The sequence below is a fragment of the Variovorax sp. YR566 genome (assembly GCF_051992195.1).
In the GTDB taxonomy this organism is placed as follows: domain Bacteria; phylum Pseudomonadota; class Gammaproteobacteria; order Burkholderiales; family Burkholderiaceae_C; genus Variovorax.
Genome location: NZ_CP197092.1, coordinates 4904860 through 5016409, shown reverse-complemented (window position 1 = coordinate 5016409; position 111550 = coordinate 4904860). Strand labels below are relative to the sequence as shown.

At 66.0% G+C, this 111550-nt stretch carries 108 protein-coding genes, 2 tRNA genes and 1 pseudogene (2 of these 111 running past the window's edge); 52 read left to right on the top strand and 59 right to left on the bottom strand.

The window, feature by feature from the left end:
- The 16 genes from dnaJ to ACTG4X_RS23480 all read right to left on the bottom strand — a co-directional run.
- Positions 1-647: the 5' portion of a molecular chaperone DnaJ gene (gene dnaJ, locus ACTG4X_RS23555; RefSeq protein ID WP_093051406.1), read on the bottom strand. 493 nt of this gene lie to the left of the window's left edge; only the first 647 of its 1140 coding nucleotides appear in the window; its start codon is at positions 645-647; the stop codon falls past the left edge of the window.
- A gap of 108 nt (positions 648-755) precedes the next feature.
- Complete coding sequence (gene dnaK / locus ACTG4X_RS23550; RefSeq protein WP_093051403.1) at positions 756-2693, bottom strand: molecular chaperone DnaK; 1938 nt, start codon at positions 2691-2693, stop codon at positions 756-758.
- Between the two features lie 121 nt (positions 2694-2814).
- Positions 2815-3351: a nucleotide exchange factor GrpE gene (gene grpE, locus ACTG4X_RS23545; protein ID WP_426389392.1), complete on the bottom strand. Its 537-nt coding sequence runs from the start codon at positions 3349-3351 to the stop codon at positions 2815-2817.
- A gap of 187 nt (positions 3352-3538) precedes the next feature.
- On the bottom strand, positions 3539-3889 hold the full coding sequence (locus ACTG4X_RS23540) for an FKBP-type peptidyl-prolyl cis-trans isomerase (protein ID WP_093176996.1): 351 nt from the start codon (positions 3887-3889) through the stop codon (positions 3539-3541).
- 84 nt (positions 3890-3973) lie between these two features.
- Complete coding sequence (locus ACTG4X_RS23535; protein ID WP_440532017.1) at positions 3974-4405, bottom strand: winged helix-turn-helix transcriptional regulator; 432 nt, start codon at positions 4403-4405, stop codon at positions 3974-3976.
- Between the two features lie 136 nt (positions 4406-4541).
- Complete coding sequence (gene asd / locus ACTG4X_RS23530; protein ID WP_093051397.1) at positions 4542-5393, bottom strand: archaetidylserine decarboxylase; 852 nt, start codon at positions 5391-5393, stop codon at positions 4542-4544.
- A 104-nt stretch (positions 5394-5497) separates the two neighbouring features.
- Positions 5498-6493, bottom strand: a complete 996-nt coding sequence (locus ACTG4X_RS23525; RefSeq protein ID WP_440532016.1) for a Bug family tripartite tricarboxylate transporter substrate binding protein — start codon at positions 6491-6493, stop codon at positions 5498-5500.
- Positions 6494-6529: 36 nt separating this feature from the next.
- Positions 6530-7597 carry a lactonase family protein gene (locus ACTG4X_RS23520; RefSeq protein WP_093077770.1) on the bottom strand — a complete coding sequence of 356 codons (1068 nt, stop codon included), beginning with the start codon at positions 7595-7597 and terminating at the stop codon, positions 6530-6532.
- An 11-nt stretch (positions 7598-7608) separates the two neighbouring features.
- On the bottom strand, positions 7609-8586 hold the full coding sequence (locus tag ACTG4X_RS23515) for a tripartite tricarboxylate transporter substrate binding protein (RefSeq protein WP_093077768.1): 978 nt from the start codon (positions 8584-8586) through the stop codon (positions 7609-7611).
- Positions 8587-8667: 81 nt separating this feature from the next.
- On the bottom strand, positions 8668-9429 hold the full coding sequence (locus ACTG4X_RS23510) for an SDR family NAD(P)-dependent oxidoreductase (RefSeq protein ID WP_093077767.1): 762 nt from the start codon (positions 9427-9429) through the stop codon (positions 8668-8670).
- A 34-nt stretch (positions 9430-9463) separates the two neighbouring features.
- The gene (gene garD / locus ACTG4X_RS23505; protein ID WP_440532015.1) at positions 9464-11047 is read right to left on the bottom strand and encodes a galactarate dehydratase; all 1584 of its coding nucleotides are present in this window, start codon (positions 11045-11047) and stop codon (positions 9464-9466) included.
- A gap of 14 nt (positions 11048-11061) precedes the next feature.
- Positions 11062-12357 (bottom strand): TRAP transporter large permease, encoded by a 1296-nt coding sequence (locus tag ACTG4X_RS23500; RefSeq protein WP_093051379.1) that lies wholly within the window; start codon positions 12355-12357, stop codon positions 11062-11064.
- 6 nt (positions 12358-12363) lie between these two features.
- A complete protein-coding gene (locus tag ACTG4X_RS23495; protein ID WP_093051376.1) occupies positions 12364-12852 on the bottom strand; it encodes a TRAP transporter small permease in 489 nt (162 codons plus the stop codon).
- A 64-nt stretch (positions 12853-12916) separates the two neighbouring features.
- Entirely contained in the window at positions 12917-13894 is a 978-nt protein-coding gene (locus ACTG4X_RS23490; RefSeq protein ID WP_093051373.1) for a TRAP transporter substrate-binding protein, read from the bottom strand.
- Positions 13895-13934: 40 nt separating this feature from the next.
- Positions 13935-14831 (bottom strand): SMP-30/gluconolactonase/LRE family protein, encoded by an 897-nt coding sequence (locus tag ACTG4X_RS23485; RefSeq protein WP_440532014.1) that lies wholly within the window; start codon positions 14829-14831, stop codon positions 13935-13937.
- Positions 14821-15636, bottom strand: a complete 816-nt coding sequence (locus tag ACTG4X_RS23480) for an NAD-dependent epimerase/dehydratase family protein (RefSeq protein ID WP_440532013.1) — start codon at positions 15634-15636, stop codon at positions 14821-14823. The genes ACTG4X_RS23485 and ACTG4X_RS23480 overlap by 11 nt, the downstream gene beginning before the upstream one ends.
- A gap of 224 nt (positions 15637-15860) precedes the next feature.
- Here ACTG4X_RS23480 and ACTG4X_RS23475 point away from each other — a divergent pair, with 224 nt between their 5' ends.
- The 7 genes from ACTG4X_RS23475 to ACTG4X_RS23445 all read left to right on the top strand — a co-directional run bounded on the left by ACTG4X_RS23475 (position 15861) and on the right by ACTG4X_RS23445 (position 23117).
- Positions 15861-16727 (top strand): FadR/GntR family transcriptional regulator, encoded by an 867-nt coding sequence (locus tag ACTG4X_RS23475; protein ID WP_440532012.1) that lies wholly within the window; start codon positions 15861-15863, stop codon positions 16725-16727.
- Positions 16728-16839: 112 nt separating this feature from the next.
- A complete protein-coding gene (locus tag ACTG4X_RS23470; RefSeq protein WP_093051361.1) occupies positions 16840-17838 on the top strand; it encodes a Bug family tripartite tricarboxylate transporter substrate binding protein in 999 nt (332 codons plus the stop codon).
- 52 nt (positions 17839-17890) lie between these two features.
- Positions 17891-18802: a 5-dehydro-4-deoxyglucarate dehydratase gene (gene kdgD, locus ACTG4X_RS23465; protein WP_093051358.1), complete on the top strand. Its 912-nt coding sequence runs from the start codon at positions 17891-17893 to the stop codon at positions 18800-18802.
- A gap of 45 nt (positions 18803-18847) precedes the next feature.
- Positions 18848-19297, top strand: coding sequence for a nuclear transport factor 2 family protein (locus tag ACTG4X_RS23460; protein ID WP_440532011.1), 450 nt, complete (start codon positions 18848-18850; stop codon positions 19295-19297).
- 5 nt (positions 19298-19302) lie between these two features.
- A complete protein-coding gene (locus tag ACTG4X_RS23455) occupies positions 19303-20289 on the top strand; it encodes a Bug family tripartite tricarboxylate transporter substrate binding protein (protein ID WP_093051351.1) in 987 nt (328 codons plus the stop codon).
- A gap of 16 nt (positions 20290-20305) precedes the next feature.
- A complete protein-coding gene (gene gudD, locus ACTG4X_RS23450) occupies positions 20306-21667 on the top strand; it encodes a glucarate dehydratase (RefSeq protein WP_440532010.1) in 1362 nt (453 codons plus the stop codon).
- A 13-nt stretch (positions 21668-21680) separates the two neighbouring features.
- Complete coding sequence (locus tag ACTG4X_RS23445; protein WP_093077759.1) at positions 21681-23117, top strand: aldehyde dehydrogenase family protein; 1437 nt, start codon at positions 21681-21683, stop codon at positions 23115-23117.
- A gap of 7 nt (positions 23118-23124) precedes the next feature.
- Here ACTG4X_RS23445 and ACTG4X_RS23440 read toward each other — a convergent pair whose 3' ends face one another.
- Positions 23125-24678: an ABC transporter permease/substrate-binding protein gene (locus ACTG4X_RS23440; RefSeq protein WP_093051342.1), complete on the bottom strand. Its 1554-nt coding sequence runs from the start codon at positions 24676-24678 to the stop codon at positions 23125-23127.
- Positions 24679-24789: 111 nt separating this feature from the next.
- Here ACTG4X_RS23440 and ACTG4X_RS23435 point away from each other — a divergent pair, with 111 nt between their 5' ends.
- Positions 24790-25854, top strand: coding sequence for an ROK family protein (locus ACTG4X_RS23435; RefSeq protein ID WP_440532009.1), 1065 nt, complete (start codon positions 24790-24792; stop codon positions 25852-25854).
- A 12-nt stretch (positions 25855-25866) separates the two neighbouring features.
- Here the strand turns inward: ACTG4X_RS23435 and ACTG4X_RS23430 are convergent, their stop codons facing one another.
- From ACTG4X_RS23430 to ACTG4X_RS23405, 6 genes are all read right to left on the bottom strand, one after another.
- Positions 25867-27609, bottom strand: a complete 1743-nt coding sequence (locus ACTG4X_RS23430; RefSeq protein WP_440532008.1) for an Ig-like domain-containing protein — start codon at positions 27607-27609, stop codon at positions 25867-25869.
- A gap of 205 nt (positions 27610-27814) precedes the next feature.
- The gene (locus ACTG4X_RS23425; protein WP_440532007.1) at positions 27815-29344 is read right to left on the bottom strand and encodes an efflux transporter outer membrane subunit; all 1530 of its coding nucleotides are present in this window, start codon (positions 29342-29344) and stop codon (positions 27815-27817) included.
- 15 nt (positions 29345-29359) lie between these two features.
- Positions 29360-30487 (bottom strand): ABC transporter permease, encoded by a 1128-nt coding sequence (locus tag ACTG4X_RS23420; RefSeq protein WP_440532006.1) that lies wholly within the window; start codon positions 30485-30487, stop codon positions 29360-29362.
- 12 nt (positions 30488-30499) lie between these two features.
- Positions 30500-31636, bottom strand: coding sequence for an ABC transporter permease (locus ACTG4X_RS23415; RefSeq protein WP_440532005.1), 1137 nt, complete (start codon positions 31634-31636; stop codon positions 30500-30502).
- Positions 31633-33423 carry an ATP-binding cassette domain-containing protein gene (locus tag ACTG4X_RS23410; protein ID WP_440532004.1) on the bottom strand — a complete coding sequence of 597 codons (1791 nt, stop codon included), beginning with the start codon at positions 33421-33423 and terminating at the stop codon, positions 31633-31635. Before ACTG4X_RS23410 ends, ACTG4X_RS23415 begins: the two co-directional genes overlap by 4 nt.
- Positions 33423-34436 (bottom strand): HlyD family efflux transporter periplasmic adaptor subunit, encoded by a 1014-nt coding sequence (locus ACTG4X_RS23405; RefSeq protein WP_440532003.1) that lies wholly within the window; start codon positions 34434-34436, stop codon positions 33423-33425. Before ACTG4X_RS23405 ends, ACTG4X_RS23410 begins: the two co-directional genes overlap by 1 nt.
- 102 nt (positions 34437-34538) lie before the next feature.
- Between ACTG4X_RS23405 and ACTG4X_RS23400 the strand changes: the two genes are divergently transcribed.
- Positions 34539-35228 carry a TetR/AcrR family transcriptional regulator gene (locus tag ACTG4X_RS23400; protein WP_093177015.1) on the top strand — a complete coding sequence of 230 codons (690 nt, stop codon included), beginning with the start codon at positions 34539-34541 and terminating at the stop codon, positions 35226-35228.
- Here ACTG4X_RS23400 and ACTG4X_RS23395 read toward each other — a convergent pair.
- From ACTG4X_RS23395 to ACTG4X_RS23385, 3 genes are read right to left on the bottom strand one after another with little or no spacing between them, the layout of a single operon-like run.
- Complete coding sequence (locus ACTG4X_RS23395) at positions 35206-36585, bottom strand: phospholipase D-like domain-containing protein (RefSeq protein WP_093051318.1); 1380 nt, start codon at positions 36583-36585, stop codon at positions 35206-35208. The genes ACTG4X_RS23400 and ACTG4X_RS23395 overlap by 23 nt on opposite strands.
- Positions 36586-36631: 46 nt before the next feature.
- Positions 36632-37297: a glutathione S-transferase family protein gene (locus tag ACTG4X_RS23390; RefSeq protein ID WP_440532002.1), complete on the bottom strand. Its 666-nt coding sequence runs from the start codon at positions 37295-37297 to the stop codon at positions 36632-36634.
- Between the two features lie 26 nt (positions 37298-37323).
- The gene (locus ACTG4X_RS23385; protein WP_093051312.1) at positions 37324-38445 is read right to left on the bottom strand and encodes a 5-methyltetrahydropteroyltriglutamate--homocysteine S-methyltransferase; all 1122 of its coding nucleotides are present in this window, start codon (positions 38443-38445) and stop codon (positions 37324-37326) included.
- Between the two features lie 146 nt (positions 38446-38591).
- On the opposite strand from ACTG4X_RS23385, the gene ACTG4X_RS23380 reads away from it, so the two are divergent.
- The 8 genes from ACTG4X_RS23380 to ACTG4X_RS23345 all read left to right on the top strand — a co-directional run bounded on the left by ACTG4X_RS23380 (position 38592) and on the right by ACTG4X_RS23345 (position 46384).
- Positions 38592-39698 carry an aromatic ring-hydroxylating dioxygenase subunit alpha gene (locus tag ACTG4X_RS23380; protein WP_440532001.1) on the top strand — a complete coding sequence of 369 codons (1107 nt, stop codon included), beginning with the start codon at positions 38592-38594 and terminating at the stop codon, positions 39696-39698.
- A complete protein-coding gene (locus ACTG4X_RS23375) occupies positions 39695-40471 on the top strand; it encodes a GntR family transcriptional regulator (RefSeq protein ID WP_093051306.1) in 777 nt (258 codons plus the stop codon). Before ACTG4X_RS23380 ends, ACTG4X_RS23375 begins: the two co-directional genes overlap by 4 nt.
- 42 nt (positions 40472-40513) lie before the next feature.
- On the top strand, positions 40514-41500 hold the full coding sequence (locus tag ACTG4X_RS23370; protein WP_440532000.1) for a PDR/VanB family oxidoreductase: 987 nt from the start codon (positions 40514-40516) through the stop codon (positions 41498-41500).
- Between the two features lie 166 nt (positions 41501-41666).
- A complete protein-coding gene (locus tag ACTG4X_RS23365; RefSeq protein ID WP_093051300.1) occupies positions 41667-42842 on the top strand; it encodes an ABC transporter substrate-binding protein in 1176 nt (391 codons plus the stop codon).
- A 216-nt stretch (positions 42843-43058) separates the two neighbouring features.
- Positions 43059-43931, top strand: coding sequence for a branched-chain amino acid ABC transporter permease (locus ACTG4X_RS23360; RefSeq protein ID WP_093051297.1), 873 nt, complete (start codon positions 43059-43061; stop codon positions 43929-43931).
- Positions 43931-44929, top strand: a complete 999-nt coding sequence (locus tag ACTG4X_RS23355; protein WP_093177023.1) for a branched-chain amino acid ABC transporter permease — start codon at positions 43931-43933, stop codon at positions 44927-44929. Before ACTG4X_RS23360 ends, ACTG4X_RS23355 begins: the two co-directional genes overlap by 1 nt.
- Positions 44926-45687 (top strand): ABC transporter ATP-binding protein, encoded by a 762-nt coding sequence (locus ACTG4X_RS23350; RefSeq protein ID WP_093051289.1) that lies wholly within the window; start codon positions 44926-44928, stop codon positions 45685-45687. Before ACTG4X_RS23355 ends, ACTG4X_RS23350 begins: the two co-directional genes overlap by 4 nt.
- Positions 45680-46384: an ABC transporter ATP-binding protein gene (locus ACTG4X_RS23345; RefSeq protein WP_258353906.1), complete on the top strand. Its 705-nt coding sequence runs from the start codon at positions 45680-45682 to the stop codon at positions 46382-46384. The genes ACTG4X_RS23350 and ACTG4X_RS23345 overlap by 8 nt, the downstream gene beginning before the upstream one ends.
- On the opposite strand, the gene ACTG4X_RS23340 is transcribed toward ACTG4X_RS23345, so the two are convergent.
- The 3 genes and pseudogenes from ACTG4X_RS23340 to ACTG4X_RS23330 form a co-directional block, all read right to left on the bottom strand.
- Positions 46381-47049 carry a DsbA family protein gene (locus ACTG4X_RS23340; RefSeq protein ID WP_093051283.1) on the bottom strand — a complete coding sequence of 223 codons (669 nt, stop codon included), beginning with the start codon at positions 47047-47049 and terminating at the stop codon, positions 46381-46383. The genes ACTG4X_RS23345 and ACTG4X_RS23340 overlap by 4 nt on opposite strands.
- Positions 47043-47936: pseudogene (locus tag ACTG4X_RS23335) on the bottom strand (MBL fold metallo-hydrolase); the annotation flags it as partial. The pseudogene ACTG4X_RS23335 and the gene ACTG4X_RS23340, both read right to left, overlap by 7 nt.
- A gap of 135 nt (positions 47937-48071) precedes the next feature.
- Positions 48072-48974, bottom strand: coding sequence for a LysR family transcriptional regulator (locus ACTG4X_RS23330; RefSeq protein WP_426389362.1), 903 nt, complete (start codon positions 48972-48974; stop codon positions 48072-48074).
- A 100-nt stretch (positions 48975-49074) separates the two neighbouring features.
- Here ACTG4X_RS23330 and ACTG4X_RS23325 point away from each other — a divergent pair, with 100 nt between their 5' ends.
- From ACTG4X_RS23325 to ACTG4X_RS23315, 3 genes are read left to right on the top strand one after another with little or no spacing between them, the layout of a single operon-like run.
- Entirely contained in the window at positions 49075-50022 is a 948-nt protein-coding gene (locus ACTG4X_RS23325; RefSeq protein ID WP_093077735.1) for a hydroxymethylglutaryl-CoA lyase, read from the top strand.
- Entirely contained in the window at positions 50019-51227 is a 1209-nt protein-coding gene (locus ACTG4X_RS23320; protein WP_093077733.1) for a CaiB/BaiF CoA transferase family protein, read from the top strand. Before ACTG4X_RS23325 ends, ACTG4X_RS23320 begins: the two co-directional genes overlap by 4 nt.
- Before the next feature lie 39 nt (positions 51228-51266).
- Entirely contained in the window at positions 51267-52253 is a 987-nt protein-coding gene (locus ACTG4X_RS23315) for a tripartite tricarboxylate transporter substrate binding protein (RefSeq protein WP_440531999.1), read from the top strand.
- Positions 52254-52263: 10 nt separating this feature from the next.
- Here ACTG4X_RS23315 and ACTG4X_RS23310 read toward each other — a convergent pair whose 3' ends face one another.
- From ACTG4X_RS23310 to rpoD, 3 genes are all read right to left on the bottom strand, one after another.
- Positions 52264-53394: an HPP family protein gene (locus ACTG4X_RS23310; protein WP_440531998.1), complete on the bottom strand. Its 1131-nt coding sequence runs from the start codon at positions 53392-53394 to the stop codon at positions 52264-52266.
- A 19-nt stretch (positions 53395-53413) separates the two neighbouring features.
- Entirely contained in the window at positions 53414-54649 is a 1236-nt protein-coding gene (locus ACTG4X_RS23305) for a multidrug effflux MFS transporter (protein ID WP_093051261.1), read from the bottom strand.
- Between the two features lie 89 nt (positions 54650-54738).
- Positions 54739-56925, bottom strand: coding sequence for an RNA polymerase sigma factor RpoD (rpoD, locus tag ACTG4X_RS23300; protein WP_256216814.1), 2187 nt, complete (start codon positions 56923-56925; stop codon positions 54739-54741).
- Here rpoD and ACTG4X_RS23295 point away from each other — a divergent pair.
- Positions 56918-57250: a hypothetical protein gene (locus ACTG4X_RS23295; protein WP_256216812.1), complete on the top strand. Its 333-nt coding sequence runs from the start codon at positions 56918-56920 to the stop codon at positions 57248-57250. The genes rpoD and ACTG4X_RS23295 overlap by 8 nt on opposite strands.
- Positions 57251-57373: 123 nt before the next feature.
- Here ACTG4X_RS23295 and dnaG read toward each other — a convergent pair whose 3' ends face one another.
- Positions 57374-59398 carry a DNA primase gene (dnaG, locus tag ACTG4X_RS23290; RefSeq protein WP_440531997.1) on the bottom strand — a complete coding sequence of 675 codons (2025 nt, stop codon included), beginning with the start codon at positions 59396-59398 and terminating at the stop codon, positions 57374-57376.
- Between the two features lie 82 nt (positions 59399-59480).
- Here dnaG and ACTG4X_RS23285 point away from each other — a divergent pair, with 82 nt between their 5' ends.
- Entirely contained in the window at positions 59481-60428 is a 948-nt protein-coding gene (locus ACTG4X_RS23285; protein WP_093051254.1) for a YihY/virulence factor BrkB family protein, read from the top strand.
- Here the strand turns inward: ACTG4X_RS23285 and ACTG4X_RS23280 are convergent.
- Both ACTG4X_RS23280 and ACTG4X_RS23275 read right to left on the bottom strand, forming a co-directional pair.
- On the bottom strand, positions 60376-61134 hold the full coding sequence (locus ACTG4X_RS23280) for a 3-hydroxyacyl-CoA dehydrogenase (protein WP_093051251.1): 759 nt from the start codon (positions 61132-61134) through the stop codon (positions 60376-60378). The two genes, ACTG4X_RS23285 and ACTG4X_RS23280, sit on opposite strands and share 53 nt — an antisense overlap.
- A gap of 130 nt (positions 61135-61264) precedes the next feature.
- Positions 61265-61816 (bottom strand): phasin family protein, encoded by a 552-nt coding sequence (locus ACTG4X_RS23275; RefSeq protein WP_093077725.1) that lies wholly within the window; start codon positions 61814-61816, stop codon positions 61265-61267.
- 229 nt (positions 61817-62045) lie between these two features.
- Between ACTG4X_RS23275 and ACTG4X_RS23270 the strand changes: the two genes are divergently transcribed.
- A complete protein-coding gene (locus ACTG4X_RS23270; protein ID WP_093077723.1) occupies positions 62046-62492 on the top strand; it encodes an acyl-CoA thioesterase in 447 nt (148 codons plus the stop codon).
- Between the two features lie 33 nt (positions 62493-62525).
- Here ACTG4X_RS23270 and ACTG4X_RS23265 read toward each other — a convergent pair whose 3' ends face one another.
- Together ACTG4X_RS23265 and ACTG4X_RS23260 are read right to left on the bottom strand one after the other, a co-directional pair.
- Positions 62526-62933, bottom strand: coding sequence for a hypothetical protein (locus ACTG4X_RS23265; RefSeq protein WP_093051242.1), 408 nt, complete (start codon positions 62931-62933; stop codon positions 62526-62528).
- 48 nt (positions 62934-62981) lie between these two features.
- Positions 62982-63215: a CsbD family protein gene (locus ACTG4X_RS23260; protein WP_093051239.1), complete on the bottom strand. Its 234-nt coding sequence runs from the start codon at positions 63213-63215 to the stop codon at positions 62982-62984.
- A gap of 178 nt (positions 63216-63393) precedes the next feature.
- Between ACTG4X_RS23260 and pncB the strand changes: the two genes are divergently transcribed.
- The 8 genes from pncB to ACTG4X_RS23220 all read left to right on the top strand — a co-directional run bounded on the left by pncB (position 63394) and on the right by ACTG4X_RS23220 (position 72506).
- Complete coding sequence (pncB, locus tag ACTG4X_RS23255; protein ID WP_093051236.1) at positions 63394-64614, top strand: nicotinate phosphoribosyltransferase; 1221 nt, start codon at positions 63394-63396, stop codon at positions 64612-64614.
- 37 nt (positions 64615-64651) lie between these two features.
- On the top strand, positions 64652-66070 hold the full coding sequence (locus ACTG4X_RS23250) for a sodium:proton antiporter (RefSeq protein WP_440531996.1): 1419 nt from the start codon (positions 64652-64654) through the stop codon (positions 66068-66070).
- Between the two features lie 25 nt (positions 66071-66095).
- Complete coding sequence (locus ACTG4X_RS23245; protein WP_440531995.1) at positions 66096-67085, top strand: 2-hydroxyacid dehydrogenase; 990 nt, start codon at positions 66096-66098, stop codon at positions 67083-67085.
- A 20-nt stretch (positions 67086-67105) separates the two neighbouring features.
- Positions 67106-68491, top strand: a complete 1386-nt coding sequence (gene rmuC, locus ACTG4X_RS23240) for a DNA recombination protein RmuC (protein WP_440531994.1) — start codon at positions 67106-67108, stop codon at positions 68489-68491.
- On the top strand, positions 68488-69651 hold the full coding sequence (locus tag ACTG4X_RS23235; RefSeq protein ID WP_093051225.1) for an MFS transporter: 1164 nt from the start codon (positions 68488-68490) through the stop codon (positions 69649-69651). Before rmuC ends, ACTG4X_RS23235 begins: the two co-directional genes overlap by 4 nt.
- A 112-nt stretch (positions 69652-69763) precedes the next feature.
- Positions 69764-71293: an MFS transporter gene (locus tag ACTG4X_RS23230; protein ID WP_440531993.1), complete on the top strand. Its 1530-nt coding sequence runs from the start codon at positions 69764-69766 to the stop codon at positions 71291-71293.
- A gap of 83 nt (positions 71294-71376) precedes the next feature.
- A complete protein-coding gene (locus tag ACTG4X_RS23225) occupies positions 71377-71832 on the top strand; it encodes a hypothetical protein (protein ID WP_093051851.1) in 456 nt (151 codons plus the stop codon).
- A gap of 8 nt (positions 71833-71840) precedes the next feature.
- A complete protein-coding gene (locus ACTG4X_RS23220; protein WP_440531992.1) occupies positions 71841-72506 on the top strand; it encodes a TetR/AcrR family transcriptional regulator in 666 nt (221 codons plus the stop codon).
- 17 nt (positions 72507-72523) lie between these two features.
- Here ACTG4X_RS23220 and ACTG4X_RS23215 read toward each other — a convergent pair whose 3' ends face one another.
- The 3 genes from ACTG4X_RS23215 to earP form a co-directional block, all read right to left on the bottom strand.
- Positions 72524-73387, bottom strand: coding sequence for a TIGR00730 family Rossman fold protein (locus ACTG4X_RS23215; protein ID WP_093051216.1), 864 nt, complete (start codon positions 73385-73387; stop codon positions 72524-72526).
- Positions 73388-73508: 121 nt separating this feature from the next.
- Positions 73509-74063 (bottom strand): elongation factor P, encoded by a 555-nt coding sequence (gene efp / locus ACTG4X_RS23210; RefSeq protein ID WP_007830687.1) that lies wholly within the window; start codon positions 74061-74063, stop codon positions 73509-73511.
- A 171-nt stretch (positions 74064-74234) separates the two neighbouring features.
- Positions 74235-75314 (bottom strand): elongation factor P maturation arginine rhamnosyltransferase EarP, encoded by a 1080-nt coding sequence (gene earP, locus ACTG4X_RS23205; protein ID WP_440531991.1) that lies wholly within the window; start codon positions 75312-75314, stop codon positions 74235-74237.
- 86 nt (positions 75315-75400) lie between these two features.
- Between earP and ACTG4X_RS23200 the strand changes: the two genes are divergently transcribed.
- Complete coding sequence (locus ACTG4X_RS23200) at positions 75401-76843, top strand: M20/M25/M40 family metallo-hydrolase (RefSeq protein WP_093051210.1); 1443 nt, start codon at positions 75401-75403, stop codon at positions 76841-76843.
- 21 nt (positions 76844-76864) lie between these two features.
- Here ACTG4X_RS23200 and ggt read toward each other — a convergent pair whose 3' ends face one another.
- Positions 76865-78907 (bottom strand): gamma-glutamyltransferase, encoded by a 2043-nt coding sequence (gene ggt, locus ACTG4X_RS23195; RefSeq protein WP_093077707.1) that lies wholly within the window; start codon positions 78905-78907, stop codon positions 76865-76867.
- Between the two features lie 142 nt (positions 78908-79049).
- On the opposite strand from ggt, the gene uvrC reads away from it, so the two are divergent.
- From uvrC to ACTG4X_RS23180, 3 genes are read left to right on the top strand one after another with little or no spacing between them, the layout of a single operon-like run.
- Positions 79050-81014, top strand: coding sequence for an excinuclease ABC subunit UvrC (gene uvrC, locus ACTG4X_RS23190; protein ID WP_093051205.1), 1965 nt, complete (start codon positions 79050-79052; stop codon positions 81012-81014).
- 48 nt (positions 81015-81062) lie between these two features.
- Positions 81063-81629 (top strand): CDP-diacylglycerol--glycerol-3-phosphate 3-phosphatidyltransferase, encoded by a 567-nt coding sequence (gene pgsA, locus ACTG4X_RS23185; protein ID WP_093051202.1) that lies wholly within the window; start codon positions 81063-81065, stop codon positions 81627-81629.
- The gene (locus tag ACTG4X_RS23180) at positions 81626-82513 is read left to right on the top strand and encodes a DMT family transporter (RefSeq protein ID WP_097198730.1); all 888 of its coding nucleotides are present in this window, start codon (positions 81626-81628) and stop codon (positions 82511-82513) included. Before pgsA ends, ACTG4X_RS23180 begins: the two co-directional genes overlap by 4 nt.
- A 12-nt stretch (positions 82514-82525) precedes the next feature.
- Here ACTG4X_RS23180 and ACTG4X_RS23175 read toward each other — a convergent pair whose 3' ends face one another.
- Positions 82526-83485 (bottom strand): LysR substrate-binding domain-containing protein, encoded by a 960-nt coding sequence (locus ACTG4X_RS23175; protein ID WP_093051196.1) that lies wholly within the window; start codon positions 83483-83485, stop codon positions 82526-82528.
- 38 nt (positions 83486-83523) lie between these two features.
- Between ACTG4X_RS23175 and ACTG4X_RS23170 the strand changes: the two genes are divergently transcribed.
- From ACTG4X_RS23170 to ACTG4X_RS23145, 6 genes are all read left to right on the top strand, one after another.
- Positions 83524-84474, top strand: coding sequence for an alpha/beta fold hydrolase (locus ACTG4X_RS23170; RefSeq protein ID WP_440534419.1), 951 nt, complete (start codon positions 83524-83526; stop codon positions 84472-84474).
- Positions 84471-85556, top strand: coding sequence for a tartrate dehydrogenase (locus ACTG4X_RS23165; RefSeq protein WP_093177052.1), 1086 nt, complete (start codon positions 84471-84473; stop codon positions 85554-85556). Before ACTG4X_RS23170 ends, ACTG4X_RS23165 begins: the two co-directional genes overlap by 4 nt.
- A gap of 210 nt (positions 85557-85766) precedes the next feature.
- Positions 85767-86039: an HU family DNA-binding protein gene (locus tag ACTG4X_RS23160; protein ID WP_007830705.1), complete on the top strand. Its 273-nt coding sequence runs from the start codon at positions 85767-85769 to the stop codon at positions 86037-86039.
- Between the two features lie 29 nt (positions 86040-86068).
- Positions 86069-86144: transfer RNA gene (locus tag ACTG4X_RS23155), tRNA-Val, on the top strand.
- A gap of 77 nt (positions 86145-86221) precedes the next feature.
- On the top strand, positions 86222-88141 hold the full coding sequence (locus ACTG4X_RS23150; RefSeq protein ID WP_440531990.1) for a SurA N-terminal domain-containing protein: 1920 nt from the start codon (positions 86222-86224) through the stop codon (positions 88139-88141).
- Between the two features lie 121 nt (positions 88142-88262).
- Positions 88263-88937, top strand: coding sequence for a histidine phosphatase family protein (locus ACTG4X_RS23145; protein ID WP_093177055.1), 675 nt, complete (start codon positions 88263-88265; stop codon positions 88935-88937).
- Between the two features lie 12 nt (positions 88938-88949).
- On the opposite strand, the gene ACTG4X_RS23140 is transcribed toward ACTG4X_RS23145, so the two are convergent.
- Both ACTG4X_RS23140 and ACTG4X_RS23135 read right to left on the bottom strand, forming a co-directional pair.
- Positions 88950-89282, bottom strand: coding sequence for a hypothetical protein (locus ACTG4X_RS23140; protein ID WP_093051185.1), 333 nt, complete (start codon positions 89280-89282; stop codon positions 88950-88952).
- Between the two features lie 43 nt (positions 89283-89325).
- Complete coding sequence (locus ACTG4X_RS23135; RefSeq protein WP_007830716.1) at positions 89326-89574, bottom strand: GlsB/YeaQ/YmgE family stress response membrane protein; 249 nt, start codon at positions 89572-89574, stop codon at positions 89326-89328.
- Between the two features lie 208 nt (positions 89575-89782).
- Here ACTG4X_RS23135 and ACTG4X_RS23130 point away from each other — a divergent pair, with 208 nt between their 5' ends.
- The 3 genes from ACTG4X_RS23130 (at position 89783) to ACTG4X_RS23120 (ending at position 91205) form a co-directional block, all read left to right on the top strand.
- Positions 89783-90415 (top strand): YbhB/YbcL family Raf kinase inhibitor-like protein, encoded by a 633-nt coding sequence (locus tag ACTG4X_RS23130; protein WP_440531989.1) that lies wholly within the window; start codon positions 89783-89785, stop codon positions 90413-90415.
- A gap of 78 nt (positions 90416-90493) precedes the next feature.
- A tRNA-His gene (locus tag ACTG4X_RS23125) sits at positions 90494-90569 on the top strand.
- A 291-nt stretch (positions 90570-90860) separates the two neighbouring features.
- Positions 90861-91205: an H-NS histone family protein gene (locus ACTG4X_RS23120; RefSeq protein ID WP_093051178.1), complete on the top strand. Its 345-nt coding sequence runs from the start codon at positions 90861-90863 to the stop codon at positions 91203-91205.
- A gap of 84 nt (positions 91206-91289) precedes the next feature.
- On the opposite strand, the gene ACTG4X_RS23115 is transcribed toward ACTG4X_RS23120, so the two are convergent.
- Positions 91290-92276, bottom strand: coding sequence for an NADPH:quinone oxidoreductase family protein (locus ACTG4X_RS23115; RefSeq protein ID WP_093051175.1), 987 nt, complete (start codon positions 92274-92276; stop codon positions 91290-91292).
- Between the two features lie 128 nt (positions 92277-92404).
- Here ACTG4X_RS23115 and surE point away from each other — a divergent pair, with 128 nt between their 5' ends.
- Genes surE through rlmD form a run of 5 tightly spaced genes read left to right on the top strand, consistent with a single transcriptional unit; the run spans position 92405 to position 97383 of the window.
- Positions 92405-93163 (top strand): 5'/3'-nucleotidase SurE, encoded by a 759-nt coding sequence (gene surE / locus ACTG4X_RS23110; RefSeq protein WP_093051172.1) that lies wholly within the window; start codon positions 92405-92407, stop codon positions 93161-93163.
- A gap of 1 nt (position 93164) precedes the next feature.
- Positions 93165-93938, top strand: coding sequence for a protein-L-isoaspartate(D-aspartate) O-methyltransferase (locus ACTG4X_RS23105; RefSeq protein ID WP_097198734.1), 774 nt, complete (start codon positions 93165-93167; stop codon positions 93936-93938).
- Between the two features lie 11 nt (positions 93939-93949).
- Entirely contained in the window at positions 93950-94864 is a 915-nt protein-coding gene (locus tag ACTG4X_RS23100; protein ID WP_093051166.1) for a peptidoglycan DD-metalloendopeptidase family protein, read from the top strand.
- A gap of 4 nt (positions 94865-94868) precedes the next feature.
- Entirely contained in the window at positions 94869-95915 is a 1047-nt protein-coding gene (locus ACTG4X_RS23095) for a sigma-70 family RNA polymerase sigma factor (protein WP_440531988.1), read from the top strand.
- A gap of 31 nt (positions 95916-95946) precedes the next feature.
- Complete coding sequence (gene rlmD, locus ACTG4X_RS23090) at positions 95947-97383, top strand: 23S rRNA (uracil(1939)-C(5))-methyltransferase RlmD (protein ID WP_097198736.1); 1437 nt, start codon at positions 95947-95949, stop codon at positions 97381-97383.
- 60 nt (positions 97384-97443) lie between these two features.
- On the opposite strand, the gene ACTG4X_RS23085 is transcribed toward rlmD, so the two are convergent.
- Positions 97444-98145: a Bax inhibitor-1/YccA family protein gene (locus ACTG4X_RS23085; protein WP_093077694.1), complete on the bottom strand. Its 702-nt coding sequence runs from the start codon at positions 98143-98145 to the stop codon at positions 97444-97446.
- 164 nt (positions 98146-98309) lie between these two features.
- Here ACTG4X_RS23085 and ACTG4X_RS23080 point away from each other — a divergent pair, with 164 nt between their 5' ends.
- The gene (locus tag ACTG4X_RS23080) at positions 98310-98717 is read left to right on the top strand and encodes a GlcG/HbpS family heme-binding protein (protein WP_093051154.1); all 408 of its coding nucleotides are present in this window, start codon (positions 98310-98312) and stop codon (positions 98715-98717) included.
- A 182-nt stretch (positions 98718-98899) separates the two neighbouring features.
- Here the strand turns inward: ACTG4X_RS23080 and hemP are convergent, their stop codons facing one another.
- The 13 genes from hemP to bfr all read right to left on the bottom strand — a co-directional run bounded on the left by hemP (position 98900) and on the right by bfr (position 110018).
- The gene (gene hemP, locus ACTG4X_RS23075) at positions 98900-99112 is read right to left on the bottom strand and encodes a hemin uptake protein HemP (RefSeq protein WP_093051151.1); all 213 of its coding nucleotides are present in this window, start codon (positions 99110-99112) and stop codon (positions 98900-98902) included.
- 95 nt (positions 99113-99207) lie between these two features.
- Entirely contained in the window at positions 99208-99621 is a 414-nt protein-coding gene (locus tag ACTG4X_RS23070) for an ExbD/TolR family protein (RefSeq protein ID WP_007830740.1), read from the bottom strand.
- Between the two features lie 5 nt (positions 99622-99626).
- Positions 99627-100343 (bottom strand): MotA/TolQ/ExbB proton channel family protein, encoded by a 717-nt coding sequence (locus ACTG4X_RS23065; RefSeq protein WP_093051148.1) that lies wholly within the window; start codon positions 100341-100343, stop codon positions 99627-99629.
- 22 nt (positions 100344-100365) lie between these two features.
- Positions 100366-101055 carry an energy transducer TonB gene (locus ACTG4X_RS23060; protein ID WP_426393189.1) on the bottom strand — a complete coding sequence of 230 codons (690 nt, stop codon included), beginning with the start codon at positions 101053-101055 and terminating at the stop codon, positions 100366-100368.
- Between the two features lie 113 nt (positions 101056-101168).
- On the bottom strand, positions 101169-101441 hold the full coding sequence (locus ACTG4X_RS23055; protein WP_093051142.1) for a (2Fe-2S)-binding protein: 273 nt from the start codon (positions 101439-101441) through the stop codon (positions 101169-101171).
- A 115-nt stretch (positions 101442-101556) separates the two neighbouring features.
- The gene (locus ACTG4X_RS23050; protein WP_093051139.1) at positions 101557-102237 is read right to left on the bottom strand and encodes a Fe2+-dependent dioxygenase; all 681 of its coding nucleotides are present in this window, start codon (positions 102235-102237) and stop codon (positions 101557-101559) included.
- 91 nt (positions 102238-102328) lie between these two features.
- Complete coding sequence (locus ACTG4X_RS23045) at positions 102329-104725, bottom strand: catecholate siderophore receptor Fiu (RefSeq protein WP_307615041.1); 2397 nt, start codon at positions 104723-104725, stop codon at positions 102329-102331.
- 231 nt (positions 104726-104956) lie between these two features.
- Positions 104957-106321 (bottom strand): sulfite reductase subunit alpha, encoded by a 1365-nt coding sequence (locus tag ACTG4X_RS23040; protein WP_440531987.1) that lies wholly within the window; start codon positions 106319-106321, stop codon positions 104957-104959.
- Complete coding sequence (locus tag ACTG4X_RS23035; RefSeq protein WP_440531986.1) at positions 106318-107322, bottom strand: FAD:protein FMN transferase; 1005 nt, start codon at positions 107320-107322, stop codon at positions 106318-106320. The genes ACTG4X_RS23040 and ACTG4X_RS23035 overlap by 4 nt, the downstream gene beginning before the upstream one ends.
- A gap of 14 nt (positions 107323-107336) precedes the next feature.
- Complete coding sequence (locus tag ACTG4X_RS23030; RefSeq protein WP_093051130.1) at positions 107337-108146, bottom strand: DUF4198 domain-containing protein; 810 nt, start codon at positions 108144-108146, stop codon at positions 107337-107339.
- Between the two features lie 56 nt (positions 108147-108202).
- Complete coding sequence (locus ACTG4X_RS23025) at positions 108203-108703, bottom strand: DUF2271 domain-containing protein (protein ID WP_371127353.1); 501 nt, start codon at positions 108701-108703, stop codon at positions 108203-108205.
- 72 nt (positions 108704-108775) lie between these two features.
- A complete protein-coding gene (locus ACTG4X_RS23020) occupies positions 108776-109420 on the bottom strand; it encodes a PepSY-associated TM helix domain-containing protein (RefSeq protein WP_093051127.1) in 645 nt (214 codons plus the stop codon).
- A gap of 121 nt (positions 109421-109541) precedes the next feature.
- The gene (gene bfr / locus ACTG4X_RS23015) at positions 109542-110018 is read right to left on the bottom strand and encodes a bacterioferritin (protein WP_007830763.1); all 477 of its coding nucleotides are present in this window, start codon (positions 110016-110018) and stop codon (positions 109542-109544) included.
- A gap of 256 nt (positions 110019-110274) precedes the next feature.
- Here bfr and ahpC point away from each other — a divergent pair, with 256 nt between their 5' ends.
- The gene (gene ahpC, locus ACTG4X_RS23010) at positions 110275-110847 is read left to right on the top strand and encodes an alkyl hydroperoxide reductase subunit C (RefSeq protein ID WP_093051124.1); all 573 of its coding nucleotides are present in this window, start codon (positions 110275-110277) and stop codon (positions 110845-110847) included.
- An 89-nt stretch (positions 110848-110936) separates the two neighbouring features.
- A protein-coding gene (gene ahpF / locus ACTG4X_RS23005; protein ID WP_440531985.1) for an alkyl hydroperoxide reductase subunit F crosses the window boundary here: on the top strand, positions 110937-111550 show its 5' portion. The gene runs 943 nt beyond the window's last position; only the first 614 of its 1557 coding nucleotides appear in the window; its start codon is at positions 110937-110939; the stop codon falls past the right edge of the window.

Below are 111550 nucleotides of genomic sequence, written 5' to 3'. Positions count from 1 at the left end.
CGCTTGATCTTGCCCTGGCCGTGGCACACGGTGCAGGGCTCGGGAACGATCTTGCCGCTGCCGTGGCAGGTAGGGCAGGTCTGCTGCACGCTGAAGAAGCCCTGGCGCATCTGCACCGCGCCCGCGCCGTGGCAGGTCGTGCAGGTGATGGGCTTGGTGCCGGGCTTCGCGCCCGAGCCATGGCAGGTGTCGCACTCGTCCCAGGTGGGGATGCGGATCTCGGTGGTCTTGCCTTCTGCAGCCTCTTCGAGCGAGATCTCCATCGCGTAGCTCAGGTCGCTGCCGCGGAACACCTGGCGGCCGCTGCTGGTGCGGCCTCGGCCGCCGCCGCCGAACACGTCGCCGAAGATGTCGCCGAAGGCTTCCGCGAAACCGCCGAAGCCTTCCGCGCCCGGGCCGCCGCGCATGTTGGGGTCGACGCCGGCATGGCCGTACTGGTCGTAGGCCGCGCGCTTCTGTCCGTCGGACAGCATTTCGTAGGCTTCCTTCACCTCCTTGAACTTGGCCTCGGCCTCCTTCGAGGTGTCGCCGTGGTTGCGGTCGGGGTGGTGCTTCATCGCAAGCTTGCGATAAGCCTTCTTGATTTCTTCCTCGCTCGCGTTCTTGGGGACGCCGAGGGTTTCGTAGTAGTCGCGTTTGGTGGCCATGGCAGGTCGATCAGCAGATCAGGGAAGCAGCGGGAACTCGGGTAACTTGAAGCGAGAAAGGCTGGAGCACCTTTTCAGGTGTTCCAGCCTTGCTCAAGGGACTGAAGATCAGCCCTTCTTGACTTCCTTCACTTCGGCGTCGACCACGTTGTCGTCGGCCTGTGCGCTTGCAGCAGCTTCCGCGCCACCCGGGCCGGAGGCGGCCGAGGCGCCGGCCGCGGCCTGCGATTCGGCGTACATCTTCTCGCCCAGCTTCTGGCTTGCGGTCATCAGCGTGTTGGTCTTTTCCTCGATCGCGGTCTTGTCTTCACCCTTGAGGGCTTCTTCCAGGTCCTTGATCGCTGCTTCGATCGCGTCCTTCTCGGCGGCTTCGAGGCTTGCACCATGTTCGCCCAGCGACTTCTTCACGCTGTGCACCATTGCCTCGCCCTGGTTGCGCGCCTGCACGATTTCGAGCTTCTTCTTGTCGTCCTCGGCGTTGAGTTCGGCGTCCTTCACCATCTTCTGGATCTCGTCCTCGGACAGGCCCGAGCTCGCCTTGATGGTGATCTTGTTTTCCTTGCCGGTGCCCTTGTCCTTCGCGCCGACGTGCAGGATGCCGTTGGCGTCGATGTCGAAGCTCACCTCGATCTGCGGCGTGCCGCGCGATGCCGGCGGAATGCCTTCAAGATTGAATTCGCCGAGCGCCTTGTTGCCCGCGGCGATGTCGCGCTCGCCCTGGAACACCTTGATGGTCACGGCCGGCTGGTTGTCTTCGGCGGTCGAGAAGGTCTGCGCGAACTTCGTCGGGATCGTCGTGTTCTTGGCGATCATCTTCGTCATCACGCCGCCCATCGTTTCGATGCCCAGCGACAGCGGGGTCACGTCGAGCAGCAGCACGTCCTTGCGGTCGCCCGAGAGCACCTGGCCCTGGATGGCGGCGCCGACAGCCACGGCTTCGTCGGGGTTCACGTCCTTGCGCGGCTCCTTGCCGAAGAAGGCCTTCACCTTGTCCTGCACCTTGGGCATGCGGGTCATGCCGCCGACCAGGATCACGTCGTTGATGTCGCCCACGCTGATGCCGGCGTCCTTGATGGCCACGCGGCAGGGAGCGATGGTGCGCTCGATCAGCTCGTCGACCAGGCTTTCGAGCTTGGCGCGGGTGAGCTTGATGTTCAGGTGCTTCGGACCCGAGGCATCGGCCGTGATGTAGGGCAGGTTGATGTCGGTCTGCGCGCTGTTCGACAGTTCGATCTTGGCCTTTTCAGCGGCTTCCTTCAGGCGCTGCAGGGCCAGCACGTCCTTGCTCAGGTCGACGCCCTGGTCCTTTTTGAACTCGCCGATGATGTAGTCGATGATGCGCTGGTCGAAGTCTTCGCCGCCCAGGAAGGTGTCGCCGTTGGTCGACAGCACTTCGAACTGCTTCTCGCCGTCGACGTCGGCAATTTCGATGATCGACACGTCGAAGGTACCGCCGCCGAGGTCATACACGGCGATCTTGCGGTCGGCCTTGTCCTGCTTGTCGAGGCCGAAGGCCAGGGCGGCAGCGGTGGGCTCGTTGATGATGCGCTTGACGTCGAGGCCCGCGATGCGGCCGGCGTCCTTGGTGGCCTGGCGCTGGGCGTCGTTGAAGTAGGCCGGCACCGTGATCACGGCTTCGGTCACGGTTTCGCCGAGGTAGTCTTCGGCGGTCTTCTTCATCTTTCGCAGGATGTCGGCGCTGACCTGTTGCGGGGCCATCTTCTTGCCGCGCACTTCCACCCATGCGTCGCCGTTGTCGGCCTTGGCGATGGTGTAGGGCATCAGGTCGATGTCCTTCTGGACTTCCTTTTCCTCGAACTTGCGGCCGATCAGGCGCTTGATCGCGTACAGCGTGTTCTTGGGGTTGGTAACGGCCTGGCGCTTGGCCGAGGCACCGACCAGCACTTCACCGTCTTCCTGGTACGCGACGATCGACGGCGTGGTGCGCGCACCTTCCGAGTTCTCGATCACACGCGTGGTGTTGCCTTCCATGATCGACACGCACGAGTTGGTGGTGCCGAGGTCGATGCCGATGATCTTTGCCATGTTCTTTACTCCTGAAAGCCTGAAAAATATGTTGTTATGAACTTGTGGATAACCCGTCGCGATTCAAGGTATGAAGCGGGGATTTCCTGTGGGAATCTTGTGTGCTGGCGAATGCCGCGGATTACTTCGGCGCGCTGACCGTGACCAGCGCCGGGCGCAGCACGCGCTCGTTGATGGTGTAGCCCTTCTGCAGCACGCTCACCACGGTGTTCGGCTCCTGGTCGGCGGGCACCACCGAGATGGCCTGGTGCTGGTGCGGGTCGAACTTGGTGCCGGGTGCGGGGGCCACTTCGATCACCTTGTTGCGTTCGAGCGCGCTCTTGAGCTGGCGCAGCGTGGCTTCGGCGCCTTCGCGGATCTGCTCGGGGGTGGCGTCCTTGATGGCCAGGCCGGCTTCGAGGCTGTCGGTCACCGGCAGCAGGCTCTCGGCAAAGGCCTCGACGGCGAACTTGCGGGCCTTGGTGATCTCGTCGTCGGCGCGGCGACGGGCGTTCTGCACATCGGCCTGGGCGCGCAGGTACTGGTCGGCCAGTTCGGCATTCTTGGTCTGCAGGGCGGCGAGCTCGCCTTGTGCCACGGCCAGGGCGTCGAGCGCCTCGGCTTCATTGGCGGCGTGCGCAGCCTCCAGTTCTTCGGGGCTTGGCTCGCCTTGCAGCATTTGAGAATTCTGTGCGGATTGTTGCGGGTCAGACATTTTTCAAAGAACCGGCGTGTGCCGGAAAACAAACGTTAGCCAGCCACATGGGGCTGGCCCAAAGCATTTCAAGCGAAAAAACGCGGCCAAAAGGGCCGCGGAGGCATGAAAAAGGCCCGGAATCGGGCCTTGGAGCCGTCGGCTCGAATGCTCAGTGTGCGTCCAGGAGCTCGACGTCGAACTTCAGCGTGGCGTTCGGCGGAATCACGCCGCCGGCGCCGCGGGCGCCATAGCCCAGCGATGCGGGAATGATCAGCGTGCGCTTGCCGCCGATCTTCATGCCGGCCACGCCTTCGTCCCAGCCCTTGATGACCTGGCCCGCGCCCAGCGAGAACGCGAACGGGTCGTTGCGGTCGCGGCTCGAATCGAACTTGGCGCCTTGCACGCCGTCGTTGTAGAGCCAGCCGGTGTAGTGCACGTGCACGTGCTGGCCGGCCTTGGCTTCGGCGCCGGTGCCGACTTCGGTGTCTTCGTATTGCAGGCCGGAGGAAGTGGTGGGCATGAGAAACGCTCCTTGCGTCGATGTGAGATCAGTGGATCGAAGGCGCGGAGTTTACCGATGCCGGACAGGCAGGCCTGTGGTCCGTCAGCTCTGGCTGGTGTCGTCGGAAGGGGGCGCGGGTGTGGACGCAGGTGCCGCCACCGGGGCCGGAGCGGGTGCGGCCGCTGGAGAAACCGGCGCGGCGGGCGATGCGAGCGCTGCGGGTGCCGCTGCTTTCTTGAGTTGTCCCAGTTGCCATTTGCCGGCAAAGGCCTGCAGGTCGGAAAGGCGCTTGAGCAGGTCCTGGCCGCTGAGCGTGAGGCTGTAGCCGTCGCTGCCGTGGCCGACGATGCCGGCTTCGCGCAGTTCCTTGATGCGGGTGTTGAGCGTGTTGGGAGTGATGCTGCCCACGCTGTCCTGAAGCAAGCGGAAGGTCTGCGCATGGCCGTCGCGCAGGGCCCAGAGCACGCGCAGCGCGTAGCGGGCTTCGAGCAGGGCGAGCAACTGGCTGACGGCTGCGTTTTCCTTGGTACTCATCGACATCATCTCCTCGAAGCGTTCTTGTGGTTGGTATGAACCGTCTCGTTGGCCGGCGACTATAGCGCAATCGATGAGGATGCTACTAGTTTTATAGCTGTCAGGGCATGCTGCATGCGGGTTGTGAGACAAACACTCACAAATTGGTGTAGTTGGCCATGGCTTCGCCCAGGCGGATCGCGCGGGTGGGCGACCAGTCCTGGTTGAAGGCCAGCGCAGGCGCCGGGAACAGCATGACGACCGTCGACCCGAGCAAGAAACGGCCCATCTCGTCGCCCTTGCGGATGTCGATCTGCTGGTCGGTGTAGTGCCACTCGCGCAGCTCGCCCACGCGCGGCGGATTGACCACGCCGTGCCATACGGTGGCCATGCTGCCGACGATGGTGGCGCCCACCAGCACCAGCACGAAGGGCCCATGCGCCGATTCGAAGACGCACACCACGCGCTCGTTGCGCGCGAACAGGCCGGGCACGCCGCGCGCCGTGGTGGGGTTCACCGAGAACAGGTCGCCCGGCACATGGATCATGCGCACAAGCCGCCCGTCGCAAGGCATGTGGATGCGGTGGTAGTCCTTGGGGCTCAGGTACAGCGTGGCGAAGCTGCCGTGCGCGAACTTCGCGGCCAGCGTAGCGTCGCCGCCGACCAGTGCGGTGGTCGTGTAGTTGTGGCCCTTGGCCTGGAAAATCTGGTCGCCCTGGATCGCGCCGAACTGGCTGATCGCACCGTCCACGGGGCAGACCAGGTCGGCCTGCGCGAGCGGCCGCGCACCAGGCTTGAGTGCGCGCGTGAAGAACTGGTTGAAGCTCTTGTAGTGCTGGATGTCCGACTCGAGCGCCTCGCCCATGTCCACGCCGTACTTGGCCACGAAGCGCCGGATGATCCACGTCGTCACGGCGCCCCGTTCCTTGCCCGCAACCCAGCCGGCGAAATTGGTCAGGGCCTGCTTGGGGAACAGGTATTGGGGCAGTACGGCAGAGCGGTCGGACACGTGGGGAAGGCCTGGAATGCGGAATCGGAGGGGCATTCTATAAAGCGCTTCTTCCTCGGGGCGTAGGAAGCTTCCCTTGGTTCGCCCGGCCCGCAGTCAGCCGGTCAATCGGCCTTGATGCCTGCCGCCTTGATCACCTGCGCCCACTTCTCCACCTCGGCCTTCTGGAACGCCGCGATCCGCGTGGTGCTCAGGTCGGTCGGCTCCATGCCGAAGCCCTTGAGCTTGTCCTGCATCTCGGGCGTTGCGAGGATCTTGCGGATCTCGGTGTGCAGCCTGTCGACGACCGGTGCAGGCGTGCCCGCAGGCACGAAGATCGCCTGCCACGACACCACCTCGAAGTCTTGCAGGCCCGGCACGCCCGACTCGGCCACCGTCGGCACGTCGGGCATCGAGGCCAGGCGCTTCGACGATGTGACGGCAATCGCGCGCAGCTTGCCGCTCTGGATGTGCGGACCCGCGACCACCGTGGTGTCGAACATCATGTCGACCTGTCCGCCGATCACGTCCTGGATCGCCGGGCCGCTGCCCTTGTAAGGAATGTGAGTGAACTTCACTCCCGACTTGAAGGCCAGCAGTTCCAGCGCCAGGTGCTGCGAAGTGCCCGTGCCGGCCGAGGCCGACGAGAGCCCGCCCGTCTTGGCCTTGCTGGCCGCGATCACGTCCTTCAGCGTCTTGTACGGGCTCGCCTGGTTCACCACCAGCACCACCGGGTTGGTGCCGATCAGCGTCACCGGCGCGAACGACTTCTGCGGGTCGTAGCCGATCTTCGGATACAGGCTCACGTTGATTGCGTGCGAGCTGATGGTGCCGCCGATCAGCGTGAAGCCGTCCGGCGCCGCACGCGCGCCGACTTCCGAGCCAACGCTGCCGCCGGCGCCGCCCTTGTTGTCGATGATCACGCTGGTGCCCAGCACGGTGCCGAGCTTCTGCCCGATCAGCCGGCCCAGCACGTCGGTGGTGCCGCCCGCCGGAAAGGGCACGAGGTAAGTGATGGCCTTGCCCGTCGGCCAGTTGTTGCTGCTCTGCGCGAAGGCCACCGGAAGACCGGCGGCGAGCGAAGAGGCGAGGGCGGTGCGAATGAGTGTGCGGCGTTGCATGCGAAGGTCTCCTGTTGAAGTGTGGTGCGGTGCCCGTCAGGGCATGTCGACGATCTCGATCCAGTTCGGGTTCTTGCCCACGTCCAGGTGCTGGGGCTTGCCCAGCGCACCGGTGGCGGCGTCGATGGCGTAGAGCGAGATGCCGTTCGACTCCTGCCCCGCGGCAATCAGGTAGCGGCCGGTGGCATCGATGGCGAAGCCGCGCGGTGTTTTCTCGGTCGGGGTCTGTCCGAGCGGCTGAAGCTGCCCCGTGGCGGCATCGACCTTGAATGTCGAGAGAGTGCTCGACGTGCGCTCCGACGCGTACAGGTAGCGCCCGTCGGGTGTCAGGTGCAGGTCGGCGGCCCAGGGCTTGCCGGTGAAGCCGGCGGGCAGCGTGGTCGTGCTCTGCTCGAGCTTGAGCGTGCCGCGCGCGGCATCCCACGCGAACACGTGCAGCGCCGCGTCGAGCTCGTCCAGCAGATAGACGTGCCGCTGCGCCTTGTCCCAGACGAAGTGGCGCGGGCCCGCCTTCGCGGCGGTGGTGGTCAGCGGCGGATCGTTGGGCGACAGCAATCCTTTCTCCGCATCGAAGCGCCAGCTCGACACGTTGTCGCCGCCGAGGCTGGTGGCGAGCACGAAGCGGTTGCTCGCGTCCGCATGGATCGCATGCGCATTGGGCCCGGTCTGGATCAGCTGGTGAATGGGGCCCACCGCGCCGTCCTTGCCGATGGCATTGACCGTGATCTTGCCGCCCTGGTACGAGGCCGCGAAGAGCCACTTGCCGCTCGCGTCCAGGTCGATGTTGGCCATGCTGTCGGCCAGCGGCGCTTCGCCGAGCTTCTGCAGTTTTCCGGTGGCGCCGTCGATCGACAGCGCGGTCACGCGAAACGGCTGCGAGCGCAGTGCGGCATACAGCATGCGCTTGTCATGGCTCACCACCATCGGCATCACGGTGCCGCCGACGTTCAGCGTCTGAACGGGCTTGAGCGCGCCCTGGGCCCGATCGAGTTCGAGCACCGAGATTTCCTGGCTGTCGGCGTTCGACACATAGACCCAGGTCGCGGCCGAAGCCTGGCCGATGGCGGCCAGCCACAGCAGCGATGCGATGGTTGTTTTCTTCATGGCTGTGCGGCTCAGGGCTTGATGTTGAGCTTGGTGATGAGCTGCTTGAAGTACACGTTGTCTTTCGCCAGCGTTTCCTTGAACACGGCACCGTCGGTGTAGACATAGCCCAGGTTCTGCTTGTCCATTACCTCGTGCATCAGCGGCTCGGCGGCGGTCTTCGCTGTGATCTCGCGCAGCTTCGCCATCACTTCGGGCGGCGTGTTCTTCGGCGCGCCGAGGCCGCGCCAGGTGCCGATCGACAGGTCGATGCCGCGCTCCTTGGCGGTAGGCACCTTCTCGAAGCCCTTCACGCGCTTGTCGGCCATCACCATCAGCACCTTGAGCTTGCCGCCCTGCACGTGCGTCGTCACTTCGGCCGGGCTCACCGCCACGGCTTCGATGTGGCCGCCGAGCAGCGCCAGCACGGCGGGTGCTGCGCCCTGGAACGGAATGTGGCCGAACTTGGCGCCGGTCTTGTCTTCCAGCGCCGCGGCGGCAAGGTGCCAGATCGAGCCGTTGCCCGAATTGCCCACGCGCACGCTTTCCGGTGATTTCTTCGCGGCGGCGAGGAATTCTTCGATGGTGTTCCATGGCGCATCGGCCTTCACCGTGATCGCGGCCGGGTCGGCGTTGAGCTGTGCGATGGGCTGGAAGTCGTCGTAGTTGAACTTGGCCAGGCCCAGGTGCGGCAGCGTCAGCAGCTCGACCGTGAGCACCGCGAGCTTGTAGCCGTCGGGCTTGGCGTTGATCACTTCCGTCCAGCCGATGGCGCCGCCCGCGCCGGGGCGGTTGACGATCACGATGCTCTGCGAGATGTGCTTGCGGCTCGCTTCGGCGAATGCGCGCGCCAGGCCGTCGGTGCCGCCGCCGGGCTGGTAGGGCACCAGCAGTTCGATCGTGCGGTTCGGAAAATCGGCCTGCGCCGCGGCCGGCGCGGCCAGCCCGAGCGAGAGCGCGGCCGTGGCCGAGAGGGCGGCGATGCCGCGAAGAAGTTGGCTTCTCTTCATGATGTCTTTGTCTCCGTTGTTGATCTGATCCTTCAGCCCCGGGGGTATTTCCTCTGTGGGCTTCCTCACTGTCCTCGCGCGTCAGGGCATGTACTGGCCTCCGTTCACCTCGATCACCTGCCCGGTGACATAGCCCGAGAGCTGTTCCGAGGCGAGATAGAGGAAAGCACCCACGCATTCCTCGGGCTCGCCGATGCGGCCCATCGGAATGCTGGCGCGGAAGTTCTCCAGCATCGCGGGCGTCGAGAAGCGGTCCTGGAACGGCGTCTGGATGACGCCCGGTGCCACTGCGTTCACGCGGATGCGGTCGCCCACCAGTTCCTTCGCCAGGCCGTGCGTCGCCGTGCTCACGAAGCCCTTCGAGCCCGCATAGAGGTATGCGGCCGGCCCGCCGCCGGTGCGCGCCGCGACAGAGGTCACGTTGATGATGTTGCCGCCGCCCTGGGTGCGCATCAGCGGAACCACCTCGCGGCAGAACGCGAGCACCGAGCGCGCGTTGATGTGCATCACCTCGTCGAACAGCGCATCGTCGAACTCGGCGATGGGCACGCGCTTGACCAGGCTGCCGGCGTTGTTCACCAGCACGTCGATGCGGCCGAACTGCGCCGCGGCCTGCTTCACGCAGTCGCGGATTGCGGCCGTGTCGCGCACGTCGGCCTTCAGCGCGAAGGCCGTGCCGCCGGCCGCGCGGATGGTGTCGACCACGCGGTTCGCTGCATCGGCCGAGCTGTTGTAGTGCACCGCCACACGCATGCCGCGTGCGGCGAATGCGATGGCCACGGCGGCGCCGATGCCGGTGCTGGCACCGGTGACGAGCGCGGTCTTGTCCTTGAGGTCTTCCATGTCGTCGCTCCGTGTCTGAAGGGAATGAAAAGAGTCAGGTGACCGGGGCCGGGTTGAACAGCACCAGCGCGTTGTGCAGCTTCCAGTGCTCGGCCCAGGTTTTCTTGCGGCCGCTGGCCACGTCGAGCATCAGGTGGAACATCTCCCAGCCGATGTCCTCGATGGTGGCGTCGCCGTCGGCGATGCGGCCCGCGTTCACGTCCATCAGGTCGTGCCAGCGGCGCGCGAGGTCGCTGCGCGTGGCGACCTTGATCACCGGCACTTCGGCCAGGCCGTAGGGCGTGCCGCGGCCGGTGGTGAACACGTGCAGGTTGATGCCGGCCGCCAGCTGCAGCGTGCCGCAGATGAAGTCGCTGGCTGGCGTGGCGGCGTAGATCAGGCCCTTCTGCGTTGCCTTCTCGCCGGGCGCGAGCACGCCGGTGATAGGGGCCGAGCCCGACTTGACGATGGAGCCCATCGCTTTCTCGACGATGTTCGACAGCCCACCCTTCTTGTTGCCCGGCGTGGTGTTGGCGCTGCGGTCGACGCGGCCCTTCTCCAGGTAGGCGTCGTACCAGGCCATCTCGCGGATCATGGCCTCGGCCACCTCGGGCGTGGATGCGCGCGAGGTGAGCTGGTCGATGCCGTCGCGCACCTCGGTCACTTCCGAGAACATCACGGTAGCGCCGGCGCGCACCAGCAGGTCGGTGCAGAAGCCCACGGCGGGGTTGGCGGTGACGCCCGAGAAGGCATCGCTGCCGCCGCATTGCACGCCCACCACCAGCTCGCTGGCGGGCACGGTTTCGCGCTTGCGCTTGTTGAGCCGCGCGAGGTGTTCCTCGGCCTGCCGCATGACCGAATCGATCATCGACATGAAGCCGACGTGCTCGTCGTCCTGCAGGCAGACCACGTCGAGCTCCGCGTCACCTTGCTTGCCTTCGGCTTCGCCGCGCTTGTCGACGATGGGAATGCTCCCCGGCGGCAGCAGGCGCTCGGGCTGCAGCTTCTCGCAGCCCAGGCTCACCACCATCACCTCGCCGCCGAAGTTCGGATTGAGGCTGATGTTGCGCAGCGTGCGAATCGGCACGATGGCATCGGGCGCATCGATGGCCACGCCGCAGCCGTAGGTGTGCGCCAGCGCCACCACGTCGTCGACGTTCGGGTACTTGGGCAGCAGCTCGGCCTTGATGCGCTGCACCGCGAAGTCGGTCACGCCGGCCACGCACTGCACCGTCTGCGTGATGGCCAGGATATTGCGCGAACCCACCGAGCCGTCGGCGTTGCGGTAGCCCTCGAAGGTGTAGCCCTCCAGCGGCGGCAGGGCAGGGGGCTTGACCGTGGCGATGGGCAGGCCGTCGAGCTCGGGCGCGGTCGGCATGCGCATCACGCGCTCGTGCACCCAGCTGCCGCGCGGCAGCGCCTTCAGCGCGTAGCCGATCACCACGTCGTAGCGGCGGATGGCGTCGCCTTCGGCCAGGTCGACCAGCGCGACCTTGTGGCCTTGCGGCAGGTTGTCCACCAGCCGAAGGCCGTCGGCGAACTCCGCGCCGGCCTTCAGCCCGCCGTCGTTCGCGACGATGGCCACGTTGTCTGCCGCGTGGATGCGGATGTAGAGCGGTGGGCGGGTGGGTTCGGACATCGTGGGCTCCTTGCTTACTTCACGACCATGAACATGCTGGGTAGCCAGGTCGAGAACGCGGGAACGAATGTGACTACTCCCAGCGCAAAGATCAATGCCCCGTAGAACGGCCAGATGGTCTTCATCACCGTGCCCACAGACACCCCGCCGATCGCGCAGCCGACGAACTGCGTCGTGCCCACCGGCGGCGTGTTCAGGCCCAGCGCGCAGTTGATCAGCATCACGATGCCGAACTGCACCGAGGTCATGCCGTAGTGCTGGGCGATGGGCAGGAAGATCGGCGTGCACAGCAGGATGGTGGCCGCCATGTCCAGGAAAGTGCCGAGCACGAACAGGATGATGTTGATCAGCAGGAAGATCACCCACGGCGTGCTGGTTACCTGCGACAGCATCTCGCCCGTGAGCTCGGCCACGCCGTACAGGCTGATGAGGTAGCCGAAGGTGCTGGAGATGCCGATCAGCAGCAGGATCACGCCCGTGGTGCGCACCGCCTTCGAGGCCGCCTTGATGAAGTGTTCCCACTTCAGCGTGCGGTACACGAAGATCGTGAGGCCCAGCGCATACAGCACGGCCACCGCCGCAGACTCGGTTGCCGTGAACACGCCCGACAGGATGCCGCCGAGGATCAGCACCACGATGAACAGGCCAGGCAGCGCCGCCGCGAACGAGCGCGCCACGATGGACCAGCCCGGGAAGCTGCCGGCCGGATAGCCGCGCTTCACCGCCACCAGGTAGGCGGCCGCGAGATTGCTGATGGTGAGCACGGCCGCCGGCAGCAGCGCCGCCAGGATCAGCGCCGCGATCGACACCTTGCCGCCTGCTGCCAGTGAATAGATGATCAGGTTGTGGCTGGTCGGCATCAGCGCGCCGACCAGTGCCGCATGGGTCGTCACGTTGACTGCGTAGTCGGCGTGATAGCCCTCCTTCTTCATCATGGGGATCATCACGGCGCCCATGGCCGAGACGTCGGCCACGGGCGAGCCCGAGACGCCGCCGAACAGCGTGCAGGCCACCACGTTCGACATGCCGAGGCCGCCGCGCACGTGGCCCACGAGGTCGCGAGCCAGGTTGACGATGCGGTCCGCGATGCCGCCGTAGAGCATCAGCTCGCCGGCGAAGATGAAGAACGGAATGGCCAGGAACGAGAAGATGCCCATGCCGGAGGTCATCTGCTGGAAGCCGACCGCCAGCGGCAGGCCTTCATAGAGCAGCGTGGCCAGGGCCGACAGGCCGATGGAAAAAGCGACCGGCACGCCCAGCAGCAGGAAGAGCGTGAACGAGATGCAGAGAATGAGCAGAGGAATGGTCATGGTGGCTCAGGCCCAGGCAGGTTCGACTTCGCGGCCTTGGGCGAGCGCGATGATGTGTTCGATGGAGAACATCACGATGAGGACGCCCGACACGGCGGCGGGCACGTACTTCCAGCCCTCGGAGATCCAGAGCGTGGGCAATCTGTAGTCCCACACCGATTCGGCGAGCGAGGCGCAGTTCCAGGCCATGGCAATGCCGAACAGCAGGATCAGTGCGTGGATGAGGTATTCCATCTTCAGCCGCAGCCAGTCGGGCGCGAGCACGAGGAAGGATTCGAGTCCGATGTGGCCCGCGTCGCGCACGCCCACGGCCACGCCGAGCATCGTGACGTAGAGCACCAGCAGCAGCGCGAGGCTTTCGGCCCAGGTGGGGGTGTTGTTGAGCACGTAGCGGCCGAACACCTGCCAGCTCACGGCGCAGATCACCGCGACGAGGCCGAAGATGCCCAACCACATGCAGGCACGTGCGAGGGTGCGGCAAAGTTTGGTGTACATAGATTTTCTTTGCCCTTCCCCCGAGGGGGAAGGAGGAGAGCGGGTCGAGTCGACGAGGGCGGGCTTACTTCGTGTCCTGCACGCGCTTGACGAGGTCTTTCAGCTTCGCGTCAGTGATGAACTTGTCGTACACCGGCTTCATTGCTGCCTGGAACGGAGCCTTGTCGACTTCGATGATCTCGGCGCCGCCGGCCTTCACCGTGGCCAGCGACTTCACTTCACGCTCTTCCCACTGCTTGCGCATGTAGGGCACCGATTCCTTGGCGGCCTGGCGGATCCAGCCCTGCTCTTCGGTCGAGAGCTTGTCCCACACGCGCTTGGAGAACAGCAGCATCTCGGGCGCCATGGAGTGCTCGGTCTTGCTGTAGTACTTGGCCACTTCGAAGGCGCGCGCGCTTTCATACGTGGGGTAGTTGTTCTCGGCGGCGTCGATCAGGCCGGTCTTCAGGCCCGTGTAGACCTCGCCCATCGGCATTGGCGTGGCGTTGGCGCCCATGGCTTCGAGCATCGACACCCACAGGTCGGACTGCTGCACGCGGACCTTCAGGCCCTTCATGTCGGCGAAGGTGCGCACCGGCTTCTTGGCCGTGAACATCGAGCGAGCACCGCTGTCGTAGTAGGCCAGGCCGATGAAGCCCTGCTTCTCGCACGACTTCAGGATCTCTTCGCCGATCGGGCCGTCGAGCACCTTGTGCAGATGGTCGACCGAACGGAACAGGAAGGGCATGGTCGGCACCTGCGTCTCGGCGCAGATGTTGTTCATGGGCGCGATGTTCACGCGCACCATCTGCAGCGCGCCGATCTTGGTCTGCTCGATCGTGTCTTTCTCGCTGCCGAGCGAACTGTTGTTGAACACCTTGATGCTGTGCTTGCCGCCCGACAGCGCCTTCAGGCGCTCGCTCATGAACTTCACCGCGGTCACGGTGGGGTAGTCGTCGGGGTGGATGTCGGCCGAACGGAACTCGGTGGCGTGTGCAGCCAGTGTGGTCAGCGCGGCTGCGGCGCACGCGGAAAGTGCGATCAGGGTCTTGGTGAATTTCATTTGTCTCATCCTCTGCTTGGTGGTTGTCGAAAAAGGTTCTTCAGGTGCCGAAGGCCGGTTCGGGAACACCCGCGATGCCGGTGCCGGGCCGCAGCGCGAACACGCCGCCGGCCAGCGGCTGGTCCGACAGGTCGATGCTGCCGGGGCGGATCGAGGTGACGAACAGGGTGTCGAGGGCCGGGCCGCCGAAGGCGCACATCGCGGGCTTCTTCACCGGCACTTCGAGCGAGCGGTCGAGCCGGCCGTCGGGCGTGAAGCGATGCACCAGGCCGGCGTCGTTGCCGCAGATCCAATAGCAGCCGTCGGTATCCATGGCGGCGCCGTCGGGGCGGCCGGGCAGGGGCCTCATGTCGATGAAGAGGCGGCGGTTGCTTGGCGTGCCGGTTTCCGTGTCGTAGTCGAAGACCCAGACGGCTTGCACCGTGGGGTGCGAATCCGAGAGATACATCGTGCGGCCGTCAGGGCTGAAGGCCAGGCCGTTGGGCACGATGAAGTCGTCCAGGCGCAGAGTTGCCTTGTCGTCGTTCTTGCCGTAGCTGTAGAGGCGGCCGACGCGCGCGCCCGCCGCCATGTCCAGCAGCATCGTGCCGGCCCAGAAGCGGCCCTGGCGGTCGCAGCGGCCATCGTTGAAGCGCATGGCTGGGTCCGCGTGCTCGACCGGGGCGAGCGAGGTGGCGGCCAGCGTGCCGTCGGCCTGCGGCTTCAGCGAGAACAGGCCGCTTTCCATGCCGGCGATCCATTCGCCGGGCGCGTCGGCGCGCGGCGCGATGCAGGCGATCATTTCGTTCGCCGTCCACTGCGCGTGGCCTTCGCTCGCGTGCCAGCGGTTCAGCGTGCGCGCGGGAATATCGACCCAGTAGAGCGCCTGTTCGGCCGCGTGCCACACCGGACTCTCGCCGGTGCCGTTGCGTGCGTCGAGAACGAGCTCAGCTTGCATTGCCGAAGGGGCCCTGTGCGGTGAAGGCGCCACCCTGGTAGATCGCATTCGGATCGGTCGGCGGGACGGGCGGCTGTGCCTCGACCTTGTCGCGGAACACCTCCGAGCTGTCCTGCGGCACGAAGCCCAGGTGCGCGGCCGCACTGTTGTCCCACCACACGTCGCGGTTGTTCGACATGCCGTAGACCACGGTGTGCTTCACTTCAGGCGTGAACAGCGACTTCTCGATCAGCGAGGTCAGGTCGCGGTAGCTGAGCCAGGTGCTCATCATCCGGCGGTTGGCGGGCTCGGGGAACGACGAGCCGATGCGGATGCTCACGGTCTCGATGCCCCAGCGGTCGAAGTAGAACTGCGCCATGTCCTCGCCGAAGGACTTCGACAGGCCGTAGTAGCCGTCGGGCCGGCGCACGGCATGCGCGTCGATGTGCTCGCTCTGCTTGTAGAAGCCGATCACGTGGTTGGAGCTGGCGAACACCACGCGCTTCACGCCGTGGCGGCGCGCGGCCTCGTACACGTTGAAGATGCCCTTGATGTTGGCTTCGAGGATTTCCTCGAAAGGCCGCTCGACCGAGACGCCGCCCAGGTGGACGATGGCGTCGCAGCCCTCGAGCAGCGCATGCACCGCGGCCTTGTCGGAAAGATCGCAGGGCACGACTTCCTCGTGCGCATCGGCGGCCGGGGCCAGTGACGCGATATCCGACAGGCGCAGCACGTTCGCATAGGGCTTGAGCCGCTCGCGCAGCACCTTGCCCAGGCCGCCGGCCGCGCCGGTCAGGAGGAGGCGGTTCATCTTGTTGTCGTTCATCGTTGCCTGTCCATACACGGAAGAGTCATGGTTTCCGAGGGCCCGCCGTCACGGTGCTTTTCTGAAAGCGGCCGGTACGATGCCGACGGAGCAAGGTCGAAAGGGCGCTGCATGTCGGTGCCGTGGAGACCGGAAAGCCGCTGGCGGAATGGCCGGCGGCGCTGGGAGTTGAGTGATGAGTTATCTGTTGTCGTACAACTAGTTTGAGGATTATCATCGTGGCCATGGTTCAGACGACTACGGGTAATCCCTTGATATCGGAAGCGGAGGCGCCGGCGGAAACGGCGTCTGCTGCTTTCGTGGGCCGTCCGCGCCAGCGCGCACGCGGCCTGGCGCATGGGCTGGTGGAAGACCTGGGCGAGAAGATCCGCAACCAGTCGCTGCGGCCCGGCGACAAGCTGCCGACCGAGTCGGCCATCATGCAGGCCTATGGCGTGAGCCGCACCGTGGTGCGCGAGGCGCTGTCGAAGCTGCAGGCCGGCGGGTTGGTCGAGACGCTGCACGGCGTGGGCACCTTCGTGCTGCAGCCGCGGGCTGGCGGGGTGTTCCGCCTCGATCCCGGCGAGATCGCCGCCTCGGTCGACGTACTGGCCGTGCTGGAGCTGCGCATCAGCCTGGAGACCGAATCGGCTGGCCTCGCCGCCACCCGCCGCACCGACGAGCAACTGGTCGCCATGCGCCAGGCGCTCGACGACTTCGAGCACAACGTGGCAGTGGCAGGGGACACGGTGGCGCCCGACTTCCGCTTTCACCTGCAGATCGCGCAGTCGACCGGCAACCCGTATTTCGCCGACATCATGCGGCACCTGGGCACCACGCTCATTCCGCGCACGCGCATCAGCGCCATCCGAACGCACGAGGGCGGTGGCGCGCCTTACCTGAGCCGCGTCAATCGCGAGCACGAAGAGATCTACGCGGCCATCGCGCGCCGCGATCCCGAGTCGGCGCGCGCTGCCATGCGCATCCACCTGACCAACAGCCGCGAGCGGCTGCGCATGGCGCAGGAAGCCGCGCAGCAGAAGGCGAAAGCCGATGCGGCTGCCGGCACGGGTGCGGCCGCACCGTCGCCTGACGACGCTCCCTCCCGCTGAGTTTTTCTTGTCTTGCCCGCTGGACAAGTTGTTTTTCTAGTTGTACGATGACTGATAACTCGCACGGCCAGCCGTGCGCAGCCATGACGACCATCGAACAACAGGAGGCAGCATGTCCATCAACCGACGCGGCGCACTTGGCGCCGCACTGGCCACGACGCTGGCCGCCAGCCTGCCCCTGCGCGCCATTGCGCAGGGCACGCAGGGCGGCACCGGCAACTGGCCCTCGAAGCCAATCAGGATCATCGTTCCGTACCCGCCGGGCGGCTCGTCCGACATCATTGCGCGGGCCATCAGCCAGCCGCTGTCGGAGGCGCTGGGCCAGTCGGTAATCATCGACAACCGCGCGGGCGCCAACGGCAACCTCGGCGCCGACCTGCTGGCCAAGGCGCCGGCCGACGGCTACACGCTGATGCTGTGCGACCTCGGCGCGCTGGCCATCAGCCCGTCGCTGTACCCCAAGCTGCCTTTCGATCCGTCGAAGGACCTGCGCAGCGTGTCCATGCTGGCCTACTCGCCGCACCTGCTGGTGGTGCACCCCTCGGTGCAGGCCAGCACGCTGAAGGAACTGGTCGAGCTCTCGAAGAAAAGCGATCTCAACTTTGCCGTTACCGCCAGCGGCAGCACCGCGCATCTCGCGGGCATCGAACTGCAGCGCAAGGTCGGCGCCAAGTGGGAATACGTGCCCTACAAGGGCGGCGTGCAGGCAGTGCTCGACACCGTGTCGGGCCAGACGCAGGTGCTCATGAACGGCATGCTCGCGACCTACCCGCAGGTGCAGGCCGGCAAGCTCAAGCTGATTGCCGTGTCCAAGGCCACGCGCATGCCGCTGATCGGCAGCGTGCCCACCATCGCGGAGCAGGGCGCGCCCGGCTACGAGTCGGGCACGTGGCAGGGCGTGGTCGCGGCGCGCGGCGTACCTGACGCGGTGATCGCCCGGCTCAACAAGGAACTGGTTCGCATCATCCGCACGCCCGACATCCGGGCTCGCCTCGCGGGGCAGGGCGCCGAGGTCGTGACCATGACCGCGCCCGAGCAAGACCAGTTCTTCGCCAAGGAGCGCGCGCGCTGGGCGCAAGTCATCAAAGAGGCCAACGTCAGGCTCGACTGACTGCCTGCTTCACCCCTTTTTCTTTTTTCAAATCTTCACTGGACGATTCCCGATGAACCCGCAAGAACTCAAGACCATCATGGGCTCCGGCCTGCTCTCGTTTCCGCTGACCGACTTCGACAGCAACGGCGACTTCAACCCGGCGGGCTATGCCAAGCGCCTCGAATGGCTCGCCCCTTACGGCGCGAGCGCGCTGTTCGCGGCCGGCGGCACGGGCGAGTTCTTCTCGCTCACCGGCGAGGAGTACCCCGGCATCATCAAGACCGCAGTGGACACCTGCCGCGGCGTGGTGCCGATCATTGCCGGCGCCGGTGGTCCCACGCGCTTTGCCATCCAGTGTGCGCAGGCTGCAGAGAAGGCCGGCGCGCACGGCATCCTGCTGCTGCCGCACTACCTCACCGAAGCCGGCCAGGAAGGCCTGGCCGCGCACGTCGAAGCCGTGTGCAAGAGCGTGAAGTTCGGCGTGATCGTCTACAACCGCGCCACCAGCCGCCTGAAGCCCGACACGCTGGCCGGCCTGGCCGAGCGCAACCCCAACCTCGTCGGCTTCAAGGACGGCGTGGGCGACATCGAAGCCATGGTCGCCATCTACCAGAAGATGGGCGACCGCTTTGCCTACCTGGGCGGCCTGCCCACGGCGGAGGTGTATGCCGCCGCATACAAGGCAATGGGCACGCCGGTGTATTCGTCGGCCGTCTTCAACTTCATTCCGAAGACCGCCATGGATTTCTACAAGGCCGTTGCCGCCGACGACCTGCCCACGCAGCACCACCTGCTGAAGAACTTCTTCATGCCCTACCTCGAGCTGCGCAACCGCGTGCCGGGCTATGCCGTGAGCATCGTCAAGGCCGGCGCAAAGATCGTCGGCCACGACGCAGGCCCCGTGCGCGCACCGCTCACCGACCTGAAGCCCGCGGAGATGGAACAGCTCAAGGCGCTGATCGACGCGCTCGGCCCGCAGTAAGCCTGCAGCGTCGAACACCACAAACAACAACGGAGACAAGACGCCATGTTCCTCAAGAAGTTTTTCCTGATCGCCGCTTCGGCAGCCCTGTTCTCGGCCTGCTCGATGATGCCCGCGGGCAGTGCGGCACCGGCCGCACCCGAGGTGGCTGCCGCCGCCGAACGCCTGCGCATCGCGATGATCGACCCAACCCCCGCCGCACTCGGCGCGCTGGTGTCCGACGACCTGAGCTACGGCCACTCGGGCGGCAAGGTCGACACCAAGGCCAGCTTCATCAGCGACCTGCTCGACGGCAAGTCGGACTTCGTGTCCATCGCCATCACCGAGCAGACCGTCAAGGTGGTCGATGCCAACACCGCCATCGTGCGCCACACGCTCACGGCCGACACCAACGACTCGGGCAAGCCCGGCAAGGTGGCGCTGAAGATCCTCGGCGTCTGGCAGAAGCAGGGCGGAAGCTGGAAGCTGCTCGCCCGCCAGGCCGTGAGGATCTAGTCCGCATGAAGAAGAGACTCCTTCTTGCCGCGGCCCTCGCAGCTGCCTCGACCGCGCTGCTGCCCCTGCATGCCTCGGCGCAAGCCGATGCATGGCCGCAGCAGAAGCCGGTGACCATCATCGTTCCGTTTCCGGCCGGCGGCTCCACCGACATGGTGGCGCGCGCACTCGCACTGCAGATGCAGACCAAGCTCGGCGGCAGCTTCGTCGTCGACAACCGGCCCGGCGCCACAGGCACCATCGGCACCGGCTTCGTCAAGCGCGCGGCGCCTGATGGCTACACGCTGCTGGTGTCCTCGCTCGGCGCCTTCGTCGTCACGCCGCACCTGCAAAAGAGCGTGCCCTACGACGCGACCAAGGACTTCGACTACATCAGCGTGCCCGTGCAGGCGCCCAACGTGCTCGTCGCCAACGTCGCGCGGCCCGAGCACACGGTGGCCGACGTGCTGGCGCTGCTGCGCAAGACGCCGGGCAAGGTCTCGTTCGCGAGCTCGGGCAATGGCTCGTCCGACCATCTCTCGGCGGAACTCTTCTGGCAGCAGACCAAGACCGAAGGCGTGCACGTGCCCTACAAGGGCGGCGCGCCGGCGGTCAACGACCTGCTGGGCAACCAGGTCGACTTCTCGTTCCAGAACGTGAATGCCGTGCTGCCGCACATCCGCGCGGGCAAGCTGCGCGCCATTGCCGTTACCGGCGACAAGCGCTCGCCCGTGCTGCCCGACGTGCCCACGCTGGCCGAAGCCGGCGTGAAGGGCGCGGAGGTCTATTCGTGGCAGGGCATGGCCGCACCCAAGGGACTGCCGCCCGCCGTCAAGAAAAAGCTGAGCGACGCCGCGATTGCCGCCATGCAAGACCCCGAGACGAAGAAGCGCATGCTCGACCAGGGCCTGGAGATCGTCGCCAGCACACCTGAAGAATTCACCGCCTTCCAGTTGCGCGAATGGGCGCGATGGAAGACATTGATCGACACCCGCCACATCACCGCAGACTGAGGCACCGAGCCCGAAGATGACAAGTCCTGAATCCGTTGTTTCCAAAGTCGTGTCGGGCGCACCCGTCGTCACCGGCATGCGCGTGGTTCCCGTCGCGGGCCACGACAGCATGCTGATGAACCTCAGCGGCGCGCACGGCCCGTTCTTCACGCGCAACCTGCTGATCCTGACCGACAGCGCCGGCCACACCGGCGTGGGCGAAGTGCCCGGCGGCGAGAAGATCCGCCAGACGCTCGAAGACGCGCGCGACCTCATCGTCGGCCAGCCCATCGGCCGCCACAACGCGGTGCTCAACAGCCTGCGCAGCGCCTTTGCCGGCCGCGACAGCGGCGGCCGCGGCCAGCAGACCTTCGACCTGCGCGTGACCATCCATGCGGTGACGGCCGTCGAGGCCGCGCTACTCGACCTGCTCGGCCAGTTCCTCGAAGTGCCCGTGGCGGCCCTGCTCGGCGAAGGCCAGCAGCGCGACGCGGTGCAGATGCTCGGCTACCTTTTCTACGTGGGCGACCGCAAGAAGACCGATCTGTCGTACGAGACCGACCCCAACGCCGACAACGACTGGTTCCGCCTGCGCCACGAAGAAGCGATGACGCCCGAGGCCATCGTGCGCCTGGCCGAGGCCACGCATGCGCGCTACGGCTTTACCGACTTCAAGCTCAAGGGCGGCGTGCTGCGCGGCGAGGAAGAGGTCGAGGCGATCCGCGCGCTGCACGAGCGCTTTCCGAAGGCGCGCGTCACGCTCGATCCGAACGGCGGCTGGCTGCTGCAGGACGCGATCCGGCTGTGCCGCGACCTGCACGGCGTGATGGCCTATGCAGAAGACCCGTGCGGCGCCGAAGGCGTGTTCTCCGGCCGCGAGGTGATGGCCGAGTTCCGCCGCGCCACAGGCCTGCCCACCGCCACCAACATGGTCGCCACCGACTGGCGCGAGATGGTGCATAGCCTCTCGCTGCAGTCGGTCGACATTCCACTGGCTGATCCGCATTTCTGGACCATGCAGGGCTCGGTGCGCGTGGCGCAGTTGTGCCAGGCCTGGGGCCTGACCTGGGGCTCGCATTCGAACAACCACTTCGACGTGTCGCTGGCGATGTTCACGCACGTGGCGGCGGCTGCGCCGGGCAAGGTCACGGCCATCGATACGCACTGGATCTGGCAGGATGGCCAGCGCCTGACGAAAGCGCCATTGCAAATCGAAGGCGGCTTCGTGAAGGTGCCGACGCGTGGTGGCCTGGGCATCGAACTCGACATGGACGAAGTCGAGAAGGCGCACCAGCTGTACCTGAAACATGGCCTCGGCGCGCGCAATGACGCACAGGCGATGCAATATCTCATTCCCAACTGGACTTTCGACAACAAGCGCCCGTGCATGGTGCGCTGAAGGAAACGACGCAATGCAGAACTTCGACAACCTCATCGCCGGCGAATGGCGTGCCGGCGCAAGCTACAGCCCCAACGTCAACCCGAGCAACCTGTCCGACGTGCTCGGCCAGTACACGCAGGGCGATGCTGCCCATGTCGACGCCGCAGTGGCAGCCGCCACCGCAGCGTTCCCGGCCTGGGCCACGGGCAGCGTGCAGGCGCGCTCCGACGCGCTCGACAAGATCGGCAACGAGATCCTTGCGCGCAAGGAAGAGCTGGGCACGCTGCTGGCGCGCGAAGAAGGCAAGACCAAGGCCGAAGGCATTGGCGAGGCCACGCGCGCGGGTCAGATCTTCAAGTTCTTCGCAGGCGAATGCCTGCGCCTGTCGGGCGAGTTGCTGCCTTCGGTGCGCCCCAACATCGGTGTGGAAATCACGCGCGAGCCGGTTGGCGTGGTCGGCCTCATCACGCCGTGGAACTTCCCTATTGCCATTCCCGCGTGGAAGATCGCGCCTGCACTGGCCTTCGGCAACTGCGTGGTGCTCAAGCCTGCCGACCTCGTGCCGGGCAGCGCCTGGGCTCTCTCCGAAATCATCAGCCGCTCGGGTATTCCGGCCGGCGTGTTCAACCTCGTGATGGGGCGCGGCAGCGTGATCGGCGAGGCGCTGGTCAACCACCCGGGCATTCATGCGATCAGCTTCACCGGCTCGGTGGGCGTGGGCCGCAACATCGCGATCCAGTGCGTCACCAAGCACAAGAAGGTGCAGCTCGAAATGGGCGGCAAGAACCCGCAGGTGATTCTTGACGACGCCGACCTCGCGCAGGCCGTGGAGCTGAGCGTGCAGAGCGCGTTCTACTCCACCGGCCAGCGCTGCACGGCGTCGAGCCGTCTCATCGTCACCGAAGGCATCTATCCGAAGTTCATCGCCGCCATGAAGGAACGCATGGCGAAGATCAAGGTGGGCGACGCGCTCGCGCAGGGCACCGATGTGGGCCCGGTCTCGTCGAAGTCGCAGCTCGAGCAAGACCTGAACTACATCGAGATCGGCCAGAGCGAAGGTGCCACGCTGGCCGCCGGCGGCGAACGCCTGAAGCTGGAGACCGACGGCTACTACATGTCGCCGGCCCTCTTCAGCGAATCGGCCGCGGCCATGCGCATCAACAAGGAAGAAATCTTCGGCCCGGTGGCGAGCGTGATCCGCGTGAAGAACTACGAAGAGGCGCTGGCCACGGCGAACGACACCGAGTTCGGCCTGTCGGCCGGCATTGCCACCACCTCGCTGAAGTACGCCACGCACTTCAAGCGCCACAGCCAGGCCGGCATGGTGATGGTCAACCTGCCGACGGCCGGCGTGGACTATCACGTGCCGTTCGGCGGTCGCAAGGGCAGCAGCTATGGTCCGCGTGAGCAGGGCCGCTATGCGCAGGAGTTCTTCACGACTGTGAAGACGGCCTACACGCTGGCCTGATCGATCTTCAGGCGGGCGGCAGCGAAGACGGCGGCGCGCGACGGCGCCGCCGCATCAGGTACTCCACGAGCTCGAAGATCCCTTCGCTCAGCAGCGCCAATGCGGCTGCCGGCAGTGCGCCCGCCACGAGCAGCTCGCGGTCGTTGAGCGCCAGCCCCGTCACGATGCGCTCGCCGAAGCCGCCCGCACCGATGAAGGCCGCGATGGTCGCCGTGCCGATGGCAATCGCAGTGGCGGTGCGCACGCCCGCCAGCAGCGTTGGCAGCGCCAGCGGCAGCAGCACCAGCTGAAGGCTCTGCGGCGGTGTCATGCCGAGCGCGGTGCCGGCCAGCCGCAGGCCGTTGGGCACTTCGGCCAGGCCCGTCACCGTGTTGCGCATGATCGGTAACAGCGAGTAGAGCGTGAGCGCAATCAGCGCGGGCAGCGCGCCGATGGCGCCCAGCATCGAGATCAGCACGGCCAGCAACGCGAGTGACGGCACGGTCTGCAGCAGGCTCGCAAAGCCCAGCACCACAGCGCGCAACCGCACATGCGGGAACACCAGGATCGCGATCGGCACGCCGATCAGGATGGCGATGCCGACCGACAGCGCCACCAGCACCAGGTGCTGCCGCGCAAGCTTCCACAGGTCGGGCCCGAACAGCTTGGCCATGAAGCCGCGGCGCGCTTCCTGCGGCTGCGCCTTCGCATCCTTGCCCGTATTCGCCAGGAAGTCGCGCGCGATCACGTCGAAGGGCACGCTCTGCAGCTCGGCGCGCGCGTTCATCGCGATCATCGCGTGCTCGTCGACCTTGCCTTCGAGCGTCTGCAGCGCGGCCCAGGCCTTGGGTAGCCGCGTGGGCAGGTCGAGCTTGTAGAGCACCACGGCGTCGTAGCGCGGAAAGTATTTCTTGTCGTCTTCCAGCACGCGCAGGCCGAGGTGGTCGATCTTGGCGTCGGTGGTGTAGATGTCGATCACGTCGATCTGCTTGGCGGCCACGGCGTCGTAGGCCAGTCCGTGGTCGAGACCGGTGGGCACCTGCGTGAAGCCGTAGCGGTCGGCCAGGCCCTTCCATCCGTCGGCGCGGCCGATGAATTCGTTCGACAGGCCGAGCTTGAGTTCGGGGTGCTTCGCCAGGTCGCTCAGCGTGCGCAGGCCCAGCCGCTCTGCATCGGGCGCGCGCACCGCGAGTGCGTAGCCGTCGTTGAAGCCCAGCGGAATCGCCACGCCCAGGCCCATCGGCGCGAGTGCCGCGTTCATGGCCTCGCGCGTGTTGGCCGGCGAGCCCTTGAGGATTTCGAGCGCGATGGTGCCGGTGTATTCGGCGTACATGTCGATGGCGCCCGAGCGCAGCGCCTCGTAGACGATGGCCGTGTTGCCCAGCCCCTGCCGCACGACGGGGGGCGATGCAGTGTGCGGCGCCGCCGTCTGCGCCAGCAGCTCGGCCAGGATGTACGACTCGGTGAAGCGCTTGGAGCCGACGCGCAGCGTCTCGTCCGCGGCCCGAGCGGCGCCGGACGCGGCAAGCCAGGCAAGGGCGAACAACAGGGCGGCGCGCCAGAGGCTGCGGGGCAGATGCATCCGGGCCAGTGTATAGACAACGCTCCGTTCGGCGTACCCGTCAATCTCCTACACGCCGTGGTGCGCGGTGCCGATGCGGCGGGCCGCCGATCGGCCCCACAGTCGGTGGCCATGAAGACCCAACCCAGGAAAGACAAGCTCCCCGGCCCCGACGTCCACGGCCTGCGCGAACTGCCGGGTGTGCAGGTAGACGGCTACAGCCTGCAGCTGCGCGACAAGGACGGTTTCGTAGGCGACCAGGCCAGCCAGACGGCCTTCCGCGAACTGCTCGAACGCTGGCGCAAGCGCCACCGCAGGAAGGGAAAAGACCCGCTGGGCCTCTCGCATTCGCGCGACCTGAGCAAGAGAGAGCTCGACCAGGCGCTGCAGGAAAAGAAGGCGTCCGAAGCCACCGACGTGATGCATGCAGCCATCGAGGAGTTCGCGCAGGAGCTGGCCTTCGTGATCCAGCGCTTCATGCGCCAGCCCTCGTGGCAGAAGGTGCAGCGCATCGTGATCGGCGGCGGCTTTCCCGAGAGCGACGCGGGCGAGCGCGCCATCCTGCAGGCCGGCGCCATCCTCGAAGAGATGGGCCTGCACGTGCAGATCGGCCGCCTCTCGCACGACGTGGACGACGGCGGCCTGATCGGCTGGGCGCACCTCGTGCCGCCCCACATGCTGAAGGGGCACGACGCGATTCTCGCGGTGGACATCGGCGGCACCAACGTGCGCTGCGGCATCGTGAAAACGCGCCACCGCAAGGCGCCCGATTTCTCGCTCGCGAAGGTGGTGCGGCGCGAGAAGTGGCGCCATGCGGACGAGGACCCCAACCGCGGCGGCATGGTCGATCACATCGCCGGCATGCTCGAGGACATGGTGCTTTACAGCGAGCGCAAGAAGATCCGGCTGGCGCCCTTCATTGGCATCGGCTGCCCGGGCCTGATCCGGCAGGACGGCTCGATTGCGCGCGGTGCGCAGAATCTGCCGGGCGACTGGGAAGGCCACGCCTTCCACTTGCCGAGCCAGCTGTGGCGCCGCATGCCGATGATGGGCTCCGGCCCGACGCTGGTGTTGATGCACAACGACGCGGTAGTGCAGGGCCTGAGCGAGCTTCCCTTCATGCGCGACGTGCGGCACTGGGGCGTGCTGACCATCGGCACGGGGCTGGGCAACGCGAGCTTCACCAACCGGCCCTGAGGCCGGGTCGCATTACAGGTCTTCGGGCCGCAGGCCTTCGATGCGCATGCTTGCGGAAGCGGTGGCGACGTTGCCTGCCGCATCGATGGCGCGCACTTCGATGTTCGCGGCGCCGGGCCTCTTCGGCGTCCACGTGCAGACGTACGGCGCGGCGTGCAGCGTGCACGCGGTCTTGCCGTCGACGACGAACTTCAGCTCGGCCACGGCCACGTTGTCGGATGCCGTGGCGGAAAGCCTTGTCGCCATGCCTGCCGCGGCGGTTGGCGGCGGGGCCAGCGCAACTGTCGGCGCCACCGTGTCGGAAGGCGGATTGACGATCACGTTGGCAGAGGCCACGGCGGCGTTGCCAGCCGCGTCGAGCGCGACCACCCGGATCGTCTGCACGCCGGGCGCGGTCGGCGTCCAGCTGCAGGTGTAGGGCGGGGCGGTGAAGGTGCAGATCGGGATGCTGTCCCGGCCCAGCACCTTGACGCCCCACACGCCCGCGTTGTCCACCACGGCCGGCGCGATGGTGGTGGGTTGGCCCACCACGGCCATGGAAGGCGCGGCCAGCGAAACGGTCGGCGGCGTCGCGTCGGTGCCGCCGAGCGCCAGGTCGATGGTGAACATCGGCTGGCCCTGCACGGCCTTCTGCTCGAACGCATCGAAGATGGTGAACCAGCTCGCACCGGGGGCGCGGTTGGCGGCGCGCGCCTTGACCAGCAGCGTCGTCTTGCCAACGGCGAAGCAGCTGAAGCCGCAGTTCCAGTCGAACACGAAGCGGCCCGACGCATCGGCCACGCCCGTCACCAGCATGACCAGCGGCTTGCCGGCCCCGGGGTCGCGCCACACCGACACCTGCGCGCCGGGCAGCGCGGCGCCGGTGTCGCGGTCGGTCACGCGCACCTGGGTGCCGGTGGTGGCCGCCATGAACTTCGAGCTGCCGAGCTTGGGCCAGTCGGTCCAGTCGGTGTCGATGTTGGCCTTGGTGCCGGCCGTGAAGCGGATCATCTCCAGCGTGGCGATGCGATTGGCGGCAGGGTCGCGGCGCTGCTCGAAGACGGTGCCCAGCAGCGGGTCGAGCCGCCAGTGCTGGCGCGTCCACCAGTAGCGGTCGTTGTCGTTGGCCAGGGCGAGGTCGACGATGGGCGCGACGCCGGTGGTGTCCGCCACCGCAACGCCGTTGTAGTACTCGCCCGCGCCGGCGCCGAACACATGCTCCAGCTCGTGCAGCAGGGTCTTGAGCTGGCGGCCGAGGTAGTCCTTCTCGGTGGACTCGGGCGCGCCGGGGCTGGGCGCGCGCGACAGGCGCAGCGGGTCGTGGATGGCGATCCAGTTCAGGTTCCAGGTCACGCCTTTCTGCGGAAAGGTCCAGCTGGTAGACAGCCCGCCGTGGCTGTAGCCGCGGGTGGACTTCGATATGCACACCACCACCTCGCCGTTGACCAGGCCGTTGTAACTGCACTGCGGCGCGGTGGCGGGGGCTGCGAGCTGCAGGTCGGCGGCGGGGTCGAAGGCAAAGCTGCGCACGGTCTCGCGCGTGAACACCGTGTTGACGTCGGCCACGTACTGCGCGAGCCGGCGGGCGGCTTCGGCGGCGCCGATGTCGGTGGCCAGCTCGGGGTCGACGATGAACTTCAGGCGATGGGTGCTGGGGGCGGCCCGGCCGACTTCGTCCATTGCGGCGAAGGCGGGCATCATTCCAGAAAGCGCGAACAGAGCTGGTAGCACGAACGCCAGACTCGCGAATGCACGCAGCGAGAAGAAAGCTCGCATCGGTTTTCCCCCGGGGCAGGGGCGCAGGACTCAAACGGATGACGCCTCGGTCGGCCTTTTCAGGGGCCGGGCCCAGGCGGGCTGCCCCGCAATGCAGGGGGTGCCGGAAGATCCGTTCACGTCTGCCCGATGACGAATCAGTGGGCAGGCAGGCTTGTCAATCCCGGAAACCGGTGGGTATTTTAGTCTGCATGTTCAACTTGTTTCAATTGTGTTGCATTTGTGCTTCTGACGCCACAGTGTCACCACCCAGTGCCTTGTAGACCGCCACCAGGCCCACCGAGAGACGACTGGTGCTCTGTGCCTGGTCGCGCTGCGCCTGCAGCAAGGTGCGGCGCGCATCGAGTTCAACGCCAAAGTCGGTGAGCCCGCCCTTGTAGCGAGCCGCCGCCAGCACCAGCGCATCACGGCTGCGGCGTTCGCGCTCGGCCAGCTCGACCTGGCGTTGGCCCTCGGCGGCGTAGGTGCTGAGCGCTGAATCGATCTCGTGCCAGGCCTTGAGCACGGTCTGCTGGAACGCCACGGCCGCTTCCTGCTGCTGCAGCTCGCGCAGTTCGATGGTGGCGCGGCGGCGGCCGTTGTCGAAGATCGGCAGGCTGATCGACGGGCCCACGTGCCACTGCCGGCTGCCCCAGTCGCCGAAGCGCTCGCTGCCCACCGATTCGTAGCCGAAGCCGGCGCCCAGCGTCACGCGTGGATAGAGGTCGGCCACGGCCACGCCGATGCGGGCTGTGGCGGCGTGCAGCTGCGCCTCGGCGGCTGCGATGTCGGGGCGGCGGCGTGCGAGCTCGGCGGGCAGGCCCAGCGTGAGTGCGGGCAGTAGGGGAGCGTCGAGTTCGTCGCCGGTGGCGGTCGCTGCAAGCTCGGTGTTCAGCGCGCCCGGCGCGGCTCCAGCCAGCAGCGTGATGCGGTTCATTGCATCAGCCTCCTGCTGCTGCAGCGCGGGAATGCGTGCGCGCAGTTCGGCCACCAAGGCGCGCTGGCGCACCGGGTCCATGTCGGTGACGAGGCCACCGTCGGCGCGTGCCTGCACCAGTTCGAGCGACTCGGCGGCCGCCGCGATGTCGGCGCGCGCGATGCGCAGTTCGCGCTGCGTGCCGCGCAATTCGAAATAATTGCGCGCCAGTTCGGCCTGCACGCTGAGCCGGGCCTGCTGGAGCAATGCGGACGATGCGCTCGCGTCGGCATCGGCCGCCTCGATGGCGCGGCGCACGCGGCCCCACAGGTCGATTTCCCACGAGGCGTCGAAGCCGGCCTGATAGAGGTTGTAGGGCTCGCTGAGCGTGCGGATGAGCTGGTCGCGGTTGGAAACCGACGAGCCCAGCGCGTCGATCATCCGCGTGGCGGAGCCGCTCTCGCTCTGGCGCTGCCGGGTGACGCCGGCGCTCGCATTCAGCTGTGGGCCCTGCTGGGCCGCGGTGGTGGTGCGCTGCAAGCGGCTTTGCGCGAAGCGCAGGGCGGCGGTCTGCAGGTCGGGGTTGCTCGCGAGCACCATGGCTTCGAGGCGGTCCAGCACCGGATCGTTGAAGGCCTTCCAGTCGCCAGATGCGACGCCGCCAAAGGAACCTTGCCGCTCCGCGCCGAGCAGCGCGGGCGAACCGCCATGCCATGCAGACCAGTCGGCGGGAGCGCGGACTTCGACCGGCTTGTGGTCGGGCCCCACCGCGCAGCCGGCAAGAATGAAAGCAAGAGAGAGCGTGGCGGTGACAGAAGAAAGAGCAAATGGAAGGGGCATGACGTGCTCCCGTTTTCAGACAAGACGATTGCGGAACAGCCACGCCGCCAGCGGCAGCGTGATGGCGGCGATGACAGCAAGCGGAATCAGGTTGTGCCAGACCGTGCCCAGCCCCACGCCTTCGAGATACACGCGCTGCACCAGGTCGATGGCAAAGCGCAGCGGGTTGGCCAGCGTTGCCACCTGCAGCGCATGCGGCATGTTGCGTACCGGCGTGGTCAGGCCCGACAGCAGCATCAGCGGCATCAGCAGCACGAAGGCATAGAGCATGGCCTGCTGCATGTTGGCCGACACCGCCGAGATCGACAGGCCGATGCCCACGCTCGCCACCGTGAAGAACAGCAGCCCGGTGTAGAGCGTGACGAGCGAGCCCGCCATCGGAATGCCGAACCAGAAGAGCGCTACCAGCAGGATCAGCGACGACTGCACCAGCCCCACCAGCACCGGCGGCAGCGCCTTGCCGATCATGATTTCGAGCGGCGACATCGGCGTTACCAGCAGCTGGTCGAAGGTGCCTTGCTCGCGTTCGCGCGCCACCGACAGTGCGGTGAGCAGCAGCGTCTGCAGCATGCTGAGCGCGGCGATCATGCCGGGCAGCAGGTTCCAGCGCGTTTCGAGATTCGGGTTGAACCACGCGCGCGATTCCACGACCAGTGGCGACGGCGGTGCGCCCACGCGCGTGCGCAGCTCGGCGTTGTAGCGCTCGACCACCGCGCTCACGTAGCCGGCCGCCGAGCCCGCGGTGTTGGAGTTGCGCGCATCGAGGATCAGCTGGATGGCCGCCGTCTGCCCCGCGCTGAGCTGCTGCTCGAAGTTGGCGGGTATCTGTATGACCAGCAGTGCCTTCTCGGTGTCGATCACTTCGCGGATGTCGGCCTGCGAGCGCAGCGTGGCCACGCGGTGGAACACGCCGGTGCTGTCCAGGTGCGCAATCAACTCCGTCGACGCGCCGTTGCGGCTCTGGTCGAGCAGCGCATAGGGCACGTTGGTGAGGTCGTAGGTCGCGCCGTAGCCGAAGACCAGGCTCTGCATGATCGCCGGTGCGATCAGGATGGCGCGCGTGGCCGGGTCCTTGAGGATGGTCAGCAGTTCCTTGCGGCAGAGGTTGGCGACGCGCAGGAAGAAATCGATGAGGGCGTTCATGGCCGGGGGCTTTCAGTCGAGGCTCTTGCGCGTTACCGCACGCGCCACCAGCAACAGGCCTACCGCATACGCCATCAGGATCGCGCAGTTGCGCCAGATCAGCGGCCAGACGTCGCCCGCGAGAAACAGCGTCTTGATCAGGTCCATGAAGTAGGTGGCCGGCAGCAGGTGGCCGATCACCCACACGGCGGTGGGTACGTTGCGCAGGTCGAACAGGAAGCCCGACAACATCATCGAGGGCATGAAGGTCGCGATCAGCGCCACCTGGCTCGCGAGAAACTGGTTGCGCGTGACCGACGAGATCACCAGGCCCAGGCTCACCGCCACGATCAGGTACAGCATCGAGCTGAACACCACTACCAGCAGCGAGCCGTACATCGGCACCGCGAACAGGTAGCGCGCCGAGAGCAGGCACAGCGCAAGGCCCAGCATGCCGACCGCGAAGTACGGAATGATCTTGGCCAGCAGAATCTCGACCGGCCGCACCGGCGTGACGAACAGCGCCTCCAGCGTGCCGCGTTCCCACTCGCGCGCCATCACCAGCGCGGTGAGAAAGGCGCCGACCAGCGTCATGATGAGCACGATGAGCCCCGGCACGAGGTACCAGGTGCTGGTGTTCGCAGCGTTGAACCACATGCGCTGCTCGACGGTGACGCTGCCGACGGGCGGGGCATCGGCGCCGGAGGCGTTGCCGCTCCTGTCCATCTGCCGGATTGCCGATTGCGCGAGGGCGCCTGTCACGTACGCCTGGATGATGCTCGCGCGCCCTGCGTCCGAACCGTGCACGATGAGCTGCACGCGCGCATTGCCGGCAGCCAGCGCGCGCGAGAAATCGGAAGGCACGCGCACGATGCCGTCGACCTTGCGTTCGCGCATCAGCTCTTCGGCGTCGTGCATCGAGCCCAGCAGCACTGGCGCGATGGTGGGCGAGAGCTGCAGGCCGGCGATGGCTTCGTGCGCGGTGGGCGATGCGTCTTCCATCACCACCGCGACGGGCGCGTTCTTCACGTCGAGCGACATGCCGTAGCCGAAGATCAGGATCAGCACCATCGGCAGCAGGATGCCGATGGCCAGGTTGCTGCGGTCGCGCAGCAGCTGGCGGAATTCCTTGCGCGTGAGGGAGATCAGGCGAGACCAGAAGCCACTCATGCCGTCACCTCTGTCTTTGTTTCTTGCCGTGCCTTCTCGACGATGCCGATGAAAGCCTGCTCCATGTCGATGCGTCTGTCGCTGTCTTGCTCGTCGCCCAGCGCCTGCGCGCGCACTTCCTGCGGCGTGCCGATGGCCAGCACCCTGCCCGCGTCCTGGATCACGATGCGGTCGCAGTATTCCGCCTCTTCCATGAAGTGCGTGGTGATGACGACCGTGGTGCCGCCTTCGGCCAGCGCTGTGATGCGCCGCCAGAACTCGCGGCGCGCGAGCGGGTCGGCGCCGCTGGTGGGCTCGTCGAGGAACAGGATCTCGGGTTCGTGCAGCAGGCCCGTGGCCATGGCCAGGCGCTGCTTGTAGCCGCCGGGCAACTGGCCGCTGGGTACGTCGAGCGAGTGGGCCAGATCGAACTGGCGCAGCACCGTGTCCATGCGCTCGCGCAGCTTCGCGCCGCGCAGGCCGTAGGCGCCGCCGAAGAACGAGAGGTTCTCGCGCACAGTGAGGTTGCCGTAGAGCGCGAACTTCTGCGAGACATACCCGATGCGCTGGCGCGCCTGCGCGCGGGCATGCCGCAGATCGACGCCGGCCACGCGCAGCTGGCCGCCGCTCGCGGGCAGCAGGCCGCAGAGCATGCGGAACGTGGTGGTCTTGCCCGCACCGTTGGGGCCGAGCAGGCCGAAGATCTCGCCGCGCCGCACCGAGAAGCTGGTGCTGGCCACCGCCACGAAGTCGCCGAAGCGGCGTACGAGGTCCTTGACTTCGATGACCACTTCGCCGGGTTTGCCTGTGCTCGGTTGCGAAGTGGCCATGCTGGTGGCCGGGGTGGCGTCGGCGTTGGGCGATGGCTGCGCACGCAGCAGCGTCATGAAGCCGTCTTCGAGGCGCGGCGCGACCGGCTCGGTGCGCGCGCCTTCGAGCAATGCATCGAGCCGCGCATCGTCTGTCTCACTGCGGCGGATGAAGCGCACCTCGCCACCTTGCGGCACCGCATCGATGACCTCCAGCCGCGCGTCGAGCAGACGGGCCTGCAGCAACCGTGGCGGCTCGCCGTCGGGCGGTGTCGCGATGAAGCAGAGGCCGTGCGCCCGGTCGCGCAGTTCGCTGGGCGCACCCTGCGCCAGCAGCTTGCCGCCATGCAGCACGAACACATGGCTGCAGCGCTCGGCCTCGTCGAGGTAGGCGGTGCTGACGATGACCGAGAGCTTTTCGTCGTCTACCAGCTGCTGCACGATTTGCCACAGTTCGCGGCGCGAGAGCGGGTCCACGCCCACGGTCGGCTCGTCGAGCAGCAGCAGGTCGGGCGAGCGCACCAGCGTGCAGGCCAGCCCTAGCTTCTGCTTCATGCCGCCCGAGAGCTTGCCGGCCGGCCTGTCGGTGAAGCGGCCGAGGTCGGTCATTTCCATCAGCCGCGCATAGCGTTCGCGCCGCTTGTCGCGGGGCACGCCGTGCAGGTCGGCGTAGAGGTCGAGGTTCTCCTGCACGCTCAGGTCGTCGTAGAGGCCGAAGCGCTGCGGCATGTAGCTGATGCGGTCCTGCACGGCCTGCGGATCGGCCGATACGTCGATGCCGAGCACGTGCAGCTCGCCCGCGTCGGCGCGCATCAGGCCGGCCATGAGGCGCAGCAGCGTGGTCTTGCCGGCACCGTCGGGGCCGACCAGGGCGGTGAGCGTGCCGGCGGGCACTTCGAGCGATACGTCGTCGAGCGCGAGCACGGGTTCTTTCGACGCTTTCAGCAGGAAGCGCTTGTGCAGCGAGCGTCCGGCCACGGCCGGCCCGGTGATCGGCATCAGGTCTTGCCGGTGGCGGGCGACAGTTGGAGCCGCACAGTGGCCGGCATGCCGAGCCGCAGCCGGTCTTGCGGGTCATCGACCATCACGCGGATCTCGTAGACGAGGCTGCTGCGCAGTTCCTCCGTCTGCACGGTCTTGGGCGTGAACTCGGCCACCGACGAGATGTAGCCGACCTTGCCGGCGATCGCTTCGCCGGGCTGGCTGTCGGTGCTCACGCGGGCGTCCTGCCCGGCGCGCACGCGGCCAAGGTCGGGCTCGGCCACATAGGCGCGCACCCACTTGGGATCGGTGATGGCGAGCGTGAAGGCCGGGCGCTGCGGCGAGGCCATGTCGCCGGGCTCCAGCAGGCGGGCGCGCACGACGGCGTCGATGGGCGCCTTGAGCTCGGCCTCGGTGAGCTGGTGGTTCATGAGCGCGAGCTCGGCGCGGGCCGATTCGAGCTGGGCAATCGCCTGGCCGATGTCTTCCTTGCGCGGGCCGGTGATGACCAGCTGCTGCGCCTTGCGGGCGTTGTCGAGCTGCGCCAGCGCCACCTTGCGCCTGGCCTGTGCGCTGTCGAGGTCCTGCTGGCTCACGGCGCGGCCGGCCGTGCTGGCGCCGATGGCCTGCAGGCGCGCGAGCTGCTGCTGTGCCAGATCGGCATCGGCCTGCGCGCCGGCCACCTGGGCCTTGGCCTGTGCCACTTCTTCGGGGCGGCTGCCGGTCTTCAGGCGCAGCAGGGCCTGTTCCTGCACGCCGATGCGCGCCTGCGACTGCGCGACGCGCAGCACCAGCGAGCGGGTGTCGAGCCGTCCAAGCACCTGCCCGGCGCGCACGCGGTCGCCCTCGCGCACCGTCAGTTCGGCCACGCGATCGTTGGCGTTGAAGGCCAGCGAGACCTGGCGCAGGTCGACGTTGCCGTACAGCACGAGCTGGTCGGAGGGCGTGGCCGAGCGGTGCGTGTACCACCAGCCGCCCACCGCCGCGACGATGGCCACGGCGGCGATGGCAATGAGGGGCTTCTTGTTCATGGCGTGTGTGTCCTGACGAGGCTGCTGCCTGGAAGTCGGTGTGATGTTATCAAATTGAAATTTGAATTTGAAGTATTCTTTTGTTTGGGTTAGCCTCGGGGCATGGCAACCCGCACTCCGCGTACCGACGGCAACACCACGCGCCTGCACATCCTCGAAACCGCCGGCCGGCTGTTCGCGGCGCAAGGCTTCGCAGAAAGCACCAGCAAGGAAATCTGCACCCGCGCCGGCACCAACATGGCCGCCATCAACTACCACTTCGGCGGCCGCGACGGGCTCTACGAGGCGGTGCTGGTCGAAGCGCACAAGCAGCTGGTGAGCCTCGACGAGCTGATGGCGCTGTCATTGGAGTCGACCGATCCGCGCCTGAAGCTGCGCGCCTTTCTCACGCACATGGTCGAGATGAGCGCCCAGCCGAAGGCGCCGTGGGGGTTCCGCGTGGTGCTGCGCGAGGCGCTGTCGCCGTCGCCTGCCATGCCGGCGCTGATCCAGCGGGCTGTGCTGCCCAAGGCCAGGCTGATGCGCGGCATCGTCGGGGAGATCATGGGCTTGCCCGACGACCATCCATCGGTGCAGCGCAGCCTGCTGCTGACGGTGCTGCCGTGCCTGGTGATGACGGTGGCGCCCAAGGACCTGAGCAGCAAGGTGTTGCCGGCCCTGAAGGACACGCAGGCCCTGGCCGAAGAAGTTGTGCGCTATGTGCTCGCGGGACTCGATGCCGTGGCGAAGGAGGCAAAGGCGGCCGAGCCGTCCCCGGCGTCCACAACGCCTAAAGCTGGAAAGCGACGGTGAGCAGCAGCCCCTCGGCCACGTCGCGCATCAGCCCCGGGCGTCGCGCACGATAGGGCTCGCCGGCCGAGGCGGTGGTCTCGATCCACTCGGCCAGCCATTCGATGTCTTCATGGCCGTAGAACACGACGGCCGCCTCGTGGTTCAGCAGCAGGCTGCGCAGGTCGAGGTTGATCGAGCCGCACATGGCGAGTTCGTCGTCCACCACCACGGCCTTGGCATGCGCCATGAACGGCAGCATGCTGAAGCTCACGCCCGCGCGCGCCAGGTCGCGCATGGCGCGTGCACGCACGAAGTCGGCGAGGCGATGGTTCGACTGCGCGGGCATCGCGATGGTCACCTGCACGCCGCGCCGCGCGGCCAGCCGCAGTGCATCGCGCAGGCCGTCGCCGGGCACGAAGTAGGGCGTGATCGCGAGCACGCGGTGCTCGGCGCGAAAGCAGGCGTCGATCAGCAGTGCATGCGCCGTGTCCTCGGTCTGGTCGGGGCCGCTCGGCAGGAACTGGGCCATGGCAGTGCCCGGGCCCGGGGGCACGTCGTCGGCGGTGATGGCGCGGGCCTTGCGGCTGCGCACCGAGGCCCAGTCGTGGTCGAACTGGCGCGCCGCCGCCGCGGCCACGCTGCCATGCAGGTCGAACGACAGGTCGCGCCAGGCCTCGGGGTGCTTGTCGTTGCCGGTGAAGTATTCGCCCGCGAGGTTGCGCCCGCCCGACCAGAGCCAGCCGTCGTCGGCAATGGTGAACTTGCGGTGGTTGCGCAGGTTGCGCGGGCCGATGCGGCGCAGGCTGAAGAAGGGGCGGAACACGGCCACCTCGCCGCCCGCCACACGCAGCCGGTCGAAGTGATGGCGCGGCAGCGACAGCGCGCCGAAGCCGTCGAGCAGCACCCGCACCTTGATGCCCTCGCGCGCCCGCTTCGCGAGCCGGTCGATCACCGCGTGGCCGAGTGGGTCGTCGCCAATGATGAAGGTGCACACGTCGATGCGCTCGCGCGCGCCGTCGATCACCTGCCACAGCGCATCGCGCGCGGCCTCGCCGTCGGCATGCATGCGGATCGCGCAGCGCCCCGGCGGCGCGAGGCCGAAGCTCTCGATCAGGTCGGCAGCCCAGTGGCCCGGCGGCACCGAGCGCGGCGGCCTGGGCGACCCCGCCGGACGCAGCTTGCGCTGGCCGAACAGCAGGTACATCGGCAGGATGAAGTAAGGCATCAGCACCAGCCCCATGACCCAGGCGATGGCCGTGGTGGGGGCGCGCTGCTCGCGGCGCGCACGCGTGGTCAGCACGTAGACCAGCAGCGCGAAAGTGACGACGAGGAAATGCTGCGAAGGAGAGGGCAGCCAGTCGAACTCTTTGGTCGGCATGGACCGATGATGCCTCAGCGTTGCGGGCTGTGCCTTCAGTGTCCCTTCAGCGTTGCAGGAAGGCCGGCACGCCGCGCCCTTCAGAGGCCAGGAACCGCATCATCGGATCGACCACCGCACGCACAGCGGGCCGATCGCCTACGCGCGTGCGCCAGGCCAGCAGGCGCGGCGTGGCGTCGATCATGCCGGCGCCCTTGCGGTCGGCGAACACATAGGCCATGTAGAAGGCGATGTCGACGAAGGAGTAGGGGCCGGCCAGGTACTCGCGTGTGGCCAGCAGGCCTTCCATCTCTTCGTAGAAGCGCGCGCAGCCGGCGCAGGCCGCGACTGCCGCGGCGCTCTGCATGTCGTGCTGGAGGCCGAAGAGCTTGATGACGTTCGGGAAGAAGACCTCGTCGGACTTCTGCTCCAGCTGCCGCGCGCGGGCCCGTTCGGCAATGCCTTCAGGCCACAGCGCAAGGCTGGGATAGCGGTCTTCGAGGTACTCGAAGATCTGCGTCGAGTCGAACAGCGAGACCTCGTCGTCGACCAGCACGGGCACCTGCTGCTTGACGGGGTTGACCCGAAGCACCTCGGGGTGCTTGGGCTCGTAGGCATCGTCCTTGGTGAAGGGCACCATGACCAGTTCGAAGGGCACGCCTTTTTCGCGTGCCGCGATCTCGACCTTGGCGCCGAACATGCTGAGGGGGCCTGAGTAGATGTGAGTCGTCATGCCCCGACTTCACCAGAAACGGCGCGTCAGGTCGAGCCCCAGACCTCCTGCGCGGTCTCGACCACCAGGCGCAGCTTGTTGCGCTGCGCTTCCACCGCGATGTTGTTGCCGTGCACGGTGCTGGAGAAGCCGCACTGCGGCGACAGCGCGAGCTGGTCGAGCGAGGCGTACTTGGCGGCGTCCTCGATGCGGCGCTTGAGCTCGTCCTTGTCTTCCATCTCGCCGAACTTCGTGGTCACGAGGCCGAGCACCACGGTCTTGCCCTTGGGCAGGTAGCGCAGCGGCTTGAAGTCGCCCGAGCGGGCGTCGTCGTATTCCATGAAGTAGGCGTCGAGGTCCATCTCCTTGAGCAGCGCCTCGGCCACGGGCTCGTAGTTGCCGGCCGCGGCGTGCGTACTCTTGAAGTTGCCGCGGCACAGGTGCATGGCCAGCAGCATGCCCGGGGGCTTCTGCGCCACCACCTTGTTGATGAAGGCGGCATAGCGGTGCGGCAGCTCGTTCGGGTCGTCGCCGCGCTTGCGGGCGGCTTCGCGCATGTGCTCGTCGCACAGGTAGGCGAGGTTGGTGTCGTCCATCTGCACGTAGGTGCAGCCGGCGGCGGCCAGCGAGCGCAGCTCGTCGCCATAGGCCTTGGCCACGTCGTCGTAGAACGCCGGGTCGAGCTCGGGGTACGCCTCCTTGCTGATGCCGGCGCGGCCGCCGCGGAAGTGCAGCATGGTCGGCGAGGGGATCGTCACCTTGGGCGTGCGGCCCGCCGAAACCTGACTCTTGAGGTACTGGAAGTCGGCGAGTTGGATGTCCTTGACGTGGCGCACCTTGTCGAGCACGCGCATCGCGGGCGGAGCGAGTTCTTCAGTGCCGTCGGGCTTGCGGATGGTGACCGGAATGTCGGTCTTCACGCCGCCGAGCTGGTCAAGGAAGTCGATGTGGAAGTAGGTGCGGCGGAACTCGCCGTCGGTGATGCTCTTCAGGCCGATGTCTTCCTGGAAGCGGACGATCTCGGTGATGGCCTTGTCTTCGACGAGGCGAAGCTGTTCGGGCGTGATCTCGCCCTTGGCTTTCTGTTCGCGGGCTTCGAGCAGGTATTTGGGGCGCAGGAAACTGCCCACGTGGTCGTAGCGGGCAGGCAGGGCGGCGTGCTGTGACATGGATGACTCCGTCGTGATTTGGGGAACGAGCGGAACATCGTATCGCCTTCGAAATGCCGATGTCTGTATACAGATATCTCGGTGTTTACCCTCGAAATGCTTCAAAAGACTGGAAATTTCAGGTTTTCTGTATACATTGAGTATTCATGAAAACGCCCACGACCGCCTTTCCACTGAACGCTTGGTATGCCGCCGCTTACGACGTCGAAGTGCGTCACGCGCTGCTGCCACGCACGATCTGCAACCAGAAAGTAGTGCTGTTCCGCCGCACCGACGGACAAGTCGCCGTGCTCGAAGACGCCTGCTGGCACCGGTTGATGCCGCTGTCGCTGGGCCGCCTCGAAGGCGACGAACTGGTCTGCGGCTACCACGGCCTCGTCTACAACAGCCAGGGCCGCTGCACTCACATGCCGAGCCAGGAAACGCTGAACCCCTCGGCATGCGTGCGCAGCTTTCCGGTGGTCGAGAAGCACCGCTTCGTGTGGATCTGGCCAGGCGATCCGGCCAAGGCCGACCCGGCGCTGGTGCCCGACATGCACTGGAACGACGACCCGGCCTGGGCCGGCGACGGCAAGATGATCCGCGTCAACTGCGACTACCGCCTCGTGGTCGACAACCTCATGGACCTGACGCACGAGACCTTCGTGCACGGCTCGTCCATCGGCAACCGCGAAGTGGCAGAGGCGCCCTTCGTGGCCACGCACGGCGACCGCTCGGCCACCGTCACGCGATGGATGGAAGACATCGACCCGCCGCCGTTCTGGGGCAACCAGATCCGCCACGCACGCGGCTACACCGGCAAGGTCGACCGCTGGCAGATCATCCGTTTCGAAGGCCCGTGCACGGTGAACATCGACGTCGGCGTGGCCGAGGCGGGCAGCGGCGCGGTGCCCCAGGGCAGCAACCCCGGCGACCGCAGCAAGGGCGTCAACGGCTACGTGCTCAACACCATCACGCCCGAGACCGACAAGACCTGCCTCTACTTCTGGGCCTTCGCGCGCAACTACTGCCTCGGCGAGCAGCGCCTCACGCACGAGTTGCGCGAGGGCGTCGCCGGCATCTTCCGTGAAGACGAGCTGGTGCTCGAAGCGCAGCAGAGGGCGATGGACGACCACCCCGATCACAAGTTCTACAACCTCAACATCGACGCCGGCTCGATGTGGGCGCGGCGTCTGATCGATCGCATGATCGAAAAAGAAAAGCCCGCGCGTGCCGCGATCCCGATCCGGCCGGCCGAAAAGGCAGCCGCGTGAAGGTCGCTGCCGTTTCCACCGCCGCCGAGCCCGGCGACAGCGGCAGTTCGCAGGCCGTGAAGGCGCAGCTGCGGTTGCGCGAGATGATCCTCGCGGGCGAGCTGCCCGGTGGCGCGCGCATTGCCGAAGTGGCCATCTCCGAGCAGCTCGGCGTGTCGCGCACGCCGGTGCGCACCGCGCTGATGCGGCTCGAACAGGAAGGCCTGCTCGAAGCGCTGCCCAACGGTGGCTATGCGGTGCGTACTTTTTCCGAGCGCGACGTGGCCGATGCCATCGAGCTGCGCGGCACGCTCGAAGGGCTGGTCGCCAGGCTCGCGGCGGAGCGCGGCGCGGCGCCCGTGGTGCTGCGCGAAGCGCGCGCCTGCCTGCAGCGCATCGACGAACTGCTGCGCGAGCCCGCGCTCGACGACGCGGCCTTCTCGCGCTACGTGACGCACAACGAGCGCTTCCACGCACTGCTCTGCGAAATGGCGGGCAGCCCCGTCATCGCGCAGCAGCTCGAGCGCGTGATCAACCTGCCGTTCGCGTCGCCCTCGGGCTTCGTCATCGTGCAGGCCAACTCGCCGGCCGCACGCGACATGCTCGTGATTGCGCAAGACCAGCATGTCCAGGTGCTCGACGCTATCGAGTCCGGCGAAGGCTCGCGCGCCGAGGCGCTGATGCGCGAGCACAGCCGCATCGCACGGCGCAACCTGCGCGATGCGCTGCACGGCACGCCGACCGCCGAGCAGCGCCCGCTGCCGGGTGTGCAGCTGATCCGCCGGCGCGGCTGATCGGTTTCTTCTTTTTCCCTCCTCTTTCGTGTTGCTCCCCCGATGAAAAGCGATCTTCAATGGATGCAGGCGCAAGTCGTTGCGCTGCGCGATGTCACGCCCACCGTGCGCGAATTCGAACTGCGCCCCGACGGCGGCTTTGCCGAATCCCATGAGCCCGGCGCCCACCTGCAAGTGCAGGTGCTGACGGCGCAGGGCAAGGTGCAGACCCGCTCGTACTCGCTGGTGGGCGAGGGCGACGGCCAGTGCTGGCGCATTGCCGTCAAGCGGCTCGACGACGGCCGTGGCGGTTCGCTCGCGATGTGGCGACTGGCCGTGGGCGACCGCCTGCAAGTGAGCGCGCCGCAGAACCACTTTCCGCTCGACCTCTCGGCTCCCGGCTACCTGCTGGTGGCGGGCGGCATCGGCATTACGCCGCTGGTACTGATGGCGCAGCGGCTGGGCGCACATGCAAGGCGCACCGGCGTGCCGGTGAAGATGCTCTACGGCGCGCGGCATGCGGGCGAGCTCGGCTATCTGTCGCATCTGCAGGAAGCATTGGGCGAGGGCGTCGAAGCGCATGAAGGCTCGGCCCCCATCGACTTCGCCGCCGCTATCGCGGCACTGCCGCCCGGCGGCCAGCTCTACACCTGCGGCCCGGTGCCGATGCTCGAAGCCGTCAAGCGCTCGTGGCACGCAGCCGGCCGTGCCATCGAAGACCTGCGCTTCGAAACCTTCGGCAGCAGCGGCCGCCTGGCCACGCAGTCATTCCAGGTGCGAATTCCCCGGCACGACCTGGCCATCACCGTGCCGGCCGACTGCACGCTGCTCGAAGCCCTCGACGCAGCCGGCGTGCAGACGCTCTCGGACTGCAAGCGCGGCGAATGCGGCCTGTGCGCCATGGACGTGATCGCCGTCGACGGCGAGATCGATCACCGCGACGTGTTCCTCAGCGAGCACGAGAAGAAGTCGACCACGCGCATCTGCGCCTGCGTGTCACGCGCCGTGGGCACTCTCACGCTCGACTCCGCCTACCGCGCCGACAGCTGACGCGCGCGCTCCGCAAGCCGCCTTGCGCGATGATCGCGCAGTTCATTTGGCAATCGCGCAACAAAGGTCAACGGGAATGGCCGGCTAGGTGATTGCCTGCTCCGCCGGATGTTGCAAAGTGTTGAAAATAGCCCCGGTTCGCGTTCCGCCCCTCAAAGGAAAAAACATGCAAAGACGCCATCTCATCCAGACCGCCGCCCTCTCGGCACTTGCGCTTTCAATGTCGCTGGCCAGTGCCCAGGACGCCAACAAGTTCAAGATCGGCCTGATCCTTCCGATGACCGGCCAGTCGGCCTCCACCGGCCGCCAGATCGAAGCCGCGGCGCGCCTGTACATGGCCCAGAACGGCGATACCGTGGCCGGCAAGAAGGTAGAGCTGATCGTCAAGGACGACACCGGCCTGCCCGACGTGACCAAGCGCCTCGCGCAGGAGCTGGTGGTGAACGACAAGGTCAACGTGCTGGCCGGCTTCGGCCTCACACCGCTGGCGCTGGCCGTGGCGCCGATTGCCACGCAGTCGAAGACGCCCGAAGTGGTGATGGCCGCGGCCACGTCGAGCATCACCGAGGCTTCGCCCTACATCATCCGTTCGAGCTTCACGCTGCCGCAGGTGTCGGTGGCCATGGGCGACTGGGCGCCTAAGAACGGCGTGAAGACGGTCGTCACGCTGGTGGCCGACTACGGCCCGGGCAACGACGCCGAGAAGTTCTTCAGCGAGCGCTTCCAGCTCAACGGCGGCAAGGTGCTCGACAAGCTGCGCGTGCCGCTGCGCAACCCCGACTTCGCGCCGTTCCTGCAGAAGGTGCGCGACGTGAAGCCCGACGCGCTGTTCGTCTTCGTGCCCTCGGGCGCGGGCGCGGCGGTGATGAAGCAGTTCCTCGAACGCGGCATGGACAAGGCCGGCATCAAGATGATCGCCACCGGCGACGTGACGGATGACGACCAGCTCAACGACATGGGCGACGGCGCGCTGGGCGTGGTTACCTCGCACCACTACTCGGCCGCGCACCCCTCGGCCATGAACAAGAAGTTCGTCGAAGCCTTCGAGAAGGCCAACCCCAAGATGCGTCCCAACTTCATGGCCGTGGGCGGCTATGACGGCATGCGCGTGATCTACGAAGCGCTCAAGACCACCAAGGGGCAGGGCGGCGGCGAAGCGCTGCTGGCCGCCATGAAGGGCCAGGTCTTCGAGAGCCCGCGCGGCCCGGTGCTGATCGATGCGCAGACGCGCGACATCGTGCAGGACGTGTACCTGCGCAAGGTCGAGAAGAAGGACGGGCAGCTCTACAACGTCGAGTTCGACGTGATCAAGGGTGTGAAGGATCCGGGCAAGGCAAAGTGAGGCTTGTCTCTGGGGGACGTTGTTGTTCGGGGCGCGATCACGCCGACGGGGCACCTTGCTCCGCGAATGTCCCCCGGCCTTCGGCCTCCTCCTTTATTTCGCTGCGCAAGGCACCCCATCGGCGTGATCTTTCAGAGCAGTCGTTGATCGGCCGGCATAAGCACGCACCCCGAACGAAACGAACAGCCCCAGAAATAGCTTCGTAAAAAACACGACATGCTGACCATTCTTTTCGACGGCATCGCCTACGGCATGCTGCTCTTCGTGTTGGCGGTAGGCCTCGCAGTGACGCTCGGCCTGATGAACTTCATCAACCTCGCGCACGGTGCTTTCGCCATGGCGGGCGGCTACCTCACGGTGTTCGCGATGCAGAAGTTGGGCGTGCCCTTCCTGGCCTGCCTGCCGCTCGCATTCATCGTCGTCGCGCTGGCCGGGGCCTTGCTCGAACGCACGCTCTACCGGCCGATGTACGGCAAGCCGCATCTCGACCAGGTGCTTTTTTCCATCGGCCTCGCCTTCATGGCGGTGGCGGCCATCGACTACTTCGTGGGCTCTTCGCAGCAGAACGTGCAATTGCCCGAATGGCTGCGCGGGCGCACCGAGATCGGCGACGGCGCGTTGCTGCTGGGCATGGGGCACTACCGGCTCTTCATCATCGGCGTGTGCGCTGTGCTCACGGTGGTGCTGCAGCTCATCCTCTCGAAGACCCGCTTCGGCAGCCGGCTGCGCGCCGCGGTTGACGACCCGCGCGTGGCGTCGGGCCTGGGCATCAACGTGAATATCGTGTTTCTGCTGACCTTCGCCGTGGGCTCCGGGCTCGCGGGGTTGGGCGGTGCGCTGGGTGCGGAGATCCTCGGCCTCGACCCGACATTCCCGCTGAAGTACATGATCTATTTCCTGATCGTGGTGTCGGTCGGCGGCACCTCGTCGATCACCGGGCCGCTCGCGGCGGCGCTGCTGCTGGGCATTGCCGACGTGGCCGGCAAGTATTTCATTCCGAAGATGGGTGCATTCACCGTCTACCTGCTGATGATCATGATCCTGATGTGGCGGCCCCAGGGCCTGTTCACGCGCAAGGGAGGCCGTTGATGAGTGCGCCTTCCACCACCGAGTTTCAGTCGGCCCTGCTGCGCAAGGCACGCTGGCACCCGCTCGAATTCGTGGCCTGGGCAGTGGCCTTCGCGCTGCCGCTCGTCATGCCCTCGCACTCGCTGCTGGTCAACGAGATCGCCATCGTCGCGCTGTTCGCGATGTCGCTCGACCTGATTCTTGGCTACACCGGCATCGTGTCGCTGGGCCATGCCGCCTTCTTCGGCTTCGGCGCGTATGCGGCGGCGTTGTTCGCCAAGCTCGTGATGCCGGACCCGACCGTGGGGCTGGTGATCGCGACCGTGCTGTCGGCATTGCTGGGCCTCGTGGCGAGCGTGACGATCTTGCGCGGCAGCGACCTCACGCGGCTGATGGTCACGCTCGGTACCGCGCTGCTGCTGCTCGAACTCGCCAACAAGCTCGACTGGCTCACCGGCGGCGCCGACGGCCTGCAGGGCGTGGTGATGGGGCCGGTGCTCGGCCTGTTCGAGTTCGATCTGTACGGCCGCACGGCCGCCTGGTATTCGCTGGCCGTGATGCTGGTGCTGTTCCTCGTGATGCGCCGGCTCGTGCATTCGCCGTTCGGCGCCACGCTCAAGGCCATCCGCGACAACCGGCTGCGTGCCATGGCGATCGGCGTTCCGGTCGTGTCGCGGCTCGTGGTGATCTACACCGTGGCGGCGGGCATCGCCGGCGCCGCGGGCGCGCTGCTGGCGCAGACCACCGGCTTCGCCTCGCTCGACGTGCTGGCCTTCGACCGTTCGGCCGACGTGCTGCTGATGCTGGTCATCGGCGGCGTGGGCTGGCTCTATGGCGGCGTGGCGGGTGCTATCGTGTTCAAGCTGCTGCAGACTTGGCTGTCGGCCGTGACGCCGCAGTACTGGATGTTCTGGATCGGCCTGATCCTGGTGCTGCTGGTGCTGGTGGGGCGCGACCGCCTGCTGAAGCCGTGGACATGGTTCGGCTTGGGCGGCAAGAAGAAGGGCGGTGCGGCATGACCGACACCGTGCTTTCGACCCACGGCCTCGTGATGCGCTTCGGCGGCATCACGGCCACCAACAACGTGACGATGGAACTCAAGCGCGGTGCACGCCACGCGCTGATCGGCCCCAATGGAGCGGGCAAGACCACGCTGATCAACCAGCTGACGGGCGTGCTCACGCCCACCGAAGGCCGCATCACGCTGCTGGGCGAAGACATCACCACGCTCGCGCCGCACAAGCGCGTGGCGCGCGGACTGGTGCGCACCTTCCAGATCAACCAGCTGTTCGACTCGATGACGCCGCTCGAAACGCTGGCGCTGGTCGTGTCGCAACACCAGGGCATCGGCGCGCAATGGTGGCGGCCGCTCGGCGCCAGCAAGGCGATTGCCGAGCGTGCGGGGCAACTGCTCGAACAGTTCCACCTGGGCGATGTGGCGCAGCAGCAGGTGAAGCACCTGGCCTATGGCAAGCGCCGCCTGTTGGAGATTGCGATTGCGCTGGCCTGCGAGCCGCGCGTGCTGCTGCTCGACGAGCCCGTGGCGGGTGTGCCCGCCGGCGAGCGCGAAGAACTGCTGCAGACCGTGGCCGCGTTGCCCGCCGACGTGTCGGTGCTGCTGATCGAGCACGACATGGACCTGGTGTTCAGCTTTGCCGACCGCATGACGGTGCTGGTCAACGGCACGCTGCTGACCGAGGGCGACCCCGAAACCATCGCCAACGATCCGAAGGTGAAAGAGGTCTATCTGGGCCACGGGGAGAGCGCCCATGTCTGAGCTGCTGCGAATAGAAAACCTGAGCGCCGGCTACGGCGAGGCCGTGGTGCTGCACGACGTGGCGTTCGCGCTCGGCGAAGGCCAGACGCTGGCGCTGCTGGGCCGCAACGGCACGGGCAAGACCACGCTGATCAACACGCTCGCGGGCGCAACGCGCCAGCACGGCGGCAGCATCACGCTGGGCGGCCAGGCGCTGCACAAGCTTGCGCCGCATCAGCGCGCGGCGGCCGGCATCGGCTGGGTGCCGCAAGAGCGCAACATCTTCAAGTCGCTGACGGTGCACGAGAACCTCACCGCGGTGGAGCGGCCGGGCAAGTGGAACCCGCAACGGGTCTACGAAATGTTCCCGCGCCTTGCCGAGCGCAAGACGAACCTGGGCACGCAGCTCTCGGGCGGCGAGCAGCAGATGCTGGCCGTGGGCCGTGCGCTGGTGCTGAACCCGAAGCTGCTGCTGCTCGACGAGCCGCTCGAAGGCCTCGCGCCGATCATCGTGGAAGAGCTGCTGCGTGCCATCCGCCGAATTACGCAGGACGAGGGGCTGGCCGCGATCATCGTGGAGCAGCATCCGCAGGCCATCCTCGCGATTTCCGACGAAGCGGTGGTGCTGGACCACGGGACCATCGTGCATACCGACAAGGCCGCGACATTGCGCACGCAGCCTGAAGTGCTCGACCGCCTGTTGGGCGTCGCGCGCTAGACGAGTTCCGCCAGGCGCGCCTTCCAGTCTTCCGCGCGGCCGAGCCATGGGCCGATGTCGATGCGGCTGGCGCGGCCATCGGGCTGCGTCAGCACGAAGGTCGGAAAGCCCTGGCCGCCAGCGCGCTGCAGGAACTGGCGGCTTTCGGCGAAGTGCCGTGCGGTCGATTCGCCTGACAGGCGCTCGAAGGCCGACGCGAAGGCTTCGGCGTCGAAGCCGAGTTCGGCGGCGATCGCCTTCAGCACCTGCTCATCGGCGATGCGCTGGCCTTCGACGTAGTGCGCCCGCTGCAGGCGATGGATCATGTCCAGCCCGCCGCCCGCCCGCAGCGACTCTGCCGCGAGGATGGCGGTGGTCGGCGGCTCGGAGTCCATCGTCGCGCCGGTGTCGCGCAGCAGTCCCTCGAAGTAGCCCTCACCGAAGGGCTGGCCCGTGAGTTCCGCGATGCGCCGGTCGTGCGGCATCACGTACTCGCGCCACTGCGGCGTGATCGAGCGGCGGTTGGCGCCGGTCATCATGCCGCCGCCGTGGAACTCGACCTTCAGGCCGGGCACGCTGCGCGCCGCGTCGACCAGCGGCGCGGCGGCATAGCACCAGCCGCACAGCGGGTCGAAGATGTAGTGGAGCGTGGCGCCTTCATTCGCGCCTTCGTTCATTGCGGCCATTTCATTTCTCCCTTGATGACCTTGGCGCCGAGTTCCAGCGACGAGGCGTCTTCCAGCTTCGGGTAGCGCTTCTTCATTGCGGCGATCAGGGCAGCCGAGTCCTTGGCCTTGGCGGCTTCGGTCTCGAAGGCCTGAAGGTAGCTTCGCGTGAATTTCACCGAGGCGAGCGAGTAGGGCGCGCTGCCGTCGGCATTCGGCAGGTAGTGGCCGGGCACCACGGTCTTGGGGTGCAGGGCTTCGATGCGGCCCAGCGTCTTGATCCAGTCGCGGCGCGATTCGGGCGTTTGCGTGTCCGCCACCCACACGTGGATGTTGGCCGACACCGGAATGCCGCCGACCACCGCCTTCAGCGAGGGAATCCACGCGAAGCTGCGCTCGGGCGTCGGGCCGTCGAGGCCGACGACCTGGATCTTGCGACCTTCGAGCGTGAGGCTGTCGCCGGCCAGTGCTTCGGGCACGACCAGCGCCTTGGGCGCGTTGTCCTTCAGGATCGGTCCCCAGTGCGCGAGCTTGCCGTCCTTCGAGGCCTGGATGGCAGCCACGGTCTGGGGCGTGGCGACGATCTTCGCGTCGGGGAAGGCGGCCTGGATCACGTCGAGGCCGAAGTAGTAATCGGGGTCGCTGTGGCTGATGTAGACCGTGGTGAGCTTCTTGCCCGTGGCCTTGATCTTCTGCACCAACGCCTCGGCGTCGTTGCGCTGGAACTGCGCGTCGATCAGCACGGCTTCGGTCTGGCCGGTGACGATTTCCGAGGAGACCGGAAACATCGACTTCGTGCCGGGGTTGTAGACGTCGAGCTTGAGCGGCTGGGCGGCCTGCGCGGCGAGCGGAACAAGGCTCAGGGTGGTGGCGAGGGCGGCGGCGGAGAGGAGGGCTCTGCGGAACATGCGGTGGTCTTTCTGTGTGCGGTGTGAAGGAGTGACAGCTCTGACCTTTCGAATGTAGGTTGCGCGAATCGAAATAAAAACCTGCTCCAGGGCAATGAATAGTTTCGGATTCCGGTCGAATTGGGTGCTTGGCCGTCAATCCGTGGCGCGCCGCTCCAGGTGCGCGACCAGCAATTGCGCGGACGGCGATAGCGCCGCCTCACTGCGGAAGCAGATTGCAAAACGCCGCCGCGCCCATGCATCGGTCAGCGGCATCAGGCAAAGGCCGAAGGCATCGGTGAAGGGCCGCGCGACCTCCGCAGGCACCACGCTGATCGCCAGCCCGGCGCGCACCACGCGCAGCGCCGCATCGAAGTTGGACACCAGCACGCGGTAAACCAGCGGTTTGCCTGCCACTGCAGCCTCGCGCGCCAGCATCAGTTGCACCGCGCTGAGCGCGGGCATGCCGACGAATTCATGGTCGAGCACCTGCTCGAAGCGCACGTGCTCGTGCTTCGCCACCGGGTGCGAGGGATGCGCGACGATGGCGAGGTGGTCGGTGCGGTAGTCGCGCCGCTCCAGGCCTTCGAGGTCGGCCGCGTCCCAGCACAGGCCGATGGAGGCGCTGCCCTCGCGAATGCCGCGCACGATCTCGGGGCTCACGCGCTCTTCCATGTCGACGCGGATGTTGCGGTGGGCCGGGTCTTGCAGAAAGTCGGCCACGTCCTCGGCCAGCGACTCGGCCATGACCGAGGCCGAGGCCAGGATGCGCACGTGCCCGCGCGCGCCGCCGGCGTAGGCGGCCATGTCGCGCTCGATGCGATTCACGCTGCCGAGCATGGCGCGGGCGTGCTCCAGCAGGGTTTCGCCGGCCGGCGTGGGCAGCACGCCGCGGCGCTTGCGCAGCAGCAGCGGTGTGCCGACGGCTTCTTCGAGCTGGGCCAGCCGCTTGCTGATGGCCGAGCCGACGATGCTGGCCTGTTCGCCGGCGCGCGCGATGCTGCGCGTTTCGCAGACGGCGACGAACAGGCGCAGGGTGGTCAGGTCGAGGTCTCTCATGATGTTCCGTTCTGGAATCAGATGGCTTCCAAAATATACCTTCTGGATCAAATCGGAACTTCTAACATCGACTCCGTACCCTCACGACGGAGACAAAGTCTTGATTCACGCCTTCCTGCCGCCGCGCGCGGTCGTCCGCGAAGTGGGCCTGCGCGATGGCCTCCAGAGCATCGCCCGTGTATTGCCCACGGAACGCAAGCTCGAATGGATCCGCGACGCGCACGCCGCCGGGCAGCGCGAGATCGAAGTCGGCTCGTTCGTGCCGGCGCACCTGCTGCCGCAATTGGCCGACACCGCTGAATTGCTGGCGTACGCGAAGACGCTGCCGGGGCTCTTTGCCTCGGTGCTCGTGCCCAACCTCAAGGGCGCCGAACGCGCCATTGCGGGCGAGGCCGACCTGATGGTCGTGCCGCTTTCGGCCAGTCACGCGCACAGCCTTGCCAACCTGCGCAAGACGCCCGACGAGGTGGTGGCCGAGGTCGGGCGCATGCGCGCGGCGCGCGATGCGGCGGGCTCCAAGACGCTGATTGACGGCGGTGTAGGCACGGCCTTCGGCTGCACGCTGCAAGGCCATGTCGAGCCCGACGAAGTGCTGCGGCTGATGCAGGCGCTGCTCGATGCGGGCGCTGACCGCGTGAGCCTCGCCGACACAGTGGGCTATGCCGATCCGGCGATGGTGCGCAGCCTGTTCGAGCGCGCCTTGCGCATTGCGGGCGACAGGTTGTGGTGCGGGCATTTCCACGACACGCGCGGCATGGGGCTCGCGAATGCGTATGCCGCGCTGGAGGTCGGCATCACACGTTTCGACGCCTGCCTGGCCGGCATCGGCGGCTGCCCGCACGCGCCCGGCGCCAGCGGCAATGTCGACACCGAAGACCTTGTCTTCATGCTCGAGAGCATGGGCGTCGCGACCGGCGTCGATCTGCCGAAGCTGCTCGACCTGCGCCGACGCGTGGCGAGCTGGCTCGAAGGCGAAACCTTGCAGGGCACGGTGTGGCGCGCGGGCTTTCCGAAGACCTTTGCTGCGACGGCGGGAGTCACGGCATGAGCGCGGCAAAGACCGGAGAAAAGCGCCTGCCGCTCACCGGCATCCGTGTGGTCGAGTTCACCCACATGGTCATGGGCCCCACCTGCGGCATGGTGCTCGCGGACCTGGGCGCGGAGGTCATCAAGGTCGAGCCCATCGATGGCGACCGCACGCGACACCTGCTGGGCGCGGGCGCGGGCTTCTTCCCCATGTTCAACCGCAACAAGAAGAGCATCGCGCTCGACCTGCGGCACCCGCAGGGGCTGGAAGCCGCGCTGCGCCTGTGCGCCACGGCCGACGTGGTGGCGCAGAACTTCAAGCCCGGCACCATGGACAAGTACGGCCTGGGCTACGCCGCGCTCGGCAAGCTCAACCCGCGCCTCGTGTACGTCAACCACACGGGCTTCTTGCCCGGCCCTTATGAGCACCGCACTGCGCTCGACGAGGTGGTGCAGATGATGGGCGGGCTGGCCTACATGACCGGCCGCCCCGGTGATCCGCTGCGCGCGGGCACCAGCGTCAACGACATCATGGGCGGCATGTTCGGCGCCATTGGCGCGATCGCCGCGCTGATGCAGCGCGCCGAGACCGGCAAGGGGCAGGAGGTGCAGTCGGCATTGTTCGAGAACAACGTGTTCCTGGTCGGGCAGCACATGCTGCAGTACGCGATCACCGGGCAGGCCGCTGCGCCGATGCCCGATCGCATCTCGGCCTGGGCGCTGTACGACGTGTTCACCGTGAAGAACGGCGAGCAGATATTCCTGGCCGCCGTGAGCGACGCGCAGTGGAAGACCTTCTGCGACGCGCTGGGTTTCGACGACCTGAAGGCCGACCCCGCCCTGCGCACCAACAACGACCGCGTGCGCCTGCGGCCCACGCTGCTGGCCGACTTGCGTGAGCGCCTGGCAGGCCGCTCGGCGGCGGAGTTGTCGGCGATCTTCGAGGCCAGCGGGCTGCCGTTCGCGCCGATCACGCGGCCCGAAGACCTCTACGACGACCCGCACCTGAAAGCCACCGGCGGCCTGGCCGACATTCGCCTGCCGGACGGTGAGCGTGCCGGAGAAATGGCGCAGACGACGCTGTTCCCGATCACGCTCGGCGGTGAGCGCCTCGGTGTGCGGCTGCATCCGCCGACGCTGGGCGAGCACACGCGCGAGCTGCTGGCCGAACTGGGCTACGCGCGTGAGCAGGTCGATGCGCTGCACGCCGAATCGGCCGTAGCCTGAGCAGAGTGACTTTTCAAGAACATAAAGAGAGACAAAACCATGACCCAGACGCTTCCCTCGATGAGCCGCCGTGCGGTGCTCGGCCTCGGCGCGTGCGCCGCCGCCGTGGCCGCATGCCCCGCGCTTGCGCAGGGCTCCGACAAACCCATCCGCTTCATCCTGCCGATCAGCGCGGGTTCAGGCGTCGACACCATCGTGCGCGCTGCATCGGTCGCGCTCGGCAAGGCCTTCGGCCAGCCGGTGGTGATCGAGAACCTGCCGGGCGCGGGCGGCATCACCGGCGCCGCGGCCATCGTCAAGGCCGCGCCCGACGGGCTCACGCTGGGCATGGTGTCGAACAACCACGTCATCAACCCGGCGGTGTTCAAGAAGATGCCCTTCGACGCGATCAACGATGTCACGCCGATCAGCGTGGTGGGCGCGACGCCGCTGGTACTGGTGGTGAACCCGAAGCTGCCCGCGAAGAACGTGAAGGAACTGGTCGCGCTGCTGCGCGCGAAGCCCGAGGGCTACAACTACGCCTCGTCGGGCAACGGCACCATCATTCACCTGGCCGGCGAGATGTTCATGGACGAGGCCGGCGTGAAGGCGCGGCACATTCCCTACAAGGGCACCGGGCCGATGGTGACCGACATGATCGCGGGGCAGGTCGAGATGGGCGTGGTCGCGCTGCCGGCCGTGCAGCAGCACATCAAGAGCGGTGCGCTGCGCGCCATCGGCCTGTGCGGCGCGACGCGTTCGCCAGCCGCGCCGGACATCCCGACCATCGCGGAGCAGGGGCTGCCGAACTACGCGGTCGAAGGCTGGTTCGCGGTGATCGGGCCGCCGAAGATGCAGGCGGCCGATGTCCAGCGCGTGCACGACGCGGTGGCCGCTGCATTCACCAGCGCCGAAGTGCGCGATGCGATGGACAAGCAGGGCAACGTCATCAAGCCCACGACACCGGAGCAGGCCGCGGGTTACTTTCGCAGCGAGGCCGCGCGCTATGCGGCGCTGGTGAAGAAGGCGAACGTGGTGCTTGAGTGAGGAGCGGCTCTTACGCCGGCCCCACAGCGCGATAGAGGGCGCGCACGAAGTCCGACTGCGTGATCATCCCCGCGAGGCGCTTCTCGCCATCGATGATCGGGATGTGGTGGTGCCCGCCCTCGGAGAACAGCGGCACCAGGTCGACCACGGGCCGGTCGGCGCTGGCTACGCGCACCTGCCGCGTCATGATCTGGCCGACCACCTCGGGCTTGTTCGATATCACGGTGCGCGTGGCGCGGATCAGGTCGCGCAGCTTGCCGGCGATGCCCTCGTGATGCTGCAGGTCGAGCTGGCGGAAGAAGTCGGCCTGCGTGACGATGCCGACCACGCGGCGCGTGCGGTCGGTGATGGGCAGGGCCTTGATGCGGCGCTCGTGCATCAGCGCCCACGCTTCCTGCAGCGGCGTGCCGAACTCCACCGAGACCGGCGTGCGCGACATGATGTCGGCGCAGTGCAGCGTGCCCAGGCGCCGCTTGTATGACTCGAGCTCGGTCTGCTGGATCAGCGATTGGAGGTCGTCGCGGCTGATGTCCAGCACCTGGTTGTAGCGGGCCAGCACGGCGTCGATGTCGGCCTGGCTGAAGCGCGCATCGGACGCAGGCGGGCGCGCCACCACCTGCACATGCGGATAGCGCCGCCCGGTCAGCGAGTTGTAGGCCACGCCGGCCAGCACCAGCAGCAGCGAGTTGGTGAAGAAGGGGAAGAGGGCGGACGAGAAATGCGTGGTGTGCGTCAGCACCGCGAGCAGGGCCGCGGCACCACCCGGCGGGTGCAGGCAGCGTGCGCTGAACATCAGGCCGATGGCAGCAGCCACTGCAACGGCGGCGCCCAGCGCCGGGTCGGGAATCCAGTTGGCGGCCGCAATGCCGACCACCGCCGACAGCGTGTTGCCGCCGATGACCGACCACGGCTGCGCCAGCGGACTGGCCGGCACAGCAAACACCAGCACGGCGCTGGCGCCCAGCGGCGCGATCAGCCAGACGGAGGCGGCGAGCGGGCCGGCCATCCACCGGCACAGCAGTGCCGTGACCAGCAGGCCGAGGCCCGCACCCGCCACCGCGCGCAGGCGCTCGCGGGCATCGACGGTGGTGCGGCCTGGCAGCCAGGCGCGCGCGTAAGTCAGGAATGTTTCGAAGCGCATCGGAGCCTCGTTCCTGCTGTCAGCCTTCGTGCGCCACCATGCGCCCGATCTCGGGCCAGCGGTCATGCAGCCACACCCAGGCGACAAGGCCGATGGCGAGCATGCCCATGGAGGTCAGCGCCAGCGCGAGCGTCGAATGCATCACCAGCGGCGCCACCGCGCCGGCCACGATGCCGTTGGCGGTGGAGCCGATCACGGCCTGCAGCGAAGAGGCCATGCCGCGGCGCTCGGGGTGCAGGTCGAGCACCAGCAGCGTGACCACCGGCACCATCAGCGCCCAGCCGAAGGCGAACACCGCCAGCGGCCACAGCGCCCAGGCCACGTGTGCCTGGAAGAAAGTGTTGGCCACCACGTTGACCACCGAGGTGGCCAGCATGATGACGAAGCCGTCGCGGATCTGCCGCTTGGGCGCGACCTTGCCGGCCATGCGGCCGCTGGCACGCGCGCCGAGCATGATGCCGCCGATGGTCAGCAGGAAGAACCAGAAGAACTGCTGCGGCTGCAGCGCAAGGTGGTCGCCTAGGAATGCGGGCGCGGCCAGCACGTAGAGGAACATGCCGTTGAAGGGCACGCCGCTCGCAAAGGCCAGCAGCAGGAAGCGCGGGTCGGAGCACAGGTCCCAGTAGCCGCGCATCAGGTGCCGCACCTGGAAGGGCTGGCGGTGGTCCTTGTGCAGCGTCTCGGGCAGCAGCTTGTAGTTGGCAGTGAACAGCACCACGCCCACCGCCACCAGGAACCAGAACACCGCGTGCCAGCCCGCGTGCACGAACAGGAAGCCGCCCACGATGGGCGCGATGGCCGGCGCCACGCCGAAGTAGATCGTGACCTGGCTCATGACCCGCTGCGCCTCGGCGGGCGGGAACATGTCGCGGATCACCGCGCGCGAGACCACGATGCCCGCGCCGGTCGAAAGGCCCTGCAGCCCGCGGAACAGCACCAGCTGCGTGATGTTCTGCGAGAGCGCGCAGCCCAGCGAGGCGAGCGTGAACACGGCCAGGCCCCACAGCACCACGGGGCGGCGGCCGAAGCTGTCCGACAGCGCGCCGTGGAACAGGTTCATGAACGCGAAGCCGAACAGGTAGGCCGAAAGCGTCTGCTGCATCTCGGCCGGCGTCGCGCCGATGGACTGCGCGATGCCCGAGAAGGCCGGAATGTAGGTGTCGATGGAAAAGGGCCCGAGCATGCCGAGCACCGCGAGCAGCACGGCAAGCGCCCAGCGCGGGGCCTGCCAGAGTTTGTCTGCATCGGGATTCATGAGGTTTGCTCCGTTCTTTTTATCGCGAAGGCCAAAAAAGAAAGCGCCCTTGCGGGCGCCTCCTCGTCGGGAAATACCGGGAGACCGGCTTAGAGCGTATCAATAAAGCTGCGCAGCTTGTCCGAACGCGACGGATGCTTGAGCTTGCGCAGTGCCTTCGCCTCGATCTGGCGGATGCGCTCGCGGGTCACGTCGAACTGCTTGCCGACTTCTTCCAGCGTGTGGTCCGTGCTCATTTCGATGCCGAAGCGCATGCGCAGCACCTTGGCTTCGCGCGGCGTGAGGCTGTCGAGGATGTCCTTGACCACGTCGCGCAGGCCGGCCTGCATCGCGGCTTCGATAGGAGCCGTGTTGCTGCTGTCCTCGATGAAGTCGCCCAGGTGCGAATCGTCGTCGTCGCCGATGGGGGTTTCCATCGAGATCGGCTCCTTCGCGATCTTCATGATCTTGCGGATCTTGTCTTCCGGAATCTCCATCTTCGCGGCCAGGATGCCGGCGTCGGGCTCGAAGCCGAACTCCTGCAAGTGCTGGCGCGAAATGCGGTTCATCTTGTTGATCGTCTCGATCATGTGCACCGGGATGCGGATGGTGCGCGCCTGGTCGGCGATCGAGCGGGTGATGGCCTGGCGGATCCACCACGTGGCGTACGTCGAGAATTTGTAGCCGCGACGGTATTCGAACTTGTCGACCGCCTTCATCAGGCCGATGTTGCCTTCCTGGATCAGATCGAGGAACTGCAGGCCGCGGTTGGTGTACTTCTTGGCGATGGAGATCACGAGGCGCAGGTTGGCCTCGATCATTTCCTTCTTGGCATCGCGCGAAGACGATTCGCCTTCGTTCATGCGCTTGTTGATGTCCTTCAGCTCGGACAGCGGCACCACCACGCGCGACTGGATGTCGGCGAGCTTCTGCTGCAACTCCTGCACTGGCGGGATGTTGCGCGCGAGCACCGTGCTCCAGGGCTTGCCGGCGGCGGCCTGCTTCTCGACCCACTTCAGGTTGAGCAGGTTGGAGGCGATGCGGTTGCCGTTCTTGTCGTAGCCGCTGAAGTCGCGGATGAACTCGTCCTGCGGGAAGCCGCACTTGTCCACGATGATGCGGCGCAGTTCGCGTTCCTTCTTGCGAACGTCGTCCACCTGCGTGCGCACCAGGTCGCACAGCTTCTCGATGGTCTTGGCGGTGAAGCGGATGGTCATCAGCTCGTCGGACACGGCCTGCTGGGCCTTGACGTACGCCGGCGTGCCGTAGCCTTCCTTCTCGTAGATCTTGTGGATCTTCTCGAACATGCTGGCGATGCGGTCGAAGCGATCGAGGGCTTCACGCTTGAGTTCCTCGAGCTTCTTGGTCAGGGCCTTGGAGCCGCCCTTGCCGTCGTCGTCGTCTTCCTCGTCGAACTCGTCGAAGTCTTCTTCGGCCACGTAGTCGTCGGCCTCGTTGGGGTTCGAGAAGCCGTCGACGATGGTCGAGATGACGACCTTGCCTTCACGGATCGTTGCGGCCATTTCGAGGATCGCGGCGATGGTGGCGGGGGAGGCCGAAATGGCTTCCATCATGGCCATCAGGCCGCCTTCGATGCGCTTGGCGATTTCGATTTCGCCTTCGCGCGTCAGCAGCTCGACCGTGCCCATTTCGCGCATGTACATGCGGACCGGGTCGGTGGTGCGGCCGAATTCGCTGTCCACCGTGGAGAGCGCGGCTTCGGCTTCTTCCTCGGCTTCTTCCACCGTGGTGGCGGTGGGCGCCGTATTGTTCAGCAGCAGGGTTTCGGCGTCGGGCGTCTGCTCGTACACCGCCACGCCCATGTCGTTGAGCATGGTGACCACGACTTCCATGGTCTCGGCGTCGACCAGCTTGTCGGGCAAGTGGTCGGAGATTTCGCCGTGCGTGAGGTAGCCGCGGGTCTTGCCCAGCGTGATCAGGGTCTTCAGGCGCGAGCGGCGCTTGGCCAGGTCTTCTTCGGAGAGCACGGTCTCGTCGAGGCCGAACTCCTTCATCAAGGCGCGTTCCTTCGCCTTGCTGATCTTCATGCGCAGCGGCTTGACCTTCTCTTCGGTGGTCGTCGCAACCGCGGGCTCGTCGCCGGCCAGGTCGTCCTCGATGTCCGACAGGTCGACGTCGCTCTCGGGGGCTTCCTTGTCAGCCTTGGGCTTGCGGCCGCGCTTGGCGCCGGTGGCGGGCGTGGCGGCGCCGGCGGCCTTGGGCGGGCGGCCGACTTTCTTGGCTGCGGGGGCGGCTGCTTTTTTGGGATCGTCGAGAGAGGTCGATTTCGTGGGCACGGTTTTCACTTTCGTTGCGGCTGCCGATTTGGATGCGGCGGCGGCCGTCTTGGTTGCCGGCTTCGCGCCGGCTTTCAACGGTTTTTCTGCTGCGGGCTTGGTGGCGACGCTTTTGGCAAGTGAAGGAGCAGGCTTCTTTGAACTGGGCATACGACCTCGTTACGGCAAGAAAGAACAAGCGGGATCACAGGCGCACCGTCACGCGGACAGCGCCACCACAGCCCGTGCACAGGCACGGACTAAAAACAAATGGGAAAGAGGAATTAATTCCTCAACAGGCAAGATGTCGGGCGAACATTTGGTATGCAGTCCTTGCGGTTATTGACCCTTTCCGCCGGAATTTACCGTTGGAGTGCGTTGCGCTAGGGGTCGGCCCGGAGGTGCTGCTGTCGCTCTTGCCTAATTTCGCCAGTTGCGAAGCCCTACATTATAGCGTGTTGCGCAAATTTCAAGCAGTTTCTGAACCCGAGGCGCGCAGACGGGCGCGCAATTCGAGTCGGCGGGTTTCCAGCGCCTTGTAGCGTTCCAGGGCTTTCGGGTCTTTTCCCACGGCGGCGATGGCCTCGCTCTGCTGGGCCTTGAGAAGGTCGTCGAGCATGAAATCGAGCACGCTGGAGAGTTCGCGGGCGGCGTCGGCCAGATGCTGCGCCTCCTCGCCCTCGGGCACCGGACCGGCCTCGGAGACGGACATCAGCCGCTCGGCCAGCGGCTCGAAGTCGAGTCCGCGCATGCCTTCGCGCAGGGCCGCCCAGGGCTGGACGCCGTGCTCGTGCAGCTGGCTGTCGAGCCAGGTGAAGAGCGCGCCGTGCGAGCCGGGCAGGTCGCACAGCATCACGTGGAGCTCGTGCGACAGGGCTTCCCATTGCGCCATGTTCGACAGCAGCAGCCGCACCGCCACATCCGGGCGGCTGGGCGGGGCACCGCGTCCGCGCAGGGGCTCGATGGGTTCCTCGAACTTGCCGCCCCAGCGCTTGCCCTTGACGAACTTGCGCGGCTGGAACTTGGGCTTGCTATCGCTTTCATAGCGCGGCGGTTCAAAGTCCTGCGGCGGGGGCATGTCCGGGTAGTAGTCGTCACCGCCACCACTGCCGCCGTAGCTGGAGGGCTCGCCTTGGCGCTGCGGCGCGGGTGCGCCGCCGGCCTTGCGCGGGCCCGGCGTGGAGGCCCAGAGTTCCGACAGCGCCGGCGCGTCGAGCTGCACCAGCGTCGCGATCTCGCTCAGCAGCTGTCGCTTGAGGGCACCGTCGGGCATGGCGCTCCAGAGCGGGCGCACGTTGCTCGTCATGTGGGCGCGGCCCTCGGCGGTGGTCAGGTCGCAGCCTTCGCGGGCGGCTTCGAGCATGAAGCGCGACAGCGGCGTGGCCTCGTTGACGAAGCGGGCGAAGGCCTCGGCGCCGTGCTCGCGGATGAAGCTGTCGGGGTCGTGCTCGGCCGGCAGGAACAGAAACTTGATGCTGCGCACGTCGGTGGCGTAGGGCAGGGCACCGTCGAGCGCCTTGCGTGCGGCGCGGCGGCCGGCGGCGTCGCCGTCGAAGCTGAACACCACCGATTCGGTGAAGCGGAAGAGCTTCTGCACGTGCTCCGTGGTGCAGGCCGTGCCGAGCGTGGCCACCGCATTCGGAAAACCGAGCTGGGCCAGCGCGACCACGTCCATGTAGCCCTCGGTGACGAGCGCATAGCCGCGGTCGCGGAAGGCGGCGCGGGCTTCATAAAGGCCGTAGAGCTCGCGGCCCTTGCTGAACACCGGCGTTTCGGGCGAGTTCAGGTACTTGGGCTTCTCGTCGCCCAGCACGCGCCCGCCGAAGCCGATGCATTCGCCCTTCACGTTGCGGATCGGGAACATCACGCGGTCGCGGAAGCGGTCGTAGCGCTTGGCTTCTTCGTCGCTGAGCTTGCCTTCCTCGTTGTTGACGATCACCAGTCCGCTCTCGGCGAGCAGCGGGTCGTCGTAGTCGGGGAAGACGCTGGCCAGCGCGCGCCAGCCGGCCGGCGCATAGCCGATGCCGAACTGCTTGGCCACCTCGCCCGAGACGCCGCGGCCCTTCAGATATTCGATGGCGCCGGGCGCCTGCCGCAGGTGCTTGCGGTAGGCGTCGCCGGCTTTTTCGAGTACGTCGGTCAGCGTGGCCTGCTTCTGGCGCTGGCTGGCGGCGCGGGCGCGCTCGGCGGGGGAGGCGTCGTCCTCGGGCACCTGCAGGCCGTACTGGCCGGCCAGGTCGTGCACCGCCTCGACAAAGCCCATGCCCGCATGCTCCATCAGAAAGCCGATGGCGTTGCCATGCACCCCGCAGCCGAAGCAGTGATAGAACTGCTTGGTCGGGCTGACGGAGAAAGAGGGCGATTTCTCGCCGTGGAACGGGCACAGCCCCATGAAATTGGCGCCGGCCTTCTTGAGCTGCACATAACGGCCGACGATCTCGACCACATCGGCGCGCGCGATGAGTTCCTGGATGAATGAAGCGGGGATGGTCATGTAGGCGAAGAGCGGCAAATCATACGCAAGCGGACGAAGGCTGGCGGCCGGACGGCATACTGAAAGCGACCGGAATCCATGCATGACGACGCCCAAACCCCTGCAACACATCGCGCCGCTGCTGCGCCACCCCCTGAGATTCGCCTGGGATGCGCTCAAGGAATTTCGCGCCAACCAGGGGCTGCTGCTCGCAGGGGCGGTGGCGTACTACGCGCTGCTTTCCATCGTGCCGCTACTGATCGTGAGCGTGATCGCGCTGTCGCACGTCATCGAGCAGGCCGAACTGCTGCGCACCATCGGACAGTACCTGGGCTGGCTGCTGCCGGGGCAGTCGAAAGCCATCGTGGCCGAACTGTCGAGCTTCCTGGACCATCGCGACGTGCTGGGGCCGGTGCTGCTGGTGACGATGCTTTTCTTCAGCTCGCTGGCCTTCAGCGTGCTCGAAAGCGCCATGGCGGTGATCTTTCACCACCGCAAGGCCGACCACAAGCGCCACTTCCTGGTATCGGTGGCCATGCCCTACATCTACATCCTGTGCCTGTGCGTGGGGCTGCTGCTGGTTACGCTGGTGTCGGGCGCGTTGCAGCTGGTGGGGCGGGAAAGCGTCGACCTGCTGGGGCGCAGCTGGTCGCTGTCGGGCGTTTCGGGGCTGCTGCTGTACCTGCTGGGACTGGGCGGCGAGATCTTCATGCTGACCTCGCTCTACCTCGTGATGCCGGCCGGGCGCATGTCGCTGCGCCATGCGCTGCTGGGCGGCGTGACGGCCGCGCTGCTGTGGGAGGCCACGCGGCGCGTGTTGATCTGGTACTTCTCGACCTTGTCGCAGGTGAACGTGGTCTATGGCTCGCTCACCACGGCCATCGTGGTGCTGCTGAGCCTGGAGATCGCCGCCACGCTGGTGCTGCTCGGGGCCCAGGTGATCGCGAATTACGAGCGCCTGGACCGCACCGGCAGCGCGAAGCCGCCGGCTTCCGAGGTCAGCGGGGAGCCAATCGAATCGCTCCGTCCAGGCGAATCACCTCGCCGTTGAGCATGTCGTTCTCGATGATGTGCTTCGCGAGCTTGGCGTAGTCCTCGGGCGTGCCCAGGCGGGAAGGGAAGGGCACGCTGGCGGCCAGCGCGTCCTGCACTTCCTGAGGCATGCCGAACAGCATGGGCGTGCCGAAGATGCCGGGGGCGATGGTCATGTTGCGGATGCCGCTGCGCGCGAGGTCGCGGGCGATGGGCAGCGTCATGCCGACCACGCCCCCCTTCGAGGCGCTGTAGGCCGCTTGGCCGATCTGCCCGTCGTAGGCTGCGACAGAGGCGGTGGAAATCAGCACGCCGCGCTCGCCCGTGGCTTCGGGCTCGTTCTTGCCCATGGCGTCGGCCGCGAGCCGGATCATGTTGAAGCTGCCGATCAGGTTGACCGTGACGGTCTTGCTGAACACGGCCAGCGCGTGCGGGCCATTCTTGCCCACCGTCTTCTCGGCCGGCGCAATGCCAGCGCAGTTGACGAGGCCGACCAGCTTGCCAAGCTTGAGTGCGGCGGCCACGGCCGCCTGGCCGTCGGCTTCCTGGCTCACGTCGCACTTGACGAACACGCCGCCAATTTCCTTTGCAACGGCTTCGCCCTTGTCAGCCTGCATGTCGGCGATCACCACCTTGGCGCCGTTGGCGGCCAGCATGCGCGCCGTGCCTTCGCCGAGGCCCGAAGCGCCACCGGTCACGATAAAAACCTTGCCATCGATCTGCATTGAAGTCTCCTGGATGAGACCGGCATTATCGAAGACGCCTCGCCGGGCCAAAAAAAAGGCCTCATCCGAGGATGAGGCCCTGAATTGGATCCGTGAGGACCCAAGGAGACAACTGGTGGTGGTCGGCGGCTTAGCGCTTGCGCGAAGCGGTCGCGGTCTTCGCGGCGGCAACGGCTTGCGTCGACACGGCGTTGAAGTTGGCTTCGGCGACGTCCGACGCTTGCTTGACGGCCTTTTGAACCGATTCGAAAGCGTTGTTGGCGGCAGCCACGGCGCTCTTCAGCACGGCAACGGCGGTTTCCGAACCGGCGGGGGCGTTCTTGGAAGCGCTGTCGACCAGGCCGACGAAGGCTTGCTGGGCTTCAGCAGCCTTGGCTTCGAAAGCCTTGGAGAACTCGGCGCCGGTGCCTTGGGCGATGTCGTACAGGTGACGGCTGTAGGCAGCGGTCTTTTCAGCCAGGGGCTGGAACAGGCTGGCTTGCAGCGTCAGCAGTTCTTGTGCGTCCTTGACGCTCAGGGCAGCCTGGGCGGTGTTCTGGGCTTCGGCCAGGGCGGCCTTCGAAGCGGTCACGTTCAGTTCGACGAGCTTCTCGACGCCTTCGAAAGCCTTGGTGGTCAGGCCGAACAGGGTTTCGAGGTTTGCTTTTTGGGCGGCGAGGATTTGGTCAGCGGTCAGGGCCATTTGGGATCTCCAGAAGGGATGATTGAGTGGTCGGTTCACGTTGCGCTGTCTCGCCGTCTATGTTGCGGTGCAGCATGGCCTCAAGTATAGGCAGCTGAGTTTTGCGATCAAGGGGTTTTTGCTGCTCTGCAGCAATTTAGAAGCCGTCTTCTAAATTCGGCCGCCGGGCGGGCCCGTTCAAGTCCAAAGCCGCCTTCGACGGCAACGGCCGCTGGCAAAATGCCGCGCGATGAGCAGCGCCCCCACCAAACCCACCCCGCACGCGCGCAGCAGCTATCGCGCGTTTCGCAGCATCCCGACGCGCTGGGCCGACAACGACATGTACGGCCACGTCAACAACGTCGTCTATTACAGCTGGTTCGATACGGCGGTGAATGCTTTGCTGATCGAGCGCGGCGCGCTCGACATCCACCAGGGCCAGGTCATCGGCTTCGTGGTGGAGACGCAGTGCAACTACTTTGCGCCGATCGCGTTCCCGCAGACGGTGGAAGCGGGCATCCGGGTGGCCCAGGCGGGCCGATCGAGCGTGCGATACGAGATTGCGTTGTTCGCCGAGGGGGCAGACACCGCCGCGGCGCAAGGCCACTTCGTCCACGTCTACGTGGACCGCGCCACGCAGCGGCCGGTGGCGCTGCCCGAGGCGCTGCAGCGGGTGGTCGATTCGCTCAGGAACTGACCTGAGCAACCGAGGCCGCCCGCCGCGAAGACCTTACATGGCCTTCTTCATGGCCTTGATGTCGGCCTTGCCTTGGGCTTCATCCGCCTTGGCCTGCTTCACGCATGCGGTCTTGGCTTCGCCCTTCTGGTCGTCGCACTTTTCCTTCGCGACTTCGTAGGCGGCCTTCACCTTCTCTTCAGCCACGTTGCGGGCGTGGCTGTCGCTCGGCTGGTACTGCTGCTCGAGCTCCGCCTTGGCAACGTCTTCCTTGCCCTTGGCTTCCTTCTGGCAGACGTCCTTGGCGTTGTCCTTCATCGTGTCGCACTGGGCCTTGGCGACCTTGTAGTCGGCCTCGATCTTTTCCTTGGCGACCTTGTATTCGTCCTTGGTCATGGCGCTGGCCTGCGTGGCCACGAAGCAGGTGGAGGCGAGAGCCAGCATGAGGAGGTGCTTTTTCATGGTTGTTTTCCTTCGGGGAGTTGATGAAATCGAGGGGGCGCTCAGCGCTCAGTAGCGTTCGAACCAGAGCGCGTCCGGCGAGCGGCCGTCGCGCGATTCCCAGTCCTTGACCTGCTTTTCGGCTTCCTCGCGGCTGATGCCGTGGCGTTCCTGGATGCGGCCGAGCAGCTGGTCGCGCTTGCCGGCGATGACGTCGAAGTCGTCGTCCGTCAGCTTCCCCCATTGCTCCTTGACCTTGCCCTTGAGCTGTTTCCAGTTGCCTTCGATGGTGTCCTTGTTCATGCGAATCTCCTTTGAGACAGTTGATTCGACGGGCTGTGTTCGCCGCCGTGAAATCACTGTCGCGGGGCTGATTCACCCTCCCGGTAGGACGTGCTGTTCAGGCCCCGTAGGCAGAGGCCGACGCGCCCCGTGATAATCGAACGGCCGCCGAAAAGTTTGAGACACCGCGCCCAGCACCATGATCATTCACAGCCTGCTCGACACCGACCTCTACAAGTTCACGATGATGCAGGTGGTCCTGCATCACTTCCCGGGGGCCCGGGTCGAGTACCGCTTCAAGTGCCGCAACCCCGGTGTCGACCTGGCCCAGTTCGCGGGCCAGATCCGCGACGAGGTGCGCAGCCTCTGTTCGCTGCAGTTCCGCGATGCCGAGCTGTCCTACCTGCGCTCGATGCGCTTCATCAAGAGCGACTTCGTCGACTTCCTCGGGCTCTTCCGGCTCAACGAGAAGTACATCAACATCATTCCCCAGCCCTCGGGCGAGCTCGAGATCCGCATCAAGGGGCCGTGGCTGCACACCATCCTGTTCGAGATCCCGGTGCTGGCCATCGTCAACGAGGTCTACTTCCGCAACACGCAGAAGAAGCCCGACATCGCCGAAGGCCGTCGCCGCCTCGAAACCAAGATCGCGCAGCTGCAGGACGCCGGCCTCGCCGACCTGAAGATCGCCGACTACGGCACGCGCCGCCGCTTCTCCAAGGACTGGCACGAAGAGGTGCTGCGCACTCTCACCGCCCGCCTCGGCGCCGTCACCTCGCCGCCGGTGCAGGCACCGCCCGGCACGCGGCTGCCGCAGCTCGCGGGCACCAGCAACGTGCTGTACGCGATGAAGCTCGGCCTGATCCCGCTGGGCACCATGGCCCACGAATACCTGCAGGCCTGCCAGGCGCTCGGCCCGCGGCTGCGCGACAGCCAGATCTTCGGTTTCGAGAGCTGGGCGCGCGAGTACCGCGGCGACCTGGGCATCGCGCTGTCCGACGTGTACGGCATGAGCGCCTTCCTGCGCGACTTCGACCTGTACTTCTGCAAGCTCTTCGACGGCGCGCGGCACGACAGCGGCGACCCGTTCCAGTGGGGCGAGCGCATGCTGGCGCACTACATCGCCAACCGGGTCGACCCGCGCACCAAGACGCTGATCTTCAGCGACGGCCTCACGGTGCCGCGCACCATCGAGCTGTACCAGCAGTTCCGCGGCCGCTGCCAACTGGCCTTCGGCATCGGGACCAACCTCACCAACGACCTGGGCTATGAGCCGCTGCAGATCGTCATCAAGATGATCCACTGCAACGACCAGCCGGTGGCCAAGCTGTCGGACACGCCGTCCAAGAACATGTGCGAGGACGAAAAATACCTGGCGTACCTGCGCCAGGTGTTCGAAATCGAACAACCTCCGGCTTGAAGGCTGTACTGACCTGTCTGGTACGGTACAGCCCCCCATGCAAAAAACGATTCGACTGAAGGCGGCCGCAGTGTCGCTGCCGCTGCTTTTTCTTCCCGCCCTGGCTTCGGCCGCCGACTTCGACGGCGGCAGCCTCTCGCCGCTGTGGGGCGTGCCGTTTGCCGGCATCCTGTTGTCGATCGCGCTGTTTCCGCTGCTCGCGCCTGCGTTCTGGCACCACCACTACGGCAAGATCTCTGCCGCCTGGGCGCTGGCATTCCTGCTGCCCTTTGCCGCGGCCTTCGGCGTACAGCTTGCCGGCGTTCAACTCGTGCACGCGCTGGTGGCCGAGTACATCCCGTTCATCATCCTGCTGACGGCGTTGTTCACCGTGGCGGGCGGCATCCACATTCGCGGCAACCTGCATGGCGCACCCGGCCTCAACACGGCGATCCTCGCCATCGGCGCGGTGCTTGCGAGCTTCATGGGCACCACGGGCGCATCGATGCTGCTGATACGGCCGCTGATCCGCGCCAACGACAACCGCGTGCACAAGGTGCATGTGATCGTGTTCTTCATCTTCATCGTGTCGAACGCGGGCGGTGCGCTCACGCCGCTGGGCGATCCGCCGCTGTTCCTGGGTTTCCTGAAGGGCGTGGGCTTCTTCTGGACCGCGCAGAACATCCTGCCTGAAACCTTGTTCATCCTCGGCGTGCTGCTGGCGCTGTTCTATGCCATCGACCGCCACTACTACCGCAAGGAAGGCGTGATGCCGGTCGATCCGACCCCCGACACGCACGGCATCGGCTTCGACGGCGCTGCCAACTTCTGGCTGCTGGGCGGCGTGGTCGTGCTGGTGCTGCTCAGCGGCTTCTGGAAATCGCCCGTGGCCTTCGACGTGTTCGGCACCGAGGTCGGCCTGCCGGGGCTGGTGCGCGACGTGGGGCTGGCGTTGATCGCGGTGGTCTCGTACAAACTCACCGCGCCCAAGGTGCACGCCGACAACCAGTTCGAATGGGAGCCCATGGCCGAAGTGGCCAAGCTGTTCGCAGGCATCTTCCTGACCATCATCCCGGTGATCGCGATGCTCAAGGCCGGCACGCAGGGCCCGTTCGGCGCCATCGTCTCGGCCGTGACGCGCGCCGACGGCCAGCCCGATCCGGCGATGTACTTCTGGGCCACCGGTGTGCTGAGTTCCTTCCTCGACAACGCACCGACCTACCTCGTGTTCTTCAACACCGCGGGCGGAGACCCGGCGGCGCTGATGACCACCTACGCCTCCACGCTGGCTGCCATTTCGGCTGGCGCAGTGTTCATGGGCGCCAACACCTACATCGGCAACGCGCCCAACCTGATGGTCAAGGCCATCGCCGAGAGCCGCGGGGTGCGCATGCCGAGCTTCTTCGGCTACATGGCGTGGTCGGTGGCCATCCTGGTTCCGCTGTTCGTCATTTGCACCTTCATCTTCTTCCGCTGACCTTCCTTCGCAGAGAGACAACATCATGAGCAAGCCCAAGATCCTGGTCGCGCGCGCGATCTTTCCCGAGACCATCGAACGCCTGTCGCAGCATTTCGAGGTCGAGTCGAACCAGTCGGACGAGAGCTGGAGCAAGGAACAACTGATTGCCAGGCTGCAAGGCAAGCAGGGCGCCTTCACCACCGGCAGCGAGCGCATCGACGCCGCCGTGCTCGACGCCTGCCCCGACCTGAAGATCTGCGCCAACATGGCTGTGGGCTACAACAACTTCGACGTCGATGCGATGGCCGCGCACGGCGTGCTCGGCACCAATGCGCCCGACGTGCTGACCGAGACCACCGCCGACTTCGGCTTTGCGCTGCTGATGGCCACGGCACGCCGCATCACCGAGAGCGAACACTTCCTGCGCGCGGGCAAGTGGCAGAAGTGGAGCTTCGACATGTTCGCGGGCTCCGACATCCACGGCTCGACGCTGGGCATCATCGGCATGGGCCGCATCGGGCAGGGCATTGCCAAGCGCGGCGCGCACGGCTTCGGCATGAAGGTGATCTATCACAACCGCTCGAAGCTCGACGCGGCGCTCGAAGCCGAATGCAAGGCCAGCTACGTGAGCAAGGAAGAGCTGCTCAAGACGGCCGACCACGTGGTGCTGGTGGTGCCTTACTCGCCGGCTTCGCACCACACCATCGGTGCGGCCGAGATCGCGCTGATGAAGCCGACCGCTACGCTCGTCAACATCGCGCGCGGCGGCATCGTCGACGACGCGGCCCTGGCCGTGGCCCTGCGCGAAAGGCGCATTGCCGCCGCCGGCCTCGACGTGTTCGAGGGCGAGCCCAAGGTGCATCCCGACCTGCTGACCGTGCCCAACGTGGTGCTGACACCGCACATCGCCAGCGCCACCGTGCCCACGCGCCGCGCCATGGCCGACCTCGCGGCGGACAACCTCATCGCGTACTTCGGCGGCAAGGGGCCGCTGACGCCCGTGACGCCCGTGACGCCAGTGCCTGGCAAATAGGCAGAGGCGATACCGCAACCTTGGACACTTCACTGGTTCTTATTGCACTGGCCGTACTCGCGGTCATCCAGCTCGTGCTGGTGATCTGGCTGCTGGCCCGCCAGCAGGCCCCGGCCGACCACAGCGACCTGCTGCGCGTGCTGGCCGCGCTGGGCTCGGCCAACGAGCGCACCGAGCGCGAGCTGCGCAACGACATCGGCGAAAGCTCGCGCGGTGCGCGGCAGGAAACCGCACAGGCCTTCGCCACCTTCCAGCAGGCGCTGGTGCAGCAGGGCGCCGAGGCCACGCGCACGCAGAACGCGCAGCTCGATGCCTTCTCGCTGCAGATCGCGTCACTGCAGAGGACGCTGGCCGACACGCTCAATACGCAGTTGCAGGGCCTGAGCGAATCGAACGCACGGCGCCTGTCGGAGGTGCGCGAGACGATGGAAACGCAGCTCGCGCAGCTGCAGCAGACCAACGCCGCCAAGCTCGACGAGATGCGCAAGACCGTCGACGAGAAGCTGCAGAGCACGCTCGAAGCGCGCCTCGGCGAAAGCTTCAAGCAGGTGGCCGACCGGCTCGAACAGGTGCACAAGGGCCTTGGCGAAATGCAGACGCTGGCCGTGGGCGTCGGCAGCCTGCAGCGCGTGCTGACCAACGTGAAGACGCGCGGCATCTTCGGCGAGGTGCAGCTCGAAGCGCTGCTCGAACAGGTGCTCACGCCCGACCAGTACGCCAAGCAGATAGAGACCAAGCCGCGCAGCGGGCAGCGCGTCGATTTCGCGATCCGCTTTCCGGGCCGCGGCGATGACGGCGCACCGGTGTGGCTGCCCATCGACGCCAAGTTCCCGCGCGACGACTACGAGCGGCTCATCGATGCGCACGAACGAGCCGATGCCGGGGGCGCCGAGCTGGCTGCCAAGGCGCTCGAAGCGCGCATCCGCACCGAGGCCAAGTCGATTGCCGACAACTACCTCGCGGCCCCGCACACCACCGACTTCGCCATCCTCTTCCTGCCCGTCGAAAGCCTCTACGCCGAGGTGCTGCGCCGGCCCGGCCTGATGGATGCGGTGCAGCGCCAGCATCGCGTGACGCTGGCCGGCCCGACCACCTTGCTCGCGATGCTCAACAGCCTGCACATGGGCTTTCGCACCCTGGCGCTGGAGCGGCAGGCGTCCGAGGTCTGGAAGGTGCTGGGCGCGGTGAAGACCGAGTTCGAGCGCTATGGCGAATGGGTCGCGCGCATCAAGGAGCAGGTGGCCAAGGCCTCGGACACGCTCGACAAGGCCGACACGCGCGCCCGGCAGATGCGCCTGGCGCTGCGCAAGGTCGAGGCGCTGCCCGAGGCGCAGGCCCAGGCGCTGCTGCCGCCCACGGCTGGCACTGACGCCGAATCCGACAGCGAGGGCGAAGACACCCCGTGAAAGGCTCCGAACTGTTGCGTGTCATCGGCGCCCAGGTGTGCCTGCACGCCACCATGGCCGGCATGCGGCTCGCCACGCCGCTGCTGGCACTTCAACAGGGGTACAGCGCGCTGGCGGTCGGCGTGCTGATCTCGCTGTTTGCGCTGACCCAGGTTTTTCTCGCCTTGCCGGCAGGGCGCTTTGCCGATCGATACGGCTTCAAGCGGCCGCTGTGGCTGTCGGTCATCGCGGCGGTTGTCGGCGCGGGGCTGGTGGTGATCTTCCCGATCTTTCCGGTGATGTGCGTCGCGGCCCTGCTGACCGGCGGCGCCACGGGAGCGACGGTCATCGCGCTGCAGCGGCATGTGGGGCGCTCGGCCAACGACCCGACGCAGCTCAAGCGCGTTTTCAGCTGGCTCGCCATCGCGCCGGCCGTGGCCAATTTCGTGGGGCCGTTCCTGGCCGGCATGCTGATCGACCATGCGGGCCGTGCGCCTGCGGACATGCTCGCGTTCCGCATCTGCTTCGCCGTGATGGCGGCGCTGCCCATCCTCTGCTGGATGCTCGCGCGCGGCGCGCACGAGCCGCCGCCCACCGCCCCGGTGGCGGGCGCCAAGCCGACGCGCGCCTGGGACCTGCTGCGCGAGCCGATGTTCCGCCGCCTGCTGTTCGTGAACTGGTTGCAGTCGTCGAGCTGGGACGTACACGCCTTCGTGCTGCCGGTGCTGGGGCACGACCGGGGCATCAGCGCTTCGGTGATCGGCTCGATCCTGGGCGCCTTCGCCATCGCGGCGGCGGTCATCCGCGTGGTGCTGCCGGTGATTGCGTCGCGGGCATCGGAGCGCAGCGTGATCCTGAGCTCGACGGCGGTCACGGCGATGGTGTTCGCGATCTATCCGCTGCTGGACTCGGCCTGGACCATGGGCATCTGCTCGGTGGTGCTCGGCTTTGCGTTGGGTGCGGTGCAGCCGATGGTGATGAGCATGCTCCACCAGATCACGCCGCACACCCGCCATGGCGAGGCGCTGGGCCTGCGGCTCATGACCATCAATGCGTCGAGCGTGGCAATGCCGATGTTGTTCGGCTCGCTCGGCGCGCTGATCGGCATCGGTGGCGTGTTCTGGGTGGTTGGGGGCGTGGTGGCGATTGGTGCGCGCGCGACCTGGGGTCTCAAGGTCTGACGGGGCGAGGGTGCCAAATCCACGTTTCAAATGCGATTAATTCTCATCTGTTTGACAATTTACTGACTTGAAGTCAGTATCGGCGCCTTCTTCAACGACCTTGAAGGCGTCCATGGACTCCCCCATTCAGGCTGCGGCCGACCCGCGCCGCCGTCTCGCGCTGGTTGCCGCGGTGTACCTCGGCAGCTTCATCGCCACGCTCGACGTGAGCATCGTCAACGTCGCGCTGCCCACGTTGCAGCGGGCGCTTTCCACCGACCTCGCCGGGTTGCAGTGGGTGATCGACATCTACGCGCTGTGCCTCTCGGCCTTCATGCTGTCGGCGGGGCCGCTGGGCGACCGCTACGGCCGCAAGCGCGCGTGGCTGGCCGGCGTGGCCGTGTTCACCATCGGCTCGGCAATGTGCGCGATGGCCGGCAGCCTGCCGATCCTGCTGGCGGGCAGGGCGGTGCAGGGCGTGGCCGGCGCGCTGATGATTCCAGGCGCGCTGTCGCTGCTGGCGCATGCGTTTCCGGAGCCGGTCGCGCGGGCGCGGGTGATCGGCGGCTGGTCGTCGTTCTCGGCGCTGTCGCTGGTCCTCGGACCGCTGCTCGGCGGGCTGCTGGTGGACCATGCGGGCTGGCAGAGCATCTTCCTCATCAACATTCCGATCGGGCTGCTGACGGTGGGGCTGGGGCTCTGGGGCATCAAGGAAAGCTCGCATCCCGAGCATGCCGCGCTCGACCCGGTCGGCCAGGTGCTCAGCGTGCTGTGGCTGGGCGCGCTGACCTACGGGCTGATCGCGGCGGGCGAGCATGGCTGGAGTTCGGTGCAGGCCTCGAGCGCACTGGCGGCGGCCGCCATCGGGCTCGCGCTGTTCCTGATGGTGGAGGCGCGCGTGGCGCGGCCATTGCTGCCGCTCGGGTTGTTCCGCGATGCGCGCTTCTCGGTCACCAATTTCGCGTCGTTCGTGCTCGGGTTCTCGGCGTACGCCAGCCTGTTCTTCTTCTCGCTGTTCCTGCAGCAGGTGCAGGGCTGGTCGCCCAGTGACACTGGCTGGCGGCTGGTGCCGCAGTTCGTTGCGACCGGCGTCGTGGCCTCGCAGTTCGGCCGTCTCGCGAAACGTTTCGACGTGCACACGCTGATGGTGGCGGGCTACGGGCTCATCGGCGGCGCGATGCTGCTGCTGACGCTGTTCTCCGCCGACACGTCCTATGCGTTGCTGGCGCTGCTGTTCGTGTTCCTCGGCGCGGGCACCGGCCTTGCCGTGCCGGCCACGAGCACGGCCGTGATGGCGTCGGTGCCGGCACAGCGTTCGGGCATGGCCTCGGCCACGATGAACGCGCTGCGCCAGGCCGGCATGCTGATCGGCATCGCGCTGCTCGGCACGCTGATGAGCACACGCGCCACCTCGCTGCTTGCCGATGCGCTCGGGCAGGCGGGCCTGGCCAACGCGCGGCAGGCTGCCGCTGCGGCAGTGGGCAGGCACGACTTGAGCGCGCTGAGTTCGCTCGATGCGTCCACCGCGCACAGCCTCCTGACCAGCGCGCTGGCCGGTGGCTTCCACGCCGCCGTGGCTTGCGCCGGCATTGCCGGCCTGCTGGCGGCGGGGCTGCTCGTGAGCGTGCGGCCCCGCGCCGCCGCCTTGCCCGCGCGCGCCTGAGGCTTCGTCCAGCCATGCCCGCCGCATACGTGCCGGTGCGCTTTCGTGCGCGTCTTCGTTCGATTTTTTCCAAGGAGCTTTTCATGACCCATCACGAACTCAGCCAATGGCCCCTCGTCATCAGCGTCTCGGCCGGGCTTCAGACACTCGAAGGCATGCAGGCCTTCACCGAGGACTGGAACCGCTGGCTCGACCGCGGCGAACCCTTCGCCTCGCTGCGCGTGTTCGCCGACGCCGATGCGCTGGCCCACCCCGAAGGCAGCGCGCAGAGCGCCAGGCAATGGTTGCAGGAGCGCGGCGCCGACATCCGCAGCCATATGATGGGCATGGCGAGCGTGGTGCCCGCCGACCAGTACGAGAAAATGCGCAAGATGAATGTCGAGAAACTCTTCGGCGTGCCCGCCAGCATCTTTGCCGACGCCGACGACGCACTGGTGTGGCTCGGCGAGCGCGTAATGGCGCCGCGCGGCCTGCCTTTCGATCTGGCGGCTGTGCGTGCGGCGATCCGCTCGGCCCGCCTGGCGGCAGCCGTTTCCTGAGGCAGCCGATGGTCAAGAGCAGCGACACCGTCACGATTCCAACATCTCCCGAGGGAGAGGCCGCGCCCCGCCGCCGCACCAAGGCACCCGAAACGCGCGCCGCCGCGTTGATGGACGCCGCCGAGCGCCTCTTCATCGCGAAGGGCATCGCCACCACCAGCATCGACGACATCGCGGCCGGCGCGCAGGTGGCCAAAGGCACCTTCTATCTGTACTTCCCGTCGAAGGAGGCGATGCTCGGCGCATTGCAGCAGCGCTTTGTCGACACCTTCTGCGCGCGGCTGCAGGAGGCCATGGACCGCCATCGGCCCGACAACTACCACGAGCGCCTGAAGGCCTGGGTCGAAACGGGGCTCGAAACCTATCTGGACAACGTCGCCTTGCACGACGTGGTGTTCCACGAGTACCGGCCCGAAGACCGCCGCATGCGCAACGACAACGCGGTCATCACGCAACTGGTCGGGCTGCTGAAGCAGGGCGATGCCGCCGGCTTCTGGGACGTGGAGGACGCGACCCTCACGGCCGTGATCCTCTTCAATGCGCTGCACGGCGTGGCCGACGACGCGGTGGCGGTGGGGCAGACCGGCGAGGCGGAGCGCAAGCGCCGCGCGCGCACGCTCACGAGATTCCTCGAGCAGGCGCTGCATCCGGCCGAGGATGACAGCGCCGACTGAAGCCGGCGCGGTTCAAGTCAGAGCTTGTAGAAGCGCTTGATTGCGCTCCACGCGTCTTCCGGCGCGTCGACGTACTCGAAGAGCTTCACGTCGCCCGGCGAGATCACGCCCTCTTCGACCAGGAAGTCGAAGTCGATCAGCCGCTTCCAGTAGTCCGAGCCGAACAGCACGATCGGCACCGGCTTCGACTTCTTCGTCTGCACCAGCGTGATCACCTCGAAGAGCTCGTCGAGCGTGCCGAAGCCGCCCGGGAACGCCACCAGCGCCTTCGCACGCATCATGAAATGCATCTTGCGGATGGCGAAGTAGTGGAACTTGAAGCTCAGCGCCGGCGTGACGTACGGGTTGGCTTCTTCTTCCATCGGCAGCGCGATGGCCAGGCCGACGGAGAGGCCGCCGCCCTCGTGCGCGCCGCGGTTGGCCGCCTGCATGATGCCGGGGCCGCCGCCGGTGCAGACGAAGAGCTTGTCCTGCGGTTCCTTGTCGTTGCTGTACTGGGCGACCAGCTTGCCGAAGGCGCGCGCCTTCTCGTAGTAGTGCGAGTTGCGCGCGAGCCGGCGCCAGCGCTCGGACGCTGCTGCGTCACCGCTGGCATCGGCCTGGGCGATCATGGCGGCGGCGTCTTCCTCGCTGCGAAAGCGGGCGCTGCCGAACACCACCACGGTGTTCTCGATGCCATGGGCGCGCTGCTCGATGTCGGGCTTCATCAGCTCGAGCTGCATGCGGATGCCGCGCGTCTCGCGGCGCAGCAGGAACTCGGGGTCGGCGAAGGCGATGCGCGAGGGATCGGGGTCGAGCGGCAGGCCCTGGTCGGCATGGGACCGGAGCGTGGCCCAGGCATCGGCCAGGCGTTTGTCGTGAATGTTGTGCGTGTTGTTCATGGGGAAACCAGACAGAAGTACCTTGGAGATTGTGCAGCGTTGCAACCACCATGCCCACCAAACAAAAAAGGCTCCTTTCGGAGCCTTTTTCGAGGGTGATGGTCAGCGGTGAAGCCGAGACTCAGACGCGCTTGCGGTATTCGCCGGTGCGCGTGTCGATTTCGATCTTGTCGCCTTGCGAGACGAAGAGGGGAACCGGCACTTCGAAGCCGGTGGCGATCTTGGCGGGCTTGAGCACCTTGCCCGAGGTATCGCCCTTGACGGCGGGTTCGGTCCAGGTGATTTCGCGCTCGACGCTGGTCGGCAGTTCGACCGAGATGGCCTTGCCGTCGTAGAACACCACTTCGACAGCCATGCCGTCTTCGAGGTAGTTCAGGGCGTCGCCCATGTTTTCGGCTTCGACTTCGTACTGGTTGTAGTCGGCGTCCATGCAGACGTACATCGGGTCGGCGAAGTAGGAGTAGGTGCAATCCTTCTTCTCGAGCACGATCTGGTCGATCTTGTCGTCGGCCTTGAAGACCACTTCGGTGTTGAAGTTGGCGATCAGGCTCTTCATCTTCATGCGCACGGTGGCGGAGTTGCGGCCGCCGCGGCTGTATTCGGTCTTGAGGACAACCATCGGGTCCTTGCCGTGCATGATGACGTTGCCGGCGCGGATTTCTTGAGCGATTTTCATAACAGGGTCTCTGGATGTTGGCCGCTCGGTGCACGGGGCCATCGGCGACCGTCTCGATTATTTGGACGTTTGCCGCTATGTCTGGCCCCGCGGTACAGGTCCCGCGGCAGGTTTAGCGGAGAGCATCTCGGATCGATGAGATCCGGGCCGAAATCCGCAAAGCCCACTATTTTAGCTTTTTTGGGCGACCAGTTTCCGCAGTTGCGTGACCAGATCGTCCTGCGCTAGCAGCCGCGTGCGGGCATCCAGGGCCGTTTCGCGCCACGGGCCCTGCGTTTCCAGTGCGGGCAGGGCGCTGTCGCCGAAGCCGTTCCAGGCGTGGTGAAAAAGCCGCAGCGAGGGCGGGGCGCCGAGCCAGTCCAGCCAGGCATTCAGCTTGACGTGGTGGGCATCGTCGTCCTGCGGGTAGATCTGCCAGACCAGCGGCGCGCCGGCCCAGAGGGCACGCACCAGCGAATCTTCGCCGCGAACGAAGTTCAGGTCGCAGGCCCACAGCAGGTGGTCGAAATCGGGCTGCGCGAGGTGGGGAAGGTATGAATTTGATAGCGCACCGCGCCCGTGGGGCAATGGCGTGCTCGCAAAGCATGCCTGGACTGCCTGCGTGGCACGGCCCGCCGTCACCAGCAGGCGCGTGGGCTCCGGGCCTTCTGCCAGCCGGGCCAGCAGGGCGGCCAGCGCGGGTGGTTCGTAGCAGAAGAGCGACACCAGCCGCTCGTGGTTCTGCCACGGGATCTGCTGTGCAGCCAGCCACTGCGTGCGGTCGAAACGCGCCCGGCGTTCCATCAGATGGGGTTCCCGCAGCAGTCCGCCCGTAGCGGGGGTGAAGCCCGGATAGAAGAAGCGCTTCGTCAACCCGGCGCCAGGGCCCTTGAACACCGGCGAAGGCAGCCCGTGAAGCCGTTCCACATACGGCTCGGCCGACAGGTATTCGAGGTTGATCCATGCAAGGCCCGGCCCTTCGGCAAAGCGGGCGATCAGTTCCGGCGCCGGCTCGCAGCCGAAGGCTTCGATCAGCACATCGGGCGCCGGCCCTGCCACGGCCGCCTGAAGTGCGGCGGGATCAAGCCAGTCGATCACCTCCACGCCGTCATGGCCCGAAGGTGCCATCCAGAGCAGAGCCGATGCGTCGTCGACCCACAGCCGCGCGCGTTCACCAATCGCTGCCAGCTGGCAGGCCAGCCTCCAGCAGACGCCGAGGTCGCCATGGTTGTCGATGACCTTGCAGAAGATGTCCCATTGCCTGGATTGCATGGCCGCGAGTGTGCCCGTCTTCGGTGGCTAGGCTGCCGGCCGTGCTTGCTATGCTGACGGCACAACCACCACCGGAGAGAGAACCCATGAGGATGCAGACCCGTCGCCGCTCGCCCCTGTCCTTTCGTTCCGCGAGAACCGTGCTCGCCCTGTCGCTGGCCTTGTGCGGCATGGCCGGTGCGTCGGCCCAGACTTCGGCTCCTGCGCTCACACCGCAGCAGCAGCGTTTTCACGACATCTACAAAGAGCTGATCGAGATCAACACCACCCATTCGGTGGGCGACAACACCGTGGCCGCACGCGCCATGGAAAAGCGCCTGGTCGATGCTGGCTTCGCGCCCGGCGACGTCCAGATCTTCGAACCCTTCCCGAAGAAGGGCAACCTGGTGCTGCGCTTCAAGGGCGACGGCAGCAAGAAGCCGCTGCTGTTGCTGGCCCACATCGACGTGGTCGAAGCCCGCCGCGAAGACTGGAAGACCGATCCCTTCAAGCTGCAGGAAACCGGCGGCTATTTCACCGCCCGCGGCGCCATCGACGACAAGGCGATGGCCGCGGCACTGGTCTCCGTGGTGGGGCAACTGAAGCAGGAGGGCTTCAAGCCCAAGCGCGACATCATCCTCGCGCTGACCGCCGACGAGGAGCGCGGCGATGCGCTCAGCAACGGCGCCTTCTGGCTCATCAACAACAAGCCCGAGCTGCTGCAGGCGGAGTTCGGCATCAACGAAGGTGGAGGCGGCGAGCTGCGCGGCGGCAAGCCGAACCTGCACCGCATGCAGGTGGCCGAGAAGATGTACACCACCTACATGCTGGAGGCGCGCGACGTGGGCGGCCACAGCTCGGTGCCGACGAAGAACAACCCGATCTATGCGCTCGCGGCGGGCCTGGAGCGCCTGGGCAACTTCAGCTTTCCGGTGAAGCTTGCGGACGTCACCAAGACCTACTTCGCGCGCAGCGCACCGTTCGCCACCGGCCAGCTGGCCGACGACATGCGCGCGGTGGGCAGCGGCAATCCCGATCCCGCAGTCATCGAGCGTATGTCGGCCAACCCGGCCTACAGCGCACAGTTCCGAACCACTTGCGTCGCGACGATGGTGCAGGCCGGCCACGCGGAGAACGCGCTGCCGCAATCGGCCAAGGCCACGGTCAACTGCCGCATCCTGCCGCACGACGACCCCGAGGAAGTGGAGCGCCTGCTGACCCAGGCCATCGGCAACGACAAGATCGTGGTGCGCAACCTGGGCAAGCCGCTGCGCAGCCCGGCGTCGCCGCTGAACGGCGACCTCGTGAAGACTGTGGAGTCGATCACGCAGCAGATGTGGCCGGGCGTGCCAGTGGTGCCCGCCATGAGCACTGGTGCCACCGACAGCCGCTTCATGCGCAACGCGGGCATCCCGATGTATGGCGTGACCGGCATGTTCCTGGAGCCGGCCGATGCGCGGGCGCACGGGCTCGACGAGCGCATCGAGATCCAGCGGCTGTACGACGGCCGCGAGTTCCTGTATCGGCTGGTCAGCGAACTCGCGAAGTAGTAAGCGGCGCCTTCAAGACCCTCAGGGCGTGAAGGTATCGCCCAGCACGATGCCTTCGCGCCGCGGGTCGGCGCCGCCGGTCAGCACCGTCTTGCCACCGACGCTGGTGCGGATGACGGTGCTCACGCCGCTGGACTGCGCCGATACAGACACCTTGTGACCGAGCCCGATCAGGCCGGCGACCAGCGGATCGTTGAGTCCCGAGTTCGTCGCGTCGATGTTCGGATGCTCCCCGCCGACGTTGGTGGTCGCGCTGTTGGAGGCGCCGAAGTCGACCAGTGAGGTGGCCTGCTGTGCGTCGAGCCCCCAGTCGAGTGCACCGACCACCGTCTTCACGACGAACTGGATGATGGTGCCGCCGCCGGGCGAGCCGGTGCCCATGACGAATTCGCCCATGCTGCCGTCGCTCTGCTTCTTGAACACCAGCGTCGGCGCCATCGTGCTGCGCGGGCGCTTGCCCGGCGCGACGCGGTTGGCCACCTTGATGCTGGGGTCGACCGTGTCGTTCGGATTGGCCGAGAAGTCGGTGAGCTGGTTGTTCAGCATGAAGCCCTGCGTCATGTGGAACGAGCCCAGCGTGCTTTCCACCGTGGTGGTCATCGAGACCACGTTGCCCTGCTTGTCGACGATGGTGAAGTGCGTGGTGCCGTGCTCCTCGGTCTTGTCGATGCCCAGCGGCACCGCGCCCAGGTTGCCGGCCTGCGCGACGCCCATGCTCTTCGTCAGGCTGATGAGGCTGGCGCGGCTCTGCAGGTAGGGCTTGTTGATCATCGTGTCGACCGAGCCGCCCGGCAGCGGGACGAAGTCGGTGTCGGCCACGTACTTGTCGCGGTCGGCGTAGGCCAGGCGCTCGGCCTCGCTCACCAGGTGCACGCCCATCACGGTCGGCTTGCCGCCTTCGATGTCGATGGCGGTCGGCTTGTACAGGCCCATGTTGAAGGTCTCGAGAATGCCCAGGCTCGCCACCACCGCGATGCCGCCCGAGGACGGCGGCGACATGCTGCACACGTAGTAGTCGCGGTAGGTGCCGCAGACCGGGTCGCGCCGCTTGGCCTTGTAGTTGGCCAGGTCGGTCAGCGTGGTCATGCCGGGCGTGATGGCCGAGCCGTCGTTCGCGGCGGTGGTGATGCCGATCTTGTCGACGATGCCCTTGGCGACGTCGCCCGTGTAGAAGGCGTTGGCGCCCTGCGTGGCGATGGTGGTCAGCGTCTTCGCGTAAGCCGGGTTCTGCAGCCGCGTGCCCAGCGCCTTCGGCGTGCCGTCGGCGTTGAAGAAGTAGGCCGTGGCTTCGGCGTCGCGCTTCAGGCTCGTGGCCGACGACGAGATGGCGGCAGCCATGCGTCCGCCGATCAGGAAGCCGTCGGAGGCCAGCGTGATGCCGTAGCCGAAGAGGTCTTTCCACGGCAGCTTGCCGTGGTCCTGGTAGGCGAGGTCGAGCATGCGCACTGCGCCGGGCGTGCCGATGGAGCGGCCGCTGGCGCGCGCGCCGCCGGGCAGGGGCGGCGTGGTGTCGGCACCGGTCGGGTCGATGTAGCGCAGGTAGTTCTCGTTGGCGGCGGCAGGCGCGGTTTCGCGGCCGTCGTAGGCCTGCACTTTCTTGGTCGCGGCGTCGTAATAGAGCATGAAGGCGCCGCCGCCCAGGCCGCTGGATTGCGGCTCGACCAGGCCCAGCACGGCCTGCACGGCCACTGCCGCATCGACGGCGCTGCCGCCGGCCTTCAGCACGTCGCAGCCGGCGCGGGTGGCGAGCGGATGGTTGGCCACCACCATGTAAGTCTTGGCATACACCAGCTTGTGGCCCGGCGCATAGCCCGACGCCGCCTCGGGTGCAGCCGGGTCGCCTGCGTCGCCCGAGCCGACCACCACGGATGAATTGCCTGTCGAGGTGAGGCAGCCGTTGTCGGGAGCGGGCGGCTGGTTGGCCGCGTTGATCGCGGCGATGGTTGCAAGAATCGTTGCCGTGTCTTGGGCGTCGTTTCTGGAGGCGCCACCACAGCCCGCCAGGCCTAGCGAGAGGGCGATGGGCGAGAGTGCCCACCAGACGCGTCTGTTGTTTTTGTTCATGTGGATTTCCCGGGTAGGTATGTTGAAAAACCACGGGCGCTCCTCGCGCCCGTAGCCATCTTCAGCACATTCCATTCCAGCAACGTCGGGGTTTGCGCGCAGGCGGGCGCCGCACCGCGTGCCGCGCGCCACAATAGCCGCCATGTCAGACGTGCATTCCGATCAATTGCTAAGCGAAGTCGCGGCCCTGCCGCAGCTGCCCGGCGTCTACCGCTATTTCGATGCGGCGGGCGCGGTGCTCTACGTGGGCAAGGCGCGCAACCTCAAGAAGCGGGTTGCCAACTACTTCCAGAAGAGCCACGGCGGCACCCGCATCGGCCACATGATCTCGAAGATCGTGCGCATGGAAACCACGGTGGTGCGCTCCGAGGCCGAGGCGCTGCTGCTCGAAAACAACCTGATCAAGACGCTCAAGCCGCGCTACAACATCCTGTTTCGCGACGACAAGAGCTATCCCTATCTCAAGATCGCGTCGCACCAGTTCCCCCGGCTGGCCTACTACCGCGGCGCGGTCGACAAGAAGCACCGTTACTTCGGGCCGTACCCGACCGCCTGGGCGGTGAAGGAATCGATCCAGCTGCTGCAGAAGGTGTTTCGCCTGCGCACCTGCGAGGACACCGTGTATGCCAACCGCACGCGGCCTTGCCTGCTGTACCAGATCAAGCGCTGCAGCGGGCCGTGCGTCGGCTACATCGCGCCCGAGGCCTATGCGCAGGACGTGGCCAGCGCCGAAGCCTTCCTGATGGGCGACACGCAACTCGTGCTCTCGAAGCTCGAACAGCGCATGACGGCACACGCCGAGAAGCTCGAGTTCGAGCAGGCGGCCGAACTGCGCAACCAGATGTCGGCCATCTCGCGCGTGCTGCACCAGCAGTCGATCGAGATCGCGTCCGACAAGGACGTGGACATCCTGGCTGTGAAGGTGCAAGGCGGCAAGGCCTGCGTGAACCTCGCGATGGTGCGCGGCGGCCGGCACCTGGGCGACCGGCCATACTTTCCCGTGCATGTGGAAGACGCGGCGCAGATCCATCACGGCGAACTTGACGACGATGGAGACGATGCGCCGCCCGTTGCCGCAGACCCGATCGAAGTGCAGGTGCTCGAGGCCTTCATCGCGCAGCACTACATCGACGTGCCCGTGCCGGCCACGCTGGTGCTGAGCGAGCAGGTGAGCCGCGAGCTGATCGAGGCGATTTCGCAGCAGGCCGGCGCGCGCGTGACGGCGGTGTTCCAGCCGCACGAGCAGCGCCGGCACTGGCTGGAAATGGCCGAGACCAATGCCAAGCTGCAGCTGGCCCGGCTGCTGGCCGAAGAGGGCTCGCAGCAGGCGCGCACGCGCGCGCTGGTCGATGCGCTCGAATTGGCATCGGACGACCTCGACAACTTCCGCGTCGAATGCTTCGACATCTCGCACACCGCGGGCGAGGCGACGCAGGCCTCGTGCGTCGTGTTCGAGCACCACACCATGCAGAACCGCGAGTACCGCCGCTACAACATCGAGGGCATCACGCCTGGCGACGACTATGCGGCCATGCGCCAGGTGCTGCATCGTCGCTACGGCAAGCTGGCAGAGGCCATGGCGGCCGAGACCGATGCCTTGCCTCCGGGTGACGCCGAAAGCGACGACACAGACGCGCCGCCGAAGCCCCGGACCGCACGCATGCCCGACCTGGTACTGGTGGACGGCGGCAAGGGGCAGGTGTCGATGGCGCGCGAAGTGTTCGGCGAATTGGGTCTGCCGCTGTCGCTGATCGTCGGGGTCGAGAAGGGCGAGGGCCGCAAGGTCGGACTCGAAGAACTCGTGTTCGCCGACGGCCGCGAGAAGGTCTACCTGGGCAAGGACTCGGCCGCGTTGATGCTGGTGGCCCAGATCCGCGACGAGGCGCACCGCTTCGCCATCACCGGCATGCGGGCCAAGCGTGCGAAGGTACGCGTCGGCGGCAGCCAGCTCGAAGACATTCCGGGCATCGGGCCGAAGCGGCGTGCGCGGCTGCTGCAGCGCTTCGGCGGCATCCGGGGCGTGGCTGCTGCGAGCGTGGAAGACATCGCGTCGGTCGAGGGCATTGCCTCCGACCTGGCGGAGGAAATCTACAAGGCGTTGCATTGAGCGCGTGACCCCCGAAGGGGGTTACTTCCGCCATGACACAATCAAGCGATGTTCTGGACACTACCGACCATCATGACCTGGACGCGCATCGTCGCGATCCCTTTGATCGTCGGTGTGTTCTACCTGCCGATGGCCGAGCCGATGCGCAACCTGATCGCCACGGTCATGTTCATCGTCTTCGCGGCAACCGACTGGCTTGACGGCTTCCTGGCACGCCGGCTCAATCAGACCTCGGCCTTCGGGGCCTTTCTCGATCCGGTGGCCGACAAATTCCTGGTGTGCGCCTCGCTGCTGGTGCTGGTGCACCTGAACCGGGCCGACGTGTTCGTTGCGCTGATCATCATCGGCCGCGAGATCGCCATCTCGGCGCTTCGCGAATGGATGGCGCAGATCGGCGCCAGCAAGAGCGTGGCGGTCCACATGATCGGCAAGGTCAAGACGACCGTGCAGATGATCGCCATTCCGTTCCTGCTCTATGACGGGCGCCTGTTCAAGGTGATCGACACCGGTGTCTGGGGGCAATGGCTGATCTGGATCTCAGCCGTGCTCACCATCTGGTCGATGGTGTACTACCTGCAGAAGGCCATTCCGGAAATCCGGGCCCGCACCAAATGACCTCGGCGGCCACGGCCCCCGGCGGGGGCTGGCTGCGGGCGATGCCGGCGGTCTTCGTGCTGATCTGGAGCACGGGCTTCATCGTCGCGCGCTACGGCATGCCGTATGCGCCACCCCTCAAGTTCCTGGCCGTGCGCTTCGCCTTGTCGCTGGTGTGCTTCGGCGTGTGGGTCGCGCTGGCGCGGGTCGAGTGGCCGAAGCAGCGCGCGCAGTGGGGGCACCTTGCGGTCACGGGCATCCTGATGCAAGCGGGCTACCTGGGCGGCGTGTGGGCCGCGGTGCATGCCGGCATGGGCGCGGGGCTGGTGGCATTGCTGGTCGGCATCCAGCCGGTGCTGACGGCGGTGTGGATGTCGTTCAACGGCGGGCGCATCTCGGGCCGGCAGTGGGCCGGGCTTGTGCTGGGCTTTGCGGGGCTGGTGCTCGTGGTGTCGCGCAAGTTCGGGCAGGGCGCCGAGGTCAATGCGCTGACGATGACACTGGTGGTGATGGCGCTGCTGTGTATCACAGCGGGCACGCTCTATCAGAAGCGTTTCGTCGCGCCCTGTGACGTGCGCAGTGCCAGCGCCGTGCAGATGGCGGCGGCGCTGCTGGTCACGCTGCCGTTCGCTGCGCTGGAGTCCCAGGGCATCGAATGGAACGCGTACTCGGGCGGCGCGATGGCGTGGTCGGTGCTGGCGCTGTCGCTAGGCGGCAGTTCGCTGCTCTACATGCTGATCCAGCGCGGCACGGCGACGGCCGTCACGAGCCTGCTGTACCTGGTGCCGCCCTGCACGGCAGTGATGGCATGGCTGCTGTTCTCCGAGCCGATCACGCTGGTGACAGTGCTGGGCATTGCGCTCACCGCGGTGGGCGTGAGTCTCGTGGTGCGCAGCGGGCGCTGAGCGGCCGGTTTCTTAACGTGCGCCGGCCTTGCCGGGCTTCCAGGGCTCGCCGCGGAACTGCTCCACGAGGTGATCGACCAGCAGGCGCACGCGGCGCGGCGTCTTCGGCCGCCAGGGCGCGATCCAGTGGATGTCAGCTTCCGCCATCGCGTATTGCGGCAGCACGCGCACGAGTTCGCCGCTCGCGAGTTGCGGTGCGATGTCCCACAGGCTGCGCAGCATGACGCCGTGCCCGGCCACGCACCAGTCGCGCACCATCTCGCCCGAGTTGCTGGCCAGCGGCCCTTGAACACGCACGCGCGCCGTGCTGCCGTCGCGCGCATGGCGCAGGGTCCAGAGCGCGTACTGACGCTGGCTGGCATCGCCGTTCTCGCGGGCGACCAGGCAATCGTGCGAAGCCAGTGCCTCGACGGTGGCCGGCGTGCCACGGCGCTTCAGGTAGCCGGGCGACGCCGCCAGCACGCGCTGGTTGCGCGCGATGCGCCGCGAGACCCAGTCGGCCGCATGGCGCTGCTGCACGGCCCAGAGCCAGACCGCGCCGTCGTAGCCTTCGGCGCCGAGGTCGGGCAGTTGCTCGGTCAACATCAGCTCGATCTGCAGCGCAGGGTGCCGCGCCTGAAAGGCCGCCACCGCCGGTCCGAGCCAGCGCCGGCCGAAGCCGAATGTCGCGGCCAGGCGGACTGTGCCGGTCAGCTCGTTCTGGCGTTCACCGAGCTCGCTTTCGAGTGCGGCAAAGCCGTCGAGCAGTGTTCGCGCATGCAGGCAGACCGCCTCGCCTTCGGCGGTGACGCTGAGCCGCCGGGTGGTGCGGTCGAACAGGCGCTGGCCCAGGCGGGCTTCGAGCGCGCCCAGCCGCTTGGTGATGACGGAGGGCACGACATCGAGCGTGGCTGCCGCACCCGCCAGGCTGCCGTGGTCGCGAATGGCCAGCACCAGTGCGAGGTCGCCGCGGTCCATCGAGGGTTGATTCATGCCAAATCGGAAAGTATGAATTGGCTGATTGTTGCTTGATGATCGTCGAGGCGCAACGCACAATCGTTCCCGTGACGGCCTCATTTCTTTCCCTTCCCACTTTCGACATCGAGCGCAAAGGCGTGCGCATCCACGGCCGTATCGGCGGGAGCGGGGCTCCCTTGCTGCTGCTGCACGGTCATCCGCAGACACATGCGATCTGGCATCGCGTGGCGCCGGCATTGATGGAGCGGTTCACGGTGGTCGCGGTCGACCTGCGCGGCTACGGCGATTCGGGCCGGCCGGCGGCCGATGCCGAACACGCGGTCTACAGCAAGCGGGAGATGGCGCTCGATGCACTCGCCGCCATGCGGCATCACGGCTTCGAGCGCTTCGGCGTGCTGGCGCACGACCGTGGCGCGCGTGTGGCTCATCGGCTCGCGATGGACCATCCCGCAGCAGTCGAGCGCATGCTGCTGCTCGATATTGCACCCACGCTCGCGATGTACGAGCAGACTTCCGAAGCATTTGCCAAGGCCTACTGGCATTGGTTCTTCCTGATTCAGCCGCCGCCGCTGCCCGAGGCGCTGATTGCGTCCGACCCCGTGCGCTACGTGCGCAGCGTAATGGGTGGGCGGCATGCTGGCCTCGCGCCTTTTGCGCCCGAGGTGCTGGCCGAATACGAACGCTGCGCCGCCATCGCGGGCACCGCCGAATCCATCTGCGAGGACTATCGCGCCTCCGCCACCATCGACCTCGTGCACGACCGCGAAGACATCGCCGCCGGCGGGCAGCTGGCGCAGCCGCTGTGCGTGCTGTGGGGCGAGCATGGTGCAGTCGGCAAGGCCTTCGACGTGCTCGCGCTGTGGCGCGACCGCGCCACCGATGTGTCGGGCCGCGCCTTGCCGTGCGGCCACTACGTTCCCGAAGAGGCCCCGGACGAATTGCTCGCCGAGGCCCAGGCATTCTTTCTACCTCTACAACACGCACACGCAGGAGCCAACTCATGAGCACCCACAGAATCGCAGTCATCGCCGGCGACGGCATCGGCAAGGAAACCATGCCCGAGGGCGTGCGCGTGCTCGATGCCGCGGCGCGCAAATTTGGCATCGACCTGAAGTTCGACCACTTCGATTTCTCGAGCTGGGACTACTACGAGAAGCACGGCCAGATGCTGCCCGACAACTGGAAGGACCAGATCGGCGGGCACGACGCCATCTTCTTCGGCGCGGTCGGCTGGCCCGAGAAGATTGCCGACCACGTGTCGCTATGGGGCTCGCTGCTGATGTTCCGCCGCGAGTTCGACCAATACGTCAACCTGCGTCCGGCACGCCTGATGCCCGGCATCATCGCCCCGGTGGTGCGGCGCGACGGCACGCCGCGCGAGCCCGGCGAGATCGACATGTACATCGTGCGCGAGAACACCGAGGGCGAGTACTCCAGCATCGGCGGGCGCATGTACCAGGGCACGCCGCGCGAGATCGTGGTGCAGGAAACCGTGATGTCGCGCGTGGGCGTCGACCGGGTACTGAAGTTCGCGTTCGAGCTCGCTCAATCGCGGCCGAAGAAGCATCTGACCAGCGCCACCAAGTCGAACGGCATCTCGATCACCATGCCGTACTGGGACGAGCGCGTGGCCGAGATGGGCAAGAACTACCCGGGCATCACGCTCGACAAGTTCCACATCGACATCCTCACCGCGCACTTCGTGCAGCGGCCCGACTTCTTCGACGTGGTGGTGGCGAGCAACCTGTTCGGCGACATCCTGTCGGACCTGGGCCCGGCCTGTACCGGCACCATCGGCATCGCGCCGAGCGCCAATCTCAACCCGGAGCGCACCATGCCCTCGCTGTTCGAACCGGTGCATGGCTCGGCGCCCGACATCGCCGGCAAGGGCATCGCGAACCCGATCGGGCAGATCTGGTGCGGCGCGATGATGCTGGAGTTTCTGGGCCACAAGCAGGCGCACGACGCCATTCTTTCGACCATCGAGAAGGTGCTCGCGCCCCAAAGCGGAGCACCACGCACCCCGGACATCGGCGGGACGGCCAGCACCAGCGACCTCGGCAAGGCGATCGCCGAGGCGCTTTGAAAAAGGAGTTCACGAAAGGCCCCTAAAATCGCGCGCTCCGCTGATCGGCATGGCTCTGTGTCTTATTGACACCCTGCAGACCAGTGGTTGTAATCCTCGCTGGCAGTGCGCTGCCGAGGCGTCAGGCCTGCCAGGCTCTTGAGTCGCACCGTTTGCGGCCAGGTCGCAGCTGACGGAAGCCGACCAACTTTTTTTCTACAAGGGGCCCTTGTGAACAAGACCGAACTGATTGAGCACATCGCAAAGAACGCCGATATTTCCAAAGCCGCAGCGACCCGTGCGCTCGAATCCACCATCGGCGCCATTCGTACCACGCTCAAAAAGGGCGGCTCCGTTTCGCTCGTCGGTTTCGGCACTTTCGCAGTAGGCAAACGCGCGGCCCGCACCGGCCGAAATCCCCGTACCGGCGACGCGATTAAAATCAAGGCAGCCAAGATTCCGAAGTTCCGTCCAGGCAAGGCGCTGAAAGACGCGCTGAACTAAGACGTTAGACTCGGAAAGTATTCCCGGTGGGGTGCTTAGCTCAGTTGGTAGAGCGGCGCCCTTACAAGGCGTAGGTCGGGGGTTCGAGCCCCTCAGCACCCACCACCACCCGATGCAAAGGCGAACCACAAGTTCGCCTTTTTTATTGCCGTCCGACAGCCGTCGAAAAAGAGTGTTCAAGCATGTTTGATTTCTTCCGCAAGTACAACAAGATCGTCATGATTTTCTTGTTCTTGCTGATCATTCCCTCGTTCGTGCTCTTCGGTGTCGAGCGCTACCAGGGCTCCGGTCGCGACGAGAAGGTAGCCCGCATCGAGGGCCACGACATCACGAAGCCCGAATGGGATCAGCAGCACCGCGTTGAGACCGATCGCATTCGCCAGCAATCGCCCAACGTCGACCCGACGCTGCTTGACTCCGATGCCTTGCGCTACGCCACTCTGGAACGCATGGTGCGCGACCGCGTGCTGGCCGCAGCGGCTGCCAAGGCCAACATGACGGTGTCTGAAGACCGCCTGTCGCGCATGTTTGCGCAGGACACTGGCCTGGCTGCGTTCCGTACACCCGACGGCAAATTCGACCGCGATGCTTTCCAGCGTGTGACCGGTCGCACGCCTGAACAGTACGAAGCGTCGGTGCGCTCCGACATGGCAACGCAGCAAGTGCTGCTGGGCGTTTCGGGCACGGCCTTCACGCCGCCGGCACTGGCCGCCACCACCATCAACGCTTTCTACGACAGCCGCGAAATCCAGGTGGCCCGCTTCAGCCCCGAGAGCTTCGCATCGAAGGTGACGGTGAGCGATGCCGACATCGAGACCTACTACAAGGACCACACGGCACAGTTTCAGGCGCCCGAGCAGGCCAGCATCGAATACCTCGTGCTCGACCTCGAGGCGGCCAAGAAGAACGTCGTCGTGAACGAGGCCGACCTCAAGACCTATTACGAACAGAATGCCTCGCGCTTCGGCACCAAGGAAGAGCGCCGCGCCAGCCACATCCTGATCACCGCGCCGGCCAGCATGTCTGCCGCCGACCGCGAAAAGGCAAAGGCCAAGGCCGAGCAACTGCTGGCCGATGTGAAGAAGGCGCCCAACACTTTCGCCGACTTGGCCAGGAAAAACTCGCAAGATGATCTGACGGCGAAAAATGGTGGTCAGCTTGACATGGGGCCAAAGGGGAGTCTCATTGCCAAGCAATTGGACGATGCTGTATTTGCGCTCAAGAAGGGCGAAATTGGCAACTTAGTCGAGTCAGAGTTTGGCTTCCATATCGTTCAGCTCAACGAGATCAAACCGGCGCAGGTGCCGCCCTTCGAGCAGGTACGCGCGACCATCGAGAACGACATGCGCTCGCAGCAGGCGACCCAGGAGTTCGCGAAGGCTGCCGAAGCATTCACCGATGCCGTCTACCAGTCGCCCGAGAGCCTCAAGCCGGCGGCCGACAAGCTGAAGCTCACGATCAAGACGGCAGACAACGTCGCGCGCCTGCCTGCACCGGGCGCCACCGGTCCGCTGGCCAGCCGCAACTTCCTGAGCGCGCTGTTCGCAGCCGACTCGCTCGATCGCAAGCAGAACACTGAAGCGATCGAAGTCGGCCCCAGCCAGCTTGCTTCGGGCCGCGTGACGAAGTACACGCCGGCGCACCCGGTGCCATTGGCCGACGTGAAGGACAAGATCCGTGCGCAGCTTGTCACCGAGCGCGCTGCGGTGCTGGCCAAGACCGAGGGTGAGGCCAAGCTCGCCGCGTGGACCGCCAAGGCGGACGGCGCGACTTTCGGCGCACCCGTGACGGTGTCGCGCCGCGACGCGCAATCGCAGCCGCTGCCGGTCATCGACGCCGCGCTGCGTGCGGATGGCTCCAAGCTTCCCGCGATCGTGGGCGTGGACCTCGGCGCGCAGGGCTATTCCGTGGTCCGCGTGACCAAGATTGTTCCGCGTACGCCGCCGCCACCCGAGCTCGCAAAACAGGAGCAGGCGCAGGTCGGCCAGTCCGTGTCCGCGGCTGAAGATGCCGCTTACTACAACATGCTGAAGGACCGCTTCAAGGCTGAGATCCTGGTGCCGAAGCCGGCAGAAACCCTGCCGACTGCTGCGGGCCGCTGATACACACGAGCGTCGCCAGACAAAGCCCGAGCCAATCAAAGGCTCGGGCTTTTTTCATGGCCGCGCGAATTGGTCGCACGAGGGACAAGCGGCGTCTTCGCTTCTTGCCAGAATCCCGTGCATGGGAACCCTCTACCTCGTGCGCCACGGGCAGGCCAGCTTTGGCGCTGCCGACTATGACAACCTGAGCGAACTCGGACATCGCCAAGCTGTTCGCCTCGGTGAGTACTGGCGTGAGCGCGGCATGAAGTTCGATGCCGTCATCACCGGCACGTTGAAGCGCCATCGCCAGACGTGGGAAGGCATCGCCAAGGGCCTTGGTCTCGAGCGCGACGACGTGTTGCCGTGGCCCGGCCTCAACGAGTACGACAGCGAAGCGGTCATCGCCACCATCCACGAAGGCCAGCTGCAGAAGCCCGATTCGCCCGAGATGTACCGTCACCACTTCCGCCTGCTGCGCGAAGGGTTGAGCGCGTGGATGCAGGGCAAGACGGCGCCAGTCGGCATGCCGAACTATGTCGACTTTCTGGCTGGAGTGACGACGGCGCTCGACCACGTGCGTGACAAGCACCATGGTGCGAAGGTACTGGTGGTGTCGAGCGGGGGGCCGATCAGCACGGCGGTGGGGCATGTGCTCGGTACGAGCGCCGAGACGACGATCGAGCTCAACCTGCGCATCCGCAATACGTCGGTGACCGAGTTCGCCTTCACGCCCAAGCGGCACATGCTCGTGACCTACAACACGCTGCCGCACCTGGATGGTCCGGCGTATGAAGACTGGATCACCTACTCCTGAAGGCTTGCCGCATCAGGCCTGCCAGACGCCGTAGCCGGCCTTGCGCAACGCGATGCCGAGGTCGACCTCCATCAGGCGCGCGTCCTCGTAGGTCATCGGGTTGTAGCGTTCGTAGAGCGCGGGCAGCAAGCGAAGGCCGAACTCCTGCACGAAGGTGTTGGCCTGGATGCCGGCCTTGTGCTTGTCGAAACGGATGTCGGGGTCCAGGCCGGTCATGCCGACGTAGACGAAGGGCTTGCCGAGTTGGTAGTCGGGGTTGGCGCGCCTGAAGCGGCCGTTGTTCCATACGCGGTCGTCGAGTTCGACCACATAGACATGATGCTTGGCGCGTGGTTTGCGGGGCATCACGGTGGCCGTGCGCGCGGAGCGGCACGGCCCCTTTTTCGCATCAGCTCTTGCGCTTGATCAGGCCGTAGATGATGAGCAGCACGATCGCGCCCAGCACGGAGGCGATGAAGCCAGCGCCCTGGCCGGCGGTGTACCAGCCCAGCGATTGGCCGACGTACGTGACGATCAGCGAGCCTGCGACGCCGATGATGGTGGTGACGATGAAGCCCGCGGAGTCGTCGCCCGGCTTGACGGCCCGTGCCACAAGACCCACGACGAACCCGATCAGAATAGTCCAGACGATGCTCATGAAGAAATTCCTTTGGTGGTGAAGTGGTGGAAGTGGCCAGAAGCCATGCCCGTCTGCGCGGGCCGCATTCATGATAGCGGAGCGATATGCGTGTCGGTGCCGGCGACGCACATCGAACAGGCACACGAGAATTTGTGCCGGACTTCGTGACGTGGAGGCTGCGCCGCGTCCTACAGGTCCGCTGCCAGCGCCGCGATACACCGTTCGCATGCTCGAAAAACTGCCCGAAGTCATCGGCCAGGCGCTGCAGGGTGTGCGCGCCGGCCTGGACAACATCGTCTTCAACACTCTCGGCATGCGGGAAGGGATGGCCTCCATTGCGCTCACCAGTGTGGCCTTTGCGGACCATGCGCCGCTGCCGAGGCGCTATACCGCTGATGGAGAAGGCGTATCGCCGCCGCTCCAGTGGACCGGCTTGCCGGCTGGCGCGGCGTCGTTGCTGCTTATCGTGGAAGACGCCGATTCACCCACGCCGAATCCGCTGGTGCATGCCATCGTGGTGAATCTTGCGGTGGACAGCGGGGCGCTGGCCGAGGCTGCCATTCCCAGTCAGGGTAATGAGGGCGCGGGATTGCACGTTGGGCGCAATTCGACGCTGCAGGCAGCTTGGCTGCCGCCCGATCCGCCTCCTGGGCACGGGGTCCATCGATACGCGTTCCAGTTGTTTGCGCTTGGAAGCGTTCCGGAGCTTTCAGACACTCCCGGCCGCGACGAGATCGTCGATGCCTTGCACGAACACGCTATTGCCAGCGGACTGTTGATCGGCACGCACGAGAGATCTGATGGCTCGATCAAGATTCAGGAGGGTGTGACCCCGGGCGGGCCAATGGCGGCCGGGTGAAAATGTGGCTTTCAAGCCTCGCCATTGATTGCTGCCGTCAAAACCGCGATTTTTAACGCTACAATCGTAGGCTCTGCGGTGGCTGTAGCTCAGCTGGTAGAGTCCCAGATTGTGATTCTGGTCGTCGTGGGTTCGAGTCCCATCAGCCACCCCAAAAAATATCTCATATCTCCTTTGTGCTATTGCGCAATAGCACTCAAAGGATCACAGCGCCGGGCTTGCCCCGGCGTTGCCATTTCTGGCCGCCGCAACTTCTTCTTCTGCCTGCGCGCCGCAGACTCTTTTCCCCATCTCACTCGCATATAACGCGTCCAAAGTGGTGCGCTTTACGTTGCGAGTTGTTGCATTAATGCAATGCGCCGCCATTTTTTTCGCTCGGTAAGGTACTTGTGGCAAATGTAAACTGAATTAAAATCCACCCGTTTTCAATTTCAGGAGTCCAACAATGGCTTCGACCCTCGCCGATATCAATTCCCAGATCAAGAAGCATGACGAGCAGATTGCGCAATTGCGCAAGCAGGCTGAAGACCTGCGCAACCAGGAACGCGCAGGCGTGGTTGAAGAGTTGCGCAAGAAGATCGCCGAATACGGTTTGACGGCTTCCGATCTGAAACTTACCGGCCGTGTGGGCGCGGCCAAGCGCAGTGCGGGAGCCGCTCCGGCCAAGGCTGCCGCCAAATACCGCGGCCCGACGGGCGAAACCTGGTCTGGTGGCCGTGGCCGCAAGCCGCGTTGGGTGACTGAGGCATTGGCCGCAGGCAAGTCGCTTTCTGATTACGAGATCAAGTAAGTGCCCCTGTTTTCGCTGGGCAGGTGCCCAATAAAAAAGCCCGCATGCGCGGGCTTTTTTATTGGGCGTTGAGGGGTGACGCGCTCAGTTCACCATCACCAGTTTTCCTTTAACGCCGCGCGAACCCATGTGGGCGTATGCGGCCTTCAATTCCGCCATCGGCATCGTGCTGTCGATCACTGGCTTGATCTTTCCCTGACCGTACCAGTGCGCCAATTCCGCCATCATCTGTGCATTGGCCTTGGGTTCTCGCTTGGCGAAATCGCCCCAGAACACGCCGACCAGCGAAGCGCCTTTCAGCAGCGTCAGATTCAATGGCAGCGACGGAATCGGGCCGGACGCAAAACCGACGACCAAATAACGGCCGCGCCAGCCGATGGAGCGAAAGGCCGGCTCTGCAAAATCACCGCCCACCGGGTCGTAAATGACGTCCGGTCCTTTGCCATCGGTGGCGGCCTTGATGGCGTCGCGAAAACCGTTGGGCAGCGCATGTGTCGTGTAGTTGATCGTCGCGTCGGCGCCGATGGAACGGCAAAGCTCGCATTTCTCGTCGGTGGAGGCTGCCGCGATCACCTTGGCCCCTGCAGCCTTTGCGATCTGGATGGCCGCCGTGCCCACGCCGCCGGCCGCGCCGAGCACCAGCACGGTTTCGCCGGCCTTGAGTTGCGCGCGGTCCATCAGTGCATGCCACGATGTGGCATAGATCATGATGAAGGCCGCCGCATCGACGTGGCCGAAGCCTTCAGGCAGTGGCATGCACAGCGCGGCTGGCGCCAGCGTGTGGGTGCCGAAGCCGCCCGTGCCCGAAAGGCAGGCCACGTTCTGCCCGACCTTGAGGTGCGTGACACCATCGCCGACCGCCTGGACGACGCCCGCATATTCAGAGCCCGGCACGAAGGGGAGGGGCGGCTTCATCTGGTATTTGTTCTGCACGATCAGCAGATCGGGGAAGTTCAGGCTCGCCGCCTTGATTTCGATCAGCACCTGACCCGGGCCCGGTGTCGGTGTCGGCAGTTCTTTCCAGGTCAGCGCGTCGACGCCGGTGGGGTTTTCGCAAAGCCATGCGTGCATGCTCGGGTCTCCTTCGGGTAGGTAATGTTCGGCCAATGAATGCGGGCGATGATAGGTGGCGCGGTGGGGTGGGCTTGTCCCTGCTGCGACGCACCCGACGCCTACAATCTGAGCGCATCCAGGACACCATGAAGATACTAATTTCCAACGACGATGGCTTTCAGGCGCCGGGCATCGTCGCGCTGCACGACGCGCTCAAGGACATCGCCGAGGTCGAGGTGGTTGCACCCGAGCACAACAACAGCGCCAAGTCGAACGCGCTGACCCTGGCGGCACCGCTCTACGTGCGCGAGGCGCACAACGGCTTTCGCTATGTGACCGGCACCCCGGCCGACTGCGTGCACATTGCGCTCAAGGGCCTGCTCGACTATCGGCCCGACCTGGTGGTTTCCGGCATCAACAACGGTGCCAACATGGGCGACGACACCATCTATTCGGGCACGGTCGGTGCGGCGATGGAGGCCTATCTGTTCGGCATTCCGGCCATTGCGTTCTCGCAGATCGAAAAGGGCTGGGCACATGTGGATGCGGCCGCCCAGGTGGCGCGTCGGCTGGTGCAGCAGATCGAACGCGAACGCATGCTCGACGGCGGTGCTTTCCTGCTCAACGTGAACGTGCCGAACCTGCCTTTCGACGAGTTGAAGCCCGTCAAGGTCTGCCGGCTCGGCCGCCGCCACGCGGCGGAGAAGGTGATCACGCAGGACAGTCCGCGCGGCGAGACCATGTATTGGATCGCCGGCGCGGGCGGTGCCAAGGACAGCGGCGAAGGCACCGACTTCCATGCCACTGCAGCCGGCCACATCGCGCTGACACCGCTGCAGATCGACCTGACCGACCACGCCAACCTCGGCCAATGGCGCGAGACGGTGGCCCGTCTCGGCAACTGACATGGCCACACAGCGGCCCAGTTTCCCCGTTCGCCTGACACCTACTGCTTCTGCCGCCACGCGTGGGCGCATGCCCGCCGCGCCGGCCAAGCCCTTGGTGCACTCCACGCCCTCGATGGCATCTGATGCTGTGCGCGCGCGCATGGTGCAGAGGCTCGCGGCACAAGGAATTTCCGATCCGCGCGTTCTGCGCGCAATGGGCGCCGTGGAGCGTCATCGTTTCGTCGACAGTGCGCTGGTCAACCAGGCGTACGAGGACACGAGCCTGCCGATCGGGTTGGGACAGACCATTTCGAAGCCCAACGTGGTGGCCCGCATGATCGAGCTGCTGATGGGTGCACCCGCACTGGCAGGAAAGCCGCAGGACAAACTGGGCCGCGTGCTCGAGATCGGCACCGGTTGCGGTTACCAGGCGGCCGTGCTGAATCATGTTGCGACCGAGGTCTACAGCATCGAGCGCCTGCGTGGCCTGCACGAGCGAGCGCGCGCCAACCTGCGGCACTTCCGTTTGGCCACGGTGCACCTGATGCTGGGCGACGGGATGGTCGGCTATGCCAAGGGCGCGCCCTATGCCGGCATCATTGCCGCGGCAGGCGGCGAGGCGGTGCCCGAGGCCTGGATTGCGCAGCTCGCGGTGGGCGGCCGCATCGTGGCGCCGACCCAATCAGCGAGTGGTGGTCAAGCCCTTGTCGTCATCGACAAGACCTCACGGGGACTGGAGCGGCTCATTCTTGAGGCGGTTCACTTTGTCCCCCTAAAATCAGGTATCGCTTGAAGGAATAACAAATGCAGGGTTTTGGCAATCGGAGTTGGTTCGCTGGCGTCACGTTGGCCTTTGTGCTCGTGATCGCGGGCTGTTCCACACCGCGTGGGCCGGCACCGGTCGAAGACCGCGGCACCATGACGCGCGCGCCAGGCGCAGCAGTGCCCGGCGGCCCGCCCATCACCACAGATGCCAACGGCAAGCCACTCGCCGGTATCGAAAACTATGGCAAGCCTGGCTACTACGCTGTGCGCCCGGGCGACACGATCCGCCGTATCGGCAATGAAACCGGCCAGCGCTGGCAGGACATCGTTCGCTGGAACAACATCGATAACCCAGACCTGATCGAAGTCGGCCAGGTGCTGCGCGTGATTCCGCCAGTTGGTTCGGGAACGGCTGTTGCGGCCGCGCCCGCGACGCCTCCGGCCACTTCTTCCGAAGGTGCGGTCACGAAGCCTGTGACGCCGCAGCCTGCGGTGGTGCCCACGACGCCTGCCAGCGGTGCGAGCAAGCCACCGGCCCCGGTTACGGCTTCCCCAGCCAGTCCTGGCAGCGGCAACTCGGGTGATGAAGACCTCGGCTGGATCTGGCCTGCCAGCGGTTCGCTGATCGCGGGTTTCGACGAAGCCAAGAACAAGGGCTACGACATCAGCGGCAAGGCGGGCGACCCCGTGCTGGCCGCCGCCGACGGTCGTGTGGTCTATGCGGGTGCAGGTCTGCGCGGCTATGGCAACCTGATCATCCTGAAGCACAACAACACCTACCTCACGGCGTATGCGCACAACCAGACGCTGCTCGTGAAGGAAGACCAGTCGGTTCAGAAGGGCCAGAAGATCGCCGAGATGGGCAACAGCGATGCTGATCGCGTGAAGCTGCATTTCGAGATTCGCCGCCAGGGCAAGCCCGTCGATCCTTCGCGCTACCTGCCCGGCCGGTGATGCCATGGCTGCCTCCCGCCCCCGCCGCACGCTGTTGCCTGTGCGCGGGTCGGCGGGCAGGGGCAGCAGCCCATCTTCCAGCAAGGGTCAGCGCGAGTTCACCAGCGAGAGCGCTGGTCCCCAAGAAGAAGGCGTGGATCCGTCGTCGACAGACACCGCGCTGCCCAATGGCGTCGCGAGCGAACTGATTGGCGGCGAGGGCGCGGATGCGCTGACCATCTACCTGCGCCAGGTCCGGCGCACCGAGCTCTTCACGCCCGCGCAGGAATACCAGACTGCATGCGCCGCGCGGGCTGGCGACTTCGCCGCGCGCCAATCGATGATCGAGCACAACTTGCGGCTCGTGGTCAACATCGCCAAGAGCTACCTGGGCCGGGGCGTGCCGCTGTCCGACCTCATCGAGGAAGGCAATCTTGGCCTGATGCACGCCATCACCAAGTTCGAGCCCGAACGCGGCTTTCGCTTTTCCACGTATGCGACCTGGTGGATCCGCCAGTCTGTCGAGCGCGCTGTCATGACGCAGGCGCGTGCGATCCGGCTGCCGGTGCATGTGGTGCGCGAACTGCAGCAAGTTCTGAGGGCTCGCCGCACCCTCGAAGGCGACGCCGAATTCCTTGCGCACCGGCCCGACGGCGTGCGCGTGGAAGACATTGCCGCGCTGCTGGGCCGCGAGGTGCAGGCGGTAGCCGACCTGCTTGCCCTGTCCGAGGCCCCGCGCTCGCTGGATGCGGGCGATGCCCGGGGAGACGAGGGCTTCACGCTGGCCGATACCGTGGCTTCTGAAGACGAGCAGAGTAGTCCGACTGGCGTGGCGCACACGCACGAGGTGGAACGCCTGCTCGACCAATGGGTGCACGCCCTCGATGCGCGCGAACGCGAGGTGCTGGAGGGGCGCTATGGCCTGCACGACCGCGAGCCCGAAACGCTGGAGGTGCTGAGCGTGCGCCTCGGCCTCACGCGCGAGCGTGTACGGCAGATCCAGAACGAGGCGCTGGCCAAGATGCGCCGCCAACTGGCCCGTTCGGGCGTGGGCCGCGACGCGCTGTTCTAGGGGGGGCCGGCCACGCTGAGACAATCGGGGGATGACGGAATCCATCGAAGAAAAGAAAGTCCCCACGAATCCCGGCGAAGAATGGCTGCAGGTCGAGTCTCTTGACCTCGATGCGCAGGGCGTGGCGCACAAGGCCGACGGCATGGTCGTGTTCATCGAAGGCGCATTGCCTTTCGAGGAAGTGCAGTTCAATGTCCATCGCCGCAAGAACAACTGGGAGCAGGGCACGGTCACGACCATCCGCCGCGAATCGTCGCAGCGGGTGCGCCCGGGCTGCCCGCATTTCGGCCTGCACACGGGCGCCTGCGGCGGTTGCAAGATGCAGCACCTGGATGCTGCCGCTCAAGTGGCCGTGAAGCAGCGCGCACTGGAAGACAACCTGTGGCACCTCGGCAAGGTCAAACCCGAGAACCTGCTGCGGCCGCTCGAAGGGCCGGCTTGGCACTACCGCTACCGTGCGCGTCTTTCGGTGCGCCATGTGGTCAAGAAGGGCACGGTGCTGATCGGTTTTCACGAGCGCAAGAGCCGCTACCTGGCCGACATGCAGGTGTGCCCGGTGCTGCCGAAGCAGGTCAGCGAGATGCTGATGCCGCTGCGCGCGTTGATCGGTTCGATGGATGCGCGCGAGACATGCCCGCAGATCGAACTGGCCTGCGGTGACGCACCCGATTCCACGCGGCTCGGCACGATCGCCCTGGTGCTGCGTCACCTCGAGCCGCTCTCGCGTGCGGACATCGATCGGTTGAAGGCCTTTGCCGCGGATAACGAAGGCGTCCAGTGGTGGCTGCAGGCCAAGGGGCCGGAAACCGTGAAGCTGCTGGAAGAGGGCGGCACGCCGCTGGCGTATCGGTTGCCGGAGTTCGGCGTCACGATGCCCTTCAAGCCCACCGATTTCACGCAGGTCAATCCGCACATCAATCGGGCGCTGGTGGGCAAGGCGCTGCGCCTGCTCGACGTGCAGTCGGACGAGCGCGTGATCGACTGGTTCTGCGGCCTCGGCAACTTCACCCTGCCGCTGGCGAGCAAGGCGCGCGAGGTGCTGGGCATCGAGGGCAGTGACACGCTGGTGGCGCGCGCGACCGACAACTTCAAGCGAAATCAGCCCGCAACGTCGGCCCGCCGTGCGTTGTCGCCTGCAACTTTCGTGGCGCGCAATCTGTTCGACATGACGCCGGCGATGTTGGTCGCCGACGGCAGCGCCGACAAGTGGCTGGTCGATCCGCCGCGCGAAGGCGCATTCGCGCTGGCCAAGGCCATGGCCGACCTTCATCAGCAGCCCGAGTTGCGCACCGATGGCTGGACGCCGCCCAAGCGTATCGTGTATGTGAGCTGCAATCCGTCGACGCTCGCGCGCGACGCCGGCTTGCTGGTGCACCAGGCGGGCTACCGCTGCACATTCGCGGGGGTGGTCAACATGTTTCCGCACACCGCGCACGTCGAGTCGATAGCGGTCTTCGAGCTGGAATGAAAAAGGGCCCCTCGGGGCCCTTTGTTCTGGTGAGCGCGATTCGCTCGTTTGTTCGTTCGTTCAGTCGCGCTCGCCGCCGAAGATTCCCAGCAACGCCAGCAGGCTCTGGAACACGTTGAACAGATCGAGGTACAGCGCGAGCGTGGCACTGATGTAGTTGGTTTCGCCGCCGTCCATGATCTGCTTCAGGTCGTAGAGCATGTAGGCCGAGAAGATGCCGATGGCAGCCACCGAGATGACCAGCATGCCCGTGGTCGAACCAACGAACACATTGATGATGGCGCCGAACATCAGCACCAGCGCGCCGACGAACAGGAACTTGCCCATGCCTGACAGGTCGCGCTTGATGACCGTGGCCAGCGAGGCCATCACGAGGAACACGCCGGCGGTGCCGCCGAAGGCCGTCATGATGAGTTCCGAGCCATTCTTGAAGCCGAGCACCATCGCGATCAGGCGCGACAGCATCAGGCCCATGAAGAAGGTGAAGGCCAGCAGCACCGGCACGCCGGCGGCGGAGTTCTTGGTCTTCTCGATGGCGAACATGAAGCCGAAGGCGCCGCCGAGGAAGACGATGAGGCCCAGGCCACCGGTGAGCGAGCGGGTGATGCCGGTGCTCACGCCGACCCAGGCGCCCAGAACGGTGGGCAGCATGCTCAGTGCAAGCAGCCAGTAGGTGTTGCGCAGTACGCGCTGGCGTTCAGCCTGCGCCAGCGGCTGGCCGTAGCCTGTTGAAGTATCTAGGGTGGTGACGCGGTCGTTCATGGCCGGAGCTCCTGTGATTGCTGCAATGACGCAGTTGGGCGCATTCTAGGGGGCTGCAAGAGGGGGTGTCGCAAAGACCGTATGCGGGGTGTTCTCAAGCCCTGAAGACACCCCTGGCAGCATGGCCGTTATGCTGTCGGGTTTTCACGCAAACTGAGCTCATCATGAAGACCAAATCTTTCCTCGAACTCGCCGACGTCAAGGCCGTTGCCGCAGCGGCTGAAGCCGAGGCCCTGAAGAACAACTGGGCGGTGACGATCGCGATCTCGGACGACGCCGGCAACCTGCTCTGGCTGCAGCGCTTGGACGGCGCCGCGGCGCTGTCTTCGCACATCGCTCCTGCCAAGGCGCACACGGCAGCCATGGGCCGGCGCGAAAGCAAGGTCTACGAAGACATCATCAACGGCGGCCGCACGGCGTTCCTGACGGCTCCCGAAGTGCAGGGCTTGCTCGAGGGCGGCGTGCCGATCGTCAAGGACGGCCAGGTGATCGGCGCTGTTGGCGTGAGCGGCGTGAAGTCGAATGAAGATGCCCAGATTGCCAAGGCGGGCATTGCGGCTCTCGGCCTCTGAGTTTTTCTTCCGCACAAAGCAAAACGCCGACTTCGAGGTCGGCGTTTTCTTTTGGGCTGCTTCAGCGTGAAAAAAAGCTTGGCTAGTCGGCGAACCGTTGGCTAGCAAAAAACGACCCTTCGGAGATGAATCTCCTTGAGTCGCCCCACGATGAAACTTGCGCGAAGGGCGGGCTGGACGACTTACTTGGTCAGGATCAGCTTGCCGAGTTTGGTGGCTTGAAGCCGGTAGAGAGAACCGTTGTGCATGATGCCCACGGTCTTGCTTCCTTTCAGAAGCTCCGTGCTTTCAACCATCGGCACCGGACGCGTTGCCTGGATGGACGCATGGCCGCCACCCGACTGGTCGAGCGAAGGATGGTTCAGGACAGAAAAGGCATTCGGTGTGGCTGGCATCTGGAGTTCCCTTATCGAAGCGATGAGTGAATGATAATGATTCGCAATAAAAAGTCAATCGTCGCGATCAACTTTTTTTGGCTTGCGATTTCAGATCACTTCGCTTCAGGCTCCGTGATGAAGCCGATCTTGCGCACACCGGCTTCACGGGCTTCCGACATCGCCTTGGCCACGCGCTCGTAACGCACGGCCTTGTCGCCGCGGATGTGCAGCTCGGGCTGCGGTTCCTTGGCGGCTTCGGCGGCGAGGCGGTTGGGCAGCTCGCTGTCGTCGATCTTCTGTTCGTTCCAGTAGTAGGAACCGTCAGCCGTGACGCTGAACAGGATGTTCTGCGGTTTGGGCTGCTCTGGCTCGCTGGAAGCGCGCGGCAGGTCGATGTTGACTGCGTGCTTCATCACCGGCACGGTGATGATGAAGATGATGAGGAGCACCAGCATGACGTCGACCAGCGGCGTCATGTTGATCTCGTTCATCACCTCATCGGGTTCGTCTTGCGTTCCGAAAGCCATGATGCTCAGCCCTTCTTGAGCGGAACCACGACGGCATCGCCGCTGCCGCTCTGGACGCGGGCGCCGGTCACGAAGTAGGCGTGCAGGTCGTGGGCGAAGGCGTTGAGCTTGGTCAGCACGAACTTGTTGCCGCGCACCAGTGCGTTGTAGCCCAGCACCGCGGGAATGGCCACGGCAAGGCCGAGCGCCGTCATGATCAACGCTTCACCGATCGGGCCAGCCACCTTGTCAATGGTCGCCTGGCCGGCCGAGCTGATGCTCATGAGCGCGTGATAAATGCCCCAGACAGTGCCGAACAGGCCGATGAACGGCGCGGTGGAGCCGACCGAAGCCAGGATCGCGAGGCCGGTCTGCAGTCGGGCGGTGAAGGCGTCGATGCCATTGCGCAGTGCGCGCGTGATCCAGTCGCTCACGTCGAGCGCATCGTGCAGATGGGCCTTGGTGTTGCGGTGGTGAGCAGCCGCCTCGCGGCCTTCAAGGGCCAGCGCGCGGAAGGGGTTGCTGTCGTCCTTGCCCAGTTTGTTCAGCGCGGTGGCGAAGTCTTCGCTGTGCCAGAAGTCCTGCGAATGCTTGGCAAGGCGCTTGTAGCGGACGACATCGAGTGCCTTGACGATGATCACGATCCACGACGCGAGCGACATGCCGACCAGCAGCACCGCCACGGCCTTGGTGACGAAATCGCCCTGATTCCAGACGTTCATCAAGCCAAATTGGGAATCCATACGAAGTTGCTCCAGAGAAAAATTAGTTCAGGACGTAATTGACGGGGGCGTCATAGGACATGGCCTGCACCACGCCGTTGACCTTGCCGGGCACAAACCGGCATTTCATGATGTATTCCACGGCCGCCTCGTCGAGGCGATCGAAGCCGCTGGATTTCTTGACCTCGGCGCTCTTGGGCAGACCGTCGACACCGACGAGCACTCGCACGATCACCTTGCCCTGTTCGCCGAGCCGTTTGCTCATGGCGGGGTAGGTGGCTTTCGGATTCTGAAGATAGTCGGCATTGCTCGACGGCAACTGCACGGCCGGTGGCGCCGGGGGGGCAGGTGGTGGCGCGGGCGGCGCCGGTGGAGCGGGAGGTGCCGGCGGCGTTGCCGGTGGGGGCGGTTCCGTGACGCCGACGGGCGCCATGGGCGCCGGCGTGGGCTTTGGCTCGCGAATGGCCTGGGGCCGCGGCGGAGGCGGCGCCTTGGTCACCTTGGGTTGGGGCGGCGGGGGAGGCGGCGGAGGCGGGTCCGCCTTCGGCTTCGGTGGCTCGACGAACTGGCTCAGTATCTCGACGGGAATCACCACTTCGGCGGCGCGGCGCAGTAATCCGCTTTGAAGCGCCCAGAGCGCGGCCGCGTGAAACAGGATGACACCGCCGGCAATGACGACATTGCGCGAAAGGCCAAGGACGGATGGGGGGGGGGCAAAGCGGTCAGACACGATCAACCATTCGAATGCGGGCACCGCGAAAGGTGCCCCGATTGCAGCAAAACCGCTACGAAGACGCCACGCGCGCTACTTGCGAAAGATCCACCAGACCGAACCTGCGACCAGAATCAGGCTGCCGCCGAGTGCCGAGACGAGTTCCATGCCTTGCTTTCCTTGATGGAGTTGGCAAGCTGGATCGCTCTCGGACCCGAATCGCAATTCAGCGCGGCGACCGGATGCGAAGCGCTGCACTGCGCGACGATATCGCGCGCACAACCTTCACATTGACCACACTGGGTGGCCACGCCAAGTTCGAATTGCACTTCGTCAAAAGTCATACCGGCCCGCACATGGCGTGCGATTTCTCGGTCGGAGACTCGGCGGCAGACGCAAACGATCATGGCTGTGAAAGCGGCAGTTGGCTGGCTGTTGGATGTGGTTGATTATAAATAAGAATCCATCGCATTTGCAATAACTATGTGTTACTGATTCATGCAACATCTTGTGCCCCCGGAATCAGACCTCCGACCAGAGCCGCAGCAGGTTGTGATAGTGCCCGGTCAGCGCCACCGTTTCCTCGCATTCGCCGAGGCGCGCGCGCAGTTTCTGGATGTTCTGGTCGAGCTCGAACAGCATGCTGCGCTGCTGATCGTTTCGCACCATGCTCTGCAGCCAGAAAAATGAGCAGATCCGCGCACCCCGGGTCACAGGGTGAACGCGATGCAGGCTGCTGGCCGGGTAGAGGATGAGATCGCCGGCCGGCAGCTTCACTTCATGTGAGCCGTAGGTGTCGATCACCTCCAGTTCGCCGCCCTCGTAGTCTTCGGGGTCGCACAGGAAGAGGGTGCACGACAGGTCAGTGCGCAGTTGCTGGCCACTGCCGGGCAGGGCGCGCACCGCACCGTCGACATGAACGCCGTAATGCTCGCCCCCCTCGTAGCGATTGAACAGCGGCGGCACGAAGCGCGACGGAAGCGCTGCCGAGAAAAAGAGCGAGTGTCGGGCCAGCGCGGCCAGCACGATGTTGCCCAGCTCCCGGCCGACGGCCGACTGTTCCGGCAACTGGCGATTGCGCTTGACCTGCGCGCCTTGTGCGCCGACCGTCTCGCGCCCATCGGTCCATTGCGTGGCGTCGAGCGCGGTGCGCATTTCACGCACCTGGTCAGGGCTCAGCACTTCGGGCACATGCAGCATCATTTTCAGGAACTCCGCAATGAGAAAAGCCCCAGCGCGGGCCGGGGCTCGAGTTTCGCACCGCACCGGGCAAGCCCGGCGCGCGCAAGGACCGTCAGAACGCGAAGTTCGCGGTGATCTTGGCCGAGCGCGGCGTGCCCGGCGTGTAGCGGTAGCCGCTCTTGTTGATGGCCGCCACGTAGTCCTTGTCGAACAGGTTGTACAGGTTCAGCTGGATGTCGATGTTCTTGTTGATGCGATAGGAGGCCATCGCATCGAACACCCAGTACGAATCGACGTACGCCGGCGTTCCCACCGCACCGTCGGTGCCGCGCTGCAGCTTGCCGTTGTAGCGGGCGCCGCCGCCGACAGTCAGGCCGAACGGGAACTGGTAGGTGGTCCAGAGCGTGAAGGCCTTCTTCGGCGTGTAGGCGAGGGCGGTCGAGCCATCGGCCAGCACCGAGGGGCCGCTCGCCACACGGGTGTTCATGGTGGTGAAGCCCGAGCTCACGCCCCAGTTATCGGTCAGCGCGCCTGATACGCCCAGCTCGACGCCCTGCACGCGCTTCTTGCCGGTCTGGAAGTACTGCTGCGAGACCGCGTCCTGCACGACTTCGTTGCTCACGTCGGTGCGGTACAGCGCCGCCGTCAGGGCCACGCGCTTGTTCATCACGTCCCACTTGGTGCCGACCTCGTAGGTCTTGGCCTTCTGCGGCAGGAAGTCGGTGCGCCCGGCGCTGTTGCCGGTGCCGCTGGCGGCCAGCTGGAAGTTGGCGCCGCCCGGCGGCTGTGCGGCGGTGCCGTAGGCCGCGTAGACGCTGCTGTTCTCGGTGGGCTTGTAGACCAGGCCGATCTTGCCGGAGAGCAGGTTGTCCGACAGCTTCAGGTTGGTCGGCGTGATCGTCGAGGTCTGCGGGCCGTTGCCGGTGCGTGCCAGCGTCAGCGCGGTGGCGTTGTACGTGGTCGAGTAGTGGTCATAGCGCAGGCCGGCGGTCAACTGCCATTGCTCGTTGAACTTGAGCGTGTCGAAGGCGTAGAGGCCGATGGTGTCGGTGCTGCCGTCCGAGCCGGTGCCGTTGGCAATGCGGTTGTAGCCGCTCACGTACGGGTTCGGGTTGTACAGGTTGGCGGCTGGCCACGAACCGGCTGCTGCCAGCGTGGTGCCTACGCTGGGGTAGCCCGCAGCGTAGTAGTTGTTGGCGGTCTGCTTCTCGCGGATGAATTCGAGACCGCCGTTGAACGAGTGGCTGATGCTGCCGGTGTTGAACTTGGCCGACACGCTCGTCTGGTTGGTGAAGATCGTGTTTTCCTGGTCCTTGTTGGTGGGCAGGTTGCGCGTGACGGTCCAGCTGGCGGGAATCGTGGGGATCACCGTGTTGAGGAAGCCCGCGTTCGCGGCCGGCAGTTGGCCGACACCGGTTGCCGACGCCGTGAGGCCGCCGCCCATGAACGACGTCAGCATGTAGTCCTGCGAGGTCTTGCCGTAGCGCGTGGTGTTGCGGATGGTGATGTCGGGCGTCAGGTCGTGCTCGATGCGCGCGGTGAACATGTCCGCGGTCACATTGTCGAAGTCCGAGCTGGTGCCGTAGAAGTTGCTCGAATCCACGCGCGCGGCGGCGTTCAGGTAGGTGCGGCGCGCCAGGCCGCGCGTGATCGCGGTGGCGTCAGGCGTGCTGTAGCCCGGCAGGCCGATGGTGGGCACGCCGCCATCGGGAATGTTGTTCTGCTTGACGTGCAGGTAGTCGAGGAAGATACGCGTCGGGCTGTTCAGGCCGAGGGCCAACGACGGGGCGATCGCCGTGCGCTTGTTCTTGACGAAATCGCGGCCGGCCACGCCGCCGTCTTCGGTTACTGCATTCAGGCGGAACGCCGCGCCGATGCCGTTGGCGCTGCTGAGCGACTTGTTCCAGTCGACGCTGCCGCGCTTGAAGTCTGCGCTGCCGAAGCTCATCGAGCCCAGGAAGCTGTCTTCGAGCTTCGGCTTCTTGGTGACGAGGTTGATGTAGCCGGTGGGCGAGGTGCGGCCCACGTCGGTGCCCGACGGGCCCTTCACGACCTCGATCTGTTCGATGTTGAACACGTCGCGCGACACCGAGCCCAGGTCGCGGATGCCGTCGACGAAGATCGCGCTCGAGCTGTCGAAGCCGCGCATGAAGACGGCGTCGCCAGTGTTGGTGTTGCCGTTTTCCCCGAGGAAGAAGGTGCCCACGCCGGGCGTGTTGCGCAGCGCCTCGGTCAGGGTGGTCGCGCCCTGGTCGCGAATGATCTGTTCCTTGATGACCTGGATGGTTTGGGGCGTGTTCACCAGAGGAGCCGTGAACTTGGGGTTCGACGAGTTGTCGGTCTTGTAGTCGGCGGCGGTGGAGTCCTGCACGCGGACTTCAGGCAGCGCGCCACCCGATTGGGCGAGAGCGGCTGGGGCCGCAATGGCCATCAGCGTGGCGGCGGCAGCGCCTGAGAGGTGTGGAACGGCGCGCGAAACGGTGTGTTTGCGGCTCTTGATGTAGGCCATGAAGTTCTTCTCCGAAAAGGGCGGCAGCAGGACTCGACTGGCGATGTCCTGGCGGCCTGCGTTTTCTGGAGAAGCGAGGGCGGACTGGCTGGGTGAGTCGACTTACAAAGCGTTTGTAAATCGCTGCGAATGATATTGCTTCTCAATACGACGAAACACAGATGGAGCACTTTCTAATCCGAAAGTTTTACTTTCTGTTGCTATCGCGCAACTGAAGCAGGCGTGCGGGCCTCAATAGACGTCGCGGCGATAGCGCCCGCCGGCTGTCAGCTCATTCACCAGCGCCTCACCCGCAACCTGCCGCAACGCGGCGTCCACGCCCGACGCCATGCCTTGCAAGCTTCCGCAGACATAGACGGCCGCGCCGTCGTGCAGCCACCGCAGCAAGGCGTCGGCCGACTGCAGCAGTCGGTGCTGGACATAGAAGCGCTCCGCCTGATCGCGCGAGAACACCATGTCGAGCCGCTGCAGCACGCCGTTGGCCTGCCAGGTTTCGATTTCTTCGCGATAAAGAAAGTCGTGGGCCGCCTGGCGTTCGCCGAACACCAGCCAGTTGTCGTGCCTGCCCGCGGCGGCACGGGCCCGCAGGTGCGCGCGCAGACCAGCCAGGCCGGTGCCATTGCCGATGAGGATCAGCGGCCGCGTTTCGTTGCCATCCAGGCGGAATCCCCGATGAGGCCGCAGCCGCAAGGCCACCGTGTCGCCGATGCTGAGGGTGGACGTGAGCAGCCCTGACGCAGCACCAAGCGTCCCGTCGGGATGTTGCTCCTGCCGGACGAGCAATTGCAGTTCGCCGTCGGCATGCACGGATGAGATCGAATAGTCGCGCGGGCGCGCCGGATCGCTCGCCACCGCCACCTGCGCCAGGTCGCCCGAAACCCAATGCGGCATCGCACCGGCCTGCGGCACAAGTCCGAGGTGGAAGACAGGTGCGCCCGCACTGCCTTGATTGAGCCGCTCGCGTGCAACGAGCCGCCACTGCGTGAAGCTGGTAGTCGTCGCGCTGTCGTCGGCCGCTGGCATATCGCCCCATTGCGCCTGCCATGCGGCCAGTGCCGCAGGGTCGCTGTTGTCGACCTCGATGCGATCGAACTCGCGCTTGGCGCCCGTCGCAAGCAGCCACTCGTCGAGCGCGCGGCCGAAGCCGCAGAAGTTGGCGTACTGGCGGTCGCCCAGCGCCAGAACGGCATAGCGCAGCGAAGGCAGCTTGGGTGGCGAATCCATCATCACGCGTTCGGCGAACACGCTGGCGCCATCAGGTGCGTCGCCTTCGCCGTAGGTGCTTGCGATGAAGAGTGCACGCCGCGCGGCGGCAAGCGTCGGGGCGTCGAGCGTGTTCAGCTCCATCACGCGAGCCGGCATGCCTGCGGCGCTCAGCTGCCGCGCGGTCTGCCAGGCGATGGCTTCGGCCTGGCCGGTCTGGCTGGCGAACAGCACGAGAACGGGGGGCTCGTCGCCGCTCCCCGAGAGCGCCACGGCGTCGCGTGCGGCAGCGGCTTGACGCCTGCGCTCGCGCATGTAGATCGACGCACAAAGCGCCGCATACGCCACCACGGTGGAACCCGCACCCAGCGCGCGCAAGGTGAGGTCGTTCATGCCCCGGCCGGTGCGGGCCACGCGCGCGTGGCCTTTGCCGCAGGCGATGCGTCGCCGTGGCTCACGAACAGCGCGGCAACGTCGTGCTGCTGCGCAAAGTCGAATCCTTCGTCCGGGCCCAGCACCGTCAGCACGGTGGCCAGCGCGTCGGCCTGCATGCATTCCGCGTGCAACACGGTGACGCTGGCCAGTGCATGAGCGACAGGCTCGCCCGTGCGCGGATCGATGGTGTGCGACCAGTGGCGCCCTTCGTGCGAGCGCCGATGCCAGCGGTCGCCCGAAGTGGCGATGGTCATGTCGGCGAGCGCAACGCGCCGCGCCTTGGTCGGGTCGCCGTCGACGAGCACTTGCCAGGGCTGCGCACCGGGACGTTGCCCGGTGCCTCGCAACTCCCCGCCGACTTCAAAGAGAAGGTCGACAAGGCCAAGTGCGCACAGCGCCTCGACGCCGTGGTCGACCGCGAAGCCCTTGGCAATGCCCGAAAGGTCGAGCGCGACGCCGCCCGGTTGCAGCAGCGAGCCATCGACCGAATCGAAGGCCAGCCGCGACCAGCCGACGCGCGCACGCGCATCGGCCAGGGCCTTTGCAGCAGGTAGGCCGCCTTCACGCGCTTCGGGGCCGAAGCCCCAGCAAGCGACGAGCGGACCGACCGTCGGATCGATCGCACCACCGCTGGCTGCTGCCCATCGCGCAGCACAGCGCATCACCTCGGCGAACTCCGCGGGCAGCACGTGCAGCGACCCGGCCGGCGCCCGGTTGAACCGGCTGATGTCCGAGTCCGGCTCCCAGTGGCTCATCTGCGCGATCACGCGGCCAAGCGCCGACTCGACGGCCGCGCGCACCTGCGCCAGCGGCAGCATCCGCGGATTGTCGAAGCGCAGCGACCAGGTGGTGCCCATGGTCTGTCCGCCCAACTGCTGCAGGGTCGCGGGATCGGCAGGGCGCGGTACGGCCGCGTTGGCGTAGCCGCCAGCGCGCCAGGTGCTGAACGAAATGCCCAAGGTGGCTTGCTGTGTCAGGGCATCACTTCAAGGGTGGCCGCGTAGTTCAGGCGGCGTTCCTTGGCTTGCGGCACCGTGGTCTTGTTGTCCTTGGTGCTGGCGTCGAGCCAGTACATGCCGGCGGCCGGCCAGGTCACGCTGAACTGGCCCTTGTCGTCGGTCTTGAGCTTGATTTCCTCGAGCTTGTCGCGGTACTGGGTGTTGCCTGCCGTCACCGTCACTTCGAGGCCTTTGGCGGGTTGGCCGTCGAGGTTCAGCGTGAAGGTGGCCTTCTCGCCCTTGACCAGGTCGGTCGGGCTGCCGGTGGCGATCAGCTCCAGCCCCTGGCCGGTCGGCTTGAGCGCCGAAGGCTTGCCGACCGTCACGAAGGTCTCGATGCGGCCGGACGACTGGGTTACCGTCACGTCCTGCGCATCGGCCGGGATTTCCTTGCCGATGGTCTCGGCCGTGCCGCGCGCACGCTTGGTCTGGCCCGTGGCCTTGTCCTTCCAGCTCGCGAAGGCGCCGGCATTGATCACGGCGATGCGGTAGGTGCCCGATTGCGCCACGTTCACGTCGAACACGTTGCGCAGCTTGAGCTTGGCTTCGGTCTCGGGCTTGATGGTGCTGCCGTCGGGCGCGGTGATCTGCAGGCCGTCGAGCCGCAGCGGTGCGTGGTTGGCAACGAACAAGTCGTTCGACACCGCGGCATCGACGCTCACGGTGTCGGCCTTGGAGAACACGGTGGAAGAGGGCAGCAGCCAGGCGTTGTGCGCCTGGGCGAGCGAAGCGGCGGCTGACAGGGCAATGGCGATGGAGGCAGCGCGCAGGTTGAAATGGGTCATGGCAGTTCCTTGATGTGACGGGCTGGCGGTGAAAGCGGGTGGCTGTGTGTTGCCACTCAGGGCTTGAGTTCGAGCTTGATCTCGCCGAGCTCCTCCTTGCCCGTGGCAGTTGGCTGCGCGGCTGCCGTCGGCGGCCACTGGAAGGGAATGCTCACGACCTCGCGGCCACCGACTTCGCGCGCGGCTTCCACCACGAGCTTGTAGGCGCCCGGTGCGAGCTTGGGCATGGGCGCCGTGCCTTCGGTGAAGCTCAGCTGATGCTTGCCGGCGGGCTTGGTGGCGCCCGTCACGCCATCGACCGGTACCGCGAGTTCGCGGCCGCCGCGGCGCCACCACTGGCGCATGTCCTTCAACCATTTCGTGCCTTCGCCCTCGGGGTTGTTGGTCTTGGTGCGCACGTCGTACCAGACGGCCAGCGTGCCGGCGACGGTGTTGTCGGCGCGCTCGATCCAGGTCGCCACGTAGGGGCGGTGGTACTCGGAGACGTTCAGCCGGGGTATCTCGATGTTGACGGCCAGTCCCGACGCAAAGGCCGGGGCTGCGAACAGCGCCGACATGGCCAGCGGCGCGAGTGAATAGCGAACGTGCACGGGAAACCTCTTTTCCTGGATCGACGATTGATGAATGAATCAGTGAATGAACATAAGCGCGAGCAGCACCGGCACGACGAGCCCCATGCCCACCATCGGCCAGGTGAACGGCCTGTTGCCTGCGTGCATCTTGAGAATGAACAGGCCGGTGATCGAGAAGACCAGCGCGGCGCCCGCGAAGATGTCGATGAACCAGCTCCACGCGGCGCCGGTGTTGCGGCCCTTGTGGAGGTCGTTGAAGTAGGAGAGCCAGCCGCGGTCGGTGCGCTCGTATTCGATTTCGCCGTCGGCCAGGCTCAGGCGCAGCCAGGCGTCGCCGCCGGGGCGGGGGAGCGAGAGATAGATTTCGTCGTCCGACCACTCGGCCTCGCGGCCGGCGGTGCCGACGTCCCAGTGCGTCTGCACCCAGGTCTGGAGTTCGGTGGGCAAGGGCGCTTTCCCTTTGCTGGCCTTGGCGGCGGGCAACTGCTTTTCGAGTTGTGCGCGAAGGGCTTCGTCGATCGAACCGCTCAATTTCGTGACGGCCGGCTTGGCCTCGATCTGTCCCGCGTGGTTGAGCGTGAAGCCCGTGACGCTGAACAGGATCATGCCGATGAGGCAAATGGCCGAACTCACCCAATGCCATTCGTGCAGGGTCTTGAGCCAGTAGGCACGGCGGCGGTTGTCGGGGCGGGTGGCAGTCATCGAAGGCGCGGATTTTATCCGTGCAAATGAGAATGACTGTTATTCGTGCAGAGTTAAGTTACGTAAAGCAATAAAAAACGGGACCGAAGTCCCGTTGATTGGCTGGTGCGAGAGCTTTGCCTTACTCGAGTTCGCCCATCTGCGATTGCAGGTAGTTCTGCACCCCGACCTTGTCGATCAGGTCGATCTGGGTTTCGAGAAAGTCGATGTGCTCTTCGGTGTCGTCCAGGATCTCTTGCAGCAGATCGCGCGAGACATAGTCGCGCACCGATTCGCAATGCGCGATGCCGTCCTTGATGGTGGCCTGCGCGCCGGTTTCTGCACCGAGGTCGCAGCGCAGCAGTTCGGGCACGTCTTCGCCGATGTTCAGCTTGCCCAGGTCCTGCAGGTTCGGCAGGCCGTCGAGCATGAAGATGCGGTCCATCAGCTTGTCGGCGTGCTTCATTTCGCCGATCGATTCCTCGTATTCCTTCTTCGCCAGCTTGTCCAGACCCCAGTGCTTGAGCATGCGGTAGTGGAGGAAGTACTGGTTGATCGCGGTGAGCTCGTTCTTGAGCTGCGCCTGCAGATGTTCGATGACCTTGGGGTCGCCCTTCATGGTTTTTTCCTTGTTCTGAAAACAGCGATTGTCAGAGGGGCGCGGTGGCACTTGCAAGCAATCCCATGCTGCGCCGGTCTGCATGCGTGTGATGGTGATACACGTTCGTATTGCGGCCTCGAAAAGGAGGCTCCAGGCTCATCGTGAACATAGCGACTTGCAATACTTTTGATAGATATCAACTATCAAAATAACTTGATTGGTAGTTATACTGATGCTTCGCCCTTTTCATCAGTCACCACCACTAGGAACCAGCATGTCCCTGATCAATACCGAAATCATTCCCTTCAAGGCCACCGCGTATCACAACGGCAAGTTCGTGCCCGTCAGCAACGACAACTTCAAGGGCAAATGGTCGGTCGTGGTGTTCTACCCGGCGGACTTTACGTTCGTGTGTCCCACGGAACTCGGCGACCTGGCCGACCACTACGCTGAATTCCAGAAGCTCGGCGTCGAGGTGTATGGCGTGTCGACCGACACCCACTTCACCCACAAGGCCTGGCACGACACCTCGGACACCATCGGCAAGGTCCAGTACCCGCTGATCGGCGACCCGAGCCAGCAACTGGCCCGCGCCTTCCAGGTGCTGATCGAAGAAGGCGAAGACGCAGGCCTGGCCTACCGCGGCACCTTCGTGATCGACCCCGAAGGCAAGATCAAGACCATCGAAGTGCACGACAACGGCATCGGCCGTGACGCTGCCGAACTGCTGCGCCGCGTGAAGGCTGCCCAGTACGTCGCCGCACACCCCGGTGAAGTCTGCCCCGCCAAGTGGACCGAAGGCGCCGAGACGCTGAAGCCCTCGTTCGACCTCGTCGGCAAGATCTAAGCGCCTGCGTGCGAAGCCCGGGCGCTCACGAGGCCCCGGGCTTTTTTGTCCCCAGTTGATAGTTTTCAGTTATCGAAAGAGAGTCCCTCATGCTCGACGCAAGCACCAAAGCCCAATTGAAGAGTTACCTCGAACGCGCCACGCAGCCGATCGAGATCGTCGCCTCGCTCGACGACAGCAAGGCCTCGGGCGAAATGCTGTCGCTGCTGAAGGACGTTGCCGAATCGTCCCCGCTGGTCAAGCTGACCGAAAGCCGCGACGACAACCATCGCAAGCCCTCGTTCTCGGTCAACCGCCCGAGCGAAAACCACGGCCCGCGCTTTGCCGGCCTGCCGATGGGCCATGAATTCACGTCGCTGATCCTTGCGTTGCTGCAGATCGGCGGCTATCCCCCCAAGGTCGAGCAGGCAGTGCTCGACCAGATCAAGGCGCTCGACGGCGACTTCGAGTTCGAGATCTACGTCTCGCTCACCTGCCATAACTGCCCCGACGTGGTCCAGGCGCTGAACCTGATGGCGGTGCAGAACCCTCGCATCCGCACCACGATGATCGAAGGCGGCACCTTCCAGGAAGAAGTGAAGGAACGCCAGATCATGGCTGTGCCCACCGTGTTCCTCAACGGCACCGAGTTCGGCCAGGGCCGCATGAGCCTGGAAGAAATCCTCGCCAAGATCGACACCAGCGGCGTCGAGCGCGAAGCGAA

Coding starts and splice junctions, on each gene's coding strand:
- ACTG4X_RS23515 (WP_093077768.1), bottom strand. CDS start 8,586: ATGAAGAGAAGCCAACTTCTTCGCGGCATCGCCGCCCTCTCGGCCACG.
- ACTG4X_RS23270 (WP_093077723.1), top strand. CDS start 62,046: ATGAGCAGCGCCCCCACCAAACCCACCCCGCACGCGCGCAGCAGCTAT.
- ACTG4X_RS23280 (WP_093051251.1), bottom strand. CDS start 61,134: ATGCAGATCGATGGCAAGGTTTTTATCGTGACCGGTGGCGCTTCGGGC.
- ACTG4X_RS23065 (WP_093051148.1), bottom strand. CDS start 100,343: ATGGATTCCCAATTTGGCTTGATGAACGTCTGGAATCAGGGCGATTTC.
- ACTG4X_RS23430 (WP_440532008.1), bottom strand. CDS start 27,609: ATGCGAGCTTTCTTCTCGCTGCGTGCATTCGCGAGTCTGGCGTTCGTG.
- gudD (WP_440532010.1), top strand. CDS start 20,306: ATGACAAGTCCTGAATCCGTTGTTTCCAAAGTCGTGTCGGGCGCACCC.
- ACTG4X_RS23320 (WP_093077733.1), top strand. CDS start 50,019: ATGAGCGCGGCAAAGACCGGAGAAAAGCGCCTGCCGCTCACCGGCATC.
- ACTG4X_RS23120 (WP_093051178.1), top strand. CDS start 90,861: ATGGCTTCGACCCTCGCCGATATCAATTCCCAGATCAAGAAGCATGAC.
- ACTG4X_RS23050 (WP_093051139.1), bottom strand. CDS start 102,237: ATGATGCTGCATGTGCCCGAAGTGCTGAGCCCTGACCAGGTGCGTGAA.
- ACTG4X_RS23030 (WP_093051130.1), bottom strand. CDS start 108,146: ATGACCCATTTCAACCTGCGCGCTGCCTCCATCGCCATTGCCCTGTCA.
- dnaK (WP_093051403.1), bottom strand. CDS start 2,693: ATGGCAAAGATCATCGGCATCGACCTCGGCACCACCAACTCGTGCGTG.
- ACTG4X_RS23385 (WP_093051312.1), bottom strand. CDS start 38,445: ATGTCACAGCACGCCGCCCTGCCTGCCCGCTACGACCACGTGGGCAGT.
- ACTG4X_RS23170 (WP_440534419.1), top strand. CDS start 83,524: ATGATCGTCGAGGCGCAACGCACAATCGTTCCCGTGACGGCCTCATTT.
- ACTG4X_RS23425 (WP_440532007.1), bottom strand. CDS start 29,344: ATGCCCCTTCCATTTGCTCTTTCTTCTGTCACCGCCACGCTCTCTCTT.
- rlmD (WP_097198736.1), top strand. CDS start 95,947: ATGACGGAATCCATCGAAGAAAAGAAAGTCCCCACGAATCCCGGCGAA.
- dnaG (WP_440531997.1), bottom strand. CDS start 59,398: ATGACCATCCCCGCTTCATTCATCCAGGAACTCATCGCGCGCGCCGAT.
- ACTG4X_RS23100 (WP_093051166.1), top strand. CDS start 93,950: ATGCAGGGTTTTGGCAATCGGAGTTGGTTCGCTGGCGTCACGTTGGCC.
- ACTG4X_RS23470 (WP_093051361.1), top strand. CDS start 16,840: ATGTCCATCAACCGACGCGGCGCACTTGGCGCCGCACTGGCCACGACG.
- ACTG4X_RS23200 (WP_093051210.1), top strand. CDS start 75,401: ATGAGGATGCAGACCCGTCGCCGCTCGCCCCTGTCCTTTCGTTCCGCG.
- ACTG4X_RS23150 (WP_440531990.1), top strand. CDS start 86,222: ATGTTTGATTTCTTCCGCAAGTACAACAAGATCGTCATGATTTTCTTG.
- ACTG4X_RS23490 (WP_093051373.1), bottom strand. CDS start 13,894: ATGAAATTCACCAAGACCCTGATCGCACTTTCCGCGTGCGCCGCAGCC.
- ACTG4X_RS23350 (WP_093051289.1), top strand. CDS start 44,926: ATGACCGACACCGTGCTTTCGACCCACGGCCTCGTGATGCGCTTCGGC.
- ACTG4X_RS23330 (WP_426389362.1), bottom strand. CDS start 48,974: ATGAGAGACCTCGACCTGACCACCCTGCGCCTGTTCGTCGCCGTCTGC.
- ACTG4X_RS23045 (WP_307615041.1), bottom strand. CDS start 104,725: ATGGCCTACATCAAGAGCCGCAAACACACCGTTTCGCGCGCCGTTCCA.
- ACTG4X_RS23410 (WP_440532004.1), bottom strand. CDS start 33,423: ATGCCGATCACCGGGCCGGCCGTGGCCGGACGCTCGCTGCACAAGCGC.
- ACTG4X_RS23520 (WP_093077770.1), bottom strand. CDS start 7,597: ATGAAGAAAACAACCATCGCATCGCTGCTGTGGCTGGCCGCCATCGGC.
- ACTG4X_RS23225 (WP_093051851.1), top strand. CDS start 71,377: ATGACCCATCACGAACTCAGCCAATGGCCCCTCGTCATCAGCGTCTCG.
- ACTG4X_RS23145 (WP_093177055.1), top strand. CDS start 88,263: ATGGGAACCCTCTACCTCGTGCGCCACGGGCAGGCCAGCTTTGGCGCT.
- ACTG4X_RS23070 (WP_007830740.1), bottom strand. CDS start 99,621: ATGGCTTTCGGAACGCAAGACGAACCCGATGAGGTGATGAACGAGATC.
- ACTG4X_RS23475 (WP_440532012.1), top strand. CDS start 15,861: ATGGTTCAGACGACTACGGGTAATCCCTTGATATCGGAAGCGGAGGCG.
- efp (WP_007830687.1), bottom strand. CDS start 74,063: ATGAAAATCGCTCAAGAAATCCGCGCCGGCAACGTCATCATGCACGGC.
- ACTG4X_RS23245 (WP_440531995.1), top strand. CDS start 66,096: ATGAGCAAGCCCAAGATCCTGGTCGCGCGCGCGATCTTTCCCGAGACC.
- kdgD (WP_093051358.1), top strand. CDS start 17,891: ATGAACCCGCAAGAACTCAAGACCATCATGGGCTCCGGCCTGCTCTCG.
- earP (WP_440531991.1), bottom strand. CDS start 75,314: ATGCAATCCAGGCAATGGGACATCTTCTGCAAGGTCATCGACAACCAT.
- ACTG4X_RS23380 (WP_440532001.1), top strand. CDS start 38,592: ATGAAAACGCCCACGACCGCCTTTCCACTGAACGCTTGGTATGCCGCC.
- hemP (WP_093051151.1), bottom strand. CDS start 99,112: ATGCCAGCCACACCGAATGCCTTTTCTGTCCTGAACCATCCTTCGCTC.
- ACTG4X_RS23040 (WP_440531987.1), bottom strand. CDS start 106,321: ATGAACGACCTCACCTTGCGCGCGCTGGGTGCGGGTTCCACCGTGGTG.
- ACTG4X_RS23080 (WP_093051154.1), top strand. CDS start 98,310: ATGAAGACCAAATCTTTCCTCGAACTCGCCGACGTCAAGGCCGTTGCC.
- ACTG4X_RS23175 (WP_093051196.1), bottom strand. CDS start 83,485: ATGAATCAACCCTCGATGGACCGCGGCGACCTCGCACTGGTGCTGGCC.
- ACTG4X_RS23055 (WP_093051142.1), bottom strand. CDS start 101,441: ATGATCGTTTGCGTCTGCCGCCGAGTCTCCGACCGAGAAATCGCACGC.
- ACTG4X_RS23525 (WP_440532016.1), bottom strand. CDS start 6,493: ATGCAACGCCGCACACTCATTCGCACCGCCCTCGCCTCTTCGCTCGCC.
- ACTG4X_RS23455 (WP_093051351.1), top strand. CDS start 19,303: ATGAAGAAGAGACTCCTTCTTGCCGCGGCCCTCGCAGCTGCCTCGACC.
- ACTG4X_RS23365 (WP_093051300.1), top strand. CDS start 41,667: ATGCAAAGACGCCATCTCATCCAGACCGCCGCCCTCTCGGCACTTGCG.
- ACTG4X_RS23285 (WP_093051254.1), top strand. CDS start 59,481: ATGACGACGCCCAAACCCCTGCAACACATCGCGCCGCTGCTGCGCCAC.
- ACTG4X_RS23095 (WP_440531988.1), top strand. CDS start 94,869: ATGGCTGCCTCCCGCCCCCGCCGCACGCTGTTGCCTGTGCGCGGGTCG.
- ACTG4X_RS23345 (WP_258353906.1), top strand. CDS start 45,680: ATGTCTGAGCTGCTGCGAATAGAAAACCTGAGCGCCGGCTACGGCGAG.
- ACTG4X_RS23445 (WP_093077759.1), top strand. CDS start 21,681: ATGCAGAACTTCGACAACCTCATCGCCGGCGAATGGCGTGCCGGCGCA.
- ACTG4X_RS23115 (WP_093051175.1), bottom strand. CDS start 92,276: ATGCACGCATGGCTTTGCGAAAACCCCACCGGCGTCGACGCGCTGACC.
- pgsA (WP_093051202.1), top strand. CDS start 81,063: ATGTTCTGGACACTACCGACCATCATGACCTGGACGCGCATCGTCGCG.
- ACTG4X_RS23405 (WP_440532003.1), bottom strand. CDS start 34,436: ATGAACAAGAAGCCCCTCATTGCCATCGCCGCCGTGGCCATCGTCGCG.
- ACTG4X_RS23085 (WP_093077694.1), bottom strand. CDS start 98,145: ATGAACGACCGCGTCACCACCCTAGATACTTCAACAGGCTACGGCCAG.
- ACTG4X_RS23215 (WP_093051216.1), bottom strand. CDS start 73,387: ATGAACAACACGCACAACATTCACGACAAACGCCTGGCCGATGCCTGG.
- ACTG4X_RS23315 (WP_440531999.1), top strand. CDS start 51,267: ATGACCCAGACGCTTCCCTCGATGAGCCGCCGTGCGGTGCTCGGCCTC.
- ahpC (WP_093051124.1), top strand. CDS start 110,275: ATGTCCCTGATCAATACCGAAATCATTCCCTTCAAGGCCACCGCGTAT.
- ACTG4X_RS23510 (WP_093077767.1), bottom strand. CDS start 9,429: ATGGAAGACCTCAAGGACAAGACCGCGCTCGTCACCGGTGCCAGCACC.
- ACTG4X_RS23250 (WP_440531996.1), top strand. CDS start 64,652: ATGCAAAAAACGATTCGACTGAAGGCGGCCGCAGTGTCGCTGCCGCTG.
- ACTG4X_RS23275 (WP_093077725.1), bottom strand. CDS start 61,816: ATGGCCCTGACCGCTGACCAAATCCTCGCCGCCCAAAAAGCAAACCTC.
- ACTG4X_RS23230 (WP_440531993.1), top strand. CDS start 69,764: ATGGACTCCCCCATTCAGGCTGCGGCCGACCCGCGCCGCCGTCTCGCG.
- ACTG4X_RS23495 (WP_093051376.1), bottom strand. CDS start 12,852: ATGTACACCAAACTTTGCCGCACCCTCGCACGTGCCTGCATGTGGTTG.
- grpE (WP_426389392.1), bottom strand. CDS start 3,351: ATGCTGCAAGGCGAGCCAAGCCCCGAAGAACTGGAGGCTGCGCACGCC.
- ACTG4X_RS23360 (WP_093051297.1), top strand. CDS start 43,059: ATGCTGACCATTCTTTTCGACGGCATCGCCTACGGCATGCTGCTCTTC.
- ACTG4X_RS23420 (WP_440532006.1), bottom strand. CDS start 30,487: ATGAACGCCCTCATCGATTTCTTCCTGCGCGTCGCCAACCTCTGCCGC.
- ACTG4X_RS23220 (WP_440531992.1), top strand. CDS start 71,841: ATGGTCAAGAGCAGCGACACCGTCACGATTCCAACATCTCCCGAGGGA.
- ACTG4X_RS23340 (WP_093051283.1), bottom strand. CDS start 47,049: ATGGCCGCAATGAACGAAGGCGCGAATGAAGGCGCCACGCTCCACTAC.
- ACTG4X_RS23400 (WP_093177015.1), top strand. CDS start 34,539: ATGGCAACCCGCACTCCGCGTACCGACGGCAACACCACGCGCCTGCAC.
- ACTG4X_RS23370 (WP_440532000.1), top strand. CDS start 40,514: ATGAAAAGCGATCTTCAATGGATGCAGGCGCAAGTCGTTGCGCTGCGC.
- ACTG4X_RS23180 (WP_097198730.1), top strand. CDS start 81,626: ATGACCTCGGCGGCCACGGCCCCCGGCGGGGGCTGGCTGCGGGCGATG.
- ACTG4X_RS23395 (WP_093051318.1), bottom strand. CDS start 36,585: ATGCCGACCAAAGAGTTCGACTGGCTGCCCTCTCCTTCGCAGCATTTC.
- ACTG4X_RS23020 (WP_093051127.1), bottom strand. CDS start 109,420: ATGACTGCCACCCGCCCCGACAACCGCCGCCGTGCCTACTGGCTCAAG.
- ACTG4X_RS23165 (WP_093177052.1), top strand. CDS start 84,471: ATGAGCACCCACAGAATCGCAGTCATCGCCGGCGACGGCATCGGCAAG.
- ACTG4X_RS23415 (WP_440532005.1), bottom strand. CDS start 31,636: ATGAGTGGCTTCTGGTCTCGCCTGATCTCCCTCACGCGCAAGGAATTC.
- ACTG4X_RS23305 (WP_093051261.1), bottom strand. CDS start 54,649: ATGAATCCCGATGCAGACAAACTCTGGCAGGCCCCGCGCTGGGCGCTT.
- ACTG4X_RS23025 (WP_371127353.1), bottom strand. CDS start 108,703: ATGTCGGCGCTGTTCGCAGCCCCGGCCTTTGCGTCGGGACTGGCCGTC.
- ACTG4X_RS23535 (WP_440532017.1), bottom strand. CDS start 4,405: ATGAGTACCAAGGAAAACGCAGCCGTCAGCCAGTTGCTCGCCCTGCTC.
- ACTG4X_RS23105 (WP_097198734.1), top strand. CDS start 93,165: ATGGCCACACAGCGGCCCAGTTTCCCCGTTCGCCTGACACCTACTGCT.
- ACTG4X_RS23485 (WP_440532014.1), bottom strand. CDS start 14,831: ATGCAAGCTGAGCTCGTTCTCGACGCACGCAACGGCACCGGCGAGAGT.
- surE (WP_093051172.1), top strand. CDS start 92,405: ATGAAGATACTAATTTCCAACGACGATGGCTTTCAGGCGCCGGGCATC.
- ACTG4X_RS23500 (WP_093051379.1), bottom strand. CDS start 12,357: ATGACCATTCCTCTGCTCATTCTCTGCATCTCGTTCACGCTCTTCCTG.
- ACTG4X_RS23460 (WP_440532011.1), top strand. CDS start 18,848: ATGTTCCTCAAGAAGTTTTTCCTGATCGCCGCTTCGGCAGCCCTGTTC.
- uvrC (WP_093051205.1), top strand. CDS start 79,050: ATGTCAGACGTGCATTCCGATCAATTGCTAAGCGAAGTCGCGGCCCTG.
- ACTG4X_RS23540 (WP_093176996.1), bottom strand. CDS start 3,889: ATGCCCACCACTTCCTCCGGCCTGCAATACGAAGACACCGAAGTCGGC.
- ACTG4X_RS23440 (WP_093051342.1), bottom strand. CDS start 24,678: ATGCATCTGCCCCGCAGCCTCTGGCGCGCCGCCCTGTTGTTCGCCCTT.
- ACTG4X_RS23435 (WP_440532009.1), top strand. CDS start 24,790: ATGAAGACCCAACCCAGGAAAGACAAGCTCCCCGGCCCCGACGTCCAC.
- ACTG4X_RS23130 (WP_440531989.1), top strand. CDS start 89,783: ATGCTCGAAAAACTGCCCGAAGTCATCGGCCAGGCGCTGCAGGGTGTG.
- ACTG4X_RS23310 (WP_440531998.1), bottom strand. CDS start 53,394: ATGCGCTTCGAAACATTCCTGACTTACGCGCGCGCCTGGCTGCCAGGC.
- ACTG4X_RS23265 (WP_093051242.1), bottom strand. CDS start 62,933: ATGAAAAAGCACCTCCTCATGCTGGCTCTCGCCTCCACCTGCTTCGTG.
- ACTG4X_RS23480 (WP_440532013.1), bottom strand. CDS start 15,636: ATGAACGACAACAAGATGAACCGCCTCCTCCTGACCGGCGCGGCCGGC.
- bfr (WP_007830763.1), bottom strand. CDS start 110,018: ATGAAGGGCGACCCCAAGGTCATCGAACATCTGCAGGCGCAGCTCAAG.
- pncB (WP_093051236.1), top strand. CDS start 63,394: ATGATCATTCACAGCCTGCTCGACACCGACCTCTACAAGTTCACGATG.
- ACTG4X_RS23140 (WP_093051185.1), bottom strand. CDS start 89,282: ATGCCCCGCAAACCACGCGCCAAGCATCATGTCTATGTGGTCGAACTC.
- ACTG4X_RS23135 (WP_007830716.1), bottom strand. CDS start 89,574: ATGAGCATCGTCTGGACTATTCTGATCGGGTTCGTCGTGGGTCTTGTG.
- garD (WP_440532015.1), bottom strand. CDS start 11,047: ATGTCCGAACCCACCCGCCCACCGCTCTACATCCGCATCCACGCGGCA.
- ACTG4X_RS23260 (WP_093051239.1), bottom strand. CDS start 63,215: ATGAACAAGGACACCATCGAAGGCAACTGGAAACAGCTCAAGGGCAAG.
- ggt (WP_093077707.1), bottom strand. CDS start 78,907: ATGAACAAAAACAACAGACGCGTCTGGTGGGCACTCTCGCCCATCGCC.
- ACTG4X_RS23390 (WP_440532002.1), bottom strand. CDS start 37,297: ATGACGACTCACATCTACTCAGGCCCCCTCAGCATGTTCGGCGCCAAG.
- ACTG4X_RS23355 (WP_093177023.1), top strand. CDS start 43,931: ATGAGTGCGCCTTCCACCACCGAGTTTCAGTCGGCCCTGCTGCGCAAG.